We start from the raw sequence: 115343 nt of genomic DNA on the forward strand, positions 1-115343 counted from the left end.
CACAGCCGGGTACCTTCCGTCACTGTCGGGTGTGCTCGGTCGGGGTCGGCCCGGGTCGAGGGCGGCGTGGGCGATGTCGAACAGGTTCGGCAGGGGGTGTGGGAAGCGCCGATGTCGTCGAACTGTTGTCCATCGCACCGGAGTGGTGTGGGATTCGCGCGTCACCTGGTCAGGCGGGCCGTGCGGGTGACCAGGGTGTCGACGAATTCGGGCAGGTCGGGCCAGCCGAAGTTCGCGATGCTCATGCGCAGCAGGACGGCGCCGTGCATGGCGGCCCAGACGGCCAGGGCGTCCTCGTACGGGTCCTCGCTCACCGAGAGGCCGGCGGTCGCGGTGGCCTCGACCGCGTCGACGAGGGCCTGGAAGACGTCCGCACGCCGCGGTGGCACGGGGAGCTCCGGCCGGTCCGGGTCGGTGTTCGCCGGTGAGCGCATCCGGTTGAACAGTGCGCGATAGCGGCCCGGGCGCTCCATCGCGAACCGGGCATAGGCCCGGCAGCCCGCGAGCAGCGCGCGGTCCGGTTCGGTGTCGGAGCCGGTGGCCGCGGCGATCGTGTCCCGCAGGTCGTCGAAGTAGCCGTTGAGGACCGTGTCGAGGATGTCGGCGAGATCGTTGAAGTGCGCGTAGATGGACGGCGCGGTGATCTCGGCCTCGCGCGCGATCCGGCGCAGGGTCAGCTCGCCCGCGTGTCCGTCGTGTTCGATCAGCGCCGTCGCCGCGGCGAGGATGTCTTCGCGCAGCAGCGCGCCCTGGCCTCGGCGGTTGCGCCGGCGGTTCGAACCGTGGTCGTCCATGGCGGTCAGCGTACGAGGCACGGGGTCGGGGTTTGCGGCCATGGTGGCTACTCCGAGGTGTCGGCGGCGGGCCGCCGAACGGCCGGTGCGCGGCGACCGGGGGGAGTCGGCCGCCGCGCTTTGTGGTGACGATGCGTCAGGCGGTTTGTACCGCTTGGGCGTTGGCTGATTCGGCGACGGCGACCTGGGTGGTCGCGCGGCGGGGGAGGGCGACGGCGACGATGATCGCGCCGAGCGCGGCGACCACTGCGGCGACCAGGGCGCCGTTGGTCATCGCGGTGGTGAAGGCGTGGTTGGCGGCCGAGGTGAGGTGGCCGGCGGACTCCGGCGAGAGCTGCGCGGCGACCCCGTGTGCGCTGGGCAGGTCGTGGGCGGCGACGGACGCGGGACCGGTGAGGTTCTGGTCGGCCATCTCGGCGCGGTAGTGCGACGAGACCAGGGTGCCGATCACGGCGATGCCCAGGACGCCGCCGAGTTCGCGGACGACGCTGTTGAGCGCGCCGGCCATGGCCGAGAACTGCACCGGCACGGACGCGGTGATCTCCATGCTCGCGGGGGCCATCATCATGCCCATCCCCGCGCCGACCACGGCCATCTCGGCGCCGAGCATCGCGAACGGGGTGGCGGTGTCGGTGGTCAGGCCCATCACCCCGAGGCCGAGTGCGATCGTGCCCAGGCCGACGGTCAGCGTGCCGCGAATGCCCAGGCGGGCGGTGACCAGCGGGGACATGGCGGACATCGCGGCCATGGCGATCGCGAACGGCATCGCGCCCATGCCGGCCTTGAGCGGGCTGTACCCGTGCACCAGCTGGAAGTACTGCGACAGCACGAACAGCGTGCCGAACAGCGCGAAGAACGTGACGGCGAGCGTGGAGGCGGCGATCACGAAGCCGCGGTTGGTGAACAGGCGCACCTGGACCATGGGTTCGTCGGTGCGCAGCTCCCACGCCACGAACAGGGCGGTCAGCAGCACGAACGCGGCCAGTTCGACAAGCGTGACCGGTGCGGTCCAGCCGCGCTCGGGGGCCTCGATGATCGCGTCGACCAGAATCCCCAGGCCGACGATGGACAGCGCGGCGGCGGGCAGGTCGAGCCGACCGGTGCCCTGGCGCGGGACGGTCGGGACGATCCGCATGATGCCGATGAACGCGGCGATCACGAGCGGGACGTTGATCCAGAACGCGCTCGACCAGGAGAAGTGCGCGAGCAGTGCGCCACCGGTGACCGGGCCGACCAGCACGCCGACGCCGGCGGCGGCGGACCAGACGGCGAACGCCTTGGGCCGTTCGACGGGCGGGAACATCCGGATGATGATCGCGAGCGTCGCGGGCATCACGAACGCGGCGCCCAGTCCCATCACGGCCCGCCAGGCGATCAGCTCGGTGGCCGTCGTGGACAGTGCGGCTATCGCCGACCCGCCGCCGAACACGGCGAGGCCGCCGAGCAGTGCGCGCCGGGCACCGAACCGGGCGCCGAGGCTGCCGGCGAGCAGGAGCAGCGCGGCGAAGACGAGGGTGTAGGCGTCGGTGATCCACTGGAGATCCGACGTCGACGCGTGCAACCCCTTGGCCAGGGCCGGCAGCGCGGTGTTGAGCACCGAGTTGTCCAGCGTGACGGCCACGAGCGTCGAACTGAGCACGATCAACGCGGCCCACCGACGGGGGTGACCCGCGGGGTCGGGGACTTCGGCGGTGGTGGTGGTGGCGGTGGCGGCTGATCGGGTCTCGGCGTTGGTGCCGCTCATGGTGTCCCCCTCGACTAACGCTTGTTAGCTTACGCCTGTAAACATAAGCCGTCGCTATACGGCTGTAAAGTCAAGCCTTGGCAAAGTGAAGGAGAGGGCTCCGGGGGCGGGTCTTCGGGCTCTATTCCCCGGGCGGCCCAGGTGCGCCGCGTCACCGCGATCGAGGCGGCCCGCCGGGTGGACTGGATCGAAGCGAACCGACCGGCCCCGCACGGGACTTCCCGGGGAGCCCGCTGTATGGGGTGTCGGGCCCACCCCCTAAGGTGCGGTGCTCATGACCAACCAATGGCGCAAGCCTGTTGTCGTGGTGCTTGCCGCCATCGTGTCCTGTGGTGGCGTGGTCGGCTGCGGGACCGTGCGGGCCGGTACCGATGCCGCGCATGCCTCGGACATGGGGCCCGAGTTGCACCCCCGAACCGGTGCGTCGATGAGTCTCGCGGAAGCCGCGATGACCTATGAGCGCATCGTCGGTCCGCGCAACGCCGCGATGAATCGACTGACCGACGCCTTGGACGAGTGGGAGGACCTGGACGAGATCCGCAAGCGGATCCGCGAACTCGTCGCCGCCGACGACAACGAGGCCCAGCGACTCGCCGAGGCGTGGTGGCCGCGTGATGTCGCCCCGCTCGTGGACGAGTTGATCCGCCAGACCCGGGAGGCGCGGCGGGCGTGGCTCGCGGCCGCCGCGTCGGAAACCGAGGAAGAGCTCGAACTCGCGCTCGACCGGGTCGACACGGTGCTGGCCCGGCAGTCGAGCCCCGCTGGTCGCATACGCGCGAAGCTCGGGCTGCCGGGCGGCGATTAGCGCCGTGGCTTTTCCGGCCACGGCCACGGCGCCGGCGCCGTCGGTGGGTGTCCGCGAAGACTTGTCTCAACGGCCGAAGGCTCGGGGGCTTGAGCGCTCAAGCCTTCAAGCTCAAGCCCCGGACGGCCCGTTCATGGCCCGCCGGATGCCCATCGGCGGGCAGGACAACGTCGCCCGTGCCCCCACCGCCGGCACGTAGCTGTCCACGCTGACGAAGTCCCGCCCCCGCTGGTGTGCTTCCCGTGCCTGCGGCGCCGCCGCGTTCGCGTCGTTCGTGTCCTCGTAGGTCACCGCCAGCGGCTCGTGCTCCACGTCCCACTTCGCGCCCCCGAGCGCGCGGTCGTCGTCGGCGGTCGCCTCGACGTGGGTGAGCAGACCCGTGTCGGTGCGGAGCACGCCGGCGTGCCACAGGGTCACGCCGCCCTCCGTGCGGACCGTCGCGGGCGGGGTGATCAAGGCCGGGCCGGTGCCGTCGTGGCGGTCCGAGTCGAAACGCAGGACCAGGCGGCGCGGGATGGTCGGCAGCACCACGTCGAGCACCAGGTCGCCGTCCGGCACGTGGCCGAACAGGCAGGACGTGAACCGGATCGGCCCGGCGGACAGCGTCGTGGCCAGCGCCGAGTACGCGAACCGGTCACCCGAGCGGGTCACCGACACCCCGTACTGCCCGAACAGCGGCGGCGCCGGCGGCCGCGGTCCGGCGGGCCGGGCCAACGTCTCCATGCCGATCGTCGTGTACAGGCCGGCCGGCGTGCGCAGGATCCCGCCGTGGAAGACCCGGATCTCGTCGTGCGCGAGCAGGATCTCGGGCGGCCTGACCAACTCGATGTCCACCGGGGCGGTGCTGTCGCTCATAGCGCCCGATCCTATGGCCGCGCCCACGAGGAGCCGGGGCGGGAACATCGGCCCCGAACCCGGTGGCAACACCACCGCGGCGACCGACTTCGCACCCCACTCATCACGCTATGGAGTGATGCCTCCGACCCTCGGCGATCCGTTCGGGTTTCGCCCGATCGGCCCAACAGGGTTTACTTCGAGCGGTGCGCGGGGGCGGTGTGGCGGGCGGTCACGGCTCGATCGCGGGTGACCTGCGGGGGAGTTCCGAGCCGGGCATTTCGGTCGGGTTCGGCGCGCGCATAGGGGATTCGAGCCGCCATATCGTGGGGACACTTTCCGGTTACGGCTTCGCCTATACCGCCCCCGAACGCCCCGCGCGTCACCCGAGAGGCGCATACTGGTGGTGATGACGACGTCAGCCGTGACCCGGCGCATTCTGCCCACCAGTCCCTTCAATGTCCCGGTCGCTCCCATCATCGAGGATTTCGAACTCGGTGCGCGAGTGACGCACGATCAGTACGGACTCGGTCGGATCGTCGGTGTCGAAGAGGACATCGCGGTCACTGTCGATTTCGGGTCGCGTCAGGAGCGGATCTGCCGTCCCTACGCGAAGCTGAGCAATCTCTGAACATCCCGACTCCACGCGGTCGGTACAGGGAGGCGCCCCCGGATAGCCGGGTCGGCGCCTCCTCCTGTTTTTCCCGCTGTTTTTCTCCCGTTTTCCGGGCCTGCCCCGACGTTCACGGCGCTGCTTCAGGTTCGAAGACATCAGGTTGTCAGACAACTTGTGCTAGCGTCCCTGGCGTGAACATGAAGCTGCGTGGTCTCCTTCTCGGCCGCCGCGGCGGGGCCTGACGCGACCGGCACCCCGCCGCGGGGTTCGGTGCTGCCGGTCGCCCCCTTCGACGGCGAGGACGACCCCACCGTGAGCAGCGCGAACATCCCTGCCTCCGCAACCTCCGTGACCTTCCCCACCCTGCGCACCCCGAGCGGCCCGGTCCCGTCCGGGCAGCCGCGCTGGAACCGGCAACGCGCCGGCAGCATGCCCCACCACCGCTACCGCCCCGCGCACGAGCGCGTGCGGGTCGCGGAGCCCGCCGCGAGCACCGGGCCGGCCGCGAGCACCGGGCCCGCCGGGCCGGCCCGGACCTGGCCCGCCAACCGGATCGAGCACGCACCGCTGTGGGTCCCGGTCGACCTGCGCGACGGCAACCAGGCGCTGGCCGAGCCGATGGACCCCGCGCGCAAGCGCCGCATGTTCGACCTGCTGGTGGCCATGGGCTTCAAGGAGATCGAGGTCGGCTACCCCTCCGCGAGTCGCGCCGACTTCGACTTCGTTCGGCACCTGGCCGAGAGCGACGCGGTGCCGGACGACGTCACGATCGTGGTCTTCACGGCCGCCCGCACCGACCTGATCGAGCGTACGTACGCGTCGATCGAGGGCCTCCCGCACGCGGTCGTGCACATGTACACCGCCACCGCGCCGACCTGGCGCGACGTGGTACTCGGGCACGACCGGGACGCGCTGCACGCGCTGATCCTGGCCGGCGCCAAGGACGTGGCGCGCGGCGCGGACGCCCGGCCGGGCGCGGACATCCGCTTCGAGTTCTCGCCCGAGGTGTTCAACCTGACCGAGCCGGACTACGTCCTCGCCGTGTGCGACAGCATCACCGAACTGTGGGACGCGAGCCCGGACCGGCCGGTGATCCACAACCTGCCGGCGACCGTCGAGATCGCGACGCCGAACGTGTACGCGGACCAGATCGAGTACATGCACCGCAACCTGGCCCGTCGGGACGCGGTGATCCTGTCCGTACACCCGCACAACGACCGCGGCACCGGCGTCGCCTGCGCCGAGCTGGCCGTGCTGGCGGGCGCGCAGCGGATCGAGGGCTGCCTGTTCGGCAACGGCGAGCGGACCGGCAACGTCGACCTGGTCACGCTCGCGCTGAACCTGTACACGCAGGGCGTGGACCCGATGATCGACTTCTCCGACATCGACGAGATCCGCCGCACCGTCGAGTACGCGAACCGGATCGACGTGCACGCCCGCCACCCCTATGGCGGCGACCTCGTGTACACCGCGTTCTCCGGGACGCACCAGGACGCGATCAAGAAGGGCTTCGCGCATCACGCGCGGCAGGCGGACGCGCTGGGTGTGGCGGTGGATCAGGCGCCGTGGGACGTGCCGTACCTGCCGATCGACCCGGCCGACGTGGGCCGCGACTACGAGGCGGTGATCCGGGTCAACAGCCAGTCCGGCAAGGGCGGCATCGCCTATCTGATGCAGAGCGCGCACGGCCTGGACCTGCCGCGCCGGCTCCAGATCGAGTTCTCCCGGGTCGTCCAGGAGGCCACCGACGACAGCGGCGAGGAGATCACGGCGGTCGAGCTGGGCGAGTTGTTCCGCCGCGAGTACCTGGACCGGCGTGCGCCGCTGGACGTGGTCGGGTGGCGGGCCGAGGAGGTCGAACCGGGGCGGCACCGGTTCACCGGCACGCTGGACGGGCGCGCCGTGACGGGGGAGGGCAACGGGCCGCTGTCCGCGCTGACCGCCGCGCTCGGGTCGGCGGGGGTCGGGCCCGATGGCACCGGCGTCGAGGTCGAGATCCTGGACTACGTCGAGCACTCGATCGGGGTGGGCGGCGACCGGCATGCCGCGTCGTACGTGGAGTGCCGCGTGGACGGGGTGACCCGGTGGGGCGTCGGGATCGACACCTCGATCCTCGCGGCGTCCGTGCACGCGACGCTGGCGGCGGTGAATCGCGCCCGGGCGGAATCCCGGGGTTTCGCAGGCTAACATTCGTCAGACAACCTGAGAGGTGACGCGATGACGTTCGGCCCCCTGCGCCGCAGCCCGTTGGCCGGCCAGGCGGCCGAGCGCCTTCGCGCCCAGATCGCCGCGGGGCGCTGGCCCGTCGGCACGAAGCTGCCCGGCGAGATCGCGCTGGGCAAGGAACTGGGCATCGGCCGGTCGACCGTGCGCGAGGCGGTACGCGACCTCGCGGGGGCGGGGCTGGTCGAGTCGCGGCAGGGGTCCGGCGTCTTCGTGATCGCCACCGAGCCGGTCGAGGACCTGACCACGCGGCTGCGGCGGGCGTCCGCGGCCGAGGTGTACGAGGTGCGGAACCTGATCGAGGTGCGCGCCGCGATGTTGGCCGCGGAGCGGCGCACGGACGAGGACCTGGCGGCGCTGGACGCGGGGCTCGCCGTGCGGGCCGCTGCGCTTGGCGATGACGCGGCCTATATCGATGCGGACATCGCGTTTCACGGGGCCATCGTGGCGGCGGCGCACAATGACGTGCTGACGGACTTGTTCTCGGTGTTTCAGGTGACGATGCGGCCGGGGTTGTTCGACTTGCTCGCCGTCATGGACAGCAGGGGGATGCGGGTTGCTGTCGCGGATCCTGGGGCCGATGCGCATGCCGCTATGGTCGCGGCGATTCGGGCTGGGGATGCGGTTGAGGCTGGGCGGGTTACCGAGGCGGAGCTGGCGGTGAGCATGCGCATCCTCCGGGGTGGGGCGGGTTGAGGGTGTCCTCAAGCGCCGGACGGGCTGAGGAGTCTCGGTGGCCTGATGCCTTTGTCCTCAAACGCCGGACGGGCTGAGTTGGCCTGGTGCCTTTGTCCTCAAACGCCGGACGGGCTGGGGTTGGTTGGCGTGGTGCCGGTGTCCTCAAGCGCCGGACGGGCTGGGGTTGGTTGGCGTGGTGCCGGTGTCCTCAAGCGCCGGACGGGCTGGGGTTGGTTGGCGTGGTGCCGGTGTCCTCAAGCGCCGGACGGGCTGGGGTTGGTTGGCGTGGTGCCTTTGTCCTCAAGCGCCGGACGGGCTGAGTTACCAGCGCCAGCTCTTCCTGATGGATCACGCCGGACTGCCGCTGAAGACCGTCCTCGAACAGCTCGACCTGCTCGGCGAGGAGGTCGTCCCGGTGCTGCGCAAGGAGTTCGCGGCCAAGCGCGGGGCCGACGTACCCGAGGGCCCCACGCACGCGGCGCTCGTCGCCCGTCGAGACGCGGAGACGGCGACCCCCGTCGCGCAGTCCGCCTGACCCGCCACCGATCTCGAAGGGAGAAGCCGCCATGCAACCGCTCAAGCTCGTGGTCGTCTCGGCCGGACTGGGCAAGCCCTCGTCCACCCGCCTGCTCGGCGACCGGCTCGCCGAGGCCACCCGGCGGGGACTGGCGGGCCGTGACGTCGCGGCCGACGTCCAGGTGGTCGAACTCCGCGACGTCGCCGTGGACATCGCGAACAACCTGCTGACCGGCTTCCCCGCGCCCGGACTGCGCGCCGCGATCGAGGCGGTCACCGAGGCCGATGCCCTGATCGCGGTCACGCCGATCTTCACCGCGTCGTACAGCGGCCTGTTCAAGTCGTTCTTCGACGTGCTGGACAACACCGCGCTGGTCGGCAAGCCGGTCCTGATCGCGGCGACCGGCGGGACGGCCCGTCATTCGCTCGCCCTGGAGCACGCGCTGCGCCCGCTGTTCGCCTACCTGCGCGCGACGGTCGCGCCGACCGCGGTCTACGCGGCCACCGACGACTGGGGCTCCGGCGCCGCCGCGGGGACCGACGGCCTGGGCGCGCGGATCACCCGCGCGGGCGGCGAACTCGCCGACCTCGCAGGGCGTGTACCGCGAACCGCGCCGCGCCGCGCGCCGATCGACGAAGTCGTCCCGTTCGCCGAGCAGTTGGCCGCGCTGCGGCGCGGCTGAGCGAACGAGCGAACGAGCGAACGAGCCTCCGCGGTCGAGCGAGCAGAGAGGGCCGCCCGCACGGGGACATGACCCCCCGCGCGGGCGCCCCTCTTCCGGCAAGCCCGGCAGACGCCCGGCTCAGGTCCGTTCGAACCACCGCCGCGGATTCTCGACCAGCATCGCGGTGACGTCCCGCTTCGCCACGCCGGCCGCGCGCAGCGCCGGTACCACGTCGCTCAGCACGTGCTGGTAGTGCCAATCCGGCAGCAGTGGCATCAGGTCGGGCGCGATCCAGTCGATGTGGCACGCCGCGTCCTGGGACAGCACCATGCTCGACGCGTAGCCGCGCCGGCACATCTCCACCACGATCGCGACCCGCTCCTCGAACGGCATCATCGTGTCGAGCCCGAACCGATCCATGCCCAACAGGTAGCCCGCGTCCGCCAGTTCGGTCAGGTGGTCGGCGTCGCTCGTGTCGCCGCTGTGCGCGAGCTGGACCCGAGCCGCGGCCACCCCCTCCTCGTCCAGGACCCGCCGGACGTCGAGCCCGGTCCGGGTGCCCGGATGCGTGTGCACCATCACCGGCGCGTTCGTCTCCAGATGCGCCCGCGCCACCGCGCGCAACACCCGTTCGACGCCCGGCGTCAGCCCCTGCGCGTCGATCGCGCACTTGAGCAGCGCCGCCTTGACGTCGGTGCCCTGGATGCCCTCACGGATGTCCCGGACGAACAGGTCGACCATCGGATCCGGCAGGCCCGGCAGCGCACCGGGGCCGCGATGCCTGAAGTAGGCCGGGACGTCGGTGTACGTGTACACGCCGGTCGCGACCACGATGTTGAGGTCCGGGACCTGCTCGGCGATCCGCAGCACGCGCGGAATGTTCCGCCCGATTCCGTCCACCGTGGGGTCCACGATCGTGGTCACGCCGGTCGCGCGCAACGCCCGCAACCGCGTGACCGCGTCGGCTACGCGCGCCTCCTCGTCCCAGTCGCGCTCCCAGTTGGCCTGGCTGTCCGCGGTCAGCACGAAGATGTGCTCGTGCATCAGGGTCGTGCCCAGGGCGGCGGTCGACACCGGCCCGAGCACCGTCTCGACCTCGACCACAGTGTCGTTCTCGTTCGCGTGCACTCGCGGCTCCCTCGTCCCATGAGATCGGTGCTCGGCCGAAGTGGTGCGAAAACGTGCCGCGGTGACGGTCGGTCAGCTCTCCGGCACCGCTTCCAAGCGGGCCTGAAGCTTACGCATGCCGGTCAGCCAGCGGTCCGGGTCGGCGGCTCGCCCCGCGTACATCCGGGCCACCTCCGGGTGCGGGAGGACCAGGAACGGCGAGCCGGCCGCGACCGCGGCGACCACCACCTCGGCCACCTCCTCCGGCTCGATCGCGCCGTCGTCCAGGACCAGCCGGGCGGCCGCGCCAGTGGCGCCGAGCAGCGCGGTCCGCACGCCGAGCGGGCAGACCGCCTGGACCGTGACGCCCTTCGCGCCGTACGTGACGGCCATCCACTCCGCGAACGCGTACGCCGCGTGCTTGGTGACCGAGTACGCCGCCGCGTCCAGCATCGTGAGCAGGCCGGCCGCCGAGACCGTGGTGACCAGGTGGCCGCGACCGCGCTCGACCCACGCGGGGGTCAGCAGGCGCGCGGCCCGTACGTGCGCCATCACGTTGACGTCCCACGAGCGCTCCCAGGACTCCTCCGAGGCGTCCAGGCCCGCGCCCTCGCCGATGCCGGCGTTGGCGCAGTAGATGTCGATCTCGCCGCCGAGCGCCTCGCGGGCCCCCGCGATCAGCGCCGCGACACCCTCCTCGGACGCCGCGTCGCCGGGCAGCGCGATCCCGCCGAGCTCGGCCGCGACCTTGCGACACGCCTCCGCGTTCAGGTCGTTGACCACCACGCGCGCGCCGTCGGCGGCGAACCGCCGGGCCAGGGCCGCGCCGATGCCGCCGCCCGCGCCGGTGATCACCACACCGGCGCCCAGCGAGGCGGTCATCCCACGCCGCCCGACAGGCTCACGCCGCCGTCGATCAGCAGCGTCTGCCCGGTGATCCACCCCGCCTGCTCGGACAACAGGAACGCCACCGCGCCGGCCACGTCCTCGGGCACGCCGAGCCGGCCCATCGGATAGGCCGCCGCGACCTCGGCCTCGCGGCCCTCGTACAGCGCGGTCGCGAACGTCGTCTTGACCACGGCCGGCGCGACCGCGTTGACCCGTACCCGCGGGCCCAGTTCGCTCGCGAGTTGCGCGGTCAGGTGGGTCAGCGCGGCCTTGCTCACGCCGTAGAAACCGATCCCCTGCGCGGGGCGGGCGCCGGCGAGCGAGGACACGTTGACGATCGCGCCACCGTGCTCGCCCATCCACGCCTTGTGCACGCGCTGGGTCCAGGCGAGCGCCGCGAGCAGGTTGACCTCCAGGATCTTGCGCCCGGCGTCCAGGTCGAGTTCGAGCAGCGGGCCGTACACCGGGTTGATCCCGGCGTTGTTGACCAGCATGTCGACCCGGCCGAACGCCTCCAGGGTCGCGGTGACCGCGGCGTCCTGGTGGACCGGGTCGTGCGCCTTGCCCGCGACGCCGATCGCGTGCTCGGGGCCGCCGAGCGAGGCGACCACCTCGGCCAGGGTGTCCGCGCCGCGCGCGGTCACGCAGACCCGGTCGCCGCGCGCGACGAGCGCCTGCGCGATGCCCAGGCCGATACCGCGGCTCGCGCCGGTGACGATGGCTACGGGACGGGACGAGTCGCTCACTTGGCGGCCGCCTCTCGGTAGGACTTGAGCTCGCGGTGCGCGAGCGAACGACGATGTACCTCGTCCGGACCGTCGGCGAGCCGCAGCGTGCGCGCCTGCGTCCACAGCGACGCGAGGACGAAGTCCTGGGACAGGCCGCCCGCGCCGTGCGCCTGGATGGCCTTGTCGAGGATCCACTCCACGGTGAGCGGGGTGGCGATCTTGATCGACTGGATTTCGCGGTGCGCGCCGCGGTTGCCGACGGTGTCCATCAGCCACGCGGTCTTGAGCACGAGCAGCCGCAACTGCTCGATCCGCACCCGCGACTCGGCGATCCACTCCTGGATCACGCCCCGGTCGGCGAGCGGGCCGCCGAACGCCTCGCGGGCCACGACCCGACGGCACATCAGTTCCAGGCCGCGCTCGGCCATCCCGATCAGCCGCATGCAGTGGTGGATCCGGCCGGGCCCGAGCCGGGCCTGCGCGATCGCGAAGCCGTCGCCGACGTTGCCGACCAGGTTCGTGGCGGGCACGCGCACGTTGTCGAAGACGACCTCGGCGTGCCCGCCGTGCGGTCCGTCGGTGTAGCCGAACACGTTCATGCCGCGTCGGATGTCCACCCCCGGGGTGTCACGCGGCACGAGCACCATGCTCTGCCGGCGGTGCCGCTCGGCCTCCGGGTCGGTCTTGCCCATCACGACCAGGATCTCGCAGTTCGGCGCCATCGCCCCGGACGACCACCACTTGCGGCCGTTGATCACGTATTCGTCGCCGTCGCGGACGATGCGCGTGGTGATGTTCGTGGCGTCGGAGGAGGCGACGTCGGGCTCGGTCATGCAGAACGCCGAGCGGATCGTGCCTTCGAGCAGCGGCTTGAGCCAGCGGTCCTGCTGCTCGGGCGTGCCGAAGTCGTGCAGCAGCTCCATGTTGCCGGTGTCGGGCGCGGCGCAGTTGAGCGCCTCGGGGCCCAGGTGCGGGCTGCGGCCGGCGATCTCGGCGAGCGGCGCGTACTGGAGGTTGGTCAGGCCCGCGCCCTCGGCGCCGGGCAGGAACAGATTCCACAGGCCGCGCTTGCGGGCCTCGGTCTTGAGCTCCTCGACCACCGGCGGCCGGCCCCACGGGTCGGCGGCCGGGTCGGCCACCTGCTCGGTGAACACGGCCTCGGCGGGGTACACGTGCTCGGCCATGAACGCGAGCAACCGCTCGCGCAGTTCCTCGGTCCGTGCGTCGTAGCTGAAGTCCACCGGGCGCCTTCCTCTCCGTCTGCGCAGACGTTTTCGCGGCCGTAGGGTGCGCGAAACGTGACGTGCGCGATTCACGGTACCGACCGGTCGGTATCTTGGCTAGGGTAGCGTCGAACGCTCCCGCGAAAGGTTGAACAACATGGCGGCACGAACCCGCGGCAACGCGGCGCCCGAAGTGTCACTGTCGGACGTCGACGAGACGCCCCTGCCGCAGCGGCTCCTGCGGATCGCGTCCCGGATGTTCGCCGAGCGCGGCTTCGAGAGCACCTCGGTCCAGGAGATCGTGGGCGCTGCGGGGGTCACCAAGGGCGCGATGTACCACTACTACGCGTCCAAGGACGACCTGCTCGTCGAGATCTACCACCGCATGCTCGCGATGCAGACCGAGCGGCTGAACACGATCGCGGACGGGCCCGAGCCGGTGCTCGATCGGCTGCGGGAGGCCGCGGCCGACGTGGTGGTGACGACGCTGGGCAACATCGACGACGCGGTGGTGTACTTCCGCTCGATGCATTTGCTCGCGCCGGACAAGCGGGGGGAGATCCGGGCCGAGCGGCGGCGGTATCACGAGCGGTTTCGGGCCATGATCGAACAGGGGCAGCGGGAAGGGTTGCTGCGGAGTGATGTGTCGGCGGACATCGCTACGCACAACTTCTTTGGTGGGGTGCATCACCTCAACAGCTGGTATCAGCTTGATGGGCCGATGTCGCCGCGTGAGGTTGGCGAGGTGTTTGCGGATTTGCTGCTGCATGGGCTGGCGCCGGGAGCCGAGTGAAGTGTCCTCAAGCGCCGGACGGGCTGGGGTTGGTTGGCCTGGTGCCGTTGTCCTCAAACGCCGGACGGGCTGAGGTGGGCCGGACGGGCTGGGTTGGGGGAAAAATTGGTCGCGTGTGGGGGGTGGGGTTTCGGAGGATTGGGGGATGTTGACTGATTATTGGCCGTTGTTCGGGCTGCGGGTGACCACGCCTCGGCTCGAGTTGCGGGTGGCGGGGCAGGATGAGCTTTTTGCGTTGGTCGAGCTTGCGGGGCGGGGGGTGCATGATCCCGACTACATGCCGTTCACTACGCCCTGGACGCGGGCCCCGCAGCCGGCCATGGCTCGGAACGCGCTGAAGTACTTCTGGTCGCTCTGGGCGAACTGGTCCCCGGAGGAATGGCAGCTGATGTTCGCCGTCGTGCACGACGGCGAGGTCGTCGGCGTCCAGGAGTGTGGGGCCAAGGACTTCGCGCACCGGTACGAGATCGGGTCCGGGTCCTGGCTCGGTCTGGCCCACCAGGGCAAGGGGTTCGGTACCGAGATGCGCGCGGCGATGCTGGAGCTGGCCTTCGCCGGCCTCGGTGCCCGGTGGGCGGTCTCCAGCGCACTGCTGGACAACGCGCCCTCGCTCGCGGTGTCCCGACGGCTCGGCTACGTGGACGACGGTGTGCAGATCCTCGCCTACGAAGACGGCACCCCCAGGCCGCTGCAACGTTTGCGGCTGACCCGCGAGGCGTGGCTCGAACACCGTACGATCCCGGCCGAGATCCACGGCCTGGACGCGTGCCGGGACATGTTCGGCCTCGCCGACGAGCCGTCGCGGGACGCGGTCACGACAACGCGTTGACGATCGTGCCGAACACCCCCGGCAGCCGGTGCGCCGCCGGGACGATCAGCCGGGCGGTTCCCGGGTGGCCGCGCGCGATCAGCAGGGCCTCGGTCAGTACGCGGTGCCGGCGGGACAATCGGCGCCAGGCCGCCTCGTAGCGTTCGGGGCGGCCGGCGACGCGCGCCTCGACCAGGGCCCGGGCCGAGGCCAGGGCCAGCGCGATGCCCTCGCCGGTCAGGGCGTCGGTGTACCCGGCGGCGTCGCCCACGAGCAGCACCCGGCCCGCGACGCGCGTACGCACCCGTTGGCGCAGCGGCCCCGCGCCGCGGACCGGGCCGGCGGGCGCGTCGACGAGCCGCGCGCGCAGGGCCGGGAACGCGGCCAGGTGCTCGTCGTACGGCCGCCCGCGCGGGCCCAGGACCGCCACGCCGACCAGGTCCGGCCCCACCGGCGTCACGTACGCCTCGCCGCGCGGCGACCAGTGCACCTCGACGAAGTCGGTCCACGGCGCGATCGCGTAGTGCCGGCGCAGCCCGTACCGCCGCTCGCGCCGATCGGTCCGGGCCGCCGGCCCCAACGCCGCCCGGACCGGCGAGTGCAGCCCGTCCGCCGCGACCAGCCACCGTGCCCGCAACCCCGCCGCCGACACCGCGTCCGCGTCCTGCCGGACCTCCGCGACCCGCCCGACGACCTGCTCCACCCCGAGCCCGAGCGCACGCTCGTACAGCGCGCCGTGCAGCGTGGTCCGGCGCACGCCGAGCCCCGGCCCGGCCCGAAACCGCGCGTCGACCGCGTGCCGCGCGTCCACGTACCGGATCCCGGCCAACGGATGCCCCGCGGGCGCGATCCCCAGTCCGCCCAGCGCCGCAACGCCCGCCGGCATCAACCCCTCCCCGCACGCCTTGTCCACCGGCGCCGACCGCGGCTCGACCACCACCACCCGCAGCCCCGCGAGCGCGCCGTGGATCGCGGTCGCCAACCCGGCCGGCCCGCCGCCCGCCACGAGCAGATCGATCACGCGGTCGCCGCCGACAGCGCGGCCGACTCGCAGCGGATCCGGACCACCATCAGCGCCGCGTTGAGCCCGGTGAACGCGAGCGCGGTGACCCACGCGCCGTGTACAAGGGGGAGCGCGAGCCCCTCCACCGCGACCGCGACGTAGTTGGGGTGCCGAAGCCAGTCCAGCCGATACGGCCCGCGCCGCACCAGCGGCAGCCCCGGCACGACCACCACCTGCGTGTTCCAGCGCGGCCCGAGCGCGGTGATGCACCACCAGCGCAGCCCCTGCGCCGCGACCACCAGGGCGACCATCGTCCACCCGAACCACGGCACGAACGGTGGATCGCCCAGTGCCACTTCGAACACGCACGCGGCCAACAGCCCGACGTGCAGGACGACCATCGGCAGGTAGTGCCCCTGCCCGCTCACCACGCCACCCCGCTCCAGGCTCCAGGCGAGGTTGCGCCGCGAGACCACCAACTCCGCGACCCGTTCGAGCGCGACCAGGCCCACCAGCGCGAAATACCAGTACATCCCCGACCTACCACTCCAACAGGACGAGCTCGGAGCAGAACCCCGGTCCCATCGCGATCATCAGGCCCGGCGAGCCGGGTTCGGGCCGAGCGGCCATCGTGTCGCGCAGCACGTGCAGGACCGACGTCGACGACAGGTTTCCGGTCGCGGCGAGCGAACGCCACGTCAGGTCGAGTGCGCCGGGCCGGAGTTCGAGCGTCTCGGCGACCGCTTCGAGCACCCTGGGGCCACCCGGGTGGCATACCCACGCGGTGATGTCGTCCAGGGTGAGGTCGTGTTCCGCCAGGAAACCGCGGACGTCCTCGCGCAGGTACTCGCGCACCACGTCCGGCACGTTCGCGCCGAGCACGATCCGGAAGCCGGACCCGCGCACGTCCCAGCCCATCACCCGCTCCGAGTCCGGGTACAGCCGGCTGCGACTGGACACCACGCGCGGCCCGTGCCCCGGCCCGGTCCGCGCGTCGCCGCACGCGACGACCGCCGCCGCGCCGTCGCCGAACAGCGCGCCCGCGACGATGTTCGCGGTCGACGCGTCGTCGCGCTGGAGGGTGAGCGAGCACAACTCGACCGACACGAGCACCGCGACGTGCTCCGGCCAGCCGCGCAGGTAGTCGTGCACACGCGCGATCCCGGCCGCGCCGGCGACACAGCCCAGGCCGAACAGCGGTACCCGCTTGACGTCGGCGCGCAGCCCGAGCCGGCCGACCAGGCGCGCGTCGATCGAGGGCACCGCGAGCCCGGTCACCGTGGTGAACACGATCAGGTCCACGTCGCGCGTGCTCAGCCCGGCCGCCCCGAGCGCGGCCTCGACCGCTTCGGCCGCGAGGTCGACCGCGACCGCGACGAAGACGTCGTTGGCCGCGCCGAAGTCGTCGAGCTTGGGGTAGTGGTCCAGGGGCAGCGCGAGGTGGCGGGTTTCCACCCCGGCGCTCGCGTGCATGCGATCGAGCAGGGCCCGACCGGTGCCCTCCGGCAGGCACATGGTCGCGAGCGCTTCGGTGATCTCGGCTTGGCGGTACCGGTGCGGCGGCAGTGCGCCACGGACGGCGGCGATGCGAGTCATGGCGAATCCCCGGCTGGATGGGCAGAACGGACGCGAACGGGAACACGGAACGGGAACACGGCACAGGAGCACGGCACAGGAGCACGGACGGAGCACGGACGGAGCAGGAGTGCGGACGGAGCAGGAGTACGGAACGGGACACTGCGGAACCAGGCAGCAGAACCACGAAACAGGACCAAGCGGCAACACGGGACCCACCTCGTTTGCCCGCGTCCGCCCCCCGCATGCGTGGCACCGCCCCGACCACCCCGAGAGGACGCACCGGTGAACGGTCCCGATCGCGCGCCGACCGTCGGTCTGCTGCTCGCGTGCCACCCCGGTCCGACCGTGGCCGTCACCGCCTTGGTGACCGCGCTGGCGGCCGCGGCCGGGCGGGACGCGAAGGGGTGCGCGTTGGTGGGCGCGGCGGTGCTGAGCGGGCAGCTGTCGGTGGGGTGGTGCAACGACGCGGTGGACGCGGCGCGTGACCGGGCCGGCGGGCGGACCGGCAAGCCCGTGGTCGCGGGCCTGGTGGGGGCCGAGCGGGTCGCGCGGGCGGCGCGGTACGCGCTGGTGGCGTGTGTCCCGCTGTCGTACGCCCACGGGCCCGCGGCCGGCACCGTGCACGTGGTGGGGGTGGGCGCCGCGTGGGCCTACGACCTGGGGGTCAAGGGCACGCTCGCGTCGTGGGTGCCCTACGCGGTGGGCTTCGGCAGCCTGCCGGCGTTCGTGGCGTTCGGGCTGCCAGGGCGTCCGTCACCCACGTGGTGGATCGTCGCCGCCGCCGCGCTGCTGGGCTGCGGCGCGCACCTGGCCGACGCGCTGCCGGACCTGGCCGACGACCTGGCCGCCGGTGTGCGGGGGCTGCCGCACCGGCTCGGGCCGACCGGGATCCGCACGCTGACCCCGCTGCCCCTGGTCGGTGCGACCGCGCTGCTGGCGTACGGCCGCCCCGACCGTGCGGGCCGGCTCGCGCTCGGCGCCGCCGGCCTGGTCGGCGCGGCCGGTGCGCTGCTCGGCGGGCGGCGGCCCCGGGTCCCGTTCGCGGCGGCCGTCGCGGTCGCCGCGATCGACGTCGCGCTGCTGCTGAGGCGCGGAACGGGCATCGCGCGACAAAGATCACGTCAGACCCCGAGATCGTCACGCCAATGCGCGTAGATCGAGTGGACCAGAACCGATTGGGTATGCCCCGGAATGTCGCCCAATCGGATGAAATAAAGGGATCACCGCTTGACATCTTGTCAAATTGGATCTTCGTATTTAACAATCTGTCCCATTGTTCAGGTCAGAGCATCAGGAAATCATTCATGCCCAAAGCTCGATCCCGGATTCGTCCAAAGTGTGTCCAGAACGGGCACCGTGGGCGATCTCGTGCCGTGCCGGCAACACTGTCCCCTCATACCTGGAGGAACCCGCACATGAGCGGACGCCTTACCCACCGCCGTCTGATCGCCATCACCGCGGCCATCGTCTCGGGGGCCATGCTGATGACCGCCTGCGGTGACGACAAGGACAGCGCGCTGGGCAAGAAGGACGAGAACGCCCCGTTCTTCAAGATGCTGCCGCCCGACGTCCAGAAGTCCGGCAAGATCGAGATCGGCTCCGAGATCGCGTACGCGCCCATCGAGTTCATGGAGAAGGGCAAGGCCGTCGGTGTCGACCCCGACCTCGCCGCCGCCCTCAGCAAGCAGCTCGGCGTCAAGTACGACTACAAGAACTCGCCGTTCGACGCCCTGATCACGGGCGTCACGTCCAACCGCTTCGACATCGTCATGTCCGCCATGACGGACAAGAAGGAGCGCCAGAACCAGGGCCTCTCGTTCGTCGACTACTTCAAGGCCGGGACCTCGATCCTGGTCAAGAAGGGCAACCCGGAGAACATCAAGTCCCTCGACGACCTGTGCGGCAAGACGGTCGCCCTCCAGGAGGCGACGGTCAACGAGGACGTCGCCGTCGCGCAGTCGGCCAAGTGCAAGGAAAACGGCAAGGGCGAGATCACCATCCAGAAGTACGCCAACGACGGCGAGGCGCTGCTCAAGATCAAGGGCGGAGGGGCCGTCGCCGACCTCAACGACTTCCCGGTCGCGGCCTACAACGCGCAGACGTCGGGCGGCGGCAACGACTTCGAGGTCACCGGCGACCAGATCAACGCCGGCCTCTACGGCATCGGCGTGGGCAAGGACAACACCCAGCTCCAGCAGGCCCTGAAGTCGGCGCTCGAGGCCCTGATCAAGAACGGCGAGTACGGCAAGATCATGGACAAGTGGAAGGTCCAGGCCGGCGCGGTCACGGAGGTCACGATCAACGGCGCCACCTCCTGATCCCGCGGTCCGGTCCCGCCACGGCGGGACCGGACCGGCAAGCCCCCCTGTCCCGCCCCTGGTTCGTGTTCCAAGAGGAGGTCACCCACCAGTGACCACGCCCCCCGAAGCCGGCGCCGACAAACAGTCGGTCAAGCGGCAACCCATCAAAGCGATCCCCGTGCCGCACTACGGCCGTTGGGCCGCGGCCGTCGTAGTCCTGATCGGACTCGGGTTCCTGGTCAAAGCGTTCATGGACGCGAAGATCCAATGGAGCATGACGGGCGACTACCTGTTCGACGAACAGATCGTCAAGGGCGCCGGCAACACGCTGCTGATCAGCTTGGTGGCCATGCTGCTGGGCCTGGTGCTCGGCGTCGTGCTCGCGGTCATGCGACTGTCCGGCAACCCGGTCACCTCGACCGTCGCGTCGCTCTACATCTGGTTCTTCCGGGGTACGCCGGTCCTGGTCCAGCTGCTCATCTGGGGCAACCTCGCGCTGGTCTTCCCGACCCTGTTCGGTCAGAACACCAACGACCTGATCACGCCGTTCATGGCGGCGCTGCTCGGCCTGGGCCTCAACGAGGCCGCGTACATGGCCGAGATCGTCCGGTCCGGCATCCAGTCCGTCGACGATGGCCAGACCGAGGCCGCGCACGCGCTCGGCATGTCCAAGGGCCGTACGCTCCGCCGGATCGTGCTGCCGCAGGCGATGCGCGTGATCGTGCCGCCGACCGGCAACGAGTTCATCAACATGCTCAAGACGTCCTCGCTCGCCAGCCTGGTGGTCTACCCCGAGCTGCTGCAGAAGGCCAAGGACGTCTACACGAACAACCTCGCGGTCATGGAACTGCTGTTCGCGGCCTGTTTCTGGTACCTGCTGCTGACCACCGTCTTCAGCATCGGCCAGTACTACCTGGAACGGCGCTTCGCCCGCGGGTCCAGCCGTGCGCTGCCGCCCACGCCGCTACAGCGGATCAAGACCAACCTGACTGCCGTACGGCGCCCGAAGGGCCAGGTCTGATGACGACCAATTTCGCCAAGTCCAGCGGTCGGGACGCCGCGCCCACTCGCCCCATGGTCAAGGCCGAGGACGTCTGCAAGTCGTTCGGCCTGGTCGAGGTGCTCAAGGGCATCGACATGGAGATCGCCGTCGGCGAGGTCGCGTGTGTGGTCGGCCCCTCCGGGTCCGGCAAGTCCACCTTCCTGCGCTGCATCAACCACCTGGAGAAGGTCAACGCCGGGCGGCTGTGGGTGGACGGGGAACTCGTCGGCTACCGCGAGGCCAAAGGCAAGCTGTACGAGCTCAAGGACAGCGAGGTCGCGCTCAAGCGACGCGACATCGGCATGGTGTTCCAGCGCTTCAACCTGTTCCCGCACATGACCGCCGCGGGCAACATCATGGAGGCCCCGACCCAGGTCAAGGGGCAGAGCAAGGCCGCCGCGCGCGACCGTGCGCAGCAACTCCTGGAGCGGGTCGGCCTGGGCGACAAGGCGAACTCCTACCCCGCCCAGCTCTCCGGCGGCCAGCAGCAGCGTGTGGCGATCGCCCGCGCGCTCGCGATGGACCCCAAGCTGATGCTGTTCGACGAGCCGACCTCGGCGCTCGACCCCGAACTGGTCGGCGAGGTCCTCGACGTCATGCGCGGCCTCGCCGAAGAGGGCATGACGATGATCGTGGTCACCCACGAGATGGGCTTCGCCCGCGAGGTGGGCGACTCGCTGGTGTTCATGGACGACGGACTCGTCGTCGAGGCCGGCGTGCCGCGCGAGGTGCTCACCAACCCGCAGCACGAACGCACCAAGGCGTTCCTGTCCAAGGTGCTGTAGGCACGGTTGCCCAGAGGTGGCCCGGCCGGAGCAATTCGACTGCTCCGGACGGGCCATCTTCGGTCGTGCCGCGGGCGTGACGGGGTAGGAAAGTGGTGCAATCCGGATCGGTAGTCCGGAGTTCCACACCGCGGAGGAATCCGTCATGGCGCATACCGCCGTTCGCCTGGCCGCGCTGTCCCAGCAGGTCCTGGGCCGCCCGCTGCCGATCCGCGTCCGGGCCTGGGACGGCAGCGAGGCCGGCCCGCCGGACGGCCCGGCACTGGTCATCCGCAACCGGCGCGCGCTGCGCCGACTGCTGTGGAAGCCGGGCGAACTCGGCTTCGCCCGCGGCTGGGTGTCCGGCGACCTCGACATCGACGGCGACCTCTACGAGGCGCTGGAACGCCTGTCCGGCGTCGCCCTGCACCGCGAGCAGAACCCGCTCCCGGCGTCCCCCCGTGCCGCGCTCGACGCGCTGCGCCCGATCCGCGAAGTGCTCGCGCTCACCGGACCGCCCGTGCCGCCGCCGCCTCCCGTCGAGGAGGTCCGGCGTCGCCGCGGCGTCATGCACAGCCTGCGCCGCGACCGCGAGGCGATCCGCCACCACTACGACGTCGGCAACGACTTCTACGGGCTCATCCTCGGCCCGTCGATGGTCTACTCGTGCGCCTACTGGGATCGCCCCGACGCGACGCTGGAGGAGGCCCAGCGGGCCAAGCTCGACCTGATCTGCCGCAAGCTCGCGCTCGGCCCCGGAATGCGCCTCCTGGACGTGGGCTGCGGGTGGGGCTCGATGGCGCTGCACGCGGCCGAGCAGTACGGCGCGCAGGTCGTCGGCATCACGATCTCGAACGAACAGGCGGACCTGGCCCGCAAACGCGTCTCCGACGCGGGACTCTCCGGCCGGATCGAGATCAGGATCCAGGACTACCGCGAACTCGCCGACGGCCCTTACGACGCGATCTCCTCGATCGGCATGGCCGAACACGTGGGCCGCGTCCAGTTCCGCGCGTACGCCGACACCCTGTACGGACTCCTGCGCCCCGGCGGCCGGTTGCTCAACCACCAGATCGCCCGCCGCCCCGCGCCGGACGAAGCGCACTACCACGTCGACGAGTTCATCGACCGCTACGTCTTCCCCGACGGCGAACTCACGCCGGTGGGCACGACCGTGTCGCTCCTGGAGGAGGCCGGCTTCGAGGTCCGCGACGTGCACGCGCTGCGCGAGCACTACGCGTCCACCCTGCGGGCGTGGGTGGCCAACCTGGAGGCGAACCGGGAGCGGGCGATCCAACTCGGCACCCCCGGCCGCGTCCGAGTCTGGCGGCTGTACATGGCCGCCTCGGCCCTGGCCTTCGAGCAGAACCGCATCGGGGTCAACCAGGTACTGGCCCTGCGCACACCGGAATCGGGCCTGTCGGGGATGCCGCCGACGCGGGTGGTGTGAGCGCCTCCTGAGGCTCCTGGGCGTCCTGAGTCTCCCGGGCGTCCCGGGCATCCCGCCTGCCGCCTACTCGCCCGGCGCCGGCGGCAGGGAGCGGCACAGGGCCTCCAGGGCGGCCCCGTAGGCGTGGTCGGGCGGGGTCGCGTAGCCCACGACCAAGCCGTCCGGGGCGGGGCCGCCGGCGTCCGGGTGGCGGAAGGCGGACAGGCCGTCCAGGGCCAGGCCCTGCCAGGTCGCGGCCTTGACGGTGGAGGGCTCGGTGCCCTCGGGGAGCCGTAGGACCGCGTGCAGGCCCGCCGCGATGCCCGTCGCGCTCACGTGCGGGGCGTGTTCGGCCAGGGCGGCGACGAGCTGATCGCGGCGGCCCCGATAGCGCTGGCGCATCCGGCGGATGTGCCGGTCGTAGTGGCCGCCCTCGATGAAGTCGGCCAGCGTGAGCTGGTCGGTGACCCCCGCCCACGCCTCGCGCAGACCCTTCGCGGCCAGCACGTCGTCGACGAGGTGATCGGGCAGCACCATCCAGCCCAGCCGGATCGCGGGCGACAGGCTCTTGCTGACCGAGCCGATATACACGACGCGGTCCGGGTCCATCCCCTGTACCGCCCCGACCGGGCGCCGGTCGTAGCGGAACTCGCCGTCGTAGTCGTCCTCCAGCACGATCCCGCCGCCGGCCCGGGCCCAGTCGAGCGCGGCCACCCGCCGCTCGGGCAGCAGCGGGCCGCCGGTGGGGAACTGGTGGGCGGGAGTCAGTACGGCCACCCGCGCGTTCGGCAGCCCGGCCAACGCGTCCGTGTCGGCGCCGTGTTCGTCGATGGCGAGTGGCAGCGTACGCACCGAGGCGGCCGCGAAGATCGAGCGGTGGAACGCGAGGCCGTACGCCTCCACGGCGACCGGCCCGCGCAGGACCCCGCCGAACAGCAGCCGCAGTCCGTGCGCGAAGCCCGAGCAGACCACGATCCGGTCGGGATGGGTACGCACTCCGCGAGCGCGGGCGAGGTAGTCGGCCAGCGCGGCGCGCAGTTCCGGGCGGCCCTGCGGATCGCCCGGCCCGAAGGCCTCGTTCGGCGCGGCGTTCAGCGCCCGGCGCGTCGACGCCACCCACGGCGCGCGTGGGAAGGACGCGGCGTCCGGCTGGCCCTGGCGCAGGTTGTAGGTCGGACCGGCCGAGCGGGTGGGCGTCTTCGGGCGGGCCCGGCGGCGCGCGGCGGCGAGCGGCTCGGCCCGCCGCGCGACCCGCGTCCCGGAGCCCTGACGGGCCGTCAGCCAGCCCTCCGCGACCAGTTCCGTGTACGCGTCGGCGACCGTGTTGCGAGCGATGCCCAGGTCGGCCGCGAGCGAGCGGTAGGGCGGCAGCGGGGTGTCCGGCGCGAGCCTGCCGGTCCGGATCGCCTCGCGGATCGCACGGATCAGGACGGCCCGGCGACTGCCCGTACCGGACAGTTCGAGGTGCAGATCGCGACCGATCCACTGCGCGGAATTGACCTGTGTTTCCGACATGAAAGTGAACCCTATACCGGGTCGCTTACGGACCTAGATTCATGGTCATGAGCAACGCGAGCAGCACTTTGAACAGCACGTTGAGCAGGACCGAGAACAGGACCGAGAACAGGACCGGAGGTATGGCCGAGGACGGCGGCCGCCCCGGCCCGGGGACGGGGACGGCCCCCCGCGTGAACTTCGCGCAGGCCGCGCCCAAGGCGTTCAAGGCCCTGATCGGCTTCGACGCCGCCGCCCGCGAGGGTCTGGACCCGGCGCTCGTCGAACTCGTCCAGATCCGCGCGTCGCAGCTCAACGGCTGCGCGTACTGCCTGCACATGCACTGGTCGGACGCGCACACGGCGGGGGAGAGCGCCGAACGCCTGGCCATGATCGCCGTGTGGCGCGACGCCCCGCACTTCTTCACCGAACGCGAGCGGGGCGCGCTGGCGCTGACCGAGGCGCTGACCCTGGTGTCCGTCGGCGGTGTCCCGGACCACGTCTACGAGCACGCGGCCGCGCGGTTCGACGAGGCCGAACTGGCCCGCCTGATGGCCCTGATCCTCACCATCAACACCTGGAACCGGATCGCGATCGGCACCGCCAAGGTCGCCGGCACGGACGAGCGGGGGAAGCACTGATGTCCGACCCGACCACCACGACGACCACGACCACGACCACGGGCACGGGCACGGGCACGGGCACGGGCACGAGCACGGGCACGGGCACGAGCACGAGTACGAGCGCGACCGGGGCCGGGTCCCGCCGGGCCGGCCTGATCCTGGCCCTGCTGGCCTTCGCGCAACTGATCATTTCCGTCGACTACAACATCGTCTACGTCGCCCTCCCCGAGATCGGCAGCGGCCTCGGCTTCACCGCGCAGAGTCTGCAATGGGTGATCAGCGCCTACGCCGTCGCGTTCGGCGGACTGCTGCTCCTCGGTGGCCGGGCCTGCGATCTGTACGGGCCGCGCCGGATGTTCGTCCTCGGGCTCGCCCTGTACGCCGGATCCTCGCTCGCCGGCGGCCTCGCCGACGACCCCGGGCTGCTGATCGCGGCCCGCGCGGTGCAGGGGGTGGGCGGGGCCTTCCTGTTCCCCGCGACGCTGACCCTGGTCGGCACCCTGTTCGCCGAGGGCAGGGAGCGCAATCGGGCCTTCGCGGTGTGGGGCGCGGCGGGTGGCAGCGGGATGATCGTGGGCTCGCTGCTCGGCGGTGTATTGACCCAATTCCTGGGTTGGCAGGCGGTCTTCTACGTCAACGTCCCGCTCGCCGGCATCGCGGCGCTGACCGCGCTCCGGCTGATCCCCGCGGACGTCGCCCGGCGCGGTGACCGCAGGTTCGACGTCGCCGGCGCGCTCACCTCGACGCTCGGCACCATCGCGATCGTGTTCGCGTTCGTCCAGGCCCCGGAATCGGGCTGGGCCTCCGCACCGATCCTCGCGAGTGTCGGCATCGGCGTGCTCCTGATCGCCGCGTTCCTGACCATCGAACGCCGCAGCCGCGACCCGCTCATGCCGCTGCGCCTGCTGCGTGCCCGCAACCTGAACACCGGCATGGCCGTCACGTTCCTGTACATGGCGACGATCGGCACGCTCGCCTACTTCCTCACCGTCTACTTCCAGGACGTCCAGGGCTACAACGCCCTGGAGACCGGCCTCGCCTACCTCGTCCCGATGCTGGCGATCACCGCCGGCTCGCTGCTCGGCGGCCGGGCGGCGACCCGCTTCGGGATCCGCGTGGCGATGATCGGGAGCCTGCTGGTGGGCGCGGTGGGCACGGTCGTGGTGGGCCTGTCCATGTCGGCCGACGGCTCGTACCTCGCGATGGTCCCGGGCTTCCTGATCCTGGGCCTGGGCCAGGGCGCGGGATACACGCTGATGTTCGGCGCCGCGGCGATCGGGGTCGACGGCCACGAGCAGGGCATCGCGTCCGGGATGGCCTCGACCGCACAGCAGATCGGCGGCGCGGTGGGCCTGGCGATCCTGGTCGCGGTGGCCAACGCCGACTCGTCGTCGGTGGCCGGCCTGCGCACCGCGGTGCTGATCGCCGGCGCGGGGATCGGCGCGACCGCACTGGTCGCGCTGCGGTTCGCCCGGAGCACGGCGGCGGACGAACCGATCGCCGTCGGGGCGGCGACGACGGAGTCGATGCCGGCGACGCTGCCGGCGGCGGTGTGACGGGGCCGCGCGAGCAGCCCGTTTCGGCCCGAAGGTGGTTCGCGACTCGCGGACCGCCTTCGGGCCTTCGGCGACCGGCCGACCGACCTGGCGTCCCGGCTACGCCCTATGCCCTATGCCCTACGCCCTACGGCTTCCGGGCGATCGCGCCGAGGACCAGGCGTTGGGACACCGACAGCGTCGCCTCGTCGATGGGCTGCTCCGGACGCCACAGGTCCAGGTACACCAGGCCCGGCTCGACCGTCTCCAGGCCGTCGAGGTAGGCGGCGATCTCGGCGCGCTCGCGGAAGCGGCCGCTCTTGTGCGATCCCTGCATGACCCGTTCGAGCTGCTCCGACTCGGGTCCGATGTGCAGGAAGTGGGTCAGGAACAGCCAACTCCCGGACGGCAGCGCCTCCAGGTAGGTGCGCAGCAGCCCGCCCGGATCCTCGTCGTCGTTGATGTGGTGGATCACCCCGAGCAGCATCAGCGCGACCGGCCGGTCGAAGTCGATCAGCCGCAGCACGTCCGGGTTCTTCAGGATCGACGCGGGTTCGCGCAGGTCGGCCGTGATCACCGTGGTCCGGTCGTTCTCGGCGAGCAGGGCTCGGCCGTGCGCGAGCACGATCGGGTCGTTGTCGACGTAGACGACGTGCGTCTCCGGGGCGAGCGCCTGGGCGACCTGGTGCGTGTTCTGCGCGGTGGGCAGCCCCGAGCCGATGTCGACGAACTGCCGGATGCCCTGCTCGACCAGGAACCGGACCCCGCGATGCAGGATCGCCCGGTGCGAACCGGCGTCGTGTTCGAGGTCGGGCGCCACGGCGATCAACTTCCGGGCCACCTCGCGGTCGGCGGCGTAGTTGTCCTTGCCGCCGATCAGGTAGTCGTAGATGCGCGCGACGCTCGGCACGTTCACGTCGATGCCCGGCGGTGGTCGCTCACCCGCCGGCTCGGTCGACGCGGCTCGGATCTCGTCGTTCTCGGACATCGTGTCAACACCTCGGGGTCGCCGGTGGGGCCGTGCGGTCACCAGCGATGGTAACCGCCAGTGATCGACTACCGTCACCAATTCCCGTGTGCCGCAAGGGAGTTGATGGCGGCAATGGTCATGACATGTCAGCTGTTGTGGCGTCCTGCCGGACATGCCTAGGACCTACCTCGGTCATCCGCCGGATCGAGCGCGGATTTATCCGGAGGACACCCGCCCGGCGAGCCGGCTACGCTGACGAACCCCGCGGGCGGCCGTCTACCGCTCGCCGTACCCGGCGCGACCAACGCGCCCGCAACCAAGGGAGTTGCCGCGATGACGCGCACCCTGATCCGGGACCTGTCCGACCGGCTCGACGGCACGGTCACCGTGTACGGCTGGATCGACACCCTTCGGCTCCAACGCCGCATGCAGTTCGTCGTGGTCCGCGACCACACCGGTCACGTACAGGTCACCCATCCGCGCGGCGGCGCCGGCGATGTGATCGAGGCCGCGTTCGAGCACGTGACGGTCGAATCGGCCGTGCGGATCACCGGCAAGGTGATCGCCAACGACGTCGTCAAGCTCGGCGGCCTGGAGCTCGTCCCCGAGCGGGTCGAGATCGTCTCGCGCGCCGAGCCCGGTCTGCCGATCGACGCGCACACCGGCCCCGACGGCCGCCTCGACTGGCGCTTCCTCGACCTGCGCCGCCCGGAGCGGCGGCTGTTCCTCGACGTACAGACCACGGTCGAACACGCGATGCGCCGGGTCACCGCGGCCGAGGGCTTCACCGAGCTGCACACGCCCAAGCTGATGGGAACGGCGTCCGAATCCGGCGCCGAGGTGTTCACCGTCGACTACTTCGGCCGCCCGGCCTACCTGGCCCAATCCCCGCAGTTCTACAAGCAGATGGCGATCGCCGGCGGCATCGACAAGGTCTTCGAGATCGGCCCGGTCTTCCGCGCCGAACCGTCGTACACGTCCCGGCACGCCACCGAGTTCACCGGCGTCGACGCCGAGATCGGCTGGATCGACGGGGTCGAGGACGTGATGGCCTTCGAGGAGCGCCTGCTGGGGACCGTCCTCGCCGACGTCCGGAGCGCACACGGCGCGACGATCCGGCGGCTCCTGGGTGTGGAGGTCGCGGTACCCACCACGCCGTTCCCGCGGATCACGATGGCCGACGCACTGGCCCGGCTGCGCGCGGGCGGTTGGGACCCGGCCGGTACCAAGGCCGACCTCGACCCCGAGGGCGAACGCGCGCTGTCCGCGCTGATCGCCGCGGAGACCGGGCACGAGTTCGTCTTCGTGACCCGCTTCCCGGCCGCGGTCCGGCCGTTCTACCACCTGCGCCCGGACGACGACCCCACGGTCACGGAGAGCTTCGACCTGCTGTGGAAGGGCGTCGAGATCACCACGGGCGCGCAGCGCGAGCACCGGTACGACCGCCTGCTCGCGCAGCTGCGGGAAAAGGGCATGGACGCGGCACCGCTCGCGTCGTACCTGGACTGCTTCCGCTACGGAACCCCGCCGCATGGCGGCCTCGGGCTCGGCCTGGGGCGGCTGCTGATGCTGCTGCTCGGCCTGCCGTCGATCCGGGAGGCGACCTTCCTCTTCCGCGGCCCCAACCGGCTGGAGCCGTAGGGGCGTGGCGCCGGGTACGGACGGAGAGCGCCGATGGCGTGGCGCGTCCGTCCGTACCCGGGATCCTGCCTAGTCCAGGTAGTCGCGCAGGACCTGGGAGCGGGACGGGTGGCGCAGCTTCGACATGGTCTTCGACTCGATCTGGCGGATGCGCTCACGGGTGACCCCGTACACCTTGCCGATCTCGTCGAGGGTCTTGGGCTGGCCGTCGGTGAGACCGAAGCGCATCGAGATCACGCCGGCCTCGCGCTCGGCAAGGGTGTCCAGGACCGAGTGCAGCTGCTCCTGGAGAAGCGTGAAGCTGACCGCGTCGGCCGGCCGGATCGCCTCGGTGTCCTCGATGAGGTCGCCGAACTCGCTGTCGCCCTCCTCGCCGAGGGGGGTGTGCAGGGAGATCGGCTCGCGGCCGTACTTCTGCACCTCGACGACCTTCTCGGGGGTCATGTCGAGTTCCTTGGCCAGCTCCTCCGGGGTGGGCTCGCGGCCCAGGTCCTGGAGCATCTGGCGCTGGACGCGGGCGAGCTTGTTGATCACCTCGACCATGTGGACCGGGATGCGGATGGTCCGCGCCTGGTCGGCCATGGCCCGGGTGATCGCCTGCCGGATCCACCACGTCGCGTACGTGGAGAACTTGAAGCCCTTGGTGTAGTCGAACTTCTCGACCGCACGAATGAGACCGACGTTGCCCTCCTGGATCAGGTCCAGGAAGAGCATGCCGCGGCCCGTGTAGCGCTTGGCGAGCGAGACCACGAGGCGGAGGTTGGCCTCCAGCAGGTGGTTCTTCGCGCGCTTGCCGTCCTCGGCGACGAGTTCGAGCTCACGGCGGAATTCCGGCGTGAGACCCGGCTCGGAGTCGAGCTTCTCGAGCGCGAACAGGCCGGCCTCGATCCGCTTGGCGATCGACACCTCCTGCTCGGCGTTGAGCAGCGAGACCTTGCCGATCAGTCGCAGGTAGTCCTTGACCGGGTCCGCGGTGGCACCCGGCGTGGTGACCTGCTGCTGCGGAGCGTCGTCCTCATCGGTCGTGAGCACGAATCCGCTCGGACCGACCTCGGGCGCCGCCACCTCGGCGGGCTCGTCGAACAGGTCCTCCTCGACCAATGCCTCGTCGCCGGCCTTGGCGGCCGTCGTCTCGGTGCTGGTCGTCTCGGTGGTGGTGGTGGTCTTCTTGGCCGCGGTCTTCTTCTTGGCTGCGGCCTTCTTCGGCTTCGAGGCAGATTCCACGACGGACTCTCCCGATTCCGTTGCCGCGGGCGTGACTTGCGCGGGCAAGGTCTCTGTGTTCTTGACACGGGTTGAGCGCGTGGATAGCGTCTTCTTGACAGATCGCCGGGTTGTCGCTACGTCCCTCCGCTGGGTCTCTTTGACCGGGTTGACGGTCAACGTCACACCGGCCTCATCGAGAACCTCGTTGAGGCTACGGAGGATGCTCTTCCACTGCGTCGCAGGGATGGCATCGGTTTCGAAGGCTCGGCGTATGTCCTCGCCGGTAATCGATCCTTCGGCACGGCCACGCTCGATGAGCGCCACCAGAGATTCCGATTCGGCGATTCTGTTGGGAAGCGTGCTGGACGAGCTCGGGGTCACAAATAACCTCTCGGTTCACGCGGGCATGCTGCGGCGCCGCAACTACACCGAATCGATGACGCATCCGCGGGACCGGATCCGTCGGCGCTGCCGGCGCCACTCAAGGCATCGCTCCGATCGGCAAAAGTGTTACGCCTCCGCGAGGGTGACCTGGGTCACGTCGGTCCGCGGGGGCTTCACACGGGTGGTTCCCCAGTGTGCGGGATGTCCTCGCGATGGTGCGCTGTCACGCCGGTGGGCCCGGGTTTCCGGGCCTGACGGGCCGACTGCGACCAAGGACCGACGATATCCGAGCGCTGCCGACGAGGGGTCGGATTTTTTCGCGATGGGTTCGGATCGGGGTCGGGCATCGGGTCGGTTGCGCGTTCCGGGGCCTGTCTAGAGAGTGCCCGCCCTCCGACGTGTTACGCACGGGGCGGGTGACCGGTGTGGCCCGAGGGTGCCGACGGGCCGCCGCCGGCGGTGGGTGGGCGGCCGGGCGGGGCGGGCGATCCGCGGGCCGGTGCTCGGCGGGCGGGTGATCGTAAAACGATCGGTGGCATTACCGGGCCGGCGCCGGGCGGTAATACGAGCGACATCGGACACGCCCGGGGAACGGCCGGATTCGGATTCCCTCATTTGCCGGATACCGGCCGCGTTTTCGGATCGTCGGCCGGCTGGTTTATGTGCCCGCGGGTTGTCTTCGACGAGATCGTTTCGAGGGTGGACTCGAAGTCGATTCGGAGTGAACCCGGGGTGAGTTCGGGGTGCGGCGCGGGTGTATTTCGTTAATCCATTCGGCGGGCGAAGAGCGGAGCGCCGAGATCGATTAGCCGGACCCGATCGAGAGGCCGCACGGATTCCCGGGGCCCGGGGTCCGGGGCGGATATTCGGCGGGCGAATCGAGGCGGGACCGGTCGGCCGGGTGGTCACGGGGAGTGTGGGCCGGGCGCGCTCGGGTCGAGGGGATCGACTGCGGGGTGGGCGACGGCCTCGCAGACGGGGCGGGCGAGCGCTTCGGGGCCTCGCCGGTCGAACAACGCTCCGTCGGCCCTGATCCCGCGCAGCAGGTCACCCAAACCATCCATGTGGCGAACCTAGGGCAGGTATCCCGCGTGCCGGTGCGGGCGGGCCGGGCCGGTCAGCCGGCCGCGGGCGCGGGTCAGGCCGCCGAGCAGCGCGTCGCGCAGTTCGGGCGGGGCGATCACGTCGTCGTACGAGAGCGCGTTCGCCGAGCGCCATGGGCCGCTCGCCTCGTTCGCGGTCAGTCGGCGCGTGGTGTCCTCGTCCTGCTTGGCGGTGGCCGCGCCGGCGGCGGCCGGGATGCCGCCGAGGGTGACACCGGGGAGGGCGTACGACACGGTCTGCGCGTCGAACGGGTTCATCGCCATCACGGAACTGCCGAAGCCGAACGCCTTGCGCAGGGTCACGTGCAACTTCGGTACGCGCAGCCGGTGCTGGGCCGCGAACAGGCGGGCGGCCGCGCGCAGGATGCCGGCCTGTTCGGACGCGGTGCCGGCCATGACGCCGGGGTTGTCGGCGAGGAAGACCACGGGCAGGTGGAAGGCGCCCGCGATCTGGACGAACCGGGCGGCCTTGTCGGCGGCGTCCGCGTCGATGGTGCCGGCGCGGACGGCGGGTTGATTCGCGAGTACCGCGACGGCGTGGCCGCCGAGACGGGCCAGCGCGGTGACGATCGACGCGCCGTGCGCGGGTTGTAGCTCCATGACCGTGTGGGCGTCGAAGACCTCGTCGAGTACGGCCCGAATGTCGTAGGGGCGGCGGGCGTCGGGCGGGATCAGGTCTAGGAGCGCGTCGGTGCGGCGTGGCGCGGTGTCCGGGTTTCCGGACTCGGGGCCCGCGTATGGCGGCGACTGCCAGGCGTGGGAGGGGAGGTAGGAGAGGTAGCGGCGGGCCAGGCGGAGCGCGGCCGCGTCGTCGGGGGCGGTGTTGTGGGCGACGCCGCTGAGTACGCAGTGCACCTGGCTGCCGCCGAGGGTGTGCTTGTCGACGCGCTCGCCGGTCGCGGCGGCGACCAGGGGTGGGCCCGCCGTGAAGAGCGCTCCGGTGCCTTCCACCATGATCACGAAATCGGACAGCGGGGCGGTGAGGGCGCCGTGTCCGGCGGATGGGCCGTGCACGATCGCGACGGTGGGGACCAGGCCGGCGAGGTCGGCGAGGGCCTGGAGGTCGTTCGGTGAAGCGGTGTGTGCCGAGAGGGCGTTGGTGGCTCGGTGGCCCGCGCCTTCGAGCATGGTGACGAGTGGTGCGCGTTCCTGGCGGGCGAGGCGGGCGAGCCGGGATCGCTTGGCGGCGGCGCCGGGGCCGATGGAGCCGCCCTGGACGGTGAAGTCCTCGGCGCCGACGAATACGGGGCGGGCGTCGATCAGGCCGGAGCCGGCGACGAACGCGTCGGCGGGGGTGTCCGGGCCTCCGGCGAGGGTGCCCAGTTCGGTGAAGGAGCCGGGGTCGAGGAGGGCGGCGACTCGGTTGCGCGCGTGCAGTCGGCCCTTTGGGCCGGATTGGTGGTGGGCGAGTTTCTTGGGGCCGCCCATGGCTTGGGAGGTGGATCGGCGTTGGTGCAGGTCGTCGAGGAATGGTTGCCATGCGGTGCGGTTGTCGTTGGGGGGCATGGGGGTCCTTGGGGCTTGGGGGTGCGCCATGCGTACCGTGCGCGGCGCGCAAGATCCATAGCGGGAGCCGGGTTGTCCTCAAGCGCCGGACGGGCTGGGTGTCCTCAAGCGCCGGACGGGCTGGGTTGGCCTGATGCGGTTGTCCTCAAGCGCCGGACGGGCTGGGTTGGCCTGATGCGGTTGTCCTCAAGCGCCGGACGGGCTGGGTTGGCCTGATGCGGTTGTCCTCAAGCGCCGGACGGGCTGGGTTGGCCTGATGCGGTTGTCCTCAAGCGCCGGACGGGCTGGGTTGGCCTGGTGCCGTTGTCCTCAAGCGCCGGACGGGCTGAGGGGTTGCGGCTGGGGGTTTGGACTTGGGTGGCTGGTGGGTTGGGGGGCGAGTGTGGGTGGGGTTTTTGGGGTGAATGTGGGTGGATCGGGCGTGGGGGTGGTGGTGGTATTGCTCATTCATGCTTGAAACTGCTATCAAATGAATAGTTTCAAGCATGCGAGCGCAGCAACGCGCATCGTCGGACGAGCCGGGAGTGCCATGGGGACTGTGAGTCACACCTCTGTCGAGATCGCCACTCAGCCCGAGTCGTGGGTCCGGGCCGCCGCGATGGCGGACGGCGCTGTGGGGTTGCCCAAGGAAGGGGAGCGGGTCGCGATCGTCGGGTGTGGGACGTCGTGGTTCATCGGGCAGGCCTACGCGGTGTTGCGCGAGCGGGCCGGCCTCGGGATCACCGACGCGTTCGCGGCGTCGGAGTTCCCCGGCGTACGCGACTACGACCGGGTGGTCGCGCTGACCCGGTCCGGCACCACCACCGAGGTACTGCGGCTGCTGGCGGACATCCGCGGCACGGTCGCGACGACCGCGATCACCGGTGCGCCGGGCACGCCGATCGTGGACGCGGCGGACGAGATCGTGATGCTCGACTTCGCGGACGAGCAGTCGGTCGTGCAGACCCGGTTCGCGACGTCGGCGCTCGCCCTGCTGCGCGCGCACCTCGGCGAGGACCTGGCCGCGGCCGTGCGGGACGCCGAGACGGCGGTCGCGTGGGTGCCCGAGCCGGCGCTGGTCGGTGCCGAGCAGTTCACCTTCCTGGGGTCCGGGTGGTCGGCCGGTCTCGCCGCGGAGGCCGCGCTGAAGATGCGCGAGGCCGCGTGCGCGTGGACCGAGAGCTACCCGGCGATGGAGTACCGGCACGGGCCGATCAGCATCGCCGCGCCGAACCGGATCACGTGGTTGTTCGGGCCGGTACCGGAGGGCCTCGCCGACCAGGTCGGCGCCACCGGCGGGACGTTCGTGGCCGGTGCGCTGGATCCGATGGCCGAGTTGATCCGGGTCCAGAAGCTCGCGGTCGCGATCGCGGAGAGCCGCGGGCTCAACCCGGACGAGCCGCGGCACCTCACCAGGTCCGTGGTGCTGGACGCGTCGTGATCGTGACGGTGACGCCGAATCCGGCGTGGGATCTCACCTACCACGTCGAGCGGGTGGCATGGCACGGCGCGAACCGGCCGGTGTCGGTCGCCGGGCGGGCCGGCGGCAAAGGGATCAACGTCGCGCGCGTGCTGCGCTCGCTCGGCGTCCCCGTCGCGGCGGTGGCTCCGCTCGGGGGCGCCACCGGGGAGCGGCTGCGGGCCGACCTCGCGGCGGCGGACATCGCGCTGACGGTGGTGCCGGTGGCGGGCGAGACGCGCAGCACCACGACGATCGTGGAGAGCACGTCGGGCGGCGCGACCTCGTTCAACGAGCAGGGGGCCGCGCGGACCGCCGACGAATGGGCCGCGCTGGTCGCGGCGGTGCGCGAACTGCTCCCGCACGCCTCGGTGTTGGTGCTCTCGGGCAGCCTCCCGCCGGGAGTGCCGGCGGCCGGCTGCGCGGAGCTGGTGACCCTCGCGCGGGGTGCCGGCGTACCGGTCCTGCTGGACGCCTCGGGACCGGCGCTGGTGGCCGGTGTCGCGGCCGGGCCCGACGTGATCAAGCCGAACGCGGACGAGTTGCTCGCGGCGACGGGTGAGGCCGATCCGCTGCGCGCGGTGGCCCGACTGGTACGGGACGCGCGCGGTGGGACGGTGGTCGCCTCGTTCGGCCCGGACGGCATGCTGGCCGGCACCGACGGTGTTTGGTGGCGAGCCCGGCCGCCGGGCTCCGTACACGGCAACGCCACGGGCGCGGGCGACGCGGCGGTCGCGGCGCTGGCCCGGGGGCTCGCCGAGGGCACCCCTGGCCGGACCGGCTGCGCGACGCGGTCGCCCTGTCGGCGGCGGCGGTGGCGGCGCCGGCCGCGGGTGACGTGGACGGCGCGTTGTACCGGGAGTGGGCGCCGCGCGTGGCCGTGGAGCGGGTGGCGGCGCCCGCGCCCACAGACCCCAGGCTTTCTTGATCGCCCTTGATCGCCCTTGATCGTCCAGGAGGAGATTCGACATGTCCTTGACCACGACCGGGAAACTGACCGACGCCGCGCGCGCGGACGGGGTCGGTACGGCCGCCTTCAACGTGATCACGCTCGAACACGCCGAGGCCGTGATCATCGCGGCGGAGCGAGCCGGATCGCCGGTCGTGGTGGCGATCAGTGAGAACGCGGTGAAGTTCCGGCGCGGCCGGCTCGGGCCGCTCGCGGCCGCGTGTCGGGCGCTGGCCGAGGAGGCGACCGTACCGGTGGCGCTGCACCTCGACCACGTCGAGTCGGTCGACCTGTTGGTGGCGGCCGAGGGGACCGGGATCAGCTCGGTCATGTTCGACGCGTCGCGGTTGGCGTACGCGGAGAACGTGGCGGCCACGGCCGACGCCGTCGCGTGGGCGCACGAGCGCGGCATCACGCTGGAGGCCGAATTGGGCGAGGTCGGCGGCAAGCCCGGCCACCCCGCGCTCGACGCGCACGCGCCGGGTGCGCGGACCGATCCGGACGAGGCCGCCGCGTACGTCCGCGCCACCGGGGTCGACGCGCTGGCGGTCGCCGTCGGCAGCAGCCACGCCATGCTCGACCGGACGGCCACGCTCGACCACGACCTGATCGCCCGGCTGCGCGCGGCCGTCGATGTGCCGCTGGTGCTGCACGGCTCGTCGGGCGTACCCGACGACGAGCTGCGCCGCGCGGTCGCCGCCGGAATGACGAAGATCAACGTCGGCACCGCGCTGAACATCGCCTACACGGGAACGCTGCGCGAACGTCTGACCGCCACCCCCGACAAGGCCGACCCGCGCCCCGCGCTGACCCTCGCTCGCGAGGCGACGGCGCAGGCGATCGGCGAACTCCTGCGGGTGATCACCGCCAAGGGCTGAGCGGCGGGCGGACACGTCGGCCGAGCGGTGGTACCGCCCGGCCGACGCGCGGTCCCGGAAGATCACCGCGGAAACCCACGCCCCCGAGTCATCGGACCCGAACCGCCTTCTCCGGCACGGGACTCGACCCCGGCACGGCATGCGACACCGGATCGAACCCGACCAGGATCGAGCGCGACCCAGATCGAACCCGACCCCGCCCGGTCCGGCAGGACCGGGTCGAAGGTCAGCCGAACAGCCAGGTCGCGAAGCGCGACCACCAGCCGACGGGCAGCGGCTCGACGGGTTCCTCGCGTGACACCGGGCGCTCGGGGCGCGCGGGGCGGACCCACTCGGTGGGGTGGACGAGCGGTACCGGGGTGAACTCGACCGGCAGCGAGGTCAGATACCGGGCCCAGCTCGCCGCATGCCAGGCCGGCGGCCGGTCCGGATGCGCGAGGCGGATGTCCGGCAGTCGGCTGTTCAGCGTGTCGATCGCGGTGTCGGTGATCGCCCGGCCGATGTCCTGGCCCGGGCACAGATGCGCGCCGCCGCTGAAGGCCAGGTGCGCGCGGTTGTTGTGGACCGGCACGGTGAGGTCGGTCCGGATCTGCGGGTCGACGTTGCCGGCCATGACGCCCAGGACCAGCAGGTCGCCGGCCTTGATCCGGCGTCCACCCAACTCGGTGTCGACCAGCGCCCATCGACCCGGAATGACCCACAACGGTGGTTCGTCCCACAGTACTTGCTCGACCGCGTCCGGGAGGCTCAGTCGCGCGCCGGCCAGCGAGGCCGCGAAGCGGTCGTCGGTCAGGACCACCCGCAGCGTGTTCGAGATCAGCGCGATCGTCAGCTCGTTCGCCGCGATCATGACCAACCGCAAGTGGTGCAGGACCTCGTCCTCGGTCAGCTTGTTCGGGTGCTCGATCAGCCAGGACGGGAAGTCGGCGGCCGGCTCGACGCGCTTGCGGTCGGCCAGGTCGCGCAGCGTCTGGAGGATGAACTCGTTGGATTCCAGGGCGCGTTCGCTCATCGTCATAATCTCGGCGCTGGCCTCGACCAGGCGTGAGCCCATCTCGTCGGGCAGACCGTACAGCTGGGCGATCACGAGCATCGGCAGTTGCTGCGCGAACTGCGCCACCAGGTCGGCGTGGCCGTCCGCCGCGATCTTGTCGATCAGTTCGTGCGCGAGCCGCTGGACGTGCTTGCGGATGCCGCGTCGGTCGAAGCGGTCCAGGCTCTCGGTGACCACCGAGCGCAGCCGCTGGTGTTCGGCGCCGTCGGTGGAGACGCAGTCCGGGCGGTACTCCAGGATCGGCAGGATGGCGGCGTCCGGCGGGATCCGGCCCTCGCGCCAGTCGCGCCAGTTGCGCGCGTCCCGGGAGAACCGGCTCGGGGTGCGCATGACCTCGAGGTTCTCCCGGTAACCCAGAACCAGCCAGCCCGGGAAGTCGCCGTCGACCAGGATCGGCGCGACCGAGCCGTACTCGGCGCGCAGTCGCTCGTAGGTGGCCGACGGGTCGGCGATGGTCTCCGGGCCGTACAACCTCGTGATGCCCTCGGTTGCCGTGGCGCCCGCGTGCGCGGGGCAACCGGGCGGCGGAACGGGGGGAGGAGCGGTCATTGCGTCTCCCGGTTCGTGGTCAGCGTGTAGAGGTATTGCGTGAGCGCCATCAGCACGTCCCGGCAGGAGCCGCGGTTGCGGGCATCGCAGTGGACCATGGGCACGGTGTCGTCGAGGTCGAGCGCGGCGCGCAGTTCGTCCATGGAGTGGACCGGCGACTCGGGGAAGGTGTTGACCGCGACGACGAACGGCACACCGCGGTCCTCCAGGCGGCCCATGACGTCGAAGCACACTTCGAGCCGGCGGGTGTCGACCAGGACCACGGCGCCGAGCGCGCCGTCGAACAGCCCGTTCCACAGGAACCAGAAGCGTTCCTGGCCGGGGGTGCCGAACATGTAGAGCACGAGGCGCTCGTTGAGGCTGATCCGGCCGAAGTCCATCGCCACGGTCGTGGTGGTCTTGGCCTCGATGCCCGCGAGGTCGTCGATGCCGACGCTCGCCTGGGTCATCGTCTCCTCGGTGGTGAGCGGCCGGATCTCGCTGACCGCGCCGACCAGGGTGGTCTTGCCGACCCCGAAGCCGCCGACGATCACGACCTTGACCGCGGCGGCGGCCGTCGCGGGCAGCATGTCCTCGGTGCGGGGCCCGGGGAGGGCCTCAGAGCTTCTGTAGTCCATGCATCACCGCCTTGAGAAGATCGATGTCGGGCAACGACGCGGCCGGGATCGGCGCGCGGTCCTCGAGGTGGCCGGCGGCCACCATGTCGGCCAGCACCATCGTCAGCACGCTGGACGGCAGGCGCATGTGCGCCGAGATCTCCGCCATCGACAACGGCTGTTCGCACATCCGCAGAATCGAGGCCGTCTCGGGGGCCATACCGCGCATCGGTTCGTGACGTGCGACGAACAGGGTGACCAGGTCCAACCGCCGCCCGCCGTCCGGATTCTCCCCGACCATGTACAGCCGCTCGGGGTGCGGATCGCGCCGTGCGCGCCTTGGCACACTCACGGAAAGGCCCCGTCGCGGCGGGGCGGACTGGTTAGATGTTCGCCGATCCGGATCACCAGATCGCGCATGCGGTGGCCGAGCAGGCCGGTGTCGACCTCGCCGTCGGCGAGCACCGCGAGGTAGGCGCCGGCGCCGGCGGCCATCATGTAGAAGTAGCCGCCGTTCACCTCGATCACGACCAGGCGCATCCGCCCGTCGCCCTTGGGGAATTCCGACGCGATGGCCGCCGCGAGGCTCTGCAGGCCCGCGCACGCGGCGGCGAGTCGGTCGGCGGTGTCGGCCGCCGTGTTGTGCTGTGCCATCCGCAGACCGTCCGCGGACAGCAGCACGATGTAGCGCGTGAAAGGCACGCTCTTGGCCAGGTCGGCGAGCATCCAGTCCATGTTCGGTCGGTACCCCGTCGTCATCGATATCCCCCGTTGTCCCACGAATCGTCACCGGTGCCGGATCGCCGTTCGTTGGGAGGTGGTTCGCCGTTGATCCCACTCAGGAACGCGTCCAGGCCGAGCCCCGGCGGCGGGTCGTCGAATCCCGAGGAGACCGGGGGCTTCGGGGCGGGCGCGCGGTGTTCGCCGCGCGGCGCCGCGGCTCGGGGGATGGTGCCGAGGCTGCGCCGGCGGCGCTGCGGCAGCCCGTTCGCGCCGTGCTCGGTCACGATGGGGGCGTCCGTCATCATGTCGTGCAGGGACGGGAGTTCGTCCAGATGTTGCAGGTGCTCCGGCATCGGGTACATCGGCGGCACGTTCGGGGTGATCTGGTTCTGCGGGATGACCACGACGGCGCGCACGCCCGAGTACGCCGAGGGGCGGAGCATGACCTTGAAGCCGTTCGCCTGGGCCAGCCGGGCCACGACGGTCAGGCCCAGGCGCGGGGTCTCGCCGAGGTCGTCGAGGTTGAGCGCGTCGCCCTCCAGGGACAGGATGCGCTCGGCGCGGCGGCGGGCCTCCTCGCTGAGGCCGACGCCGGCGTCCTCGATCTCGACCGCGATGCCGGTCTGTACCTCGGTCGTGCTCAGGTGCACGGTGGTCGACGGCGGCGAGTAGCGGGTGGCGTTGTCGAGGAGCTCGGCGATCGCGTGGATCAGCGGTTCGACGTGCTGGGAAATGACCGCGACCTCGACGACGGAGTGCAGCTTGACCCGGCGGTAGTCCAGGATCCGCGACATCGCGCCGCGCAGCACGCTGTACATGCCGATGTCGGTTTCCCACTGCCGGCCGGGGCGAGAGCCGCCGAGCACGGCGATGCTGTCGGCCATCCGGCCGATCAGGGCGTTGCCGTGGTCCAGGTGCAGGAGGTCGCGGAAGACGACGGGGTCGTCGCCGTGGCGGTCCTCCATGTCCCGCATGTCCTGGGCCTGTTGGTGGATCGTGGCCTGGACGCGGCGGGCGATGTTGACGAACGCGCGCTGGGTGGACTCGCGCATGTCCTCTTCGGCGCTGACGGTCTCGATGACCGAGCGGATCACATTGCGGTGGGCGACCGCGAACTCGGTGGGGTCGTCGGGGTGCGGGGCGACCTTGCGCATGACCTCCGGTACGGGCTCGCCGTGTTGCAGGCGGCCGACCGCTTCCGGCAGCAGCTCCTCGGCCAGCCGGATCGTCTCCGCTTCCTGCGCGGCGAGCCGGCGCTTGAGGCCGATCTGCTGTTGCTGGAGTTGCGCGTGCAGTTGGGCGATCGTGCGCCCGCGTCGGCCTGCCTCGGCGGCGCACACGGCGACGGCGACGGTCGCGAGTCCACCGCACAGGGCGACCGCCGGGCGGGCCTGATCGGAGACCGCGGCCACGGCCGCGACCGCGCATGCGGCGGTCACCAGGAGAGGGAGGACCCACACGAGGGCCAGCCGTCGGCCTCCGGGGGACGATCCAGCGAGAACCATCGGCATCCTCGGAATTGTCGGAATGAATCGAACGGGTGTTTTTTGCGGTGGTCGTGCGGTTGTCCTGCGGACTCGGCCGCGGTGGTGTGATCGTCGGCCGGGGTGCTCGGGTGGCCCTCGTGGGGTGGGGGCGAGCGCCCTCGTGGAGTAGCGGGAACCACCGTCGCGGGCGCCAGGCTACGCGGATGAATGGGCCGGATCGGGCGTCCGGAGCACATGCCCCTCGAACGGGTGAATCGACGGAGATCGGGCCATCGCGCGACGCAAAAGAGGTAGGGCTTGGCGGTGGTGTGTCGCGAACGCGGACGGCCCCGCCGGATCCCGTGAGGGATCGCGGCGGGGCCGGTGGTGGACTGCCCGGCGCCGTTGCCGGCGCGGCTCTAGGGCACGCCCTAGTGGTACAGGCGCCCTGCGAAGCGGCGGGCGAAGCCGTCGCCGGTGTCGGCGGTGACCGTGACGTCGTAGTGCCCGGTCGACTGGGCGTCCACGGTCTCCCGGCTGTTCGCGCCGGGGGCGACGGTGACCGTGCGGTCGGCGCCCGCGCCGCGCACCGTGAACGTCGCCGGCGCGCCGCCGGCGTTGCCGAGGGTGATCTCGAGTCGGCGACCGGGCAGGTCGACGGAGGCCGCCTCGGGGTGTGCCTTGGCGGCGTTCGTCCAGGTGCGTACGTCGCCCTTGAAGCCGCGCAGGTAGCCGTCCGGCCCGTGCACGTCGATGTCGTACGGGCCGCCGCTGACGCCCTGCGCGCTGAAGAAGTCCTCGACGGTGCCGCCGGCCGGCACGGTGTACTGCCAGGCGCCGAATTGGCGGTGGTTGACGGTGTACATCGAGAAGCCCGCGCCCAGGCGGCCGGTGTTCGCCACCTCGATCCACAGCAGGCCCTTGTCGGCCTCGGTGCGCGAGGTGGTGGCGAAGCGGTAGTCGATCGGCAGCGCGGGCCGCTCGCCGCTCTCCTGGACCGGCTGCTGCTGGGCCAGCGGCGGGATCAGCGGCGGCAACTTCCACTTCTGCCGGGCCAGTTCGTCCAGCAGCACGCGGGTGTCGGGCAGCGTGGGGAAGGAGACGTCCTTGTCGGTGAACGCGAACGCGCTCATCAGGTCCCCGCAGACGGTGCGCCGCCACGCGGAGATGTTCTCCTCGCGCACGCCGGTCCAGTTCTCCAGGAAGCGCAGCACGGAGGTGTGGTCGAAGACCTCCGAGCAGACCCGGCCGCCGCGGCTCCACGGGGAGATCACGATCATCGGTACGCGCGGGCCGAGGCCGATCGGGGCGCCGTTCACGAACTCGTCGGGCGTGCCGGTGGGGGCGGTGGGCGGTACGACGTGGTCGTAGAAGCCGTCGTTCTCGTCGTAGTTGAGCAGCACGACGGTCTTGGCCCACACCTCGGGGTGCGCCGCGAGCGCGTCGAGGACGTAGGACGCGGTGAAGTGCGCGCCCTTGGCGGGCGCGTAGTTCGGGTGCTCGGATTCCTCCGTCGGCGCCACGATCCAGCTCACTGCGGGCAGCGCGCCGGCCGCGACGTCGTCGGCGAACGCCTTGGGGCCGCGGCGTGCCATGCCGTTCACGTACAGCGGTGAACTCTGGGGCGCGGTGCGGAAGTTGTCGAACCACGCGAGCGCGTTGTCGTCGTAGTTGTCCTCCTGCTGGTACACCCGCCACGAGACGCCGGCGGCTTCGAGCCGTTCGGGGTAGGTGGTCCAGCGGAAGCCCGGCTCGCTGTTGTCCACGACCGGGCCGCCGGCGCTGCCCGCGGGGTCGACGGTGCCGGTCCACAGGTAGAGCCGGTTCGGGTTGGTCGAGGCCATCGCGGACGAGAAGTACTGGTCGCAGACGGTGAACGCGTCGGCCAGTGCGAACTGGTAAGGGATGTCGCGGCGCTTGTAGTAGCCCATGGTCAGCCACGACTTGGCCGGGACCCAGTTGCTGTACTGGCCGTTGGCCCAGGCGCTGTGCCCGCCGCCCCACGAGTGGTCCAGGCCGGGGACCTGCTGTGCGTTGCTGGTCGCGGTGTCCAGGTGCCACGGCAGCAGCGTGCTCCCGCCGGCCGTGCCCAGGAGTCGCTGGTGCAGCACGTCACCGCTGCCGGCGAAGCGCACGAGCGACCGGTCCCCGTAGCCGCGCACGCCGCGCAGCGTCCCGAAGTAGTGGTCGAACGACCGGTTCTCCTGCATCAGGATCACCACGTGCTCGACGTCGTCGAGCGTGCCGGACGCACCGGCGGTGGCCGCCGCCGCCTCCCGGACGGCGGGCGAGAGGCCCGAGGCGACGGCGAGCCCGGCACCGGACGCGGCGGCCGCACCGAGAAAGCCGCGACGGGAGAGAGGAGACATGCGGTGGGTCCTCCAGGACGGATCGGGCGATCGGGAGGGATCGAGCGGCGCGAATGCCAAGCGCCCATCCTGACGGTCCGTCAGCCCCGATGGGAGACCCTGGGGTTAACCCGGGGGTAACTTTTTTCGCCCGAGTGCGTCCGGTGCGTTCGGCGAGTGGATTTCGGTGACTTCGGCGCGTCCGGCGAGTTCGGCCCTACTTGAGCGGCGCCGTCAGCGGAACCTTGTCCACGCGCGTGAGCAGGCAGGTCAGTTCCCGGTCGTTCTCGTCGATCCAACTGCCGGGCGTGGGCCGGTAGGTGAGTTTGGAGAGCGGGAGGGCGCTGTTGCGGGCGGCCGTGGGGGTGATCAGCTCGGTGCACTTCTTGCCGGTGTCGTCCTGGAAGGTCATGCTCGTCGGGGACATCGTGTTCGGAAGCACGAACACGTCGATGACCTCGGCCTTGTGCGGGGTCGTGCACGAGACGATGTCGACCTCCACGCCGTCCTCGTTGATGCAGTCGCCCTTCTTGAGCTTGACCAGCTTGACCTGGCCCTTGCGGGGGGTCGACGCGCCCGACGGGGTGGCGGCGCCGCCACCGGGGGCGTTCGACGCGGACGGGTCGACCTTGGCCGGGAGCGTCGGCGCCGGCGGCATCGTGATCACGGGTGACTTCGACGCGGGGGCGTCCGACGACTTGTCGTCCTTCTTGTCGCCGAGACACCCGGTGAGCAGTGTCGAGGCGACCAGGGCGGAGACGACCGCCGCGGACGATCGCGCGAGGGCACGGCGACGGCCGGCGCGGGCAGGGGAGACGACGCCGGAAGACCGGGAAACGCGCATGGGAAATGGAGCCTCTCGCTGGGATTCGGCCCGATTCTGCCGGAGGCACGGATTCCGGTCTTCAGGGGCTTCCCTTATCTCCGGTCCTCCCGCGCTTGCGCGTCCTCGTCCGGCCTAAGCCTCCGCGGGGTTCTTCGTGCGCTGGTAGTGGCGGGCCACTCGGGCGCGGTTGCCGCAGGCCGCGGAGCACCATTCGCGGCGGGGGTTGTTCTTGACGAAGTGCAGGATGCAGCCGGGGCCCTGACAGGGCCTCAGGTCACCGCGGTCGGGGCCGGTGAGCAGGTCGATCGTGGCGGTCGCGAGCTCGGCCAGGACCGCGGCGATCGGCGCGGCCGTGCTGTGGGTGGTGGCCGCGGCGGGCCAGTGGAGTTCGCGCCATCGCGGCGCCGCCCGGGTGTGCGCGTTGAGGCGGTCGATCGTCTCCGTCGCCGGAGTGGTGTCGGTCATCGCGGCGGTCAGCAGCGCGCGGACGCACTCGCGCAGGTCCAGGGCCGCGGCCAGATCCTCGGCGTGCACCGCGAGGAGGGCGGCCTCCGGCGGCGGAGCCGTCAGGCGGGGCGCGACGTCGCGCAGCCAGGCCGCGAGGTGCTCGGGCTCGGCGAGCCCCTCGTGCGGCACGCCGCGTACGGCGTAGCGCGTGTTGGCCAGCTCCACCGGGAGCGGCTCGCCCAGGAGCGGGGCGCCGCCGTCTTCGAGGTCCACGATCCGTCCGTTCACGACCTTGTTCACCGCCTGATGCTACCGATGGCTCGCGGCCATGTGGACATGCGTACCAAGATTCTAATGGAATAGAGACTGTATGTTCATTAGTACCAGAGAGTCACCATGTGTGATCGTGGTGATACGTGATGTGTGGTGTGACGGAGCAGACAGGAGGGTCGAACGCGACGTCGTGAGGGTGGTCGAGGCCGCTGATTCAACGATTTCACCGCCGGATTTCGGCTGACTCATCCCTTTGGGGTGGGCCTCTCGTGCCACCCGTGGTCGACAGGGCCAAGGAGTCGCCCCCACCACCGGGGGTGGGGCCAGCCCTACCCAGAGAGGGAAGTGGGCCCCATGGGGAATGGGTTGCCGGATCTCTAGGTTTGAACCAGACGGACCGGCAGGGTCCGCAGGGGGCCAAGGAGAGTCACGTGAACAACCGCAGCCGGGTCGCAGAGCAGGTCACCACCCAGTCGACGACTCCCGGCACGGTCGCCTCCTTCGCCCGCTTCGTGGTCTTCGGCGGAGGTACCGGGCTGGCCTCCAGCGGCGCGCTCGTCGCCCTCTCGGGGCACCTGTCGATCGCCGCCGCGAACGCGATCGTGACCGTCGCCGGCACCCTGCTCGCGACCGAGCTGCACAGCCGCTTCGCCTTCCGCGCCGGACGCGCCGGCCTCAAGGCGCACACCCAGGCCGGTGGCTCGGCGGTGGTCGCCTACCTGTTCACCACGGCGGCCATGCTCGGCCTGCACGCGGTCCAGGCCGCGCCGAGCATCATGGTCGAGCAGGGCACCTACCTCGCCGCCTCCGGCGTGGCCGGTCTCGCCCGGTTCGCGTTCCTGCGCCTGGCGGTCTTCGCCGGTCCCAAGGCCGCGACCGCCCCCAAGGCGACGGTCGGCGTCACTCGGACCCGCGTCTTCGCCCGCGACACGCTCGTCGTCGCGGCCTGACCGCCCCGACCACCCCACGGGCCCGCCCCGTGCTTCCCGCCAAGGCCCGGCGGGAAGCACGGGGCGGGCCTTCGTCACCTCAAGGGCGGCACGGTCGTCCGCGGCACGGTCGTGCTGAGCATCGGCTCGTGGCAGACCCACGCGAGGGCCCCTGCCCGTGGGAGCCGGCCGGTGCCCGGTGGATCCGGCCCACCTTCGGCAACTCGCGGGCGCCGTGGACCGGTTGGGTTTCAGCGGCGCGGGTCACACCGTCTTGATCGCGCCGCCGTCCACGATGTGGTCCGTGCCGGTGACGCTGCCCGCGAGCGGGGAGGCCAGGTAGGCGACCGCGCTCGCGATCTCGGCGGGCTCGACGAAGCGGCCCGTGGTCATGCCGGCCGTGCCGGGCAGCGCCGCCAGGAGTTGCTCCTGGGTCAGGCACGATGCTGTTGACCGGCTGCCTGGGCGAGGACAAGGAGCCCAAGGCGTCGGGCACCGTCACTACGCCCGGCGCGAGCACCGGGTCCGCCGACCCGGCGTCGGGCCCGCCGACGAGCCCGTCCACGGCCCAGGCCCCCGGTGCGGGGACGCCGTCGGCGGCGTCGTCGCTGAAGACGATCAAGATGATCACCCTGGTCACCGGTGACTGCATCAACCAGAACGGCGACGAGATCGACAAGGTGCCGTGCACGGTCCCGCACCGGGCCCAGGTCGTGGGGGAGTTCACCCTGCCGGAAACGATGTCGCCGACGACCCTCACCTTCCGCGACGACGTCCTGAAGAAGTGCACCGAACTGAGCACGCCCGCGCTCGACCGCAACGAGGGCATCGAGTTCACGCAGCAGATGTTCCGGCCGACTCCGGACAGCTGGCTGAACCAGAAGGACCGAGCGTTGGACTGCCTGCTCCGGCGTACCGACGACGCCCCGCTCACGGCACCGCTCAAGTAGCGCCCGACCGAGCGCCCGACCGCGCCGCGCGCCGCCCGAACGGCGGCGGCGGTGCGGGAGGGTCCGGGCCGGCGTGGGGCCGTGTACCGTGTCCGCGCCGGTTCCCGAGCGAGAGGGTTGTCGTGACACTGGCCGTGGCCCACCGAGGCGATCCCCGGCGTCTTCGGGAGAACACCCTGCCGTCGCTGGCGAGCGCGCTCGAACAGGGTGCGGACCTGGTCGAGATCGACCTGGAGGTCACCCGCGACGGGCACCTCGTACTCCTGCACGACGCGACGCTGCGCCGGCTGTGGTGGCGCAACGCCCACGTACGGAACCTGACGTTGGCTCAGGTCAAGGAGATAGGCGGGCGCGGGAAGTACCGCGTACCGAGCTTCGACGAGGCGCTCGAACTCGCGTGGGACACCAAGGGCCGGCTGATGGTCGACTTCGGCGAGGTCGAGATCGCCGGCCCCGCGGTCGAGGCGGTCGCGCGGCACGCGGTGGGCGAGCAGATCCTGTACGTCGGCGGCCCGGCCGCGATGCGCGCGGTGCGCGAACACGCCCCGGACGCGCACATCGGGCTCAGCGCCGGCGCGTTTCGCGAGCTGCCCCCGGAGGCGGTGCTGCGCGAGATCCGCCCGGAGTACATCAACCTGCGCTGGCGCGCGTACGACGCGGCCCTGGTCGAGCGCTGCCACGCGGACGGGTACGGCGTGAGCGCGTGGACGGTGGACTCGCCGCGGGTGATGGCGCGGCTCGCCGACATGGGTGTGGACATGATCATCAGCAACCGGATCGGGCGTCTGCTCGATGTGCTCGCGGGTCGGCGGGGCTGAGCGGTTACCGTGGCGGTACGTCCGCCCGCCCAGCCCTGCCCAGCCCCGTCCAGCCCGAGGAATGTGATGACCGAGCCAGACCCGGAGCCGGTTCCGCCCACGGCGGCACCTGTACCCCAGCGGCCCCGGGAGACCCAGAAGCAGACCGAGAAGGGCATCCTGATCTGGCTCTGCTTCTTCCTGTTCGTGACGCACATCATCGGCGGCGTGTTCTGGCTCGCGTTCCACTACCTGGGCGAGAAGTAGCGCCAGGCGAGAGGTGGCGCCGAGCGCGAAGTGGCGCCGAGCGAATGTAGTGCCGGACCACGAGCGGCGCCGAGCGGATGCCGGCGGGCCCGACGCGCTCAATGCTGCGCCGGGTCGGGCCGCTCGCCGTGGACGAGGGTGCGCGCGTGGGCGATCGCGCCGCGCGTGTCGGGGAAGACCGCGTGGTCGCGGCGCAGGTGCTCGGCGATCCCGAGCGCGTCCAACACCTGGTCGTGCTCCGGCTTGACACCCGAGAGCAGCACGGTGATACCGCGCGTCTCCAGCTCCGTGATCGCCTCGCCCAGCACCCCGGCTCCGGTCGCGTCGATCGCGGTCACCCGCGACATCCGCAGCACGACCACCTGCACGTCCGCCACGGCGGACAGCTCGCCGAGCGTGGCCAGATCGGTCAGGTCGGTCAACAGCCGGTGGGCGGCCGGGAAGAACAGCGGCCCGTCGAGCCGGAGCACCGCGATGTGCTCGGCGGCGTGCGGTACCGATTCGAGCCGGGCCGACCGGGTCACCTGACGCAGTGCCAGCACGACCGCGAGGCCGATGCCGATCACCACGGCGGTGACCAGGTCCACCGCGACGGTCACCACGAACGTCACCACGAGCACGGCGGCGTCCGCCCGGGTCGAACGCGCGAGCGCGGTCAGCGCGGAGAGTTGGACCATCCGTACGCAGGTCGCGAGCAGCACGCCCGCGAGCGCCGGCAGCGGGATCCGCGACACCAGGCCCGCCGCGCTGAAGACGATCGCCGCGAGGACCAGGGCGTGCGTGAACGCCGCGAGCCGCGAGCCCGCCCCCGCCCGTACGTTCACCGCGGTCCGCGCGATCGCCGCGGTCGCGGGCACGCCGCCGAACAGCGGGGTGGCCAGGTTGGCCAGGCCCTGACCGAAGAGCTCGCGGTCGGGGTCGTGCCGCTGCCCGGTCGTCATGCCGTCGGCCACGCTCGCGCACAGCAGCGATTCGAGCGCCGCGAGCGCGGCCACGGCCAGCGCCGACGGCAGCAGCACGAGCAGCGCCGAGGCGTCGAAGAAGCCCAACGACGGCGCGGGCAGACCGCTCGGCAGCGCGCCGATCCGGGCGACGTCGAGGGTGGGCAGCACCTCCGCGAGCACGGTCGCGCCTGCCACCGCGAGCAGCGAGAACGGTACGCCGGGCCGCCACCGGGCGCCCACCAACAGCACCGCGGCCACGCCGAGCGCCAACGCGGGCGCGTCCGCGTCGGGGTGCGCGACGAAGCGCGCGACGGCGTGCGCGGCCACCTGCCACACCTTCTCGCCCTCGCCGGCCGCGCCCAACGCCGACGGCACCTGCTGCAACGCGATCACGACCGCGATCCCGGCGGTGAATCCCTCGATCACGGGGATCGGCAGATACTTGGCGGCCCGGCCCATCCGCAGCACCGCGACCACGACCAGCAGCGCCCCGGCCAGCAGGCCGACCATCAGCACACCGTCGGTGCCGTGTCGCTGGACCACCGGCACCAGGACCACCGTCATCGCCCCGGTCGGCCCGGAGACCTGGAGGTTCGACCCGCCGAACACGGCCGCCAGCGCCCCCGCGACCACCGCCGTCACCAGGCCGGCCTGCGCCCCCACCCCGGACGCGACCCCGAACGCCAACGCGAGCGGCAACGCGACGACCGCGACGGTGAGTCCGGCGAGCAGATCCCGCCCCGGCGCCCGCCGCATCGCGTCCAGATCCGACCGCCGCGGCAACAACCCGGCGACCCGACCCCATCCCTCGACCGATATCCCCATCGACGCCCCCTGGCCCTCGTCGTCCCGGCGCGACCCGCGCCCGCCGGAAGCGGTCCACATCCGGCGGACGCGCGAATCGGGGCTCATGCCCCAAAGGGGGCGATCACCTGGTTGCCGACCCTAGCAAGAAATGATGATCGAAATAACCGACAGTGCCTACTCGCCTACGGTCCGCATGGGGTCGACGGAATCGCGGGGGGTCACGGGGGCGCGCGGGGGATCGACGCGGATCGAAGCGGGCGAACGCGGATCGACGCCGCGCCCCCGGCGCCGGCGGGGGTCGCCCTCGGGGGCGCGTGTCCGGGCCGAAGGCGCTGTCACGCGTGGACGGTCGGCGGTGCGGTGGGGTCGGGGGTGCGGGCGCCCGGGCGGAAGAGGAGGGCGGTGGCGACGAGGCCGACGGCGAAGAAGGCGGCGGACCACCGGTAGGACGTGGCGTAGCTCCTCAGGGCCGCCTGGGCGAGGGCGTCGGGGGTCGGTTGGCGGTCGGCCAGGTAGTTCGACCCGGCGGTCGCGGACAGGGTGCTCAGCAGGGCGACGCCGATCGAACCGCCCACCTGCTGGACGGTGTTGACGGCCGCGGAGGCCACGCCCGCGTCGTCGGCGCGGACGCCGAGGGTCGCCGCGCTCATGCAGGGCGCGATGATCAGGCCCGCGCCGGCGCCGAACAGGATCAGGCCGGGCATCAGGTCGGTCGCGTACGCGCTGTCCAGGTCGAGGCGGGTGAGCAGGAGCAGGCCGAGGGCGGCCAGGGCCATGCCGCCGGGCACGATCGGCTTGGGGCCGAAGCGGGGGACCAGGAGGACGGTCGCGCTCGTGGCGGCGGCCATGATGCCGAACACCATGGGCAGGAAGGCCAATCCGGTCTCGACCGGGTCGTAGCGCAAGGTCTGCTGCATGTAGTAGGTGAGGAACAGGAACACCCCGAACATGCCGGCCCCGGTGATCAGCATGCCCAGCAGCGACGCGCCCCGGTCGCGGTCCAGCACGACGCGCAGCGGCAGCAGCGGGTTGGCGACGACGCTCTGGATCCGGACGAACGCGGCTAGCAGGACGATGCCGGCGATCAGACAGCCGTAGGTGATCGGGTCGCTCCAGCCGTCGCTCTCGGCGTGCGAGAAGCCGTAGACCAGGGCGAAGAGTCCGGCCGAGACGGCGAGCGTGCCCGGGAGGTCGAGGCGGGGGCGTGCGGCGGAGCGTTCGTGTCGGCCGAGCAGGAGCAGGCCGCCGAGGATCGCGGCGCCGGCCAGGATCAGGTTGACGTACAGGCACCAGCGCCAGTCGAGGTGCTCGGTCAGCACGCCGCCGAGCAGCAGCCCGACCCCGCCGCCCGCGCCCGCGACCGCGCCGAAGACGCCGAACGCCTTGTCGCGTTCGGCCGGGTCGGTGAACGTCGTGGTCAGCAACGACAGTGCGGCCGGCGCGAGCAGCGCGCCGAACACGCCCTGGAGGGCCCGGGCCGCGACCAGGACCTCGAAGTTCGGCGCGGCGCCGCCCGTGGCCGAGGCCACCGCGAAGCCGAACAGGCCGATCAGGAAGGTGTTTCGGCGGCCGAAGAGATCGGCGATCCGCCCACCGAGCAACAGCAGGCTGCCGAACGCGAGCGCGTACGCGGTCACCACCCACTGGCGGTTGCCGTCGGAGAAGCCCAAGTTCCGCTGGGCGGAGGGTAATGCGATGTTGACGATGGTGGCATCCAGAACGACGGTGACCTGCGCGAGCGCGATCACGGCCAGGATCCACCAGCGATGGGGCGCGCGGGGTGGGTCGGTCGGGTCCGGGGATGTGGTGATCGTCGCGGCGGTGGTGCTCCGGGGCATGGGTCGCTCCTGTCGGGGGCGGGGCCGGCCGGTGGCGGCGCGGCCGGGGTCAGCGGGCGCGCAGCGCCGGGAGCACGACGGCGTCGACGTAGCGGGACAGGTAGTCCTCGTCGACCACGCAGCCCTCGACGAGCGGGCGGGCCGTCACCGCGCCGACCATCAGCTGCGGCAGGAAGGCCGCCGCCGGGCTGTCCGGGGGGAGTTCGCCGCGGGCGACGGCACGCGCGATCAGCGTGTCCATGTGGGCGGACTCGGGGGCGACGACGGTTTCGCGCAGGGCCAGGCCGAGTTCGGGATCGGCGAGGATCGCGTGCGCCAGGCTCGCGAGCAGCGCGGTCTCCGGGGCCGCGCCGAGGGCGACCCGGCGGGCGGTCTCGTGCAGGTCGCCGCGCAGCGAGCCGGTGTCGACACCGAACAGGGACAGCGGCTTGGTGTGCCGCAGTGCCGCCGCGACCAGGCGCGGTTTGGTCTGCCACTGGCGGTACAGGGTCGCCTTGCTCGCTCGGGCGCGCGCGGCGATGGCCTCCATGGTGAGCGCGGCGTAGCCGGACTTGCGCAGCAGATCGAGCGTCGCGGCGTAGATCTCGGCCTCGCGTTCCGGGGTCAGCCGTGAACGGCGGTTCGGGGCCCCGGTGTTCGTGATCCCGGGCGGTTCGGTCCGCATGCGCACCTCGGTTATCGAAACGATAGCGTTTCGATGAGACTAGGGACCTGCCGAGCGAAACGCAAGCGTTTCGATAAGGAGTGGGGTGGGGTGGGAATCCGGATGGGACGGGACGGGTGAGCGGCCGGGTCCGGACACGGCGTCGCCCCCGGACCCGAGCGCGCGGGTGCGGGGGCGAGGACAGGACGTCGTCGGCCGGTCAGGCGTCGTGGTCGGGATGCGCGGCGCGCGACAGCGGGCGGAACAGCAGCGCCATCGCGACCAGTCCGAGGAAGAGCAGAACGACCGCCCACGTGAACACCGCGTCGAGGCTTCGGGCCAAGCCGCGGCGTACCGCTTGCGACGGTGTGGGTGACTCGGTGGTTCCGGTGAGGGATCTGCCCACGATGCGGTGGTCGATCGGCTCGATGGGAGTCCGCATTTGTAGGGTGTGCCGCATGAACGCGGGTATACCTGGCAAGCGCGTGATCGATGGCCGTTTCGAGTTGCTGGAGCGGCTCGGTGGTGGCGGCATGGGCTTGGTCTGGCGTGCCCGCGACCTCGCGCTGGAACGCGAGGTCGCGCTCAAGGAGGTTCGGCCGCCGGACCCGGCGCTGTTGGAGGACGATCCGACGGCCGCGCGGATGCTGCGCGAGCGGGTCTTGCGCGAGGCCAGGTCGCTGGCCCGGCTGAATCACCCGCATGTGGTGACGATCCATCACATCGTGGACGCCGCCGAGGTTCCGCACCCGTGGCTGGTGATGGAGCTGGTCCCCGGCGGCTCGCTGCACGACCGGCTCGCGAACGGGCCGATCACGCCCGCCGAGGCCGCCCGGATCGGCCGCGGCGTACTGTCCGCGCTGAGCGCCGCGCACGCCGCGGGGATCCACCACCGCGACGTGAAGCCGGGGAACGTGCTGCTGCGCGCCGACGGCAGCCCGGTGCTGACCGACTTCGGCATCGCCGCGCTGCGCGAGTCGACGAGTCTGACCGCGACGGGGGACCTGATCGGATCGCCCGAGTACATCGCGCCGGAGCGGATCCGCGGCGTGGAGGACGACGCCGCGTCCGACCTGTGGTCGCTCGGGATGATGCTGTACGTGGCGGTCGAGGGGCAGCACCCGCTGCGCCGGGCGACCAGTCTGGCCACGCTCGCCGCGGTGCTCACCGAGACGATGCCGCCGCCGGTGCGCGCCGGCGCGCTGGCTCCGGTGCTGGACGCGCTGCTCGTTCGCGACCCCGCGGCGCGGCCGGGCGCGGTCGAGTTGGATCGGATGCTGGCCGAGGCCGCGGCCGGCGCCGCCGCGCACAACACGACGTCGGCGCTGTCGGTCGCGGACGCCCTGGCCTGGCAGCCGGCGGACCTCGGCGGCGGGCGGGCGGCGGATTCGGGACCCGCGTGGGCGGGCGCGGACCGGTTCGAGCCGGTTCCGGACGATCGGCCGCCGACGGGCGAGCGGGCGCACGGTGTGCGGGCCGAGAGCGGGCCGCGGTACGGCGCGTCGAACCCGCCGGCGATGCCCGAGCCGGTGAACCGGCAGCGGGTCCGCAACGCCAGGATCATCGGGGGTTCGATCGTCGGAACGGCCCTGGTCGGCGTTCTGGTCTCGGTGCTCCTCGTGTCGAACCTCCGCGACACGGACTCGGACTCGGACTCGGGCGCGAAGTCGGGCGCGAAGTCGGATGGCCGGTCCGCCTCGGGCGGCCCGACGGGCTCGGGGACGACGACCTCCCCGGACCCGAAGGCGATCACGGACGAGCGGACCCCGAACCCGACCCGGCCCTCCAGGGTCGCCACCGAGGTGGTGAACCTGCTGACGCCGGCCGCGATCCGCGGCGTGATCGAGTCGGCGAAGCCGGTGATCGGGGGGACGAAGGTCAAGAACTTCACCATCTACGACAAGTACGCCTCGATCTCCGCGCCGACCGAGAACGACCGTCGCCTCTACAGTGATTTCTCCTACCGAGACGGTGTCACCAAGAAGGACGAGCGTCCCGGGCGGACCGACCGCGACGACAAGACGATCGACCTGGCGAAGGTCAACTGGGACGCGCTGCCGGCCCTGATCGCCAAGGCCGACAAGGACCTGGGCATCGAGAACCCGAAGAGCCGCTACGTGATCGTCGACCTGGGGCTGATCGACCGGATCCCGTCGCTCAAGGTGTACGTGAGCGACACCTACGGCGGGGCGTACCTGCGCGCCGACCTGGACGGCAAGGTGGTCAAGATGTACCCGCGCTGAACGGCCGCCTCGGGAAGGGTCGTTCGACGTGTCGGGGGCCCGCCGCGACCGCGATCGGCTCCCGCCGGCCGGTCACGCCGAGTTCGCGGGGTGAACGCGGGCGTCGGACCGGCCATGGACGGCCGGTCCGACGCCCGCTGCGGGACCGGGTTCGGGGACCCGTCCGACGCCCGCGGTCGGTCAGCGGTCGTAGCAGAGCACCCGCGCCTGGCCGGCGCCGAGATGGGCGTAGGTCTTCGTGGTGCCCACCCAGTCGAGGCCGCGGTTGACCATGCGCAGGACCACCTTGCCGTTGTTGACCGGCAGGCTCACGCCCTGGATCCAGGTGCCGCGGTGGGCGGTCTGGTCGACGGTGAAGGTCTGGCGGACCGGGGCGGAGCCGCTGTCGGTGTCGAGCACCTGGTAGAACGCCGGCTTGCCCGCCGCGTCGCGCCAGGTGGAGCCGCCCGGCACGTGGACCTGGACCGAACAGCTCTTGGCCGCGCCGACGTTCCACGCCCACACCGCCGCGACGCTCGAGTCGTCCTTGGTCGCGGAGCCGGACATCGGGATGGCCCAGAAGTCGTCGCCGCACCCGGTCGAGCCGAGGCCGCCGCTGCCGACCTTGTACCAACCCTCCTTGCCGTCGCTGTACTCGCCCTGCACGCGAAACGACGCGCCCGAGTTGGCGCAGCCCAGACCGCCGTAGCCGTTGTAGACGAGCTTGGGTCCGGCGGCCGGCGCGACGGGCGGCTTCGAGGCGGGCGCGGTGCTGCTTGGCGGCTGCGCCGGGCGGGTCGGGGACGTCGTGCCGCCCGAGCCGGGCGCGCTGCCGCCGGCGCCACCCGCGGCGGGCCCGCCGCCGGTGTTGGTGGAGCCGCCTGCGGGCGTACCGGCCCCGACCCCGCCGGCTCCACCGGCGGCGCCCGCGCCGCCGCCCCCGCCGCTCCCGGGGTAGGGCGCGCCGCCGCCCGGCACGGCGCCGATCGGCGGCCCACCCGGCTGGCCCTGCGGCACGGGCGTGCCGTCCGCGGTGACCGGGACGCCCTCGACGGGAGGCGGCTCGGTGCTGCCCGGCGTACCCCAGCCGGTGGGCGCGCCCGGCAGCGCCGCGTTCGCCGCGACGTGCGCGACGTCGCGCCGCGGCTGCGAGTTCGCGGCGGGGGCCGCGAGCAGCGGCAGGAGCAGGACGGCGCCGGTGGTCAGCGCCGTGGCGCCGCCCATCGTGCCCCACACCCGCAGACCGGGTATGGGGCCGCGGGTGGTCGGAGCGGGCCGGCGGGCGAAGGTCTCGGCGAAGCCTGCCTGGCCGGTGGCGGAACTGCCGTCGTGGTCACGGTCGTCGGCGGACACGGGGACTCCAGGGGTCGGGGGAGGGAGGGGTGCGCGGGAGGAACGGAGTGCGGAATGAGGGGCGGCGCGCGGAACGAGCGGTCACGTCGTCGAGCCGGCCAGGGACGCGGGCAGGTCCGCGACCTCCAGCGCGATCAGTTGCGCGGCGTCGGGGTTGTCCAGCTCGGCCACCCGGCCGGCCTGACGTTCCGTCATCTCCTGGAACGCCTGCCGGGCCAGCCGGCCGTTGCCGAAGCCGCCACCCCGGGTCATCCCGGCGAACAGGTCCAGCAGGTCGGTACGGGCTGCGGTGGTCAGTTCGTAGCGGTGTTGCTCGGCGTGGTGCTCGACGATCCCCACGAGCTGTTCGGCGTCGTAGTCCTCGAACAGCAGGGTCCGGGTGAACCGCGATGCCAGCCCCGGGTTGGAGGCGACGAAGCGGTCCATGTCACCCGGGTAGCCGGCGGCGATCACCACGACGTCGTCGCGGTGGTCCTCCATCAACTTCACCAGCGTCGCCACCGCCTCGGCGCCGAAGTCGTTGCCGCCCGCGAGCGGCGCCAGCGAGTACGCCTCGTCGATGAACAGCACCCCGCCGATCGCCCGGTTGAACGCGGCGGCGGTCTTGGGCCCGGTGTGCCCGACGTACTCGCCGACCAGCGCGCTGCGATCGACCTCGACCAGGTGCCCGTGACCGAGCAGGCCGAGTGCCTTGAGCAGTCGGCCGTACAGCCGGGCCACCGTGGTCTTGCCGGTGCCCGGGTTGCCCGCGAAGACCAGGTGCCGGCTCAGCGGCGGCGCGGGCAGCCCGGCCTCGACCCGGAGCCGGACCGTCTGCATCAGCTTGGCCATCGACGCGACGTCGCGCTTGACCCCTTCCAGGCCCACGAGTTCGCCCAGTTCGGCGAGCAGGTCCGCCAGGCTCTCCTCGGGTACGTCCGGCGGCGCGACCCGATCGGGGACCGGGGCCGCACTCGTGGCGGGCTGCGCCACGGGCCGTCCGCCGAGCGCGGGATCGCAGTCGTCGAACACCGGCGCGGCCTCCGGGTCCGTGCTCAGGTCGTCGGTGCAGTCGCGCAGCCGGCAGCCGCGGAACACCGGATCGGCGCCGCCGCCCACGTGCAGCGCGGCGTAGCCGGCCCCGACCACGTCGCACGCGGTGAACGTGCCGCCGGCCCGCTCGGCGACGTACAGGCCGTTCTTGCCGGGCCGTTCGATCCGCAGCCCGCGCACGGTCGGCCGCGCGCCGGTCCACACCACCAGGCCCGAACCCGCGCAGTCCGCCACGAACCCGCCGTCCACCTCGGCCCGCGACCCCTCGTCGAGCACGATGCCGGCCGCGCCCGCGCCGGTGACCCGGTTGCCGGTCAGCTCGGCGACGCCCTCGCCGCCGATCTCGATGCCGGTGCGCCCGGCGGCGCGTACCGTGCAGTCCGCGACCAGCGAACCGGTCGGCGAGGCGACCCCGATCCCGGTCGCGGTGTCGGCCACCAGGCAGCCGGTCAGTTCGGCCGAGGAGCGCCCGGCGACCGCGACGCCGGTCATCGCCGCGCCGGACACCGTGCAGTCGACGAGCTCGGCGCGTGCGGTGTCCACGGTGTGCACGCCGTGTTCGGGCGTGCCCCGCACCCGGCAGTCGGCGAGCCGGAGCACCGAGCTGCCGGCCGCGTGGATCGCGCCGAAGCCCGAGTCGAGGATCCGACAGTCGGTCAGATCGGCGCCCGCGCCCTCGGTCAGCAGCACGCCGTTGGTCGCCGAGCCCCGGACCGCGCAGCCCTGGGCGACCACCCGGGCCGTGCCGTCGAGCACGATGCCGGCCGCGGCGGCGTCCAGGATCCGACAGTCCGTCAGCTCCGCCCGGGCGCTGCCGCCGAGCCGGATGCCGGCCGCGCCCGGCGCGCTGACCCGGCTCTCGCTCGCGGCGGCCGAGGCCGCGTCCTCCAGGAGCAGCCCCACCCGCCCGCAGCCGTGCAGCACCGAGTCGGCCAAACGCAGCACCGCCCGCCCCCGGAGCCGGATCCCGGAGCCGGACGTGGCCTCCAGCCGCAGCCGCGAGACGCCCACCCGCGCGCTGCCCGACACCACGATCCCGGTGCCGTCGATCGCGCTCACCTCGACGTCCTCCACCCGGGCCCGCGCGTCCCCGGACACATGCAGGCCCGCGAGCCGCGCGCCGGTCACGCGCGTGCCGGTGAGCAGCAGCGCCGAGCTGGTGCCGCCGGCCGTCGGCGGCGCGTCCAGGTCCGGATCGACGCCCTCGTCCTCGACCCGATCGGGGCCGCCGCGCACCTCGACCCGACCGCCCAGGACCGCGCAGTCCGCCAGGATCAGGCCCGCGCCGGGACCCACGCTGACCGCCGGCGCGTCGGCGCCCGTACCGTGCACGGTCAGCCCGCGCACCGCGCAGTCCGCCGCGTCGACGGTGATCGCCGGACCCTCGCCGGTCGCGGTCAGCACCACATCGCCGCCGCCCGGTTCCGGACGCAGCGTCACCGACCGTGCCAGGACCAGCGATTCGGTGTAGTGGCCGGCCGCGATCAGCACGGTCGCGCCGGGGGCGGCGGCCCGCACGGCGTCCGCGATCCGGCGGTGCGTGCCCCGGCCCTTGGCGGCGACCCGGACGTTCGGCGGGCCGGTCGTGGTGCCTCGATGATCGATGCTGGACACCTGTGCGCTACGCACCTCTCTAGTACCAGTACGGATTGATCAGGCCGCGCAAACGCGGCAACAGCCAACTGTTGAACAGCTTCTCGCCGATCTTGAAGGCGATGTTGAGCCCGAAATCGGCCAGGCCCTGCCGGTGGAAGAACCGGCCGCCTCCGCCGCCCAACAAGAGGTTGCGGCCCATCGCGACGCTGCCGTTGCTGATCGCGCCGGACAGCGCCGCGATGCCGCCGTCCCACAGCGCGTCCACGCCGGTCAGCTTGTGGTTGAGGCCGTCGGCGCCGGTGATCCCCCACACCGCGGCGTTCATGCTGCCGTTGACCCAGCCGGTGACCGCGCCGATGCCGGTGTTGAAGGTGAAGTCGTAGGTGCCGCTGCGCCAGCGGATCGGCGTCTCGTTGCCCGCCCACTCGTTGGCCCAGGTCTTGTCGTGGTTGCCGGGGCGCCGGCTCCAGTGCTTGCCGCCGTCGATGTTGGCCAGGCCGCTCTTGGTGTCGCCGGTCCAGCGGGTGGACGCGAACTTGTTCTCGTGCACGAAGGTGCCCACGCCGGTCTTGATCCCGGCCCCCACCGCCGCGTTCGAGAACGCCTTGAGCGCGTCCTTGCCGGTGAACTCCTTGTTGTTGATCGCGGCGTTGATGCCGTTGACGGCCAGGTTCGCGGCGAACTCGATGGCGAACTCCTGGGCGAACTCCAGCGCGGCCTTCTTCACGATCACCGACGCGTAGGGCTGATAGGCGGCTTCGGCCAGGTGGATCGCGCCGGTGGGCGGGATGTTCGGCAGGCCGTTCAGCGCGGTGCGGAACCCCGTGACGTCGATGCCCAGCCGACTGTCGGTCCAGGGCATTCGCTGACCCTCACGGATCCGCCGCACCCAACCGCGCACTTCGGTCACCTGGCCGCGGAAGTCGTACTCGCTGCCGATCACCCGCCACCGGTTGAGCGAGTCGTTGATGATCACCGCTCCGCCCTCGGTGCGCCGAGCCACCAGGTGGCCGTTCACGTCGTAGCGCCGCCACTGGCCGCGCCACGCGTCCGTCTCCAGGAAGTAGAGCCGCCCCTCGGGCGTGCGCATGGCCGCCCGAGTGCGGACGACGGTGCCGTGGTCGAACTCCTTCCAGGTGGCGGTGTTCGCCGAAGTGCCCTCGTTCGGTCCGTACTCCCGCACCCGAGCCGGTGCGCCGGTGATGTGCGGTGGAGTCTCGCGGATCACCAACGTCGCGCCCGCGGTGGGCACCACCGTGTCGCGGAAGAGCAGGTTCTTGCCGTCGAGCGGGGTCGCCTGCCACGCGCCGGCGCCGTCGTCCGCCTTCGGATTCCACCAACTCCGCACCCGGTCACCGTCGTTCGCCTGCGGGACGATCTGCCCGGCCCGGTCGTACTTCTGCCACGTCCAGGTGTCGGTGCCGGGCACCCTCCACGAATCGACGTACCGGCCGTCGTCGAGCATGCGTCGCTCGCGCACCAGGTTCTTGGTGCCGTCGAAGTCCCGGAACGAGTCGTCGAACGGCAGGTTGGGATCGTCCGAACCGCGGAAGAGCACGCGCGTGCCGGACTCCTGCACGACACCGTTGGCGTCGACCCGCTCCCACGTCCAGGTCTTCGCCGTCGAGGCGCCGCGCGCGATGATCGTGACCGAGGTGTTGTCGTCGAGCAGCCAGGTGTCCCGGCGGCCGGTCACGTAGCCGTGGGCGTCGTACTCGACCCAGTCGCTGTGCGGGTTGGCGGGGTGGTGGCCGGTGGCTCCGGGAACGCTCGGCGCCGGCGTGGTGTAGTGGCGGACATTGCCGTTCGGGAAGCCCTCGCGCACCACCGCCCATTGAGTGGTGCCGTCCGCGCCCACCACCGGACGCAGGTCCTGCCAGATCGCCCCGTCCGGCCCATTGTTGGGGGTCTCCAACCGGTAGCCGACCACGTTGCCCTCGCTCCACGCGGTCGCCCCGGGCGGGGCCGAGGGGTGCGGCGTCACCGAGTCGCCGACCTTGAGCGTCGAACCATTGGGCAACTTGGTCTGCGAGCGGGCGAAACCGCCGTCGGCCAGGATGTCGAACGAGCTGCCGTCGTCGCCGACGAACCGAATGCCGCTGCTGTGCGGGACCAGGTTTCCGTCCGCGTCGAGGACCGACTTCTCCCAGGTGAACACCTGGTAGCGGGTGTCGGAGGCGAGGAAGGAGTGGGTGCCGGTGGGTTCGACCCTGTGGTTGCTCAGCCACTTGCGCGCCCACTGGGGCGGACGCTGCTCGGAGATCCGGTTCGTGGTGAACGTCGAGCCGTCCGGCTTGACCTCGTGCTTGCCGGTCTCCTTGCCCTGCGGCGAATGCTCGTCCCAGGACTCCTTGCGGATGCCGGCGTTGTCCAGCGGGTGTTCGAGGTAGTGCCGGGCGTGGTCGGTCCGGTGCATCGGACCCCACTGCTTCTGGACCACTTCCCCGGCGTGCTCGCCGGCCGTCGGCCCGTGCCGGTCGCTCCAGCCGCCGTCGCGGTGCGGGGTACGCGGACCGCTCGCCAGTTCCTGGCCCGCGCCGTCGTAGCGATGCCAGGTCCAGCCGTCGGCGCCCTTGACGCCCAGCGTGTGTCCGGCCTTGCCGCCGAACTTCTGGAGCGTGTCCCGGAATTCGCGCACCGTGATGAAATGCTCGTTGACGTCCGTGTAGCCGAAGCCGGACGTGTCGAACTTGCGCGAACCCTTGTCGACCGGGACACCGTCCGTGCCCCACTCGACCCACTTGGTGCGTTGGCTGAACGAGCCGAAGCCGTTGAGGTCGGTACGGCGGAACGCGTCGAGCGTGTTCCCGTTCGGCAGCAGTCGGCGTTCGAAGACGACGGCCTTCCCGGGGGTGTTCGACTTGAGTTGGATCCGACCGTTGGCGGCGCCGTGCAGGTCCACCGTGCCGTGTTGGAAGTCGTTCGGGGTGAAGCCCTTGCCGGGGGACTGGCCGGGGCGGAACTCCTGGCGCCAGGTGGGCGTCGGCGTGGTGTGGTCGACGATGTACCGGTGCTTGGTCAGCCGACCGTCGTCGAGCACGTTGAAGCCCTCGCGGGTGACCGTTCCGTCCAGCCGGAACTCGTGGAACTCGCCGTGGCGCGCGGTGTTCGGGTGCACGACCTCGACCCGGTAGCCGGTGTGCGCGCCGTCGGCATCCGTGAGCCGGGTGAGCTGTTGCTCCGGGGGGAGCGGGGCGCCGTGCAGGTCGGTGAGGGTATCGCCCACCACGAACCGGGTCTGGCCGGTACCGCCCAGCGCGGTGCCGCGTTCGAAGGCGCCGGTCGTGGTGTCGTACCGGACCGAGTGACCGGTGGCGGGGTCGGTGACGCGGAAGCCGTTGTCGACGGTGGTGAGGTTGCGGTCGGTGACCCGGGTGCCGTGCACGTCGGTGAGGACACGGCCGGCGTCGTCGCCGACCACGAAGCGGGCTTCGCCGGGACCGCCGACGGCGATGCCGTGTTCGGCGATCGAACCGTCGGCGAGGTAGCGGGTGCTGTGGCCGCTGATGGGTTCGGTGACCCGGAAGCCGCCGCCGGCAGGCGCGGTGACCTCGACGTCGGTGACGCGGGTGCCGTGCACGTCGGTGAGGATGTGATCGGTGTCGCCGCGGGCGACGACGAAGTGCGCCTCGCCCTCGCCGCCGAGCAGTGTGCCGCGTTCGAACGTGCCGTTGGTGGTGTCGTAGCGGACCGAGTGGCCGGTGGCGGGGTCGGTGACTCGGAAGCCGTTGTCGACGGTGGTCAGCGTGCGGTCGCCGGCCGGGGCGCCGTGCATGTCGGTGACGCCGCGCTGCGTGCCCTCGCCGACCACGAAGCGGGGTTCGCCGGGGCCGCCGAGTGCGATGCCGTGCTCGGCGACCCAGCCGTCCGCGGTGTAGCGGGTGCTGTGGCCGCCGATGGGTTCGGTGACCCGGTAGCCGCCGCCGGTGAGGGGGGTGACCTCGACGCCGGCGACGGGATTGCCGTGCGCGTCGGTGAGCACGTGGCCGGTGTCGCCGCCGACGATGAAGCGGGGCTCGCCGAGTTCGTTCAGGGCCAACCCCCGGTCGACCATGCCGCCGTTGCCGTCGTAGCGGATGGAGTGGCCGGTGGCGGGGTCGGTGACTCGGTAGCCGTTGTCGAGCTCGGTCAGGGTGTGGTTGGTGATGGGCTTGCCGTGCATGTCGGTGAGTACCGGGGGGCGGCCTTCGCGGAAGACTACGAAGTGTGCTTCGCCGGGGCCGCCGAGGGCGATGCCGTGTTCGGCGATGCTGCCGTTGCCGCGGTAGCGGGTGGTGTGGCCGCTGAGTGGTTCGGTGATGCGGTGGCCGCCGCCGTTGACGGGGGTGAGGTCGACGCCGGTGATGGGCTTGCCGTGTACGTCGGTGAGTACCGGGGGGCGGCCTTCGCGGAAGACTACGAAGTGTGCTTCGCCGGGGCCGCCGAGGGCGATGCCGTGTTCGGCGATGCTGCCGTTGCCGCGGTAGCGGGTGGTGTGGCCGCTGAGTGGTTCGGTGATGCGGTGGCCGCCGCCGTTGACGGGGGTGAGGTCGACGCCGGTGATGGGCTTGCCGTGCATGTCCGTGAGTACCGGGGGGCGGCCTTCGCGGAAGACTACGAAGTGTGCTTCGCCGGGGCCGCCGAGGGCGATGCCGTGTTCGGCGATGCTGCCGTTGCCGCGGTAGCGGGTGGTCTGGCCGCTCAGCGGTTCGGTGATGCGGTGGCCGCCGCCGTTGACCGGGGTGACGTCGACGCCGGCGACCGGATTGCCGTGTACATCGGTCAGCACGGGGCCGTGGTCGCCGGGGACGACGAAGTGGGCCTCGCCGGCGCCGCCGAGCGCGGTGCCGTGCTCGACGATGCGGCCGTCGGCGCCGTACCGGATGGACCGGCCGGTGGCCGGATCGGTGACCCGGTAGCCGTTGTCGATCGTGGCGAGGGTGTGGTCGGGGATCGCCCCGCCGTGGGCGTCGGTCAGGCCCGGAGGCCGGGCGTCGCTGTGCACCACGAAGCGGGGCGCGCCGGTGCCACGGAGCGCGATGCCCTGCTCGGCGACGGCCCCGTTGGTGTGGTAGCGGATGCTTTGGCCCGCGGCGGGGTCGGTGATCCGGTAGCCGCCCCGCACCACGGTGACGTCGACGCCGGCGACGGGGTTGCCGTGTACGTCGGTGAGGACGGGGCCGGTGCCGTTGTCGACGACGAACCGGGGCGCACCCGGCGAATGGAGCGCGACGCCTTCGTCGACGACGGTGCCGTCGTTGCCGTACCGGATGGAATGCCCGGTCGCGGGGTCGGTGACCCGGTAGCCGTCGTTCACCGTCGTGTGGATGGGCGCACCGTCGAGCCCGGTCGAGCCGGGGCCGACATGCGGGGTGATGTTCGCGGTCGGCGTCGGGACGCTCCCGGCGACCGGCGTCGTCGGCAGCGCGTGTGACCCGCCGCCGCCCATACCGTGCCCGCTGCCCCCGACCAGCCTCGGGCGCTCCACCAGGCTCTCCGCCTGCGCCTGGGCCAAGCCGCGATCGATCCGGGCCGGGTCCACGCCCAGTTGGTCCAGCCGGGTGAGCGCGGTTTCCACCTTGGTCGAGGCGTGGTCCACCGCGATCCGGGCGTCGCGCTCGAACGGGGACGGCTTGGAGGACCCGCCGGGGTGGATCTCCAGGTTGTGCAATACCTGCTGGGCCCGGCCCAGTTCGTTTCGTGCCGAGGCCAGGTCGCGCCAGGCCTCGACCCGGCCCGCCCGCAGCGGATCGTCGGCGGTGCCGAACAGCGTGCCGACTCGATCCGCGTCGCGCTTCCACAGCTGTTCCAGCTGGGTCGGGGACAGCCGGTTGGCCGGGCCGGCCAGGCCGCTGCCGGGCGGCGGGGGCGTCGGCGCGACGGCGACCGGGTTCGCGGTCGGCGTGCCGGGGCGCAGCTCGGTGCCGCCGCCCGGGCCGTGCGGCGGCGGGACCGGGGGCAGCGCGCCCGCGTCGGCGGGCGAGTCGAGGCGCAGCGGCGTCCTCGGGCCGTGGTCCAGCAGGTTGAGCGCGCTCCCGGCATGGTCCGGGACCAGCGCGGCCGGCGGCGGGCCGCCCGCGAGGGCCGTCGGGGACGGCGCGGACAGGCTCGCCGGCGTGCCGAATTCGGTCGGCCGCAGCTCGACGTGCGGGCCGGGGGTGCCGTGGCCGGGCAGACCCGGGCCGGACAGGCCGTGGTTGGTCAGGCCGGAGGTGGGCAGGCTCGGCGCGCTCAGGCCGTGGTTGGTCCCGCTCGGGTGTCCGATGCCGGTACCGCCGCCCGGGCCGCCGCCGGTGAGCAGACTCGGGGTGTTCGGGCGGTGGGTGGTACCGGTCTGCACCAGGTCCAGGGCGGACAGCGAGGTCAGGCTCGGGGTGTGGGTGACCGACGGCAGCGCGCCGGTCGTGGGCAGCCCGTGCAGCGCGGTCGCCGGCGCGTTGTTCGGGGTGAACCGGCCGATCGAGCCGACCCCCGCCACGTGCTCCACCTTGCCGGCCATCGCGGGCGTCGGCAGCTTGGCCCAGTCGCCGATCTGCATCAGCTTCATCTCGCGCATGCCGATGTCCACGAGCGCGTCCATCCGGCGCACCGCGTCCGGCGCGAACTGCATCACCTCGCCGAAGGAGGTGGGGATGTGCAGGCCGCCCGGGGAGGTGACGGTCAGATTCGTCGTCGGCAGGTCCAGGGCGTTCAACCGGAGTTCGTTCGCGCCGAACCCGGACCAGTCGCCGGCCCGGATCCGGGCCAGATCGCCCACCGGCATCTCGGGCAGCGCGCCCACCCCGTGCAGCGGCGGCGTCGGGATCTGGCTCAGGCCGCGCCCGCCCGCGGCCATCAGCGGCGCGCCATAGCGGAACTTGCCCAGCACGCCGCGCTCGTAGAAGCCGAGCTGCAACGCGCGCTTGAGGCCGAACCGGCTGATCTCGGCCGCGTCCACCGGCAGGATCAGCCGCAGCCACTTGGTGCCGCCCAGCTGGTCCTTGGCGAACTTCCAGGTGCCGACCGCGGCTCCCTTGAGCGCGCCGGGGATGCCGCGGAACAGGGCGGGCACCGCCTTGAAGCCGTTGATCACGGCCAGCCCGCCCTTGCCCAGCGTGGAGCCGACCCAGGACGGCAACTTCAGCGCCGCCGCCCCCACCCACAGGGCGCCCGACTTGATCCAGCCGCCCGCGAGCCGGGCGAAGTCCTTCAGGCCCGGGATGAACGCGAACGAGCGGAACGCGCCCGCGCCGAAGGTGCCCTTGAGGGCGCCCCACGCGGTCTTGCCGAAGCTCTTGAAGCCGTTCCAGAGGAACTTCGCGCCGTCCTTGAACAGCTTGAGCAGGTTGAGGCCCTTGGTGGTCGGCGCGATTATCCCCAGGCCGGCCAGGAACAGGTCGAGCAGCCCGGCCTTGCCGTGCGCGACGTCCACCGCGGTCTTGACGAACAGGACCAGGTTGATGCCGATCGCGAGCAGCGCGAGCGGGCCGCCCAACAGCAGCGCCGGCAGGATCAGGATGATCGCCAGCCAGTTGAACGCCTCCCAGAACAGGTCGCAGTTCGTCACCGGCTGCTTGATCCCGGTCGCCGAGCTGTTGAGCACCTTCGCGGCGGTCTCGGCCTGGGTGCGCTGGGTCGTGCCCGCGGTGCGTGCGGTCGTTCCGTATTCGGCGCGCCGCGGATCCTCCGGGGCCAGGCCCCGCCCGTTGGACAACGCGGTGTCGGCGACCCGCTGTTGGGTCTCCATCACGTCCACGTACGCGTTCAGCGCCTTGGCCGAGTTCTCGAACGCGTCGGCGATGCTCGTGACGAACTCCCGGAGCGGGCCGCTGATCTTGTCCCGCAGCGCGTCGGCGGTCTGCCCGACGAAGGCGCCCTGGCCGGTCTTGTCCAGGACCGAGCCCAACGCGTCGTCGATCTCGCGGGCGACCCGGCCCAGGCCCCCCATCGAGATGACCAGCGCGCGCAGCCGGACGGGGTCACCCGGGGTGGGATCGGTGCTCAGGCCGATCGCGTTCCAGTCAGTAGGGCGATTGCCCATGACCCGTCGTCTCCTCGCCGTACTCGCCGGACCTCGCCCGGACCACGCCGTGACCACGCCCGGGCCACCCGGTCGGTTCATCGCACCGCCGAGAAATCCATCGATGAACCGACCGGGTGGCCCGGGCGTGGTCACGGCGACGGATCCGGTCGGTGGATCCGCGATGCCCGACGGGAGCGGACGTGGTCGACTTCGCGCTGGACTACAGCACGCTGGCCGAGGCCAAGAAGGACATGTACGACCTCGCCGCCCGGATCTCGCCCACGCTCAAGTCCAGCGACTACGCGACCCTGGGCCAGGGCGGCTACAGCGACGCCCAGGCGGTGTTCGGCGACCCGACGCTGGCCGGCGCGTTCCGCAGCCTGTTCCGGCTGTCCGCGGGCCCGATGACCCGCGCCGAGGACCTGCTCAAGAAGCTCGGCGACTGCTTCGGCAAGGTCGGCGACGCGTACTTCAACGCCGACGCGCAGATCACCGAGGGCCTGGGCGTGATGGGCGCGACGATGGGCCTGGCGGAGTGGCGGAACAAGGTCGCCGCCTGGAAGTACAAGCAGGAGCACCTGGACGAGTGCAACAAGCCCGGCCCGGACGGCAGCCTGCCGGAGTTCTGCAAGGCCACCGACCCCGGCGACAAGCCGCCGCTGGACCAGGTGATCACCACGCCCGACGGCGGGCGGATCGAGACCCATCTGACCCTGGACGCGGACGGGAACGTGATCAAGGAGGAGACCAAGGTGGTCAGCAACGGCCAGACCTACACCTCGGTCACCACCTACGACTCCAGCCGGCTGAACTACACCACCGTGTCCACCGGGCCCGACGGCGGCGTGACCACCACCGAGACGCATCTGAACCCGAACGGCGGCGGCACGCAGACGGTGGTCGACTCCGAGGGCAAGAAGCACACCTACGCGCGCGCCGACGGCAAGCACGAGTGGGTGGACACCACGCCCCCGCCGCCGGAGACGCCGGCTCCGCCCGGTGGCGGCGGTGGCGGTGGTGGCCGCGGCCCCCGACGCGAGTGAGCCCGCTCGACTCCCGCTCCCATCGAGCCCCCGACTGCCCGACCCCCGCATCACCCGACCCGGTTCGCCGCGCCCCCGCGGTGAGCCCGATCTCCACTGGAGGAACCCATGGCCGCCGATATCGCACTCGACTTCACCCGGATCGACGAGGTCGCCGGCAAGCTCACGAAGGCACGTGAGACGATCACGCCGATGATCAAGACCCTGCTCACCGACGTGAACGGTCTGCTCGACAACGGCATGGTCTTCAAGGAGTCGAGCCCGGCCATGCGCGACGCGTACGCGAAGTTCGACACCAGCCTGACCGCCGCCATCGACGGCATCCAGATCTTCTCCGACATGTTCGCCAAGATCCGTACGCAGATGCACGAGATGGACGTCGAGATGGCGAAGAACCTGAAGAAGAACTGAGCCTTCGCCCGGCACGGTTCGGGCCGCTTCCCCACCGGGGAAAGCGGCCCGAACTCGTTTGTCCGACAGGGGAGTCGGCCCGCTATTCGGCCGGCCGCAACACCGTCAGCGGCACCTGCACCGCCATCGGCACACTGCCCGGGCCGGCGGTCCACCCCCGGCCGGGTACGGGCGGCGCCGAGCGCACCACGTTCGTCGGCAGTCGCACGCCGACCATGTCGCCCTCCTGCATGTTCTTCGGTGCGAGCAGGATGCCGTTCCGGCTGCCGCGCCGGGCCGCGGTGAGCCAACTGCCCATCGCCACCTGGAGGGCGTCGTACGAACCCGCGTACAGCAGTCCCTGTCCGCGGTCGCGACCCGCGATCGCCAGGTCGCGCAGGACCCGGTCGGCGGCGGGCATCCCGAGCAGTTCGGCGTCGTCGACGACCACCACGCGCGGGCCGGACAACGCCTCCAGGGCACGTTCGACGTCCTCGGCGGAAGGGTCCTCGTCGGTCAACAGGCGCACCTGCGGATGTTGCGCCAGCCCGCGCAGCGGCGATTCGCGCGGGGTCAGCACGACCAGCGAGGTGCCGCCCGCGAGCAGCGACACCGACAACGACGCGAGGGTGGTGCTGCGTCCGGTCCCGGAGGGCCCGATCACGCAGAACACCGACCTGGCGGCGAAGTCCACCCCGAGCGGCTCCGCGCTGTCGCCGCCGATGCCGAGCAGCCCCCACATCGGGCGACGTACCTCGGCCGGCACCCGCTCGTACGCGGCGGCGAACTCGACCACGCGCGGCAGCGTCGGGATCCGTACCGGCATCCGGTCGCGCGGCACCCCGGCGTCGCGGCGGCTCGCCTCGACGCCGATCCGGCGCAGCGCCTCGGCCTGTTCCTGCCCGCTCGGGTCGGCCGCGAGCAACGCGACCTGGCTCTCCGTCTGGGACAACACATGCCAGCCGCGCCCGGGCGAGATCACCGCCGGCACCTTGCGCAGCGGCATGCCCACCATCTGGTAGTCGGTCCGGTCGGCTTGGCGCAGCAGCAGTTTGTGGTCGTTGTGCGCGGCCAACCGACCGCTGAGCAGCGCCCGTTCGGAAGTCGCCACGATGTGGATGCCGGCCGCCGCGCCCTCGCGCAGCAGGCGCATCACGTCGTCCACGAGCCGGCCGCCGTCGTGGTCGTCGAGCAGTCCGACCAGCGCGTCCCAGCCATCGAGCAGGACCACGATGTGCGCGGGCCGCTCGGCCGCCGGAAGCATCCGGCGCAACTCCACCAGTCCGGCGGCGTTGTGCGTACTGCACCGTTCCTGACGCTCGGTCAACTCGCGCACCAGGCGGCCCAGCAGCCGCCCCATGCGTTCCATGTCGTGCCGCGAGACCACCGCGCCGCAGTGCGGCAGCGTCTCCAGGGCGGCCAGTCCGCCGCCGCCCGCGTCGATCCCGTACAGGTGCACGTCGGCGCAACTCGCCGTGGCCGCAGCGGCGCCCGCGAGGGTGCGCAGCACCTGGGTGCGGCCCGAACGCGGCGAGCCGATCACGTACAGGTGGCCGAACGTGGCCAGGTCCATCGTGGTCACCCGCTGCTCCTGGAGTTGCGGGACGTCCTCCAGGGCGTAGGGGATGGGCGGCGGGCTGGTGTCGGGCGCGCCGGTGTCGGCCCGCTCCACCGGCGGCAGGTCGTCCAGCAGCACCCGTTCGGCCAGTGCCGGCAACCAGGGGCTGGGCTGCGGGGTGTAGTCCGGCAGCGTCTCGGCGGCCTCGCGCAGGGCCAGGACCAGGGCGTTGAGGTCGGTGGGGTTGGGCGCGTCCACGGTGTCCGGACCGTCGTCGGCCACCGGCAGCGACGCGGGACGTCCGAGGCCGGTCAGGGTCAGCTCGGTGGCGCGGACCGTGCGGGTCGCGCCGGGCTTGGGCCCGGCGCCGGGTATCGGTCGTTCGGCGCCCACCCACGCGGCCTGGAACGGGACCGCCGCGTTCGGGCCGGTGCGGATCAGCGCCCGGCCCGGGGTGCCGGCCGAGATGTGCACGGCCTCGGCGGTGTCGATGATGTCCTGGCTCTCGCCCGCGTCGGTCACTCGCAGGGCGATCCGCAGGTTGGTGTTCGCGCGGATGTCGCCGGTGACCACCCCGGCCGGTCGCTGGGTGGCCAGCACCAGGTGGATGCCGAGCGAGCGGCCGCGCTGGGCGATGTTGATCAGCCCCGCGACGAACTCGGGCACCTCGCGGACCAGGGTGGCGAACTCGTCGATCACCAGGATCAGTCGGGGTAGTGGGGTCAGCGTGGGGTCGGCGGTGCGCTTGCCCCGGTACTCGGGGTGGTCCTTGGCCCCGACCTCGGCCAACAGGTGTTCGCGGCGCCGCAGTTCCGCGCCGAGCGAGTCGAGCGCCCGGGCGGCGAGGTGTTCGTCCAGGTCGGTGACCATGCCGAGGGTGTGCGGAAGTTCGGCGCATTCGCTGAACGCGCTGCCGCCCTTGTAGTCGACCAGGACGAAGGTCAGCTCGTCGGGTCGGTTGGCCACCGCGAGCGCCGCGACGAAGCTTTGCAGCAACTCGGACTTGCCGGAGCCGGTGGTGCCGGCGATCAGGCCGTGCGGGCCGTCGCGCACCAGGTCGATCCGCAGCGGTCCGTCGTATCCGGCGCCCAGGGTGAACGTGGTCGAGGCCGGCCGCCGGGCCCAACGGGCCAGGAACGTCTCCGCGTTCGGCGGTTCGGCGTCGACCAGGCCGAGCAGTTTGACGGTCTGCGGCAGGCCGCTGTCGTGCTCCGGGCTGACGTCGCGCAGCGGCGCGAGCGCGCGGGCGACCTGTTCGCACCACTGCGCGTCCACGTGGTCGGCCCGGACGTCCACGAGGTCGGGCAGACCGGTCTGGCGGACCGTCAGATGGTGTTTGCCGGCCAGGACGACGGCCGCGCACTCCTCGGGCAGCAGGCGCTCGCGCTCGTCCAGACAGACGCTGAACACCCGGGCCGCGGGGCCGTCGGTGAGCACCTGGATCATGCCGGGCACCTCGCGCAACTGCCGGGCGCCGTCCGCGATCACCAGGATGTCGGGGCCGCTGAACATGGCCTGCCCCATCGACGAGCTCATGCTGCGCTGCCGGCTCTGGATCTGCGCGACCAGTTCGGAGATCCGATTGCCGGTGGATTCCGGGTCGCCGCCCAGGAGGGCGACGGGCGCGGCCGAACGCGACTGTGGGCGCAGGTGCGGCAACCACCGTACCCAGGCCCAGTCGGCGACCCGGTCGGGGTCGGTGAGCACCACGACGCGCAGGTCGCGGGGGCTGTGCAGGACGGCGGCCTGGATCACCAGCCACCGAGCCAGTGCCTGGATCGGTTCGATCGGGCCGGCCACGCCGAGCACGCCGTGGTCGGCGATCTCGATGCCGATCGGGGTGTCGGGCAGGGTCCAGCGGGCCATCCGGTGATGCTCGTCCCGGGCCGGATCCTCGACCTCCTTGACGGAGGGCTGATCGACCGTGCCGATGCGCAGGACCAGGTGGTCGGCGTCGCGCCGGCGCCGCTCCCACAGCCGGCTGCCCGGGCCGGTCGCGATCAGCGCGATCGCGGCCGGGTCGGGGCCGACCTCGCCCCGGACGATCCGTTCGCGCCGCACGGCGGTGCGGATGTCGGCGTGCAGGACGCGCAACCGGCGTCGGTAGTGGACCCCGTCGAGTCGGTGCTTGGCCCGGTTGCCTCGGCGACCGGAGATCCAGTTCGCGATCGCCATGAACGGGCTCATGATGCAGAAGACGAGATAGAAGTACGACTGGAAGAACCCGACCATCGCCAGGCCCATGACCAGCGGGGCGATCATCACCAGCAGGGGGAACGGCAACCGGGGCGGCTCGGTCGGCGGCGAGGGCAGTCGGATCTTCTCCGCGTCCAGGTGCGGGGCGATCCGGGGCGGCCGGTTGTAGTCGAGGCCGATGCCGTCCTCGGAGGGGGTGATGTCGGCGTCCGCCTCGACCGGGCGGGACAGCCGGAGCAGCGACGGGCCGACGACCAGGTCGCCGTCGTGCGGCCAGGCCGTGCCCGGCGGCGCGGGGGCCCGGAGCACGGGCCGGTCGGGCGGGGCGATCCGGGCGCTCTCGCGCTCGACCCTGCGGTCCGCCTCGCGCTCGTCCTCCAGGACGCGTTCCTCGTGCTTGCGGGGCATTGCCGCGGCGGCGGTGATCGCGTCGGTGGGCGGCGGCGCGACCTCCCGGCCGTGCACCGCGCCGTCGTCGGGAACGGTGCGATGCCAGTACGCGGTGCCGTCCTGACAGACCGTCACCCACAGGCCCCGGGGCGGTACGCCGGGGACGGGCAGTCGGATCGCGCAGCCGTCGTCGGCGCCGATCTCGTGGCTGCCGGGGCCCAGCGGCCAGATTCGGCCGGTGGTCGGGCCCGATACGGCGTGCACCTCGACCAGGACCTGGGGGTCGAGGGCGAACGGTGGGGCGCGGACCAGGTCGGGCTCGGCGGGGGCGGCGCCGAGGCCGAGGACACTGCCTTCGCGGATGCCGGAGACGCTCAGGGGGGCCTGGGGGTCGAGCGGGGCCGCGTCGGTGTACAGCGTGGGGGTAGTCGGCGGGGCGGTGCCGTCGAGGAACGCGGCGAGGTCGGCGGGGGCGGCCGGGTCCGTGGGGGCGGCGCGGGTTCGTGCGGGGCGTTGGACGGCGGTGGCGAGGTCGGCCACGGTGCTGCCTGGCGGCAGGTCCAGGAGGTGGTCGCGGCGGAGGCCGTCGGTGGTGTCCACGGTGGTGACGGTGAGTCTCACGCTGTCGTTGCTCCTGGGGGGCGGGGGGTTGGGGTGACCTGCCGTCGGCTTTGTCCTCAAACGCCGGACGGGCTTGGGGGGTTGTCCTCAAGCGCCGGACGGGCTTGGTCGGTTGGGTTCTTGGGCTTGCGGGGTGCGTTGGTGGGCTTGGGGTGTCCTCAAGCGCCGGACGGGCTAGGGGGGTGGGTGGGGTGTTAGGCGTCTACCGAGATGCCGGTTGGGGTGTTGGTGGGGGCGGGTTCGGTGAGGTCGTCGGTTGTGGGGGGTGGGGTGAGGTCTGGGTCTTCGTTGGGGGGTGGGGTGGGGCGGGTGGCGGTTTCGGTGGGCCAGGCAGGGAGGTGGCGCAGGGTTGTGGCGGTGGCGCGGGGGAGGGGGCGGGAGTCGGTGCGGATCGGGGTGCCGTGGATGAGCAGGGCGCCCGAGTCGTCGACGGCCAGGAGCCTTGCCCGGCCCCGGGGGCGGCCCAGTGTCAGGACCGAGACGGGTGAGGCGGCCGGCACGTCGGGGACGTCCTCGCACACCACGACCTGCGGGTAGCGGCGGGTCGCGGCGGCCGTCGTGGCCCGCGCGAACGCCTCCGCGGACGGCGGCCCGGCGTAGCGTGGGTGCACCCCGGCCGCGACCGCCACCGCGCCGGCCGGCAGCCGCGCGTCGAGCTGGGCCGCGAGGGCCTGGAGGGTGGCTCTGGCCCCGCGCCGCTCTCCGGACACCGCCCATACCCGCGGTCCGGTCAGCAGGTCGAGGAACACCACGGCCTCGCCGCGGGTCCCGACCGCGACCAGGAGCGGTGCCTGCCCGGATTCCGCCTCCAGGTCGTCCCGCCCGATCCACCACAGCCGCGGGTCGACCTCGTCCACCGCCCACGGCTCGGCGGGCTCGGGCACGTCCGGGCCACAGCCGACCAGCACCCCGACGACGTCGCGCTCGACCAGCACGCCGTACGGCCGCGCCGTCGCCGACACGGTCGCCGCGCACATCACCGCGCGCTCGGCGTCCACCCACGTGGCCTGCTCGCGCAGCGACCGCACCAGTAGCCGGCGGCGCCGCCGAAACCGGGTGAAGGCGGTCACCGGCTCGGCGAACGCGGCCACGGTCAAGGCCAGTTCGCGGCGCAGCCGCCGCCACACGAACCGCCAGCCGCCGCGCCGCATCGCGGCCCAATGGGCGAGCGAGAGCACCAGGATCAGGATGCCCGCGTACCCCAGCAGCGACATCATGTCGTATCCCGCGACCCGCATTGCCAGGTCTCCGGAGCCGGTCATCAGCTCTCCTCGATCGCGGCGAGTTCGCGGCGCAGGGCCGCGATGCCGTGGTGGGTACGGGACTTGACCGTCCCGCGCGGTATCCCCAGGCTCCGCGCGGCGTCCGCGCCGCTGCGGTCGAGCAGGTGGACCTGCGCGAGTGCCTCCCGATGCGGCGGCGCCAGCGCGCGCAACGCGCCCACCAGGACGCAGCGGTCGACCGCGCTCACGGCGGGGTCGGGCACGGTCGGCAACCCGGCGAACTGGCTCGGGTCGATGCCCACCGGCAGCGATCGGTTGCGTCGGCAGGTGTCCACGGCCAGGTTGCGCGCGACCCGGAACAGCCACATCCGGATCGGCCTGCCGTCCCAGTCCAGGCGATCCGCCGACTCCCACGCGCGTAACAGGGTTTCCTGTACGACGTCTTCGACCGTGTGCAGGTCCGCCCCCAGGATCCCGCTCACGTACCGACGCAGCGACGCGCTCTCCGCCATCAGGAGTTCGATCCGCCGTTCCCGCTCGTGGGTCTCACGGCCAGGCGCTGCCACAGGGCTCCCTCGAGGTTCGGCCGGTGACGGTTCCGCCGGCCGAGATCACGATATGGAGCGCGAAACACCCCCGGCGGACCAGCAAATGAACACTTGGCGATCTTCAGGAGGACCCCCGGTGCACTGGTTGGTCGGCGGACCTGGAGCACGCGAAGAGGCGGTGCCGACGGAGGGGGGATCTCCGTCGACACCGCCTCGGTGACGGGGTGTCGGATGACACCCCGTCAAGGAGCCCTCGGGTCAGCCGTGTTCGAGCGCGACCTTCGGGAGCTTGCGGTCGAGCCACTTCGGCAGCCACCACGCGCGGCGGCCGAACAGCTGCATCACGGCCGGGACGATCAGGCAGCGGATCACCACCGCGTCGAGCAGGATCGCGACGGCGAGGCCGAGGCCGAACTGCTGGAGCATCCGGTCCTCGCTGAGCATGAAGGCACCGAAGACCACGATCATGATGGCCGCCGCGGCGGTGATCACCTTGCCGGTGGTGGCCAGCCCCTCGCGGACCGCGTGCGGCGCGTCCTGCGAGCGCTGCCAGTCCTCGTGCATGCGGGCCAGCAGGAACACCTCGTAGTCCATCGAGAGGCCGAACACGATCGCGAAGATCATCACCGGGATGAACGCCTCGATCGGGCCGGGCTCCACCCCGAACATGCCGTGCTGGAAGACCATCGTGATCACGCCCATCGCCGCCCCGATGCTGAGCAGGTTCAGCAGCGCGGCCTTGAGCGGGACCAGGATCGACCGGAACACGAGCAGCAACAGGACGAACGACAGGCCGACCACGATCGCGACGAACAGCGGCAGCCGGTCGGCGACCTTGGCCGCGAAGTCCTCGACGGCGGCCGTACCGCCACCGACCAGGACGGTCGCCCCGCTGTCCCGCTCGACCCCCGGCATGACGTCCTCGCGCAGATGCTTGACGAGCTTGCTGGTGGCCTCGGCCTGCGGCGCGGACTTCGGGTACGCGATCACCGTGGACACGGTCGCGTCCCCGGACGGCAGCACCGGGCTCACCGCGACGATCCCAGGCGTCTTCTCCAGCGTGCTCCGGGTCGTCTCGGCTGCCGCCGCGTCGCCTTGGACCACCACGAACAGCGGCCCGTTGAAGCCGGGGCCGAAGCCGTCGGCGAGCAGGTCGTACGCCTGCCGACTGGTCTTGGCCGCGGGGTCGTTGCCCGCGTCGGCGAAGCCGAGCCGCATGTCCGCGGCCGGTGCGGCCAGCGCGATCAGCGCGATCACCGGGACGATCAGCGCGAGCCACGGCCGGCGCTGCACGGCGCCCGCCCACTTGCGCCACCGGGTGCCCTCGACGACCTTGGCCTTGGCCGCCTTGCGCTCCACGTTGCGCCCGATGCGCTTGCCGAACAGGCCCAGCAGCGCGGGCAACAGCGTCAACGACGCGATCATGGTCATCAGCACGGTCAGCGCGACCGCGAGGGCGACGCCCTGGAGCGAGCCCAGGCCCAGGGTGACCAGGCCGAGGAGCGCGACCACGACCGTGCAGGCGGCGAAGAAGACCGTCCGGCCCGCGGTGTCCAGGGCCCGACGGGTGGCCTCCTCGGCGTCCGCGCCGCGCAGCAGCTCGCTGCGGTACCGAGAGAAGATCAGCAGCGCGTAGTCCACGCCGACGCCCAGCCCGACCAGCATCATCACCGGCGGGGTGAAGTCGGCGATGTTCGCGACCCGCGAGGCCAGCATGACCAGACCCAGCGTGCTGCCGACCGCGAAGATCGCGGTCACCAGCGGCACCGCGGCGGCCACCAGCGAGCCGAACAGGAACACCAGGATCACCAGGGCACCGAGCATGCCCGCACCCTCGGCGGCTCCGCCGCCGCCCTCCTGCGCGTTGCGAATCTGGTCGCCGCCCAGCTCGACCCGCAGCGTCGAGTCCGGGGTCTCGGCGGCCTGCGCGGTGTCGATGATCTTGCGGACCGCGTCCTTGGGCACGTCGGTGCCGACGCCGTCGAGGGTGACCGTCGCGTAGGCGGTGAGCCCGTCCTGCGCCACGGCCGCGGCGTCGACGTAGGGGCTGCGCACGTCCGCGACGTGCGGGAGGCCGCCGACCGCGCCGAGCATCCGTTCGATCCGCTCCCGGGTGGGCGGCGCGGCGACCGCCGTCTTGTCGTGTACGACGATCTGGATGCTGTCGCCGGCCTGCGTGGCGCCGTGCTTCTTCAGCGTGTCGGACGCCCGCTGCGACTCGGTGCCCGGCAGTGAGAAGTCGTTGTGGTAGTCGCTGCCGACCAGCGCCGCGACGCCGGTCACGACGATCAGGACGGCGACCCACGAGAGCAGGGCCACCTTGCGGCGGCGATGCGCCCACACCGCGATGCGCTCGAACACGCTCGGGCGGCGGGTGCGTTCGACGGGGGCGGTCGTTCGTGGGGGTGCGAGCGGTGTCTCGGACATCGTTTCCTCGTTCCGGAGGAGGGACTGGGGGACGTGTTCTGCTTGTCCCCAAGCCTTCCGTCGCCCCGGCCTCCGGACGTCCTGCCCAGGCACGGTACGGCCGGACAACCCCGGTCACGCGCCGGCGGGAGCGCGTACTCCCGCAGTTGCGCGAGCCCGCGTCCCGCGTACACCCCCGGTTGTGGGCACCGGGATCGGGTGGGCGATCCCGGCGCCGTGATCAGGGGTGCGGCGGTCAGGCCAGCCAGCCCGGCGCCACCAGGCCGGACTCGTACGCGAGCACGACGAGTTGCGCGCGGTCGCGGACCGCGGACTTGGTCATGATCCGACTCACGTGCGTCTTGGCGGTCGCCGGGCTGAGGTGCAGCCGGGTGGCGATCTCGTCGTTGGACAGGCCGCTCGCCACGAGCGTCATCACCTCGCGCTCGCGGTCGGTCAACACCTCGACGCGCGCGTCCGGTTCGGGCCGTGCGACGCGGCCCGCGAACTCGGCGATCAGCCGGCGGGTGATCGCGGGCGCGATCAGCGCGTCGCCGCGCGCGACCACGCGCACCCCGTGGATCAGCTCGACCGGCTCGGTGTCCTTGACCAGGAAGCCGCTCGCGCCGGCGCGCAGCGCTCCGTACACGTAGTCGTCCAGGTCGAAGGTGGTCAGGATGACCACGCGCACGGCCGCGAAGCGAGGGTCGGCGACGATCCGCCGGGTCGCCTCCAGACCGTCGAGGCGCGGCATCCGGATGTCCATCAGCACGATGTCGGGTTGCAGTTCGCCGGCGAGCCGGATCGCTTCCTCGCCGTCGGACGCCTCGCCGACCACCGAGATGTCGTCCTCGTTGTCCAGGATCCAGCGGAACCCGGCCCGCACGAGCGTCTGATCGTCCGCGAGCAGCACCCGGATCATTTGGCACCCCCGCGGCGCAGCGGCAGCATCGCGCTGACCCGGAAACCGCCGTCCGGCCGTGCGCCCGCGTCGAACGTGCCGCCGAGGGCTCTCGCCCGTTCGCCCATACCCAGTACCCCGTTGCCCGGTTGCACGTCCCCGCCTCTGCCGTTGTCGTCCACGCGTATTCGGATGCGCCGCTCCTCGAAGGCGATCCGCACCACCGCCTCGGCGGCTCCCGAATGCCGGGTCACGTTCGTCAGCGCCTCCTGCACGATCCGGTACGCGGCCAAGTCGACCGCCGGTGGCAACGGCCGAATTCCGTGCGGGAGTTCCAGCCGTACCTCGACCCCGCCCCGGTGGACGTGCTGGATCAGCTCCTCGATCCGGGCCAGACCGGGCGCGGGCGCCGTCGGCGCCTCCTCGTCGACCTGGCGCAACACGCCGAGCGTGCCGCGCAGTTCGCGCAGCGCGTCCCGGCTGGTCGTCTTGATCGCCGCGAGCGCCTCCTCGGCCTGTTCGGGAGCGTGCGCGAAGCCGTGCAGGGCGGCGCCCGACTGGACGTTGATCAGCGACAAGTGGTGGCCGAGCACGTCGTGCAGTTCGCGCGCGATCCGCAGCCGTTCCTCGACCGCGCGGCGGCGGGCCTCCTCCTCCAGGATCCGCTCCGCCTCGGCCGCACGCTGCTCCGCCTCGCGCAGGAACGCGTTGCGGTTGTGCAGCATCCCGCCGATCGCGATCACCGCGACGATCCACCCGCACAGCAGGAACAGCGCGGCGTCGGCGAGGTGGTTCTCCCCGGAACTCAACTCCCAGCTCACGATCGCGGCCGCGATGCCGGCGCCCAGGAGCGAGGAGACGAGCAGGTGTCCGGCGGCGGCGGCGGTGTACAGCGCGATCGCGAAGGTCAGGAACAGCGGTCCGTCCGCGTACACGAGCGGGTAGTACAGCGCCGAGGCCAGCAGGGTCAGGAACGCCACCGCCAGCGGGTGGGTCCGGCGCAGGAACAACGCAGTACAGGAGCCGAAGACGATCGACAGCCCGAGCACGTCGTTCGTGTCCAGCGGTCGCATGTCCACCATCGTGAACCCGAGCACGGCGATACCGACCAGGACGGTGATCGCGAATTCCATCGAATGCTCGCGGGCCGGACGTGCGGAGATCCGGGGGAGGGTGCCCATGATCGGCAGCATAGGGCTACGGTCGGCGCGAGGTCAGGCCCCGTGGCGGGGAGCGCAATCGCGCGTGGGGAACGGGCCGGCGCGCATCGGGGCCCGGAACCGCGCCCCGGGCGCCGGGAATCGGCGCCTGCCTCGGTCAGCGCACGTCGAGGGTGTCGGTGTCGAACGCGCCTTGGACCACCTGCCGGGCCAGGTCGGCGAGCCGGATCCGATGTGCCCGGGCGTGCCCGCGCAGGATGTCGAACGCCTCGTCCAGGCCGATCTGCCGGCGCTCGGCGAGCACGCCCTTGGCCTGCTCGATGACCACCCGGCTGTGCAGCGCGGCCTGGAGCTGCGCCTTGTCGACGTACGCCTGCTCGATCGTGCGCTGCTGGAGGATGGCGATCGTGGCGACGTCGGCGAGCGCCTGCGCGACCTGGGTGTCGGACTCGGTCAGCCGGCCCTTGGTCGCCTGGAACAGGTTCATCGCGCCGATCACCTGATGGCGCAGTCGCATCGGCAGCGCGTGCGTCGTGGTGAATCCGGCCGCGCGGGCGCGGGCCGCGAACGGGCCGAAGGTCTGTACGGCGCGCGGCGACCCGAGATCGACGTCCAGTTGGGGTCGACCGGTGCGGTAGCACTCGACGCACGGGCCCTGCTCGTGTTGCAGCGCGAACAGTTCGAGCAACCGGGTGTGTTCGTCGGACGCGGCGATCACCTGGAGCTCGCCGTGCTGGTCGGCGATCATCAGACCGACCGCGGCGACGTCGAGCAGCTCGACGCAGCGCGTGGAGAGCCGTTGCAGGAAGTCGATCAGGTCGAAGTCGTCGATCAGCGAGTCCACGGCCTCCACGAAGATCTCCAGCACCCGTTGGCGGCTAGCCATTGCCATCATCCCCTTGTTCCCGCGGGCCGGACCCGCCGCCATTGTCTCGAATGCTCGGGCGCCGCCGAACCACATCCCCGGGAAGAGGCGAAGAGTGGCGGTCGTGGTGGTGGATCCGTGCGTCCGTGTGCGGAAACAAGAGCGGCGCCGGCTCGGCGGGACCGGTGCGACGGGCATGGCCGCCACCGGCCACGTTCGCGCAAGCTGTCCCGAGGGACCCTATCCCCGTCGTGGGGTGATTCCCGGTGCGCAACTCACGATCGGATGACGCCGGAGCCCTCGACGTCGATGCCGAGTTCCGCCTGCGAGGCGACCGGCCGGAACACGTACAGGAGTCCGACCACCTGCATGATCCGGCGCGGCCACGTGCCCGGGCAGATCAGGTGGAAGGTGCCGCCGAGCGCGAGCACGCGGGATCGGGTCCGGCTCAACATGTGCAAGGCGGCGCAGTCGAGGAAGGTCACCTCGGACAGGTCCACGACGACGGCCGCACCGGCGTGCATGGGCAGCCGCAGGAGCACGGCCTCGGCGTCGAAGACGGTGGCGCAGTCCAGCTCGCCCACCAGTTCGACCACGTTCCAGTGGCCGTGGACACGCACTCGGCTGTCGATTCCAGGATCCGTCACGGAGTCCGCCCCAGGTCGTATCGCGTTTGCGTCGCGTCGGGGAGTGCGGCGTCGATGCCGCTCATCCGGCCGCCGTGCGACCGGGGACTCGGGCAGCGGTGCCACGTTACGGCCGCCACCCGAGAAACACTCGACATCGGGAAGCCGCGTAACCCGATCAGGTGGAAGAGCTCGAAAGGCGCTCCGGCGCCGGGTGATTACTGCGATCCTGCCGGATCACCCGCTGGTACCGCCCGCGGAGTTCGCCGTGTCGTAGCGGTCGCGGGCCGCGTCGACCTCGGGGATGTGCTCCTCCGCCCACGCCTTGATGGCCCGCATCAAGGGCAGCAGGCTCTCGCCGAGCGGGGTGAGCGCGTAGTCGACCCGGACCGGGACGGACGGGGTCACCGTGCGGGTGGCCAGGCCGTCGCGTTCGAGGTTGCGCAGGGTCTGGGTGAGCATCTTCTGGCTGACCCCGGCGACCCGCCGGGACAGGTCGCTGTAGCGCTGCGGGCCGTCGGCCAGCGCGTTCACGAGCAGGCTCACCCACTTGTCGCTGATGCCGTCGAGCAGTCGGCGGGCCGGGCAGGCCGCGCGGGTCGCGGACACCGTGCCGTTCGAGGACGTGGCGCGGGCATACGCCCGAGTGGCGGCGGGCGGGCTGCGCGGCCGGCTGGTCCTGGTGCCCTGAGCGGCGTCGGGCGCCCGGACCCCGATGAGGCGGGGCGCCCGACGGCGGTGGGCGCTTCGGCGCGCGCCGCGTGTACGTGCTCCTCCGCGGCCGGCGTGGCGTGGCGCGGCGCTCAGCGCCGGTCGTCGCTCGCGAGGACGGCATCCAGGCTCGCCGCCCACTGGCGGACGATCGCCCGGCGGCGGGTGCCGTCCTGGGTGAGCAGGCCGCTGACCCCCAGGCCGCGGGCCAGGTCGAGGGTCGCCTCGATCGCCTCGGGAACGCCCGGGCGCGATTCGTCGGCGCGGAACAGGTCGACCGCCATCTCGTGCATCGCGACCGATAGCCGGCGATCCAGCGGCATCACCTTGGCACGCAGCGAGGCGTCCTCGACGGCGGCCACCCACAGGTTGAGCGCGGCGCGGTAGAGCGAACCGCGGAACATCGACACCAGCGCCTCGACCACCGCCTCGGTGCGACGGGGGCCGGCCGGGATCCGGGCGCCGTCCAGGCGGGTACGGGCGAACAGGTCGCCGGCCATGTGGTCGATCGCCGCGGTGAACAGGTCCTCGCGGGTGGGGAAATGGTGCTGCACCGCGCCGCGCGAGACGCCGACGCGCTCCGCGACGACGGTGACGGTCCCGCCGAGCCAGCCGAGTTCGGCCAGCACCTCCACGGCGGTGTCGAGGAGTCTGGCCCGGGTGGCGCGGCTGCGGTGCTGACGCGGTTCGCGGACGGCGGCGCTGGTCACGTGATCACCCTAGAGCCTGTTCTGGGTTCGGATCATGTGGTGGGTCGGAGGCTGCGGAGCCAGAGGATTGCGCCGCGGAGGTGGAGTCCGGCGAGGTAGCTGTCGGGCGTCTTGTCGTATCGGGTGGCCAGGCCTCGCCATGCCTTGATCTTGTGGATGCAGCGCTCGACGGTGTTGCGGTCCTTGTAGAGCGTGGCGTCGTGGCCGATCGGTCGACCTCCGCGTGAGCCCTTCTTCTTGCGGTTGGCGGCCTGGTCGACCTTCTCGGGGATGACCGCCTTGATCCGGCGTCTGCGCAGGTAGAGGCGGGTGGCGCGACTGGAGTAGGCCTTGTCGGCGGCGACGGCGCCGGGTCGGGTGCGAGGTCGGCCGACGGGGCCCCGGACCCGGATCCCCTCGACGACGGCGACGAAGCGCGGGTTGTCGGCGGCTTGTCCGGGAGTGACCACGAAGGACAGCGGCCGGCAGCGGCGGTCGGCCGACAGGTGGATCTTCGCGGAGAGTCCGCCGCGCGAACGGCCCAATGCGGCCGTCCTCAGCCTGGCCCGGTGTCGGCGCCGCACCCGCCGACGCTCCGCGCGCGCCGCCTCGTCCCCCGCTGCGGGCACCCCTCCGTCACCGGCCCCTTTGCCCCTTTCGAGAATCCCCTTTTCCTCGTCGACGGCCTTCTCCACCTCCCGCAGGAGTTCGGCGTCGACGACCATCCCGGCCGCGTCCTGATGCGCACGAACGACGGTGGAGTCCACGCTCACCAGGCCGAGTTCGACCTGCCCGCGGGCGGCGGCCTCGGCGATCATCGCCTCCATCAGGGCCCGGAACGTCCCCGCCAGGGCCCACGCGTGGAACCGCTGGTAGACGGTCTGCCAGGGCCCGTACCGCTCGGGAACGTCCCGCCACGGACTGCCCGTGCGAAAACGCCACATCACCCCGTCGAAGCAGTCCCGCAACCGCCCCGGATACGGGCCGCGCTCCCCGATCGGGAGGAACGGCTCGACCAACTCCCACTCGCCATCGGCCAGATCACCACGCGTCATCCCGACCTTGTATCAAGCAACCGCCCTCCCGCGCAGGAAAACCAGTCCGAAGATTGGAACCCAGAACAGGCTCTAGTGCCGTGTCCGGCAAGGTTTGCCGGTTCTCGGTGTTCGGTGGTCGGCCCCGGCGGTTCGTCGGGTCGCGGCGGTTGCCGGGCGGGGTGCGGGTGCCGGACGGGCCGCGAAGAGTCTGCTCGGCGCGCGCGGGCATGCTTGACAGTGGTTGATTTGGTCGGTCAAATGAGTTTAGCGAACGTTCAGTAACTTATTGGGGGCGGCATGGCGAGGGCCCTGGTCGGGCTTGGGATCACCGCGCCGCAACGAGCCCACCGCCGCCGTTCAAGGAGACGAATCCGAATGACCACAGCCGTCATCGTCGACGCCGTCCGCACCGCCTCCGGCAAGGGCAAGCCCGGGGGCGCGCTGTCGGCCACCCACCCGGTCGACCTGTTCGCCGGCACGCTGCGCGCCCTGGTCGAGCGCAACGACCTGGACCCGGCCCTGGTGGAGGACGTGATCGCGGGCTGTGTGTCGCAGGCCGGCGACCAGTCGCTCAACATCGCGCGCAACGCCGTGCTCGCCGCCGGGTTCCCCGAGGGGGTGCCCGCGACGACCGTGGACCGGCAGTGCGGATCCAGCCAGCAGGCCGCGCACTTCGCCGCGCAGGGCGTGATCGCCGGCGCGTACGACATCGTGATCGCGGGCGGTGTCGAGTCGATGAGCCGGGTGCCGATGGGCTTCGCCGCGCGCGGCGGCAACCCGTTCGGCGACCTGCTCGGCAAGCGCTACCCGGAGGGGCTGATCCCGCAGGGCTACTCGGCCGAGCTGATCGCGGCCCGCTGGAACCTGGACCGCGAGGCGCTCGACCGGTTCTCGGCCCGCTCGCACCGGCTCGCCGCGCAGGCCGCCGCGGACGGCGCGTTCGATCGCGAGATCGTGCCGATCGCGATCGAGGGCGGCGAGCACCGGGTCGACGAGACGGTCCGCCCGTCCACCACCGAGGAAGGGCTCGCCGGGCTCAAGCCCGCCTTCGTCGACGAGGGCATGGGCGCGCGCTTCCCGGAGATCGACTGGCGGATCACGCCCGGCAATTCGTCCCCCCTCACCGACGGCGCGTCCGCCGCGCTGATCATGAGCGAGGAGCGGGCGAGCGCGCTCGGCCTCACGCCGCGGGCCCGCTTCCACGCGTTCGCGGTCACCGGCGACGACCCGCTGCTGATGCTGACCGGCGTCATCCCGGCCACCCGCAAGGTTCTGGAGCGGGCCGGCCTCGGCATCGACGACATCGACGCGTTCGAGGTCAACGAGGCGTTCGCGCCGGTGCCGCTGGCGTGGGCGGCGGACGTGGGCGCCGACCTCGACAAGGTCAACCGGCGCGGCGGCGCGATCGCGATCGGGCACCCGCTCGGGGCGTCCGGCGGGCGACTGCTGAGCACGCTGCTCGGGGTCCTGGAGTCGACGGGCGGTCGGTACGGGCTCCAGACGATGTGCGAAGGCGGCGGGATGGCCAACGCGATGATCATCGAACGCCTCTGACGCCGCCGCCGGTTCCCCGGGAATCCGCTCACTCACCCACCACTTGCCTGCTTGCTCCCGCACTCACCACCCGTCACAGGAGACACACACATGCGCATCGACGGCACCACCGCCCTGATCACGGGCGGCGCCTCGGGCCTGGGTCTGGCGACCGCCGAACTGCTGGTCGAGAAGGGCGCGTCGGTCGTCCTGTTCGACCTGCCCTCGTCGCAGGGCAAGGAGGTCGCCGAACGGCTGGGCGAGCGGGCCACGTTCGTGGCCGGCGACGTCACCCGCGAGGAGGATGTGCGGGCGGCCGTGGACACCGCCGACGAGAGCGGTCGGCTCGCGATCACGGTCAACTGCGCGGGTATCGGCCCTGCGGCCAGGACGGTGGGTCGCCAGGGCGTGTTCCCGCTCGACACCTTCGCGCGCGTGATCAACGTCAACCTGATCGGCAGCTTCAACGTGCTGCGATTGGCCGCGGAGCGGATGGTCGCGCACGAGGCGGTCGACGGTGAGCGCGGCGTGATCGTGAACACCGCGTCGGTGGCGGCGTACGACGGCCAGATCGGGCAGGCCGCCTACAGCGCGTCCAAGGGCGGCATCGTGTCCATGACGCTGCCCATCGCGCGCGATCTGGCCAGTCTGGCGGTGCGGGTGATGACGATCGCACCGGGGCTCTTCGAGACGCCGCTGCTCGGATCGCTCCCGGAGGCCGCGAAGGCCTCGCTCGGCGCCCAGGTCCCACACCCGAGCCGCCTCGGCCGCCCCGCGGAGTACGCGTCGCTGGTAGCGCACATCGTCGAGAACCAGATGCTCAACGGCGAGGTCATCCGCCTCGACGGCGCAATCCGCATGGCCCCGAAGTAGACAACGGAACCACCCCGAACGCGGGGCGGGCCATTCATCAGGCGGCCCCGCGGTCGGTTCCTTTTCAAGCGCGGGGCGGGCTATTCATCGGGCGGCCCCGCGGTCGGTTCCCTTTCAAGCGCGGACCGGGCTATTCATCGGCGGTCCCGCGCTCGGTTCGTCTTCAAGCGCGGGGCGGGCCATTTATAGCCCGTCCGGCGTTTGAGGACGTCTTTTCAAGCCTGCCCGGCGTTTGAGGGCGGACGATGGCCCACCGTGGCCAAGGAGATGTCGACGTACCGCTCGGCGATAGCCTGCGGTGACAGCGGCCCCGTGGCGCGGTACCAATTGGCCACCGCCTGGCAACAGGTAAGCACCGCCCGACCCGCGTCCACGGGATACGGCGTGGTAAACCGCCCGAGCGCGACCCCGTCGCGCACCGCGTCCTGCATCAGCGCTTCCAACTCGTCGCGCATCGCGACATAGCGGGCCCGGTTCTCGGGTTCCAGGCTGCGCATCTCGGTGTCCAGAAACGCGAGCGGCGCACGATTGGCCATGTACAGCACGATGCACTCGACCAGCGCGGAGAACCGCGCGGTGGGTGTGTCGTCGGCCTCTTCGAGCGCGCCGCGACAGCGACCCAGTGCGGCGCTCATCGACCCCAGCAGCAGCTCGACCAGCAGTGCCTGCTTGTTCCGGTAGTGGTAGTACAGCGCCGGTACCGTGACACCCACCCGGTGCGCGATGTCTCGCACCGTCGTGCCGTGGTAGCCGTGCTCGTCGAACGCGGCGAGCGAGGCGGACAGGATCGGCGGCAGCCGCAGCGGCTCGTACCCGCGCCAGTCGGTGTGGCCGTCGGCGCGCAGGTCCGCCGCGAGTGGCTCCGCCATGGGTCCGCCTCCTGTCCGCCGGCGGGATCCGGGGCCGGGGTGGTCCGGGGCGCATCGTCGTGGTTGTCGGCATTCTAACGATCGCTCGCTCGGCGCCCCGCGCCGGCTCGTGCCGCCTCCCGCTCCCTCTCGCCCCCTCTCGCCCCTCCCATCCCTTCGCCCTCGCACCGCCTCGTTTCGTGACCGCGGTCCCGGAACCGTACGCGGCACAGCGCCGAAGCGGCCGGCCCGGGCGCGCGCTCAGCCGCCGATCTCCTGAAGGGTCTTGACCAGTTCGGCGAAGCCGATGCCCACGTCGTCGAGCACCCGCAGGAGCGCCGGCGGCGGGTCGCCGATCTGCCGGTTGAGCGGTCCGACCCGGCCCGGGACACTCGCCAGGTCGCCGCCGCGGAAGCGCGACTCCGGGTCGGCCGGGGGGCGTATCTGGTAGCTGCGCCAGTTGCGCGCGGGCCAGTTGAGCAGGGTGAGATCCGGCGCGTTCCACGCCATGAAGGCCCAGCGCCGCTCGTTGCCGGCCTGGATCAGCACCGGCTCGTCGTACTGCGCCAGGCGCGTCGCGGCGACGGCCGCGATCGGGACGGGGTTGCCGAACGAGCCGGTGATCCGCCAGATGCCGTCCACGATGCCGGCGACCCAGCCGTTCGCGGCGAACTCCTCGATCGCGTCGGCGTAGGGGCCCGCGTCCTGGCCGCCCCGGAGGGCGGAGTCTGCATCGATGTCGGCGTCGACGTCGACGTGGAGGTCGACCCGGGACGGGACGTGCAGCGGGGGTCGCACCGGCGCGGGTGCGGGCGCCGGCGTCGAGGCGGCGGGCCGGACCGGCGGCGTCGGGGCCGGTGCGGGTGCCGGAGCGGGCGTCTGCCGGGGCGCGACGGGTTCGTGCCGGGCCGGCGTGTACGCGGTCTGCGGCTTCGGGGTGTCCTCGAGCCGCGGGCGCGCCGGGGCCGCGGGGGCAGCGGCTGCGCGGCGGGCTTGGGCTCCGGTCGCGGGGCGATCCGCTCCCGGCTCGGCCGCGCGGCGGCGGCCGGGCTGTACGCGAACACCACCGCGGACTCGACGACCGAGCCGTCGGCGCGGGTGACGCCGGCGCGGACGGCCGCGCCGAGACCGGCGGCGGGCGGGAAGACCGCGCTGGAGGCGCCGCTCGGGATCGTGCCCAACTCGCGCCAGGAGCCCGGGGATCCGTCGCCGGACGTGCTGACCGTGACGGTTTCCCGCTCGGGGCCGGCGAGCACCACGTGCAGCCCGTCGATGTCCGCCCGCGCGCCGAGCAGGACGAGTTCGGCGCCGGCCGCGGTGCCGCGCAGGGCGTCCAGGCCGGCGGGCGCGATCGTGCGGGCGCCTTCCGGGAGCGGCACGGGGCCGTCGACGGTGCGTACGGCGAGTTCGAGGTTGCCGCCGGTGGCGGTGGAGGTGCCGAAGGCCGCCCGGGTGAGGTCCGCGTTGCCGGTCAGCGCGAACCAGCGCTCGCCGATCCGCCACTGCGCGAACCGACCGTGTGTGAGCGGCTGTTCGGGCAGCACGCGCAACTGCGCGGGCCGGCCCGCGAGGACCGAGCGGAGCAGGGTGGAGTCGTAGCCGGACCAGTTCTCGTGCAGCCCGAGGACCACCCGCGCGGGAGCCAGGTGTGCGACCAGTTCGCGCAGGGTCTCGCCCGTCGGGTCGATCGCCGGTGCGTACACGTGCAGTTCGTCCACCGGGCCGGCCGGTACCTGGGCCAGCAGCGGGCGTTCGAGGTTGTCGAGCAGCCGGGCCTCGGGACCCGGGTTGTCCGGCGCCATGATGTGCCGCTCGGTCAGCAGCCCGGCGATCTCGCGCAGGTACTCGCCGGCCCACGGGGCCATCGCGACCGCGTCCAGGTCGGGCAGCTTCTCCAGCCAGTCGGCCACGTCGGCGAGCAGCGCGTGGGAGTTGTCGTCCTCGGTCTCCACGACCGTCCACAGCCGGTCGTCGCCGGCCCAGCCGGGCAGCGCGGCGGTCCCGCCGCCGATCGCGATCCGGGCGGCGTGCTCGCCGATCAGCACGGCCAGCTTCGGGCGGAAGGCGCCGCGACACACGGTGGGCGCGTACAGGTAGTCACGTCCCGCGCCGCGTACGTCGACCGGGTCGTGGGCCTCCTGCGCGGCGTCCCCGAAGATCGCGACCCGGGCGGAGAGCCCGCGGGCGAGGGGTACGGCGGCTTGCTCCAGGAACGGCAGGTCGACGCCCAGGCCCATGAGCAGGACCTCGTGCAGGGCGGCCCCGTCGGCGCGCTCGTTCCATTCCTGGAGGAGCGTGAGGGGGGATGCGGATCGGGTGTGCTGCGACGCGGTCATATGTCGATGTCCAAGGTCGTTCGTCCCGAGGGGGTGGCGTACGGCTCGCGGCCGGTGCCGGCGCGGATGGTGCCTTCGACGCGGTTCCGATGGTAGGCCCGGTCGCGTAACGAACGAGGCAGGCCGACAACCGATCGGGCGTGCCGAGGCGGAGCGCCTCTCGGCGTCGAGACCGCGACCGTCATCCGAAACCACCTTCCTCGTCGCGAGGATCATCGCAGGAACTCGGGTCGACGATGGCAAAGCCCCCACGTCAACGCCATTCCGACGGTCCGAGCCGACACCGGATCGGCGGCGGGTCGCCGTCGACGAGATTGCTTTCGGTGACCCCGGGGTCGCGCACCGCGATGATTCGGGTGGTGTTCGGTCGGGATGATCGCCCGGTTCGCGGTGAGCGGCGAGGGGTCGATCGTCGATCGGCCCGCGCCTCTGCTTCCCTGGTCCCCGACGTCGACTCGTACGTGTTCAGGGACCGGACCGAGGGGACACCGCCATGACAGCGAATCCGACCGCGCGGGCGGAGAGCCGGACGAGCACGGCCCGGCGGGAGATCCGGGACCGGATCCTGTGTCTGGAGATGCCGCCGGGGGAGAGCTTCAGCGAGGGTGGGCTGGCCGCGTCCCTCGACATGGGCAGGACGCCGGTGCGCGAGGCGCTCAACCTGCTGGCCCACGAGGGCCTCGTCGCGGTCGCGCCGCACTCCGGCTACCGGGTCGTGCCGGTGACCCTGCGCGACGTCCGCGAACTGCTCGAACTGCGACTGCCAGTGGAGGCCTTGGCGGCCCGGCTGGTGGCGCGGCGGCGGGACGCGGCGGGGCTGCGCGAGCTCGTCGAGACGGCCGGCGCGGAGGCGCCCGGGACCGACCCGCTGCCGCTGGGCCACATCGCGTTCAGCGCGGCGCTGGCCGCGCGGGCCGGCAACGCGCGGGCGGCCGAGGTGGGCGAGTACGCCTTGCACCACCAGGTGCGGCACCTGCACCTGGCCGCCGCGCTCGGTGAACCCGGCTGGCCGACGCCCGATCGGCGCGCGCTGCTCGCCGCGATCGAGGCCGGCGACCAGGACGCCGCCGCGGCCGCCGTCGAAACCGAACTCCGCGCACTCGGCGCGGCGGTCTTCACGGCCCTCGTACCGGTGGTCGCCGCCCACCTCGACAAGGACCCCTCCACCACCACCCAGCCGGACGACCTCCTAGACACCGACCTCGGCCCACTACTCCCGCCCCGCCCGTGAGGCAACCTGTCAGCCCGGCCGGCGTTTGAGGCCGCCCGTAAGCCCGGCCGGCGTTTGAGGCCACCCAGCCGTCCGGCGTTTGAGGACGCTCCGGCCGAAGGCCGCCACGAACCAGCCCGGCCGGCGTTTGAGGCCACCCCTAAGCCCGGCCGGCGCTTGAGGCCACCTTCAAGCCCGGCCGGCGTTTGAGGCCACCCAGCCCGTCCGGCGCCTGAGGACCCCCGTCGCGATCACCCCCACCCCGGCGACCCCGCAACATTCGCATCGAGCACCGCGTCGTCCGACAACAGCGCCGCCAATACCCGCTCCCGACACCCCGTGAGCCGCGCGGCGACCGCGACCCGCGCGCCGATCTCATCGCCGGCCCCGAGCGCGGCCAGCAGTGGAGCGTCGTCGCCCGCGAGTGGGCGCAGGTCCCACACGTCCGCGGTTGCGCACAGCCGCAGCAGACGGTGGTGCGCGTACAGGACCCCGCCCAGCACCCGCCGCAGGTGTCGATTGCCCGCGAGGTCGGCGATCGTCAGGTGCAGCCGGGTGTACCGGTCGAGCCACGCGTTCGGCCCGGCCACCGGCGCCGGCCCGGGTACCCACGCGCCCGCGCGGGCCAGGGCCGGCCGGATCGCGGGTGCGCGCCGCGCGACCGCCGCCGCGGCGGCCTGTTCCAGCACGCAGTGCAGGTCGAAAAGTTCGCGCGTCGAGCGCAGCGTCACCCGCGAGACGCGATAGCCGCTGCGCGGGATGACCTCGACCAGGCCGTCCTCGGCGAGCAGCGCGAGGGCCTCGTGTACGGGCGTCTTGCTCACACCCAGTTCCTCGGCCACGGCCTTCTCGGTGAACCGCGCGCCGGGCACGAGCTCCAGGTGCAGCACCCGTCGTCGGATCTCGCGGTACGCCGAACCGGTCAACGATCCGGGCCGACGCTCGCCACCGGTGCGGTACCCGGGCGGACTCGCATACGCCATGACTCTCCTCGGTTCCGCCGCATCCTAACGGCGCGGCTCGCGGCCGGGCCGACCGTCGAGGACGCACCCGCGACGCACCCGCACCGGGCGCGCGGTCGGGAACGTGGCGAGAGTGGCCCGGTCAGTAGAAGTGCCGCAGCTTCGGCCACAGGCGCGACCACGGTTCGGCCGGGCCGGCGCACAGTTCGACGATCGCGTGCTGCTCCTCGTTGTCGACGTCCCGGCCGTGGTCGACCCGGGTGACCAGCCGGCAGTCGAGGAAGTTGCGTGCACGGGCGGCGACTTCGCCCTCGCGGACGACCACGACGGGGCCGTCGGCGCGGTCCGCCGCGCCCCGCGCCGAGTTCGCGCGCGATCACCGCCACCACGTACACCGTCGCGGCGCACACGAGCGCGGACACCATCCGCAGTCCCCACGGGTCGTCGCCGAACACCTCGGTCGACAGGCGCGCGATCAGCGGGGTCAGCGGCGGCTGGTCGACGTAGCCCCAGTCGAGGTGCCGGCCCGCGACGACGAAGTACAGCTCGTCGCGGTGGAAGCCGTAGCGCGAGGACACCAGCGCCTGCACGGTGAAGACCGCCAGTGCGACGGCGGCGACCGGGCGTTTGGCCAACGCGGGGAGGGCGCCCGGGGAGGGGGCGGGGAGGGCAGGTTCGGTCGACGTGCCTTTCTCCACACGGCTCATTCCGTCATGGTGCCGGATCGGTGGGCGGTACGGCAGTGACTGGGGCGTTCGTCCGCATAACGCGTCGGACGCGTTCCGGTGTCGGCCCTGTGGCGCGCGGGCGGCGTGCCCGGGGTGTTCGGGAAGGATTCGGGTGGAACTCGTGGCGCCGTTATTCCTCCGACATGACCGAGATTGGCCCACACTGTTCAATCGGGGGGTGGCGTGGGATGGACACGCAGGGATCGGGTCGTCTCGTCGCCGCGCGGTACCGGCTGCTCGAACAGCTCGGAGCCGGCGGCATGGGAGTGGTGTGGCGGGCGACCGACGAGCTGTTGCACGTCGAGGTGGCCGTCAAGCAGGTCGGTATCGGTGAGTGGCTGCCGGACGCCGAGCGCGATCAACGCGTCCTCCGGGCCATGCGCGAGGCACGCAACGCGGCGCGGCTGCGCGAGCATCCGCACATCGTCACCGTGCACGACGTCGTGGTCGAGAACGGCGTGCCGTGGATCGTGATGGAGTACGTGCCGTCCCGAACGCTGGCCGAAGTGGTGGGTGAGGACGGGCCACTGACGGTGGATCAGGCCCGCGTCGTCGGCCTGGCCCTGGTGGACGCGTTGGCCACGGCGCACGAGCTGGGCATCGTGCACCGGGACGTCAAGCCCGCGAACGTGCTGCTCTCGCCGACCGGGCGGATCGCGCTGGTCGACTTCGGCATCGCGGTGCACGAGGACGACGCGGGGCTGACCGCGTCGGGGGTGATCGGCACGCTGGAGTACATCGCGCCCGAGCGGCTGCGCGGGGATGCCGCGACGGCGGCCGGCGACCTGTTCTCGCTGGGCTGCACGCTGTACCAGGCGATGGAGGGGATCTCACCGTTCCGCCGCGAGCAGGCGTACGCGAGCATGGCCGCGGTGCTCGGCGAACCGCCGCCGCCACCGCACCGGACGGGGCCGCTCACCGAGCTGATCCTGGCCCTGCTGGGCAAGGACCCGGCGCGCCGGCCGACCTCGGACGAGGTCCGGCGGTCGCTGGGGGCGGCGGACGTGTCGAACAGCCAAGCACGCGATGTGGCACGGCAGTTGGCGGCGCCGACGGTGACCGCCCCGGTGCCCGCGCCGGCTCCGACCACGCCATTGCCGGCGGAGCCGCCCGCCGCGCATCCGCCGCCGGTGGCGCCCACGTCGGTCGCGCACTCGCCCGGCGAGCCCGGCGAGCCCGCCGAGCCCGCCGCGCCCACCGAGCCGCGCGTCCCGCATCGGCCGCCGGCGCCGAGCTCGCCGTCGCCCACCCCGTCGCCCGCTTCGCTGCCACCGGCCCGACTCCAGTCGCCGACGGTGCCGCCGCCCGACGAGCCGCAGGGCGCACCGCGGCGGCGTCGGCGCAGGCCGCTCGTGTACATCCTGAGCGCGGTCGGCGCGGTGATCGCGCTGATCGTCGTGCTGAGCCTGCTGCCGCAGGACGGCAAGGACGGCAAGCACAAAGACGAGGGAAGCTCCGGCGCGGCACAACCGGGCGGAACCGCCACGTCGGCGTCGGAGACCTCCGATTCCGCCTCCCCGTCCGGGGCGTCGTCGGAAGGGGGCGCCGCGCAACCCGCGTTGGCCCCCGGTGTCGCCCCGAACGGATACACGGTGCACGAGTTCGCGCCGGCGAAGGTGGCGGCACCGGCCGGGTGGCAGGTCGACTTCTGCGATTCGGAGCAGGGTTGTCACCTGTACCCGGGCACCGACAAGGACTACGGGATCTGGATCGGCGCGCCGGATCCGCCCGGGCAGCGCGCGGAGCAACTCATCCGGACCAACGCCACCGCGCTGAGGAACGACAACCCCGGCCTGAAGATCCTGTCCCAGGGACCGGGCACCTACCGGACCTACTCGGACGTCGCCGAGGTGCGGGCGACCTGCGCGTGCCCGCAGGGGACGGTGACGGTGCACGAGCTCGCCTTTGGTCCGGTGGGCGAGTACACGGTCCTGATCACCGTCGTCGCGCTCGCCGACACGTCACCGAGCGCCGACGAGGTGTTCCGGGTGGCCACCGGAACGTTGCTGATCGCCAACTCGACCGGCTCCTGACCCCACCGGAGGCCGAACTCCCTTTGTTGTTGCGGTAGATCGACCCCGTCGCCGGCTCACATCGGCGGTGATCTCCTGCTACCGTGACCCCCGACCGTCCGGACGGTCCGGGCGAATTCCGAGGGAGAACAGGGGGGCGCGCCGATGCGCGATCAAATTCTCGACGCGGTCGAACGATTGCTGGTGCGCGACGGTGTCGACGCGGTCCGGTTGGACGCGGTGGCCCGCGAGGCCGGCGTCAGCAAGGGCGGCCTGCTGCACCACTTCCCGAGCAAACGCGCCCTGGTCCAGGGCGTCGTCGTGCGGCTCGCCGACCGATTCGACGCGGTGCTGCCCGAACCCGGCTCGCCGCCGGGCGCGTTCACGCTCGCGTGGCTGGACGCGAGCATCCCCGAGGAGTCGCCGACCGGCGACCGCAGCGGCGCCGACCACGTCCCCCTCGCGCTTCTCGCCGCGGCCGGGGGTCCGGACGTGCTCGACGTGCTGCGCGCGCGGTACGCGATATGGCGCGAGCGGCTCGGTGCGGACGGCATCGATCCGGCGGTCGCCGACCTGGTCCGGATGGCCGTGGACGGCTGGTGGACGGCCCGACTGCTCGACCTGGGCGCGCCCCACGACCAGGCGCACATACGCCTGCGCGCGCTGTTGACGAACATGGTCGGCGAGCTCGGCGGCGCGGCATGATTCCGATCACCCTCGTTGGCGCGGCGATCCTCGCCGAGGTCACCGCGACGCTCGCGCTGCGCGCGTCCGACGGGCTGAGCCGGCTCGTCCCGAGCATCGCGGTCGCGGTCGGCTACCTCGTCGCGTTCGTTCTCCTGGGGCAGGCGTTGAAATCGCTGAACGTCGGCCCGGTGTACGCGATCTGGTCCGGTTTGGGCACCGTCGGCGCGGTGGCCGGCGGCGTGGTGCTCTTCGACGAACCGCTCGAACCGGCCACCGTGCTCGGGGCGGCGCTCGTCGTGGTCGGCATCGCGGTGCTGTACCTGGGCGGCGGGGCGGCGCATGAGTGACGTGCGCACGGTCGACGTCATGTGCTTCACCCGAGTCTCGATGACCGTCGTCGACGTGGGCTTCGTGCTCTATTGGGCGGTCACGCTGCTCGCGCTGATCCCCGCCGAGTACGCGTACAAGGACTACACCGATCCCGTACTGAGCGACTGGAACTACTCCTTCCTGCTCCTGGACCTCGCGGCGAGCGCGACCGGAATCGCGGCCCTGCGCGCGAGCCGGGGCACGGTCGCGCCGACGGCCGGTCCGCTGATGCTGATCTCGCTGGTCCTGACCAGTACGGCGGGCCTCCAGGCGGTCGCCTTCTGGGCGCTGCGCGGCGACTTCGCCATCGAGTGGTGGCTGCCGAACCTGTTCCTGCTGCTGTTCCCACTGCCCGCGATCGCGGTCCTGGTCAGGCGGACGGGCATCGCCGCCCGCTGACACCCACCGGTAACGTCACGGACCCGAACCCCGCGTATCGCCCGCCAAGGAGACCACCAAGTGTCCAAGACCCCCGAAATCGGGTCCCCCGCCCCGGACTTCACCCTCGACTCGGTGCACCTGACCGACGGCGAGGCCAAGCGCGAACCGCTGACCCTGTCCGCCCAACACGGCCGCCCGGTCGTCCTCGCCTTCTACCCGGGCGACGACACCACGGTGTGCACGAAGCAACTGTGCTCGTACTCGTCGGGCTTCGAACAATTCACCGACCTCGACGCCACGGTCTGGGGCATCAGCCCCCAGGACCTGGACAGCCACGAGCGCTTCGCCCGCAAGTACACCCTGCGGATGCCGCTGCTCGCGGACACCGACCACAAGGTCGTCGAGTCCTACGGCATCGGCCTGGGCAGCAACGCCCTGCGCCGCGCCGTCTTCATCATCGACGCCGAGGGCATCCTCCGCTGGAAGCACGTCGCCTTGGTCGGCCTCACCTACCGGGGCCTGGACACCTTGACCAAACAACTCGAACTCCTGCGCGGCTGAGCACCGTCAACGGCAATCCGCCCGCTGGTGCCGCGCCCGGCACCAGCTCCTCGTCAAGGCGCGTGCGGCTCAGAAGTTCAGGGGCTGGATGAACGTGGGGGTGCCGTTTCGGGGGCCGCCGCTGATCAGGGCCACCGCGGTCCGGTTCCTGTGGACCGGGCCGCCGGAGTCGCCGGCGGCGCCGGATTGGGTGCTGCGGGCGAGGCCGGTGACGGCGCCGTTGGGGTAGTTCACCGTGACGTCGGTGGCGTCGATCCGGCCGCATTGGGTGCCGCTGGTGGCGCCGGTGCCGCAGACCCGGTCGTCGAGGCGGGGTTGGCCGAAGGCGGTGATGGGGGTGTACGCGTTGCCGTCGGCGATGTCGGGGGCCAGGGTGACGCCCGCGGCCTTGGGGACCACCGCCCAGTCGGCGCCCGGGAAGCGGGACGTGCCCACCGTGCCGATCGCGGTGCCGTCGGCGTCGTACCACGTGGGGGCGTCCCGGGCGCAGTGGCCGGCGGTGGTCGTGGTGTCCGGGCGGTAGCCGTTGAAGCCGGCGGTGCAGACGAAGACCGTGCCGGTCAGGCCGCTGTAGATGGTGCTGCCGCCGTGGAAGTCGACCGCGGGCGTGGTCGGGGACGCCGGGGTCGGCCCCAGGCCCACACGCGGTTCGATCGGCGCGTCGACCTCGACGACCTCGACCAGGGCCGGGACCAGCCGGGCGGTGTCGAGGAAGGCCGAGGTGGCCGGGTCGGCGGTGCCGCGCAGGATCGCGAGCGTGAGCGTGCAGCGGGCCGCGTCCACGTACCAGTATTGGCTCTTCCCGGCCAGGCCGTCGAGCGCCAGGCCGTCCAACCGGTCCTGTAGCGCGCGCAGTTGGTTCATCCGTACCGGAAGGCAGTTCCCGGACGGCGCCGCGGCCGCCGCCGCCGGCGCCGTGAGGGTGGTGAGGACGAGTACGGCCGCCGCAGCCAGGGTCGGCAGGGTATTCGTCAGGGGGGTCCGGGTCACCCCGAAACCGTACGGGCCCCCGACCGGGAAGACCCACCGAAACCGGCCGCGGTCACCCGATCGGGGGCGATCGGTCACGGCACTAGACTTCGACGACCGTGGACGTGCACACCCGAAGGCTCCGCTACTTCCTCGCCGTGGCCGAGGAACTGCACTTCAGTCGCGCCGCCGCGCGCCTGCACATCAGCCAGCAGGCGCTCAGCAAGCAGATCCACGAGCTCGAACAGGAAGTCGGCGTGCGGCTGCTCGACCGCACCACTCGGCACGTCCGGCTGAGCGCCGCCGGTGTGATCTTCCTCGACGCGACCCGCGAGGCACTTGCAGTACTCGACCGCGCGGCGACCGAGGCCGGGCTCGCCGATCGCGGCGAACTCGGCACGCTGCGGCTCGGCGCGACCGTGGGCGCGGCGCTCGAACTGACCTCGCCGATCCTCGCCGAGTTCGCCCGGGTGGCCCCCGGCGTCCGGGTCGAACTGCGCGAGTTCTCCTACGAGGACCGCTCCGCCGGGCTCGACGACGGCGGTATGGACGCGGCGTTCCTGCGGCTGCCGATCGGCGGCTCCGGGATCGAGTTCCACCCGCTGTTCGTCGAGCCGCTCGTGGTCGCCGTACACCGTGGACACCGGCTCGCCGACCGCACGCACGTATCGGTGGACGAGCTCGCCGACGAGATCATCGCGGTCGGCCACTCCGACGACCCGGCCGAGCGGTTCTGGTCGCTCGGCGAACACCGCGAACCGGGCGCCCGCGTGGTGTTCGCGCGCTCGGTGACCGAGGAGATGCTGCTCGTCGCGGCCGGCCAGGCCTGCATGATCACCGGTGCCGCGTCGGCCCGCTGGACCCCGCATCCCGACGTCCGCTATCTCGCCATCGACGACGTACCCGGCTCGGAACTCGTGCTGGGCCGCCGCCTCGACCGGCCCAACGCCCTGGTCGACCGTTTCGTGGCGGCGGCACTGCGCGTGCGTGACCGCGAAGTGGAGCTGGTCCGCCGGATCGAGCACCCGGAAGGGTTCTGAACGGGCCCGGGGCGCGGCGGCCGGGCGACCGGGGCAGCCGACGGCCGGAGGACCCGGCCGACGGGCGGCGACCCCGAGATGCCGGAACGGTTGTCAATCGCGGCCGACATCGCTGTTTCTCTTCGGCGCGCGCGGCCACGACACTTCGAGACATGACCCTCATCGGCGCGCCCCCGCAGGTCACGACCGACCAACACGCCCGCCTGGAACGGGCCACCGCGGCCCTCACCGCGCCGTTCGCGTGCGTGGACGTGGACGCGTTCGACGCCAACGCGACCGACCTCGCCCGCCGCGCCGCCGGCATGCCGATCCGGGTCGCGAGCAAGTCGATCCGGGTCCGCGCGCTCGTCGCCCGGGCCCTGGACCACTCGCCGGCGTTCCGCGGCATCCTCGCGCTGACCCTGCCCGAGGCCCTGTGGCTGGCCGAGTCGGGGAGCACCGACATCGTCGTCGGATACCCCTCCGCCGACCTGCCCGCGCTCGCCCGCCTCGTCCGCACCGGCGCCGACGTGACCGTCATGGTCGACGACGTCGAGCAGCTCGACCTGATCGCCCGGGCCGGCGCGACCCGGCGGAACCCGGTCCGGGTCTGCCTCGAACTCGACGTGTCGCTACGCCTGTTCGGCGGCCGAGTCCACCTCGGCGTGCGCCGCTCACCGCTGCACACCCCCGCCCAGGTGGTCGCGCTGGCCGAGGAGGTGCTGCGCCGGCCCGAGCTGCGCCTGGTCGGACTGATGGGCTACGAGGCCCAGATCGCCGGCCTCGGCAACCGGATCGCCGGCCGGCCGATCTTCAGCGCCCTGATCCGCGGCATGCAGCGCGTCTCCGCTCCCGAACTGGAGGAACGCCGCACCGAGACGGTCGACCGGGTCCGCGCGCTGACCCCGCTCGAATTCGTCAACGGCGGCGGCACGGGCTCGATCGAGACCACCCGCAAGGCTCCCAACGTCACCGAGGTCTCCGCGGGGTCCGGCCTGTTCGCTCCCGGCCTGTTCGACGCGTACACGGCCTTCCGGCCCACGCCCGCCGCGTTCTTCGCGCTGCCGGTGGTCCGCCGACCCGCGCCGGGCATGGTCACCGCGCTCGGCGGTGGCTATACCGCGTCGGGGCCGCTGCGGCCCGATCGGCTGCCGATCCCGACGTACCCGCGCGGCCTGCGATTCGATCCGCTGGAGGGCCCGGGGGAGGCACAGACGCCGCTGCGCGGGAGGGCGGCCGACGCGCTCCGGATCGGCGACCGGGTGTGGCTGCGGCACGCCAAGGCCGGCGAACTGTGCGAACGCTTCGAGCGCGTGCACCTGGTGTCCGGGGACCGCGTCGTGGACGAGGTCCCCACGTATCGCGGCGAGGGGCAATGCTTCTTGTGAGCCGTTGAGCCGTTGAGCCGTTGAGCCGTTGAGGTTGAGCCGTCCCGCGCATCGAACGTCGAGCGGGCCGTCGAGCCGTTCGCCGGGTCGCCGTGCGGGCCGTCCTCAACCGCCCGACGGGCTCGCGGGGGTGCGTCGGTCGGCCCCGAGGGTCGCGTCGGTCGGGGTGTCGTCCTCGAACGCCGGACGGGCCGTGGAGCGACGCCGCAGGATCAACAGGGCGATGTCGTCGCGCTTGTCGCCGCCCAGCGCGGCGAGCAGGTGGTCGGCCAGCTGCTCGGGGTCGGTGTGGGCGGCCCAGGCGAGGGTGGTCTCCGTGCGCAGCCGTGCCATCCCCGTGTCGAGGTCGCTGTGCCGTTCCTCGATCAGGCCGTCGGTGTACAGCACCAACGTATCGCCCGCCGCCAGGCGCACGTGGGTGGTGTCCGGGCGGGGCAGGCCCAGGCCGAGCAGCGGCCCGTGTACCGCGAGGTAGCGCGTCGCACCGTCCTCGGTGAGCACCAGCGGCGGCAGGTGGCCCGCGTTCGCGATCTCGATGTCGCCGTGGACCGGGTCGAACACGAGCACGCACACCGTGGCCGCCTCGTACGGCTGAAACCGCAGCATCATCGCGTTCATCCGGTCGAGGATCGCGTGCGGCGGATGGCCCTCGCTCGCGAACGCGCGCAGTGAGTGCCGCACTTCGCCCATGATCGTCGCGGCCCGCAGCGAGTGGCCCGCGACGTCGCCGATCGCGATCAGGATCCGGTGCTCGTCCAGCGCGACCGCCTCGTAAAAGTCGCCGCCGATCGCCGCCTGATCGGACGCCGGCAGATAGCGCACCGCGATGTCCGCGTCCGGGATGTCCGGCAGGGTCGCGGGCAGGAAGCTGCGCTGCAGGGTCAGCGCGAGCGCGTGTTCCTCGGCGTACGAGCGCAGCGCCTCGGCCGCGAGGGCTCCTGTACGGGTCAACTCGTGCAGCGCCTCGGCCGTCTCGGTGTCGCGTACCGAATGGGCCGGGACGGCGAGCGCGGTCGGCGGCCGGGTGACCTGCGTGCGGCAGACCACCAGGTGGACGGGCGTCTCCAGCAGCGCGTCCGGCATCCGGCGGACCCAATCGGCGCCGGGGACGACCACCGATGTGCTGCCGGCGCCCTCGCCGAGCCCGCCGAACCGCAGCAGGGTGTCGAACATGCTCGGCGGCACGCTCCCCTGGGCCGGCTCGGCGCCGTGCGCGGTCACCACCGTCCGCCGGGCGCGGCCGTCGAAGTCGCGGACGTACGCCGCCGCGGGGCCGCGGGTGATCCGGGCCGCGCCGGTGGACATCGCGTTGCCGAGTTGCTCGACCGTGCGGGCCGCGTTGATCAGCATCGTCGCGCGCGCGAGCGCGGTCAGCACGGTCGCGGTGTGCTCGGCCCTGCGCCGGGCCTGCGAATAGCGCAGCGCCGCCTGGACCGTGGCCAGCAGCACGGCGGGATCGATCGGCTCGATCAAGTACGCGTCGGCGCCGCGGTACAGGCCCTGCGTCCGACCCCCCACGGTGACCGCGCCGGCCGACACGTGGATCACCGGCACGCTCGACGTGAGCGGATCGTCCTTGATCTGCTCGCACACCTCGAAGCCGCTCATGTCCGGCAACCGCACGTCCACGATCGCGACGCCCATCCCGTCGCCCTCTTCGGCCGCCGCCCGGGCGATCGCCAGCCCCTCGGCACCGGTGGCCGCCTCGATCACGGTGTGTCCGGCCCGGCGCAGCCAACTGCCGATCAGGTGCAGGCTGCTGGGGGTGTCGTCGACCACCAGCACGGTCGCGTCGATGTGGCCGCGGCTGCCTTCACGGGCCGACGCGCGGGTCGGCGACTCGACCGCGCACCCCCGTCGCGGTGTGTCGGTTTCGCCTTGCGTTCCCATGCACCCCGCTCCGCGTCGCTTCCGACTCGCATCCGTCGTGCATCCGGCTTCGGGTTCGTTGTCGGCAGCGTATGTCATCGACGCGAGCCGGCCGAGGGCCGGGCGGTGGACCATTCGGACCAGTGTCAATAAGGTAAGCCTTACCTAAGAAATCACAGGGGTGGTGGATCGATCGTGCCCGCCGACCCCTGCCCTTCCACGCCCGGAGTTCGTCATGTCCTCTTCTCTTCGCTCGCTCGTGCCCACCCGGCGGCGCGTGGTTCGGCTCTTCGCCGTGGCGGGGGCGGCCGGCCTGCTCCTGACCGGGTGCGGGTCCGACTCCGACTCGAAGTCGTCCGACAAGAAGGGCTCGTCGTCCGCCCCGAGCGCGCCCGCCGGCGACTCGGCGAGCGGCACCCGCACGGTCAAGGACGCGACCGGCACGGCGGTACAGGTGCCGGCCAACCCCAAGCGGATCGTGGTGCTCACCCAGGAAGACCTCGACGCCGTGCTCGCGCTCGACGTCAAGCCGGTCGGCATCACCAACGGCCAGGGCCTGGACAAGCCGCCGGCCTACCTCGCCGAGAAGGTCAAGGGCATAGACGTGGTGGGGAACCTGCTGCAACCCGTGATGGACAAGGTGATCGCGGCCAAGCCGGACCTGATCCTCGCCGGTGACATGCAGGACGAGCAGGTGCTCAAGCAGCTGCGCAAGATCACCCCCGCGACGCTGGTGACGATGGCCCCCACCGACGACTGGAAGCTGTCCTTCCGCGGCGTCGGCAACGCCGTCAACAAGCTCGACCAGGCCAACAAGGTGATCACCGACTACGAGGCCAAGGCCAAGAAGACCGGCGAGGAGCTGACCGCGAACAAGGCCGCCGCGGTCAGCATCGTGCGCTGGAACCCGAACGGCCCGAGCTGGATGGAGAAGCGCCAGTTCGCCTCCGGCGTCGCGCTCGACATGGGGCTGACCCGCCCGAAGGCCCAGGACAAGGACGGCAACGCGCACACCCCGGCGTTGAGCCTGGAGAAGATCAACGAGATCGACGGCGACTGGCTGTTCCTGGGCACGCTCACCGCGGACGGCGCGAGTGCGCTCAAGGAGGTCCAGAACAAGCCGGCGTACAAGGAGCTGAACGCGGTCAAGAGCAACCACGTCGTCACCGTCGACGGCTCGGTGTGGTCCACGCGCGGTGGGCCGCTCGCGGCGGACGTCGTGCTGAACGTCATCAGCAAGGCGCTGTCCGCCAAGTCCTGACGGACCGACACACGGCCGGCCCCGGGGGAGCGTCACGCGCCTCCGGGGCCGCGCCGGTTCTCGGGGCTGTTGTAGCCGTTGCCGCCGCCGCCGTAGCTGCTGTATCCGCCGTATTCGCCTTATCCGCCGTATTCGCGCGGATGGTTCGCCTAGAAAGCGACTCGCACCATGGACAGTCCGATCCTGCAAGCGCTGACCGAGGCGGTCGCCGCCGGTCGGCCGGATGCCGGCGCCGAGTTCTGGGCCTTGGTCGAGTCCGGCGGAGCCCCGTTGGTCGAGCCGGATCCCACCGATCCCGCCCGGCGCCTGGTCACCTTCGTCTGGCGGGACGATCCGGCCGCGCCCGCCGCCGACGTACTCGCGCTGCTGCACACGTTCACCGACCGGGACCGGCACGCGGGCGACCTGACGCCGCATCTGATGCGCAGGCTGCCCGGCGCCGACGGCTGGGCGATCACCCATCGGCTGCCCGCCGACCTGCGCGCGTCGTACCAGTTCTTCGTCGGCACCGGCCCGCGTGCCGAGACGCTGCGCACCGACCGGAAGGCGTGGCTGAGTGTGCTGGACGCCGCGGTACCCGATCCGTTCAACGCCGCGCCGGTGTTGGCCGCCCGGGACGGCCGCAACCCGTCGTCCGTACTGGAGTTGCCGGACGCGCCCGCGCAGCCGTGGGCGCACCGCAGGCCCGGCGTACCGCGCGGCTCGCGTGAGGACACCACGGTGGACGGCCGCCGGGTGAGCGTCCTGCTGCCCGCCGGGCACGCGTTCGGGCAAGGGCCCTACCGGGTCGCGGTGTTGCTCGACGGCGAGGTGTGGGGATCGGTCCTGGCGATCGGCGACACGCTCGACAACCTGCACGCCGAGGGCCGGATCCCGCCCACGGTCGCGCTGCTCGTGGACACGATGGGCCGCGATCGGCGGATGGTCGACCTCACCTGTAGCGAGCCGTTCGTGGACTGGCTCGCGGACGTCCTGCTGCCGTGGGCGGGCAAGCGGTACGGGGTGGGCGAGGACCCCGCGCACACCGTCGTCGCCGGGCAGAGCGCGGGCGGCCTCACGGCGGCGTTCGCGGCCTTCCACCGGCCGACCCGGTTCGGGAACGCGCTGTCCCAGTCGGGGTCGTTCTGGTGGCCGGACCCGGACGAGAGCAACGACGGCGCGGAATGGCTGACCCGCCGGTTCGCCGTGACCAAGCGGCTGCCGATCCGGTTCCACCTCGAGGTCGGCCTGCTGGAGTGGATGCTCCTGGCGGAGAACCGGCGACTGCGGGACGTGCTGGTCGAGCGCGGCTACGAGGTCGCCTACGACGAGTTCGACGGCGGCCACGACTACGCCTGTTGGCGTGGCGGGCTCGCCGGCGGACTCGTCGGGCTGCTGTCGGCCGAGGGTTCGTGGTCAGACGGGCGTTGACGCGCCTGCCGGAGCGCCCTTGTCGCCGGTTCGGGTACGCCCGGCGGCCACGCCGACGCGGTCGCCGGTCGCGCTCTCGCGGTCCGCACTCCGGTCGCCCGGGTCGCCGTGCCCGGCGGCGTCGGCACCGTCGTCGTCGAACGGCGGTGGGGCCGGCGCCTCGCGTGGCAGTCGGAGGGCGAACAGGGCGCCGAGCGCGACCAGTCCGGCGGTCAGCAGGATGGCCGCGCGGTACGGGCCGGGCTCGGCCGCGTCGTGCCCGTCCGAACCGCCGAATGCCTCGATCACGGCGGCGCCGGCCGCGATGCCGAGTGAGCCGCCGAGCGTACGCACGATCGTGAACAGGGCCATCGCGTGGCCCATGTCGGGCGGCTCGATCCCGCCGAAGCCGGCGATCTGAACGGTGAGCACGGCCGTGCCGAGCACGAGCCCGACGCAGAACATCAACACCCGTACCGCCCAGGCGTGGTCGGCCACGCCGGGCACCGCCAGCGCCGCGAACACCAGCGCGGCCAGCACCAGCGCGGGCGTGGTCAACAGCCGAGGGCCCAGTCGCGGCAGCAGCCGGTCCACGACCTGCGACGCGAACATCAGCCCGACCGCCTCGGGGAAGACCCCGAGGCCCGCGTCCAGCGCCGACGCGCCCAGCGCCGCCTGGTAGAGCAGCGGGAACACGAACAACACGCCCATCAGCCCCGCCGACGTCAGCAGCGCCAGCGCGGTGGCCGACCCGAAGGCCCGGTCGGTGAGCAAGCTCAGCCGCAACAGCGGTCCGGTGGCACGTAGTTGATGGCCGATCGAGGCGACGAGCAGGCCGAGACCCAATACCCCGCTGATCGCGATGGCCGGCGAGGTCCAACCCTGCGACGGGCCGAATCCGAGCGCGTACGTGAGCAGCCCGAGCGTCGGCGTGGTGAGCAGGAACCCGGTCCGGTCGAACGGCCCGACCACGCCCTCGCGGTGTTCGCGCAGGCCGTACAGGCCGAGCAGCACGGCGGCGATCCCGATCGGCACGTTGACCAGGAACAGCCAGTGCCAGGAGAGGTGTTCGGTCAGAAGGCCGCCGAGCGGCGGACCCAGCGCGGGCATCAGCGCGGTCGGCACGATCAGCCATTTCGCGAGCCTGGCCCGCTCGTGCGGCGCGAACGCCCGGAACAGGATGGTCATCCCGACCGGGGTGAGCAGCCCGCCCGCGAGACCCTGGACGACGCGGGCGAGGACGAGCGATTCGAGGTTTTGCGAGAGCCCGCACGCGGCGGACGCGGCCGTGAAGACCGCGAGCGAGCCGAGGAAGATCCGCTTCGTGCCGAACCGATCGCTCAGCCGACCCGCGACCGGCAGCGCCGCCACGAGCGCGACCAGGAACGCGATCTCGACCGTGTTCGCCGCCACCGCGGGCTGATCGAAGTCGTCCGCGATGGTGAGCAGGGCCGGATTGACGATCGTCGAGTCGAGCCCGTTCATGCACATCGCGGCCGTGTAGACGAGCACGACGATCAGCGTGGAGACGCGGGCGGTGGCAGCGGTGGCAGCGGTGGAGGTGGTGGAAGTCGTGGCGGTGGGGGCGCCCGGCGGGGTCGGCGCCGGCGGGTCCGGCCGGCTCGGCTCGTTCGGGAGCGCTTCGGTGCGTTCCCCGCTCACCGCGCGACCGGGCTCAGGTCGGTCCAGTGCGCGGTGATCCAGTCCAACGCGACCGAGCGCGCGCACGGGCCGTGCGCGACAGTCCACCCCGCGGGCACGGCGGCGAACCCGGGCCACAGCGAGTGCTGCCCGAGCTCGTTCACGAGCACGCGGAACTCGTCGCCGCCTTCGCCGCCGTGATCGCCGTCGAAGGGGTTGGTGGGCGTGTCACTCATGGGTGTCGTTCTCCAGCTCGGTCAGGCGGTCGACGACGACGCGCGCGATGTGCGCGATCGGGCCGGGCAGGGTCATGTCCTTGTGCGAGCAGGCCACGTTCGTGTTGTCGATCCGACCGGTCACGTACGGGGCCCAGGTCTCGGGAGTGAGCGTGTCGTCGATGGTGTCGACGGTCGCCCGGAAGAAGAGCACGTCGCCGCGGAAGACCCGGTGGTCGAAGGCGCGTACCAGGTGGTTCGTGTTCAGGTAGATGTCGTTGAGCGCCTCGATCGTCGCCGCGTCGAGGCCGGCCAGCGGGCTGCCCTTGCGGCGCAACACCGCGATCACCTCGGCGAGTTCGAGCGGCCTGCCGGCCAGGCTCTCCGGCCCGTAGCCGCCCATCGTGAGCAGCGCCTCCAACGCCTCGGCCCGGTCCGGGACGGGCAGTTCGCGAAAGCCCTCGGCGGGATACGCGTCCAGGATCGCGAGCAGCTCGACCTCGTGGCCCAGGTCCTGCAACCGGGTCGCCATGGCGTGCGCGATGATGCCGCCCGTCGACCATCCGAGCAGCCGGTACGGGCCGGTGCCCCGGACCTCGCGCAGCCGGTCCACATAGTGCGCGGCCAGCTCCTCCAACGTCTTCGGCAGCGGCTCGCCGGCGGTCACCGGGCCGACCCCCTGCGCCTGGAGGCCGTGGATCGGCACATCGGTCGGCAGGTGCCGGATCAGGCCCGCGTAGCACCACGACAGGCCACCCGCCGGGTGCACGCAGAACACCGGGGCGCGGTCGCCCTCGCCCGCCGGGCGCAGCGGCAGCAGTACGTCCAGCGCGTCGGTTCGGTCGGTCGCGTCCAACGCGGCGTCGAGGCCGGCGGCGGTGGGTGCCTGGAAGATCGTGCCGATCCCGACGTCCGCGCCGAGAACCGCCCTGATCCGCCCGGCGAGCCGGACCGCGAGCAGCGAATGCCCGCCCAGGTCGAAGAAGTTGTCGTCCACGCCGACCCGAGGGATCCCGAGCACGTCGGCGATCAGCGCGCACAGCTGCTCCTCGCGGGGCCCGCGCGGGGCGCGTCCGGCGGTCACGGCCGCGGTGCGGTCCGGGCGCGGCAGGGCCTTGCGGTCGAGCTTGCCGTTGGCGGTCAGCGGCAGCCGGTCCACCACGACCACGGCCGAGGGCACCATGTGCACGGGCAGCGTCTCGGCGGTGTGTGCACGCAGCGCGGTACCGGACGCGTCGGGCGCCGCCACCACATAGCCGACGAGCCGCTTGTCCCCGGGGGTGTCCTCGCGCAGCACCACCGCCGCGTCCGCGACGGCGGGATGCCCGGCCAACACCGCCTCGATCTCGCCGAGTTCGACCCGGAAGCCGCGGATCTTGACCTGCTGGTCGGCCCGGCCGAGGTACTCCAGAGTGCCGTCCGCGCGCCGCCGGGCGAGGTCGCCGGAGCGGTACATCCGCGAGCCGCGCTCACCGAACCGGGCCGCGTGCGGGTCGGCCACGAACCGCTCGGCGGTCAGCGCGTGCCGGCCGAGGTAGCCGCGCGCGAGGCCCTCGCCGGCCACGTACATCTCGCCCGTCACCCCGGCCGGCACCGGTTCGAGGTATCGGTCCAGCACGTATACGCGCAGGTCGGGGATGTTGACGCCGATCGTGCTCGCGGCCCCGGCGGCGGCCGAGGCGCGGTCGAGCGGATGGTACGAGACGTGCACCGTCGTCTCGGTGATCCCGTACATGTTGACCAGCCTGGGCGCGTCGTCGGCGTGCCGCTCGTACCAGTCGGCGAGCCGGGCCGGTTCCAGCGCCTCGCCGCCGAACACCACGTAGCGCAGCGCGAGTTCGCGCCCGGGGCGCTCGCGGTCGGCGGCGACCAGCTGGTGGAAGGCGGACGGGGTCTGGTTGAGCACGGTGACCCGTTCGCGGGCCAGCAGGTCGAGGAACTCGGCCGGGTCGCGACTGACCAGGTGCGGTACCACGACCAGCCGGCCACCGAAGAGGAGCGCGCCCCACAGCTCCCAGACCGAGAAGTCGAACGCGTAGGAGTGGAACAGGGTCCACACGTCCGTGGGTCCGAAGCCGAACCAGTGGTCGGTGGCGGTGAACAGGCGGGCGACGTTGTGGTGCGTGACCGGAACGCCCTTGGGCCGACCGGTCGAACCGGACGTGTAGATCACGTAGGCCGGGTCGCTCGCGCGCAACGGGCGCTTGCGCTGCTCCTGGCCCAGGTCGGAGCTCGCGTAGGCGTCGGCGTCGCGGCCGTCCACGTGGATCCGCGGCAACTCGTGGGCGGGCAGCCGGCGCGCGGTCGTCGAGTCGGTGAGCAGTACGACCGGCGCGGCGTCGTCGAGCATGTAGGCGAGCCGGTCGGCCGGGTAGTCCGGGTCGAGCGGGAGGTAGGCGGCGCCGGCCTTGGCGACCGCGAGCAGGGCGACGACCAGTTCGGGGGAACGCGGCAGCGCGAGCGCGACGATGTCCCCCGGGCCGATGTCGCGCGCGGCGAGGAGCCGGGCCAGTCGATTGGCGCGCGCGGACAACTCGGCGTAGCTCAGCGCCATGCCCGCGCACGTCACCGCGATCCGGTCCGGGTGTGCCCGGGCGGTCAGTTCGTAGCGGGTGACCAGGGTGGACGAGGCGGTCGCCGTCGCGGTCGGGCCGACGTTCCACTCGACGAGCGCGCGGTGCCGCTCGTGCTCGTCGATCAGCGGGAGCCGGCCGATGGGGGCGTCGGGTTCGGCGACGGCGGCGGTGAGCAGTGCGGCGAGCCGGCGGGACAGGCCGAGTGCGGTGGCCCGGTCGAACAGGTCGGTGCGGAACTCCAGGAAGCCGCCGATGCCGTGGCCGTGCAATTCGCCCACATTGAGCGTGAGATCGAATTTGGCGGTCCCGGACGGTACGGCCACCATGCGGGCGGTGAGCGGGCCGAGCGCGAACTCGGCGTCGGGCAGCGACTGCCACGCGATCATCACCTGGAACAGCGGGTGCCGGGCGAGCGAGCGAGGCGGGTTGAGCTCGTCCACGACGCGGTCGAACGGCACGTCGGCGTTTTCGTACGCGGCGAGCGTCGCGCCGCGGACGCGGTCGAGCAGGGTCCGGAAGGTCGGCGCCCCCGAGGTGTCGGTGCGCAGCACGAGGGTGTTGACGAAGAACCCGACGAGGTCGGCCGTCGCGTCGTCGTCGCGGCCCGCGACGGGTGTGCCGAGCGGGATGTCGGTGCCGCATCCGTGCCGGGTCAGCAGCGCGGCGAGGCCGGCTTGCACGGCCATGAACACGCTTGCGCCGCTCGTGCGGGCGAGGTCCGCCAAACGGGCGTGCGTGGTCGCGTCGAGGCGGAACGGGACGGTGTCGCCGGTGTACGACGCGACTATCGGGCGGGGGCGGTCGGTGGGCAGGTCGAGCTCGTCGGGCAGGCCGGCGAGCGCGTGCTTCCAGTGTGCGAGCTGCCGGGTGGCGAGCGGGCTCGGGTCCTCGGCGGCGCCGAGCAGCCGGGCCTGCCACGCGACGTGGTCGAGATACTGCACGGGCAGCGGGGCGAGTTCGGGGGCGCGGCCGGCCACGCGCGCGGCGTAGGCGGCGGCGAGGTCGCGGGCGAGCGGGGTGGTGGACGCGCCGTCGCCCGCTATGTGGTGCAGGAGCAGGACGAGGGTGTGTTCGTGCGGGTCGTGCCGGGCGCCGAACAGGGTGGCGCGCAGCGGGGGTTCGATCGCGAGGTCGAAGCAGTGCCGTACGGCGTCCGTGATCGCGGCGTCGGTGGCCGAAGTCGTGGCGTGGTGCAACGCGGGCCGGGCCTGATCCGCCGTCAGGACCCGTTGGTACGGCTCGTCGTCGATCACCGGGTAGACCGTGCGCAGCGTCTCGTGCCGGGCGACCAGGTCGGCGAGGGCGAGTTCGAGCGCGTCCCGGTCGAGCGGGCCGGTGAGGGTGAGCACGAGTGGGATGTTGTAGGTGGGGCTCGGGCCTTCGAGGCGGTACATGAACCACAGGCGCTGCTGCGCGGGTGACAGCGGGAGCCGGTCGATGCCGCGCGGTACGGGTGCGAGCGCGGGGCGCGGCTCGGGGCCGCCGGCCGCGCGGACCAGCTCGGCCAGTCCCGCGGCGGTGGGGCGACGGAACACGTCGGCCAGGCCGAGCGGCGCGTCGAATGCCTCGCGGACGCGGGCGGCGAGTCGCGCCGCGAGCAGCGAGTGGCCGCCCAGATCGAAGAAGTCGGCGTGCTGAGAGGGGACTTCGGGGAGTTCGAGGACGGCCGCGAAGAGCCCGCAGAGGATCTCCTCGTGCAGCCCGCGCGGACCGTCCTGCGTGCCGGGCGCGATCGGCTCGGGGTCGGGCAGGGCGCGGTGGTCGATCTTGTCGTTGTGGGTCCGCGGCAGCGCGGGCAGCACGAGCACGGCGGCCGGGACCATGTGGTCGGGGAGCTCGGCGGCGAGGTAGGCGCGCAGTGCCTCGGGGTCGGGGCCGTCGCCCGCGGTGCGGCCGACGATGGTCGCGCCCTCGGTGGTCCGCGCCTCGGCGGGTACGACGTAGCCGAGCAGCCGCTTGCCGTGCGCGGTGTCGCGGGCGATGACGACCGCTTGGGCGACATCGGGGTGAGCGGCCAACACGGCCTGGATCTCGCCGGGTTCGATTCGGAAGCCGCGGATCTTGACCTGCTCGTCCGCGCGGCCGAGCAGTTCGAGTGTGCCGTCCGCGCGGCGCCGGGCCAGGTCTCCGGTGCGGTACATCCGGCCACCGGGGTCGTCGTGCAACGCGCCGAACGGGTCGGCGACGAAACGTTCGGCGGTCAGGTCGGGCCGGTTCAGGTAGCCGCGCGCCAGGCACGCGCCGGCGATGTGCAGTTCGCCGGTGACGCCGACCGGGGTCGGGCGCAGCGAGCCGTCGAGCACATACGCGCGCGACCCGCGCACGGGGCCGCCGGTGCCGTCCGGGCCCCAGAAGTAGGCGTCGACGGTGGTCTCGGTCGGACCGTACAGGTTGATCGGGCGGCTGCCGGGAGTGGCCGACAGCCGTTGCCACAGCGGCTCGGGGACGCTCTCGCCGCCGACGACGAGCACAGCCGGGTGGTGTCTGCCGGGCGCCAACAGGCCCTCGGCGATCAGGGCTTCGCAGTAGGTGGGGGTGACGTCGAGGTAGTCGACGCGGTGTTCGTGCACGTAGGCGACGAGTGCGGTGGGGTCGCGGTAGGTCGCGTCGTCCAGGAGGTGCAGTTCGTGGCCGTGCACCATCCACAGGACCGGGTCCCACGACGCGTCGAACGCGAACGACGCGCTGTGCGAGATGCGCAGGCGCGCGCGGCCGGTGCGTTCGACGGCGGGCGCGATGTGGTCGGTGCCGTGGCTCGCGCACAGGTTGGCGAGGGAGGCGTGGCCGATCGCGACACCCTTGGGGCGCCCGGTCGAGCCGGACGTGTGGATGACGTACGCGGTCTGGTCCGGGCGGGGCGGGTGCGGGGCCCGGTCGGGGTGCGCGGCGAGCCGGAGCCGGGTGCCGGGGTCGTCGAGCAGCAGCGTGCGGATGTCGTGCGGGGGCAGGCCGCGGACCGCGTCGGTGCTGCCGATCAGGCACGCGGGCCGGGTGTCGTCGAGCACGGCGGCGGTGCGCCGGCCGGGGTGGCCGAGGTCGAGGAACTGGCAGACGCCGCCCGCCTTGAGCACCGCGAGCAGGGTGACGACGGTGTCCACGCCGCGGTGCAGGGCGATCGCGACGGGGACCTCCGCGGCCACGCCGGCGGCGATCAGCTCGTGTGCGAGGCGGTTGGCGGCGGTCTCGACCTCCGCGAACGTGCGGGTGTCGGCGCCGGCGCGGATCGCGATCGCGTCGGGGGTGGCGGCGGCCCGGCGGGTGTACAGCTCGGGGAGCGTGGTGGTGACGCGGGGTTCGGCGCGGCCGGCGGTGGCCCGGTGGAGGTCGGCGGGGGTGAGGAGGTCGATGCGGGCGATGGGCGTGGTGGACGCGGTGGGGTTGATTGCGGTGGGTGCCGCGGGGGAGTCCTGTTCGAGAAGGGTGGCGAGGCCGTCGAGGTAGCGCAGCAGGCCGTGTTCGTGGCCGGCGAGGGTCGTCGCGTCGTAGCGGGCCGGGTGTGCGTCGAGGTCGATCCGCAGGCCGCCGGCGGCGGTCGGTACGACAGCGACGGCGAGGTCGTCCACCGGGCCGGCGGCGAGGTTGTGCACGGTGCCGGTCGACTCGCCGAAGCGCAGGTCGCCTTCGAAGGTCTTGATGTTGACCATCGGTCCGTAGAGCGGTTGTTCGCGTCCGGCGGCGCCGAGTTCGCGGCGCAGGTCCTCTTGGCGGAAGCGCTGGTGGCGGCGGACGGCGCGGAGTTCGAGCACGACGCGGCGCAGGAGTTCGGGCGCGGTGTCCGCCGGCCGCACGGCGATGCGCAGCGGCAGGATGTTGACGGTCATGGCGGGCGTGCGCAGCGCTGTGGGGCTGCGGCGGTTGAGCAGCGGCAGCCCGAGCACGATGTCACGGGCACCGGTGAGGCGGTGCACGTAGCCCGCGGTGGCGGCGATCAGGAGCTCGGCCCAGGTGGCCTTGGCCCGCTCGGCGGCCGCGGTGAGACGGGCCGTCTCGGCGGCGCCGAGTTCGATGCTGCGACGGTGGATTCCATTGCCGGGGAGGGGAGTGGCGGGTTGGGCGGACAGTGTGACCGGCTCGGGGCGGTCGGCGAGGCGGTCGAGCCAGAAGGCGCGGTCGGTGTCGTACGCGTCGCCGCTTCGGTAGTCGGCCTCCTCGGCGACCAGCTCTCGCAGCGTGCCGAAGGGGTTCGGGGCGGGCTCCGCGTGCGCGGCGAGCGCGGTGTGGAGGTCGGCGACGCGGCGGCCGATCAGGGTCAGCGCGTAGGCGTCCACGGCGATGTGGTGGACGCGCTGGTACCACCAGTGGCAGTCGTCGGCGATCCGGATCAGCGCGTGCGTGACGAGGGGGCCGGCGGCGAGGTCGACGGGGCGCGCGAGGTCGGCGCGCATCCACGCCTCGGCCTCGGCGCGCGGATCGGCGGCGGCGCGCAGGTCGAGGCGGTGCAGTGGGTACGGCGTGCCCGGGGAGTGCTCGCGGTCGGCCGGGACGCGTTGTACGGGCGTGCCGTCGGGGCTGGTGGCGACGAGCAGGCGGAGCGTCTCGGCCTCGCCGACGGCTTGGCGCAGCGCGCGCTCGAACAGGTCGGGGTCGAGCGGGCCGCGGATCTCGACGCGGTCGCCCGTGTTGTAGCCGGGGTCGGCCGGGGCGAGGGCCTGGGCGTAGAGAATGCCGGCCTGGGCGGCGAGCAGGGGGAGTTGGAGGTTCGTTGCGTCGGTGGCCTTGTCGGTGCTCATGGCAACGGTCTCGGCGTGAAGGTGACGCATGGTTGGGGACTCCCGGGGCGCGACGGCAGGCAACACGCACCGGATTCCCCATGCGTGAAGTTAGGTAAGCCTAAGCTATCTTCTGATTGGATATCAGGGTGCCCCTGAGGGAAGAAAACTCGATGAACCGGAGCAAAGTATGAGCGCGGCCGAGCAAGCGGATCGCGGCGCGGAAGCCGTGGGTGGGGGCGCCGATCGCGCCGCGATCCGGGGGCGTGTCGAGGGTGCCCGCGACGAACTGCTCGCGCTGAGCCGGCGGATCCACGCCCACCCGGAGACTGCGTTCGCCGAGCACCGGGCCGCCGCGTGGTGCGCGGATGTGCTGCGCGCACACGGCTTCGCGGTCACCGCGCCGGCGTACGGCCTGGACACGGCGTTCGTCGCGAGCATCGGCTCGGGCCCGGTGACGGTGGCGATCGTGTGCGAGTACGACGCGTTGCCGGGCCTCGGTCACGCGTGCGGCCACAACCTGATCGCGGCGGCCGGCGTGGGCGCGGCGATCGCCCTCGGGTCGGACGCGGACCGCCTGGGCCTGACGGTGCGGGTCGTGGGCACCCCGGCCGAGGAGCGCGGCGCGGGCAAGGCGCTGCTCTTGGACGCGGGCGCGTTCGACGGCGTGGACGCGGCGATGATGGTGCACCCTTGCCCGTTCGAGGTGGCCGAGTTCCGCTCGTTCGCCCTCGGCACGCTGTCGGTCGAGTACATCGGCACGGGCGCGCACCCGAGCCTGAACCCCGAGGACGGTCGCAGCGCGGCCGACGCGCTGACGGTGGCTCAGGTCGCACTGGGCCTGCTGGGCAAGCAGTTGCCGTCGCACTGGAAGGTGCACGGCATCACGACGGCCGCCGGCATGTCCCCGAACGCGGTCCCGGAGCGTGCCACCGCGGAGTACGAACTCCGCACCTCCGACGCGGTCGACCTGGCCGAACTGCGCTCGCGCGTCGAGGCGTGCTTCCGAGCCGGCGCCCTGGCGATCGGCTGCGAGGTGCGGCTGACCCGCCCCGAACCGGACTACCTGGACTTCCGCACCGACCCGACCCTGATCGCCCTGTGGCGCGCCAACGCCCGCGAACTGGGCCGCCCCGAACCGATTCGACGCGACCCCTTCGCCTGCACGGACATGGGCAACGTGTCCCACGTGATCCCCTCGATCCACCCGGTCCTGGACATCACGGCCGGCGCCTGCGGCCCGCACGAGCCGGCCTTCGCCGAAGCCGCGATCTCCCCGGCCGCCGAACAGGCCCTGACGGACGGCGCAATCGCGATGGCCTGGACGGCGGCGGACTACGCGACCCTGCGCCAGGACGCCCTCACGAACAGGACACCGGGCGCGAAGTAGCCGCGCCGCCGCTCGATCGGCGGTCGGGGCTTCGGATTCTCGGCGAGACGCGGGTGTTGCTCGCAGCCGGGGGCGCGGCCGGCAACCACCGGCAACAACAGGCGGGGTGGGGGAGTGATCCGCTCCTTGACGATTTGATCTCTGCATAGATAATCTCTGTGCAGGTTAATCGGGCATGATGAGCAGAGAGAAGAAGCAGCATGTGGGTTCACGAGCACGTGATCGAGACCGATGTGGCCGTCGAGGCGATCTGGCGGGTGCTACGGGATCTCGACAACTGGGCGCGTTGGGACACCTCGATGGAGGCGGTGTCGATCGAGGGGCCGTTCGAGGTCGGAACGCGGGTGTCGATGACGCCGACGGGGCAGGAGACCGTCCGCTCGGTCATCGTCGAGATCAAGGAGAACGAGGTCTACGCCGACGAGATCGACATGGCCGGTGTGAACTTGCGCTTCAGTCATACCCTCACGCGGCTGCCGCATGGGGGCGCACGCGTCGTTCACCGGCTCGAGATCACCGGCTCCGCCGCCGATGAGGTGGGCCCCGAGCTGGGAGCCGCCATCACCGAGGACTTCCCCGAAGCCATGGACGCGCTCCTGGCCTACGCCGCGTCGTGACCCGACCCGCTCCCACGGTGACGTGAGAGTCTCCCGGGGTTGAGCTCTCGCGACGAGGCCGGCTCGGCCGCGCGATCACCGCGCTGTGTGTGACGAGAGGAGCGTTCCGCGGGGCACGGTGCCCTCGGGGATATCGCCCCGAAGGAGTAGGCCGATGCCCTCCCCGTCGTCGACTCGATCGCCGAAGCATCGGCGGAGTCTCTCGATGCCGCGGACGGTCACCTCGCGTGGGCCGTCCGCCGTGCACAGCCAAAACCGGTCGCCCACGGTGACCGCGGCCCCGTCCAGGCGACCCGTCACGACCAAGCCTCGACCCGGGATCGCGAACGAGTCCTCAACGCGCAGCTCGACCATGGGCGACGATGCTACCTCTCGGCCGGTCCGATGCGGCGTCGGCGTCCGTGGGCCGACGGTTGTCCGTCGAAGCCGGATCAACGGCTGCGGCGTCTGTGTGCATACGCCAGTCAACGGGCCTGTGCCGCACAGACGTTGCTCGTCCGGTGCGGGTCATTCGGCGAGGAGTTCCGTGCGGAGCCTGGTCAGGATGCGGTTGAGCAGGCGGGATACGTGCATCTGTGAGATGCCCAGGCGTTCGCCGATCTGAGCCTGGGTCAGTTCCTGGCCGAAGCGCATCGACACGATGTCGCGGTCGCGTTGCGGGAGGGCCGCGATGAGGGGCTTGAGCACATGCAGGTTCTCGGCGGTCTCGAAGCCGGGATCGACGAACGAGGCGCGGGCCGCGTAGATCTCGCCCGGCCCGTCGGCGCCCGCGGGAGCGTCGAGCGAGGACGCGGCGTAGCCGGCCGACGCGGTGAGGCCCTCGGTGACCTGCTCGGTGGTCAGGCCGAGGCGCTCGGCCAGTTCGCCGGCGGTGGGCTCGCGGTCGAACTCGGCGGCGAACGCGTCGCGGGCCTTGGCCAGTTCCAGCCGCAGTTCCTGGAGGCGACGCGGGACGTGTACGGCCCAGCTGGTGTCCCGGAAGAAGCGTTTGATCTCGCCCGAGATGGTCGGGATCGCGAACGTGGGGAACTCGGTCCCGAACGACGAGTCGAAGCGGTCGATGGCCTTGATCAGCCCGATCGTGCCGACCTGCACCATCTCCTCGGTCGACTCGTGGCGCGAGCGATAGCGGGCGGCCACGAACCGGACCAGGGGGATGTTGAGTTCGATCAGCGTGTTGCGCACGTACTGGTACTCGTGGGTGCCTTCCTCCAGCACCTTGAGCCGATCGAAGAGCACCTTGGACATCGCCCGCGCGTCGCCGGCCGTCACCTCGGCCGGGTCGTCGATTACCGGCAGCGCGGCGGGAGAAGCGGCGAGCGAAACCTCCGACGCGGTGTCGGCGTCGGTGTCGCTGCCGGCGTGCGCGTGGATGCCGGTGGTTGTGGACACGGTCGCGGTCGCGGTACTCGGGTTCATCTCGGCGTCCCCTCTGTGTACATGGCGTCGGGTGCGCGCATAGTGCCCGGCCAAGTCTCTCGTACACCCGTTCCCCGCAGGAAGTTGTCTCTCGGTGCCGACTCGGACCGA

General features: G+C 72.2%; 91 protein-coding genes and 3 pseudogenes. 40 read left to right on the top strand and 54 right to left on the bottom strand.

Features of this window, described 5'->3' with window-relative positions; genetic code table 11:
* Positions 1-161: 161 nt before the first annotated feature.
* Entirely contained in the window at positions 162-794 is a 633-nt protein-coding gene (locus OG928_RS28040) for a TetR/AcrR family transcriptional regulator (protein WP_406288743.1), read from the bottom strand.
* 136 nt (positions 795-930) lie between these two features.
* Positions 931-2538 (bottom strand): DHA2 family efflux MFS transporter permease subunit, encoded by a 1608-nt coding sequence (locus OG928_RS28045; protein ID WP_406288745.1) that lies wholly within the window; start codon positions 2536-2538, stop codon positions 931-933.
* Between the two features lie 274 nt (positions 2539-2812).
* Between OG928_RS28045 and OG928_RS28050 the strand changes: the two genes are divergently transcribed.
* Positions 2813-3343 carry a hypothetical protein gene (locus OG928_RS28050; RefSeq protein ID WP_406288748.1) on the top strand — a complete coding sequence of 177 codons (531 nt, stop codon included), beginning with the start codon at positions 2813-2815 and terminating at the stop codon, positions 3341-3343.
* 111 nt (positions 3344-3454) lie between these two features.
* Here the strand turns inward: OG928_RS28050 and OG928_RS28055 are convergent, their stop codons facing one another.
* On the bottom strand, positions 3455-4198 hold the full coding sequence (locus tag OG928_RS28055; RefSeq protein ID WP_406288750.1) for a hypothetical protein: 744 nt from the start codon (positions 4196-4198) through the stop codon (positions 3455-3457).
* A gap of 388 nt (positions 4199-4586) precedes the next feature.
* Between OG928_RS28055 and OG928_RS28060 the strand changes: the two genes are divergently transcribed.
* The 5 genes and pseudogenes from OG928_RS28060 (at position 4587) to OG928_RS28080 (ending at position 8893) form a co-directional block, all read left to right on the top strand.
* Positions 4587-4808: a hypothetical protein gene (locus OG928_RS28060; protein ID WP_026218929.1), complete on the top strand. Its 222-nt coding sequence runs from the start codon at positions 4587-4589 to the stop codon at positions 4806-4808.
* Between the two features lie 414 nt (positions 4809-5222).
* Positions 5223-6980, top strand: a complete 1758-nt coding sequence (gene leuA, locus OG928_RS28065) for a 2-isopropylmalate synthase (RefSeq protein ID WP_406291270.1) — start codon at positions 5223-5225, stop codon at positions 6978-6980.
* A 30-nt stretch (positions 6981-7010) separates the two neighbouring features.
* The gene (locus tag OG928_RS28070) at positions 7011-7712 is read left to right on the top strand and encodes a FadR/GntR family transcriptional regulator (protein WP_406288751.1); all 702 of its coding nucleotides are present in this window, start codon (positions 7011-7013) and stop codon (positions 7710-7712) included.
* A 304-nt stretch (positions 7713-8016) separates the two neighbouring features.
* Positions 8017-8229 (top strand): annotated as a pseudogene (locus OG928_RS28075) (5,10-methylene tetrahydromethanopterin reductase); the annotation flags it as partial.
* A 31-nt stretch (positions 8230-8260) separates the two neighbouring features.
* On the top strand, positions 8261-8893 hold the full coding sequence (locus OG928_RS28080) for an FMN reductase (protein WP_406288752.1): 633 nt from the start codon (positions 8261-8263) through the stop codon (positions 8891-8893).
* Between the two features lie 120 nt (positions 8894-9013).
* Here OG928_RS28080 and OG928_RS28085 read toward each other — a convergent pair whose 3' ends face one another.
* From OG928_RS28085 to OG928_RS28100, 4 genes are all read right to left on the bottom strand, one after another.
* Positions 9014-10003: a phosphotriesterase gene (locus tag OG928_RS28085; RefSeq protein WP_406288753.1), complete on the bottom strand. Its 990-nt coding sequence runs from the start codon at positions 10001-10003 to the stop codon at positions 9014-9016.
* Between the two features lie 72 nt (positions 10004-10075).
* Positions 10076-10864, bottom strand: coding sequence for an SDR family oxidoreductase (locus tag OG928_RS28090; protein ID WP_406288755.1), 789 nt, complete (start codon positions 10862-10864; stop codon positions 10076-10078).
* Positions 10861-11616 (bottom strand): SDR family oxidoreductase, encoded by a 756-nt coding sequence (locus tag OG928_RS28095; protein WP_406288757.1) that lies wholly within the window; start codon positions 11614-11616, stop codon positions 10861-10863. Before OG928_RS28095 ends, OG928_RS28090 begins: the two co-directional genes overlap by 4 nt.
* Complete coding sequence (locus tag OG928_RS28100) at positions 11613-12839, bottom strand: acyl-CoA dehydrogenase family protein (protein ID WP_406288759.1); 1227 nt, start codon at positions 12837-12839, stop codon at positions 11613-11615. The genes OG928_RS28095 and OG928_RS28100 overlap by 4 nt, the downstream gene beginning before the upstream one ends.
* 139 nt (positions 12840-12978) lie before the next feature.
* Between OG928_RS28100 and OG928_RS28105 the strand changes: the two genes are divergently transcribed.
* Both OG928_RS28105 and OG928_RS28110 read left to right on the top strand, forming a co-directional pair.
* On the top strand, positions 12979-13614 hold the full coding sequence (locus OG928_RS28105) for a TetR/AcrR family transcriptional regulator (RefSeq protein WP_406291271.1): 636 nt from the start codon (positions 12979-12981) through the stop codon (positions 13612-13614).
* 145 nt (positions 13615-13759) lie between these two features.
* Positions 13760-14443: a GNAT family N-acetyltransferase gene (locus OG928_RS28110; protein WP_406288761.1), complete on the top strand. Its 684-nt coding sequence runs from the start codon at positions 13760-13762 to the stop codon at positions 14441-14443.
* Here OG928_RS28110 and OG928_RS28115 read toward each other — a convergent pair.
* From OG928_RS28115 to OG928_RS28125, 3 genes are read right to left on the bottom strand one after another with little or no spacing between them, the layout of a single operon-like run.
* The gene (locus tag OG928_RS28115) at positions 14427-15443 is read right to left on the bottom strand and encodes an NAD(P)/FAD-dependent oxidoreductase (protein WP_406288763.1); all 1017 of its coding nucleotides are present in this window, start codon (positions 15441-15443) and stop codon (positions 14427-14429) included. The two genes, OG928_RS28110 and OG928_RS28115, sit on opposite strands and share 17 nt — an antisense overlap.
* Positions 15440-15958, bottom strand: a complete 519-nt coding sequence (locus OG928_RS28120) for an isoprenylcysteine carboxyl methyltransferase family protein (RefSeq protein ID WP_406288765.1) — start codon at positions 15956-15958, stop codon at positions 15440-15442. Before OG928_RS28120 ends, OG928_RS28115 begins: the two co-directional genes overlap by 4 nt.
* Before the next feature lie 7 nt (positions 15959-15965).
* Positions 15966-17021: a type III polyketide synthase gene (locus tag OG928_RS28125; RefSeq protein WP_406288768.1), complete on the bottom strand. Its 1056-nt coding sequence runs from the start codon at positions 17019-17021 to the stop codon at positions 15966-15968.
* Between the two features lie 264 nt (positions 17022-17285).
* On the opposite strand from OG928_RS28125, the gene OG928_RS28130 reads away from it, so the two are divergent.
* The 5 genes from OG928_RS28130 (at position 17286) to OG928_RS28150 (ending at position 22559) form a co-directional block, all read left to right on the top strand.
* Positions 17286-18158, top strand: coding sequence for a UbiA family prenyltransferase (locus tag OG928_RS28130; protein ID WP_406288770.1), 873 nt, complete (start codon positions 17286-17288; stop codon positions 18156-18158).
* Positions 18159-18418: 260 nt separating this feature from the next.
* Positions 18419-19321, top strand: a complete 903-nt coding sequence (locus tag OG928_RS28135) for an ABC transporter substrate-binding protein (RefSeq protein ID WP_406288771.1) — start codon at positions 18419-18421, stop codon at positions 19319-19321.
* Between the two features lie 91 nt (positions 19322-19412).
* Positions 19413-20324, top strand: coding sequence for an amino acid ABC transporter permease (locus OG928_RS28140; RefSeq protein ID WP_406288773.1), 912 nt, complete (start codon positions 19413-19415; stop codon positions 20322-20324).
* A complete protein-coding gene (locus OG928_RS28145) occupies positions 20324-21130 on the top strand; it encodes an amino acid ABC transporter ATP-binding protein (RefSeq protein ID WP_406288775.1) in 807 nt (268 codons plus the stop codon). Before OG928_RS28140 ends, OG928_RS28145 begins: the two co-directional genes overlap by 1 nt.
* A gap of 145 nt (positions 21131-21275) precedes the next feature.
* Positions 21276-22559, top strand: a complete 1284-nt coding sequence (locus OG928_RS28150; protein ID WP_406288777.1) for a class I SAM-dependent methyltransferase — start codon at positions 21276-21278, stop codon at positions 22557-22559.
* 63 nt (positions 22560-22622) lie between these two features.
* On the opposite strand, the gene OG928_RS28155 is transcribed toward OG928_RS28150, so the two are convergent.
* A complete protein-coding gene (locus tag OG928_RS28155; RefSeq protein WP_406288779.1) occupies positions 22623-24053 on the bottom strand; it encodes a PLP-dependent aminotransferase family protein in 1431 nt (476 codons plus the stop codon).
* A 122-nt stretch (positions 24054-24175) separates the two neighbouring features.
* On the opposite strand from OG928_RS28155, the gene OG928_RS28160 reads away from it, so the two are divergent.
* Positions 24176-24673, top strand: coding sequence for a carboxymuconolactone decarboxylase family protein (locus OG928_RS28160; protein ID WP_406291272.1), 498 nt, complete (start codon positions 24176-24178; stop codon positions 24671-24673).
* The gene (locus OG928_RS28165) at positions 24673-26211 is read left to right on the top strand and encodes an MFS transporter (RefSeq protein ID WP_406288781.1); all 1539 of its coding nucleotides are present in this window, start codon (positions 24673-24675) and stop codon (positions 26209-26211) included. The genes OG928_RS28160 and OG928_RS28165 overlap by 1 nt, the downstream gene beginning before the upstream one ends.
* A 127-nt stretch (positions 26212-26338) precedes the next feature.
* Here the strand turns inward: OG928_RS28165 and OG928_RS28170 are convergent, their stop codons facing one another.
* Positions 26339-27178: an SAM-dependent methyltransferase gene (locus OG928_RS28170; protein WP_406288784.1), complete on the bottom strand. Its 840-nt coding sequence runs from the start codon at positions 27176-27178 to the stop codon at positions 26339-26341.
* Positions 27179-27493: 315 nt separating this feature from the next.
* On the opposite strand from OG928_RS28170, the gene aspS reads away from it, so the two are divergent.
* Positions 27494-28801 (top strand): aspartate--tRNA(Asn) ligase, encoded by a 1308-nt coding sequence (gene aspS / locus OG928_RS28175; protein WP_406288787.1) that lies wholly within the window; start codon positions 27494-27496, stop codon positions 28799-28801.
* Between the two features lie 69 nt (positions 28802-28870).
* On the opposite strand, the gene OG928_RS28180 is transcribed toward aspS, so the two are convergent.
* The 3 genes from OG928_RS28180 to OG928_RS28190 all read right to left on the bottom strand — a co-directional run bounded on the left by OG928_RS28180 (position 28871) and on the right by OG928_RS28190 (position 33000).
* Entirely contained in the window at positions 28871-30388 is a 1518-nt protein-coding gene (locus tag OG928_RS28180; RefSeq protein WP_406288789.1) for an RNA polymerase sigma factor, read from the bottom strand.
* A 908-nt stretch (positions 30389-31296) separates the two neighbouring features.
* Complete coding sequence (locus OG928_RS28185; RefSeq protein ID WP_406288792.1) at positions 31297-31455, bottom strand: hypothetical protein; 159 nt, start codon at positions 31453-31455, stop codon at positions 31297-31299.
* A 9-nt stretch (positions 31456-31464) separates the two neighbouring features.
* Complete coding sequence (locus OG928_RS28190) at positions 31465-33000, bottom strand: acyl-CoA carboxylase subunit beta (RefSeq protein WP_406288795.1); 1536 nt, start codon at positions 32998-33000, stop codon at positions 31465-31467.
* A 529-nt stretch (positions 33001-33529) separates the two neighbouring features.
* On the opposite strand from OG928_RS28190, the gene OG928_RS28195 reads away from it, so the two are divergent.
* The 3 genes and pseudogenes from OG928_RS28195 (at position 33530) to OG928_RS28205 (ending at position 36265) form a co-directional block, all read left to right on the top strand.
* Positions 33530-34420: an SIS domain-containing protein gene (locus OG928_RS28195; protein ID WP_406288797.1), complete on the top strand. Its 891-nt coding sequence runs from the start codon at positions 33530-33532 to the stop codon at positions 34418-34420.
* A pseudogene (locus OG928_RS28200) lies at positions 34417-35366 on the top strand (1-phosphofructokinase family hexose kinase). The gene OG928_RS28195 and the pseudogene OG928_RS28200 overlap by 4 nt, the downstream one beginning before the upstream one ends.
* Before the next feature lie 41 nt (positions 35367-35407).
* The gene (locus tag OG928_RS28205; RefSeq protein ID WP_406288799.1) at positions 35408-36265 is read left to right on the top strand and encodes a ketose-bisphosphate aldolase; all 858 of its coding nucleotides are present in this window, start codon (positions 35408-35410) and stop codon (positions 36263-36265) included.
* 226 nt (positions 36266-36491) lie between these two features.
* On the opposite strand, the gene OG928_RS28210 is transcribed toward OG928_RS28205, so the two are convergent.
* The 8 genes from OG928_RS28210 to OG928_RS28245 all read right to left on the bottom strand — a co-directional run bounded on the left by OG928_RS28210 (position 36492) and on the right by OG928_RS28245 (position 44574).
* On the bottom strand, positions 36492-37868 hold the full coding sequence (locus OG928_RS28210) for a cytochrome P450 (protein WP_406288802.1): 1377 nt from the start codon (positions 37866-37868) through the stop codon (positions 36492-36494).
* Complete coding sequence (locus tag OG928_RS28215) at positions 37865-38485, bottom strand: GTP-binding protein (protein WP_406288803.1); 621 nt, start codon at positions 38483-38485, stop codon at positions 37865-37867. The genes OG928_RS28210 and OG928_RS28215 overlap by 4 nt, the downstream gene beginning before the upstream one ends.
* Complete coding sequence (locus OG928_RS28220) at positions 38466-38816, bottom strand: DUF742 domain-containing protein (protein WP_406288805.1); 351 nt, start codon at positions 38814-38816, stop codon at positions 38466-38468. Before OG928_RS28220 ends, OG928_RS28215 begins: the two co-directional genes overlap by 20 nt.
* Positions 38813-39199, bottom strand: a complete 387-nt coding sequence (locus OG928_RS28225) for a roadblock/LC7 domain-containing protein (protein WP_406288807.1) — start codon at positions 39197-39199, stop codon at positions 38813-38815. Before OG928_RS28225 ends, OG928_RS28220 begins: the two co-directional genes overlap by 4 nt.
* Before the next feature lie 20 nt (positions 39200-39219).
* Positions 39220-40692, bottom strand: a complete 1473-nt coding sequence (locus OG928_RS28230; protein WP_406288808.1) for a sensor histidine kinase — start codon at positions 40690-40692, stop codon at positions 39220-39222.
* A gap of 392 nt (positions 40693-41084) precedes the next feature.
* The gene (locus OG928_RS28235; RefSeq protein WP_406288810.1) at positions 41085-43022 is read right to left on the bottom strand and encodes a phosphocholine-specific phospholipase C; all 1938 of its coding nucleotides are present in this window, start codon (positions 43020-43022) and stop codon (positions 41085-41087) included.
* Between the two features lie 196 nt (positions 43023-43218).
* Positions 43219-43845 carry a septum formation family protein gene (locus tag OG928_RS28240; protein ID WP_406288812.1) on the bottom strand — a complete coding sequence of 209 codons (627 nt, stop codon included), beginning with the start codon at positions 43843-43845 and terminating at the stop codon, positions 43219-43221.
* A 114-nt stretch (positions 43846-43959) separates the two neighbouring features.
* Positions 43960-44574, bottom strand: a complete 615-nt coding sequence (locus OG928_RS28245; protein ID WP_406288814.1) for a CGNR zinc finger domain-containing protein — start codon at positions 44572-44574, stop codon at positions 43960-43962.
* Positions 44575-44978: 404 nt separating this feature from the next.
* On the opposite strand from OG928_RS28245, the gene OG928_RS28250 reads away from it, so the two are divergent.
* A complete protein-coding gene (locus OG928_RS28250; RefSeq protein ID WP_406288816.1) occupies positions 44979-45497 on the top strand; it encodes a hypothetical protein in 519 nt (172 codons plus the stop codon).
* 243 nt (positions 45498-45740) lie between these two features.
* Here the strand turns inward: OG928_RS28250 and OG928_RS28255 are convergent, their stop codons facing one another.
* Positions 45741-45869 (bottom strand): SDR family oxidoreductase, encoded by a 129-nt coding sequence (locus OG928_RS28255; RefSeq protein ID WP_406288817.1) that lies wholly within the window; start codon positions 45867-45869, stop codon positions 45741-45743.
* A 50-nt stretch (positions 45870-45919) separates the two neighbouring features.
* Here OG928_RS28255 and OG928_RS28260 point away from each other — a divergent pair, with 50 nt between their 5' ends.
* From OG928_RS28260 to OG928_RS28270, 3 genes are all read left to right on the top strand, one after another.
* Entirely contained in the window at positions 45920-46426 is a 507-nt protein-coding gene (locus OG928_RS28260; protein ID WP_406288818.1) for a hypothetical protein, read from the top strand.
* Positions 46427-46548: 122 nt separating this feature from the next.
* Positions 46549-47244 (top strand): glycerophosphodiester phosphodiesterase, encoded by a 696-nt coding sequence (locus tag OG928_RS28265; protein ID WP_406288820.1) that lies wholly within the window; start codon positions 46549-46551, stop codon positions 47242-47244.
* 66 nt (positions 47245-47310) lie between these two features.
* Positions 47311-47490, top strand: a complete 180-nt coding sequence (locus tag OG928_RS28270; RefSeq protein WP_406288822.1) for a hypothetical protein — start codon at positions 47311-47313, stop codon at positions 47488-47490.
* 98 nt (positions 47491-47588) lie between these two features.
* Here the strand turns inward: OG928_RS28270 and OG928_RS28275 are convergent, their stop codons facing one another.
* The 4 genes from OG928_RS28275 to OG928_RS28290 form a co-directional block, all read right to left on the bottom strand.
* Entirely contained in the window at positions 47589-49259 is a 1671-nt protein-coding gene (locus OG928_RS28275; protein ID WP_406291274.1) for a SulP family inorganic anion transporter, read from the bottom strand.
* Positions 49260-49576: 317 nt separating this feature from the next.
* Positions 49577-51079, bottom strand: a complete 1503-nt coding sequence (locus OG928_RS28280; protein ID WP_406288824.1) for an MFS transporter — start codon at positions 51077-51079, stop codon at positions 49577-49579.
* A gap of 49 nt (positions 51080-51128) precedes the next feature.
* Positions 51129-51743: a TetR/AcrR family transcriptional regulator gene (locus OG928_RS28285; protein ID WP_406288825.1), complete on the bottom strand. Its 615-nt coding sequence runs from the start codon at positions 51741-51743 to the stop codon at positions 51129-51131.
* Positions 51744-51942: 199 nt separating this feature from the next.
* Positions 51943-52164: a hypothetical protein gene (locus OG928_RS28290; protein ID WP_406288827.1), complete on the bottom strand. Its 222-nt coding sequence runs from the start codon at positions 52162-52164 to the stop codon at positions 51943-51945.
* A 16-nt stretch (positions 52165-52180) separates the two neighbouring features.
* On the opposite strand from OG928_RS28290, the gene OG928_RS28295 reads away from it, so the two are divergent.
* On the top strand, positions 52181-53965 hold the full coding sequence (locus OG928_RS28295) for a serine/threonine-protein kinase (protein WP_406288829.1): 1785 nt from the start codon (positions 52181-52183) through the stop codon (positions 53963-53965).
* 180 nt (positions 53966-54145) lie between these two features.
* Here the strand turns inward: OG928_RS28295 and OG928_RS28300 are convergent, their stop codons facing one another.
* The 3 genes from OG928_RS28300 to OG928_RS28310 form a co-directional block, all read right to left on the bottom strand.
* A complete protein-coding gene (locus tag OG928_RS28300; RefSeq protein ID WP_406288832.1) occupies positions 54146-55297 on the bottom strand; it encodes a hypothetical protein in 1152 nt (383 codons plus the stop codon).
* An 81-nt stretch (positions 55298-55378) separates the two neighbouring features.
* Complete coding sequence (locus tag OG928_RS28305) at positions 55379-57943, bottom strand: right-handed parallel beta-helix repeat-containing protein (protein WP_406288834.1); 2565 nt, start codon at positions 57941-57943, stop codon at positions 55379-55381.
* Positions 57944-57962: 19 nt separating this feature from the next.
* Complete coding sequence (locus OG928_RS28310; protein WP_406288836.1) at positions 57963-65924, bottom strand: hypothetical protein; 7962 nt, start codon at positions 65922-65924, stop codon at positions 57963-57965.
* Positions 65925-66106: 182 nt separating this feature from the next.
* Between OG928_RS28310 and OG928_RS28315 the strand changes: the two genes are divergently transcribed.
* Together OG928_RS28315 and OG928_RS28320 are read left to right on the top strand one after the other, a co-directional pair.
* Positions 66107-66949: a hypothetical protein gene (locus OG928_RS28315; protein ID WP_406288838.1), complete on the top strand. Its 843-nt coding sequence runs from the start codon at positions 66107-66109 to the stop codon at positions 66947-66949.
* 108 nt (positions 66950-67057) lie between these two features.
* Positions 67058-67360, top strand: a complete 303-nt coding sequence (locus OG928_RS28320) for a hypothetical protein (RefSeq protein WP_406288840.1) — start codon at positions 67058-67060, stop codon at positions 67358-67360.
* An 82-nt stretch (positions 67361-67442) separates the two neighbouring features.
* On the opposite strand, the gene OG928_RS28325 is transcribed toward OG928_RS28320, so the two are convergent.
* The 11 genes from OG928_RS28325 to OG928_RS28375 all read right to left on the bottom strand — a co-directional run bounded on the left by OG928_RS28325 (position 67443) and on the right by OG928_RS28375 (position 82288).
* Complete coding sequence (locus OG928_RS28325) at positions 67443-72104, bottom strand: FtsK/SpoIIIE domain-containing protein (protein WP_406288841.1); 4662 nt, start codon at positions 72102-72104, stop codon at positions 67443-67445.
* Positions 72105-72298: 194 nt separating this feature from the next.
* Positions 72299-73366 (bottom strand): hypothetical protein, encoded by a 1068-nt coding sequence (locus OG928_RS28330; protein WP_406288843.1) that lies wholly within the window; start codon positions 73364-73366, stop codon positions 72299-72301.
* Positions 73366-73893 carry a sigma-70 family RNA polymerase sigma factor gene (locus tag OG928_RS28335; protein ID WP_406288845.1) on the bottom strand — a complete coding sequence of 176 codons (528 nt, stop codon included), beginning with the start codon at positions 73891-73893 and terminating at the stop codon, positions 73366-73368. Before OG928_RS28335 ends, OG928_RS28330 begins: the two co-directional genes overlap by 1 nt.
* A gap of 240 nt (positions 73894-74133) precedes the next feature.
* Positions 74134-76302 (bottom strand): MMPL family transporter, encoded by a 2169-nt coding sequence (locus OG928_RS28340; protein ID WP_406288847.1) that lies wholly within the window; start codon positions 76300-76302, stop codon positions 74134-74136.
* Between the two features lie 235 nt (positions 76303-76537).
* The gene (locus OG928_RS28345) at positions 76538-77203 is read right to left on the bottom strand and encodes a response regulator (protein ID WP_406288849.1); all 666 of its coding nucleotides are present in this window, start codon (positions 77201-77203) and stop codon (positions 76538-76540) included.
* Positions 77200-78363: a sensor histidine kinase gene (locus OG928_RS28350; protein WP_406288852.1), complete on the bottom strand. Its 1164-nt coding sequence runs from the start codon at positions 78361-78363 to the stop codon at positions 77200-77202. The genes OG928_RS28345 and OG928_RS28350 overlap by 4 nt, the downstream gene beginning before the upstream one ends.
* Positions 78364-78499: 136 nt before the next feature.
* A complete protein-coding gene (locus tag OG928_RS28355) occupies positions 78500-79228 on the bottom strand; it encodes an ANTAR domain-containing protein (RefSeq protein WP_406288854.1) in 729 nt (242 codons plus the stop codon).
* A gap of 254 nt (positions 79229-79482) precedes the next feature.
* A complete protein-coding gene (locus OG928_RS28360) occupies positions 79483-79854 on the bottom strand; it encodes an STAS domain-containing protein (protein WP_406288856.1) in 372 nt (123 codons plus the stop codon).
* Positions 79855-80070: 216 nt separating this feature from the next.
* Positions 80071-80442, bottom strand: coding sequence for a winged helix-turn-helix transcriptional regulator (locus OG928_RS28365; protein WP_406288859.1), 372 nt, complete (start codon positions 80440-80442; stop codon positions 80071-80073).
* Between the two features lie 194 nt (positions 80443-80636).
* The gene (locus OG928_RS28370) at positions 80637-81254 is read right to left on the bottom strand and encodes a TetR/AcrR family transcriptional regulator (RefSeq protein WP_406288861.1); all 618 of its coding nucleotides are present in this window, start codon (positions 81252-81254) and stop codon (positions 80637-80639) included.
* Between the two features lie 32 nt (positions 81255-81286).
* Positions 81287-82288, bottom strand: coding sequence for an IS5 family transposase (locus OG928_RS28375; protein ID WP_406288864.1), 1002 nt, complete (start codon positions 82286-82288; stop codon positions 81287-81289).
* A 357-nt stretch (positions 82289-82645) separates the two neighbouring features.
* Here OG928_RS28375 and OG928_RS28380 point away from each other — a divergent pair, with 357 nt between their 5' ends.
* On the top strand, positions 82646-83824 hold the full coding sequence (locus OG928_RS28380; RefSeq protein WP_406288867.1) for a thiolase family protein: 1179 nt from the start codon (positions 82646-82648) through the stop codon (positions 83822-83824).
* 90 nt (positions 83825-83914) lie between these two features.
* Positions 83915-84676: a 3-hydroxyacyl-CoA dehydrogenase gene (locus OG928_RS28385; RefSeq protein WP_406288869.1), complete on the top strand. Its 762-nt coding sequence runs from the start codon at positions 83915-83917 to the stop codon at positions 84674-84676.
* 215 nt (positions 84677-84891) lie between these two features.
* Here OG928_RS28385 and OG928_RS28390 read toward each other — a convergent pair whose 3' ends face one another.
* The 3 genes from OG928_RS28390 to OG928_RS28400 form a co-directional block, all read right to left on the bottom strand.
* Positions 84892-85545: a TetR/AcrR family transcriptional regulator gene (locus OG928_RS28390; RefSeq protein WP_406288872.1), complete on the bottom strand. Its 654-nt coding sequence runs from the start codon at positions 85543-85545 to the stop codon at positions 84892-84894.
* Positions 85546-85785: 240 nt separating this feature from the next.
* Entirely contained in the window at positions 85786-86073 is a 288-nt protein-coding gene (locus tag OG928_RS28395; protein WP_406288874.1) for a hypothetical protein, read from the bottom strand.
* Positions 86067-87860: a hypothetical protein gene (locus OG928_RS28400; protein WP_406288876.1), complete on the bottom strand. Its 1794-nt coding sequence runs from the start codon at positions 87858-87860 to the stop codon at positions 86067-86069. The genes OG928_RS28395 and OG928_RS28400 overlap by 7 nt, the downstream gene beginning before the upstream one ends.
* 493 nt (positions 87861-88353) lie before the next feature.
* Here OG928_RS28400 and OG928_RS28405 point away from each other — a divergent pair, with 493 nt between their 5' ends.
* Entirely contained in the window at positions 88354-89091 is a 738-nt protein-coding gene (locus OG928_RS28405; protein ID WP_406288878.1) for a GntR family transcriptional regulator, read from the top strand.
* A 230-nt stretch (positions 89092-89321) separates the two neighbouring features.
* On the opposite strand, the gene OG928_RS28410 is transcribed toward OG928_RS28405, so the two are convergent.
* The 3 genes and pseudogenes from OG928_RS28410 to OG928_RS28420 all read right to left on the bottom strand — a co-directional run.
* Positions 89322-90053 (bottom strand): GntR family transcriptional regulator, encoded by a 732-nt coding sequence (locus OG928_RS28410; RefSeq protein WP_406288880.1) that lies wholly within the window; start codon positions 90051-90053, stop codon positions 89322-89324.
* Between the two features lie 121 nt (positions 90054-90174).
* The gene (locus OG928_RS28415; RefSeq protein WP_406291338.1) at positions 90175-90357 is read right to left on the bottom strand and encodes a hypothetical protein; all 183 of its coding nucleotides are present in this window, start codon (positions 90355-90357) and stop codon (positions 90175-90177) included.
* Positions 90358-90406: 49 nt separating this feature from the next.
* Positions 90407-90739, bottom strand: a pseudogene (locus tag OG928_RS28420) (hypothetical protein); the annotation flags it as partial.
* 209 nt (positions 90740-90948) lie between these two features.
* On the opposite strand from OG928_RS28420, the gene OG928_RS28425 reads away from it, so the two are divergent.
* The 5 genes from OG928_RS28425 to OG928_RS28445 all read left to right on the top strand — a co-directional run bounded on the left by OG928_RS28425 (position 90949) and on the right by OG928_RS28445 (position 94770).
* The gene (locus OG928_RS28425) at positions 90949-92793 is read left to right on the top strand and encodes a serine/threonine-protein kinase (RefSeq protein ID WP_406288882.1); all 1845 of its coding nucleotides are present in this window, start codon (positions 90949-90951) and stop codon (positions 92791-92793) included.
* A 144-nt stretch (positions 92794-92937) separates the two neighbouring features.
* Positions 92938-93477 carry a TetR/AcrR family transcriptional regulator gene (locus tag OG928_RS28430; RefSeq protein WP_406288884.1) on the top strand — a complete coding sequence of 180 codons (540 nt, stop codon included), beginning with the start codon at positions 92938-92940 and terminating at the stop codon, positions 93475-93477.
* Positions 93474-93806 (top strand): DMT family transporter, encoded by a 333-nt coding sequence (locus OG928_RS28435; RefSeq protein ID WP_406288887.1) that lies wholly within the window; start codon positions 93474-93476, stop codon positions 93804-93806. Before OG928_RS28430 ends, OG928_RS28435 begins: the two co-directional genes overlap by 4 nt.
* Complete coding sequence (locus OG928_RS28440) at positions 93799-94227, top strand: DUF5360 family protein (protein WP_406288890.1); 429 nt, start codon at positions 93799-93801, stop codon at positions 94225-94227. Before OG928_RS28435 ends, OG928_RS28440 begins: the two co-directional genes overlap by 8 nt.
* 60 nt (positions 94228-94287) lie before the next feature.
* Positions 94288-94770, top strand: a complete 483-nt coding sequence (locus OG928_RS28445; RefSeq protein WP_406288892.1) for a peroxiredoxin — start codon at positions 94288-94290, stop codon at positions 94768-94770.
* Between the two features lie 69 nt (positions 94771-94839).
* Here OG928_RS28445 and OG928_RS28450 read toward each other — a convergent pair whose 3' ends face one another.
* Complete coding sequence (locus OG928_RS28450) at positions 94840-95760, bottom strand: S1 family peptidase (RefSeq protein ID WP_406288893.1); 921 nt, start codon at positions 95758-95760, stop codon at positions 94840-94842.
* 98 nt (positions 95761-95858) lie between these two features.
* On the opposite strand from OG928_RS28450, the gene OG928_RS28455 reads away from it, so the two are divergent.
* Together OG928_RS28455 and OG928_RS28460 are read left to right on the top strand one after the other, a co-directional pair.
* Positions 95859-96779, top strand: a complete 921-nt coding sequence (locus OG928_RS28455) for a LysR substrate-binding domain-containing protein (RefSeq protein ID WP_406288896.1) — start codon at positions 95859-95861, stop codon at positions 96777-96779.
* A gap of 152 nt (positions 96780-96931) precedes the next feature.
* Complete coding sequence (locus OG928_RS28460; RefSeq protein ID WP_406288898.1) at positions 96932-98146, top strand: amino acid deaminase/aldolase; 1215 nt, start codon at positions 96932-96934, stop codon at positions 98144-98146.
* Between the two features lie 105 nt (positions 98147-98251).
* On the opposite strand, the gene OG928_RS28465 is transcribed toward OG928_RS28460, so the two are convergent.
* On the bottom strand, positions 98252-100036 hold the full coding sequence (locus OG928_RS28465; protein WP_406288900.1) for a SpoIIE family protein phosphatase: 1785 nt from the start codon (positions 100034-100036) through the stop codon (positions 98252-98254).
* A gap of 214 nt (positions 100037-100250) precedes the next feature.
* Between OG928_RS28465 and OG928_RS28470 the strand changes: the two genes are divergently transcribed.
* Both OG928_RS28470 and fes read left to right on the top strand, forming a co-directional pair.
* Complete coding sequence (locus tag OG928_RS28470) at positions 100251-101276, top strand: ABC transporter substrate-binding protein (protein WP_406288902.1); 1026 nt, start codon at positions 100251-100253, stop codon at positions 101274-101276.
* A gap of 168 nt (positions 101277-101444) precedes the next feature.
* The gene (gene fes / locus OG928_RS28475) at positions 101445-102686 is read left to right on the top strand and encodes an enterochelin esterase (protein ID WP_406288904.1); all 1242 of its coding nucleotides are present in this window, start codon (positions 101445-101447) and stop codon (positions 102684-102686) included.
* Here the strand turns inward: fes and OG928_RS28480 are convergent.
* From OG928_RS28480 to OG928_RS28490, 3 genes are all read right to left on the bottom strand, one after another.
* Positions 102672-104186, bottom strand: coding sequence for a DHA2 family efflux MFS transporter permease subunit (locus OG928_RS28480; protein ID WP_406291275.1), 1515 nt, complete (start codon positions 104184-104186; stop codon positions 102672-102674). The two genes, fes and OG928_RS28480, sit on opposite strands and share 15 nt — an antisense overlap.
* Before the next feature lie 137 nt (positions 104187-104323).
* Positions 104324-104542, bottom strand: a complete 219-nt coding sequence (locus tag OG928_RS28485) for an MbtH family protein (RefSeq protein ID WP_406288907.1) — start codon at positions 104540-104542, stop codon at positions 104324-104326.
* Positions 104535-111827, bottom strand: coding sequence for an amino acid adenylation domain-containing protein (locus OG928_RS28490; RefSeq protein ID WP_406288909.1), 7293 nt, complete (start codon positions 111825-111827; stop codon positions 104535-104537). Before OG928_RS28490 ends, OG928_RS28485 begins: the two co-directional genes overlap by 8 nt.
* A gap of 169 nt (positions 111828-111996) precedes the next feature.
* Here OG928_RS28490 and OG928_RS28495 point away from each other — a divergent pair, with 169 nt between their 5' ends.
* On the top strand, positions 111997-113196 hold the full coding sequence (locus OG928_RS28495) for an amidohydrolase (RefSeq protein ID WP_406288911.1): 1200 nt from the start codon (positions 111997-111999) through the stop codon (positions 113194-113196).
* Positions 113197-113396: 200 nt separating this feature from the next.
* Complete coding sequence (locus tag OG928_RS28500) at positions 113397-113813, top strand: SRPBCC family protein (protein ID WP_406288913.1); 417 nt, start codon at positions 113397-113399, stop codon at positions 113811-113813.
* A gap of 507 nt (positions 113814-114320) precedes the next feature.
* Here the strand turns inward: OG928_RS28500 and OG928_RS28505 are convergent.
* Positions 114321-115232, bottom strand: a complete 912-nt coding sequence (locus tag OG928_RS28505) for a SigB/SigF/SigG family RNA polymerase sigma factor (protein ID WP_406288914.1) — start codon at positions 115230-115232, stop codon at positions 114321-114323.
* Positions 115233-115343 lie beyond the last annotated feature (111 nt).

The sequence above is a fragment of the Embleya sp. NBC_00896 genome, assembly GCF_045207785.1.
In the GTDB taxonomy this organism is placed as follows: Bacteria; Actinomycetota; Actinomycetes; order Streptomycetales; family Streptomycetaceae; genus Embleya.

Bases quoted from the DNA above. Each gene is read 5' to 3' on its own strand.
- OG928_RS28040 (WP_406288743.1), bottom strand. From the start codon at position 794: ATGGACGACCACGGTTCGAACCGCCGGCGCAACCGCCGAGGCCAGGGC.
- OG928_RS28045 (WP_406288745.1), bottom strand. From the start codon at position 2,538: ATGAGCGGCACCAACGCCGAGACCCGATCAGCCGCCACCGCCACCACC.
- OG928_RS28050 (WP_406288748.1), top strand. From the start codon at position 2,813: ATGACCAACCAATGGCGCAAGCCTGTTGTCGTGGTGCTTGCCGCCATC.
- OG928_RS28055 (WP_406288750.1), bottom strand. From the start codon at position 4,198: ATGAGCGACAGCACCGCCCCGGTGGACATCGAGTTGGTCAGGCCGCCC.
- OG928_RS28060 (WP_026218929.1), top strand. From the start codon at position 4,587: ATGACGACGTCAGCCGTGACCCGGCGCATTCTGCCCACCAGTCCCTTC.
- leuA (WP_406291270.1), top strand. From the start codon at position 5,223: ATGCCCCACCACCGCTACCGCCCCGCGCACGAGCGCGTGCGGGTCGCG.
- OG928_RS28070 (WP_406288751.1), top strand. From the start codon at position 7,011: ATGACGTTCGGCCCCCTGCGCCGCAGCCCGTTGGCCGGCCAGGCGGCC.
- OG928_RS28080 (WP_406288752.1), top strand. From the start codon at position 8,261: ATGCAACCGCTCAAGCTCGTGGTCGTCTCGGCCGGACTGGGCAAGCCC.
- OG928_RS28090 (WP_406288755.1), bottom strand. From the start codon at position 10,864: ATGACCGCCTCGCTGGGCGCCGGTGTGGTGATCACCGGCGCGGGCGGC.
- OG928_RS28105 (WP_406291271.1), top strand. From the start codon at position 12,979: ATGGCGGCACGAACCCGCGGCAACGCGGCGCCCGAAGTGTCACTGTCG.
- OG928_RS28110 (WP_406288761.1), top strand. From the start codon at position 13,760: ATGTTGACTGATTATTGGCCGTTGTTCGGGCTGCGGGTGACCACGCCT.
- OG928_RS28120 (WP_406288765.1), bottom strand. From the start codon at position 15,958: ATGTACTGGTATTTCGCGCTGGTGGGCCTGGTCGCGCTCGAACGGGTC.
- OG928_RS28125 (WP_406288768.1), bottom strand. From the start codon at position 17,021: ATGACTCGCATCGCCGCCGTCCGTGGCGCACTGCCGCCGCACCGGTAC.
- OG928_RS28135 (WP_406288771.1), top strand. From the start codon at position 18,419: ATGAGCGGACGCCTTACCCACCGCCGTCTGATCGCCATCACCGCGGCC.
- OG928_RS28145 (WP_406288775.1), top strand. From the start codon at position 20,324: ATGACGACCAATTTCGCCAAGTCCAGCGGTCGGGACGCCGCGCCCACT.
- OG928_RS28150 (WP_406288777.1), top strand. From the start codon at position 21,276: ATGGCGCATACCGCCGTTCGCCTGGCCGCGCTGTCCCAGCAGGTCCTG.
- OG928_RS28155 (WP_406288779.1), bottom strand. From the start codon at position 24,053: ATGTCGGAAACACAGGTCAATTCCGCGCAGTGGATCGGTCGCGATCTG.
- OG928_RS28160 (WP_406291272.1), top strand. From the start codon at position 24,176: ATGGCCGAGGACGGCGGCCGCCCCGGCCCGGGGACGGGGACGGCCCCC.
- OG928_RS28165 (WP_406288781.1), top strand. From the start codon at position 24,673: ATGTCCGACCCGACCACCACGACGACCACGACCACGACCACGGGCACG.
- OG928_RS28170 (WP_406288784.1), bottom strand. From the start codon at position 27,178: ATGTCCGAGAACGACGAGATCCGAGCCGCGTCGACCGAGCCGGCGGGT.
- aspS (WP_406288787.1), top strand. From the start codon at position 27,494: ATGACGCGCACCCTGATCCGGGACCTGTCCGACCGGCTCGACGGCACG.
- OG928_RS28185 (WP_406288792.1), bottom strand. From the start codon at position 31,455: ATGGATGGTTTGGGTGACCTGCTGCGCGGGATCAGGGCCGACGGAGCG.
- OG928_RS28190 (WP_406288795.1), bottom strand. From the start codon at position 33,000: ATGCCCCCCAACGACAACCGCACCGCATGGCAACCATTCCTCGACGAC.
- OG928_RS28195 (WP_406288797.1), top strand. From the start codon at position 33,530: ATGGGGACTGTGAGTCACACCTCTGTCGAGATCGCCACTCAGCCCGAG.
- OG928_RS28205 (WP_406288799.1), top strand. From the start codon at position 35,408: ATGTCCTTGACCACGACCGGGAAACTGACCGACGCCGCGCGCGCGGAC.
- OG928_RS28210 (WP_406288802.1), bottom strand. From the start codon at position 37,868: ATGACCGCTCCTCCCCCCGTTCCGCCGCCCGGTTGCCCCGCGCACGCG.
- OG928_RS28215 (WP_406288803.1), bottom strand. From the start codon at position 38,485: ATGGACTACAGAAGCTCTGAGGCCCTCCCCGGGCCCCGCACCGAGGAC.
- OG928_RS28225 (WP_406288807.1), bottom strand. From the start codon at position 39,199: ATGGACTGGATGCTCGCCGACCTGGCCAAGAGCGTGCCTTTCACGCGC.
- OG928_RS28230 (WP_406288808.1), bottom strand. From the start codon at position 40,692: ATGGTTCTCGCTGGATCGTCCCCCGGAGGCCGACGGCTGGCCCTCGTG.
- OG928_RS28235 (WP_406288810.1), bottom strand. From the start codon at position 43,022: ATGTCTCCTCTCTCCCGTCGCGGCTTTCTCGGTGCGGCCGCCGCGTCC.
- OG928_RS28240 (WP_406288812.1), bottom strand. From the start codon at position 43,845: ATGCGCGTTTCCCGGTCTTCCGGCGTCGTCTCCCCTGCCCGCGCCGGC.
- OG928_RS28255 (WP_406288817.1), bottom strand. From the start codon at position 45,869: ATGACCACGGGCCGCTTCGTCGAGCCCGCCGAGATCGCGAGCGCGGTC.
- OG928_RS28260 (WP_406288818.1), top strand. From the start codon at position 45,920: ATGCTGTTGACCGGCTGCCTGGGCGAGGACAAGGAGCCCAAGGCGTCG.
- OG928_RS28270 (WP_406288822.1), top strand. From the start codon at position 47,311: ATGACCGAGCCAGACCCGGAGCCGGTTCCGCCCACGGCGGCACCTGTA.
- OG928_RS28275 (WP_406291274.1), bottom strand. From the start codon at position 49,259: ATGGGGATATCGGTCGAGGGATGGGGTCGGGTCGCCGGGTTGTTGCCG.
- OG928_RS28280 (WP_406288824.1), bottom strand. From the start codon at position 51,079: ATGCCCCGGAGCACCACCGCCGCGACGATCACCACATCCCCGGACCCG.
- OG928_RS28285 (WP_406288825.1), bottom strand. From the start codon at position 51,743: ATGCGGACCGAACCGCCCGGGATCACGAACACCGGGGCCCCGAACCGC.
- OG928_RS28290 (WP_406288827.1), bottom strand. From the start codon at position 52,164: ATGCGGACTCCCATCGAGCCGATCGACCACCGCATCGTGGGCAGATCC.
- OG928_RS28295 (WP_406288829.1), top strand. From the start codon at position 52,181: ATGAACGCGGGTATACCTGGCAAGCGCGTGATCGATGGCCGTTTCGAG.
- OG928_RS28310 (WP_406288836.1), bottom strand. From the start codon at position 65,924: ATGGGCAATCGCCCTACTGACTGGAACGCGATCGGCCTGAGCACCGAT.
- OG928_RS28320 (WP_406288840.1), top strand. From the start codon at position 67,058: ATGGCCGCCGATATCGCACTCGACTTCACCCGGATCGACGAGGTCGCC.
- OG928_RS28330 (WP_406288843.1), bottom strand. From the start codon at position 73,366: ATGACCGGCTCCGGAGACCTGGCAATGCGGGTCGCGGGATACGACATG.
- OG928_RS28340 (WP_406288847.1), bottom strand. From the start codon at position 76,302: ATGTCCGAGACACCGCTCGCACCCCCACGAACGACCGCCCCCGTCGAA.
- OG928_RS28345 (WP_406288849.1), bottom strand. From the start codon at position 77,203: ATGATCCGGGTGCTGCTCGCGGACGATCAGACGCTCGTGCGGGCCGGG.
- OG928_RS28350 (WP_406288852.1), bottom strand. From the start codon at position 78,363: ATGGGCACCCTCCCCCGGATCTCCGCACGTCCGGCCCGCGAGCATTCG.
- OG928_RS28355 (WP_406288854.1), bottom strand. From the start codon at position 79,228: ATGGCTAGCCGCCAACGGGTGCTGGAGATCTTCGTGGAGGCCGTGGAC.
- OG928_RS28375 (WP_406288864.1), bottom strand. From the start codon at position 82,288: ATGACGCGTGGTGATCTGGCCGATGGCGAGTGGGAGTTGGTCGAGCCG.
- OG928_RS28380 (WP_406288867.1), top strand. From the start codon at position 82,646: ATGACCACAGCCGTCATCGTCGACGCCGTCCGCACCGCCTCCGGCAAG.
- OG928_RS28385 (WP_406288869.1), top strand. From the start codon at position 83,915: ATGCGCATCGACGGCACCACCGCCCTGATCACGGGCGGCGCCTCGGGC.
- OG928_RS28390 (WP_406288872.1), bottom strand. From the start codon at position 85,545: ATGGCGGAGCCACTCGCGGCGGACCTGCGCGCCGACGGCCACACCGAC.
- OG928_RS28400 (WP_406288876.1), bottom strand. From the start codon at position 87,860: ATGACCGCGTCGCAGCACACCCGATCCGCATCCCCCCTCACGCTCCTC.
- OG928_RS28405 (WP_406288878.1), top strand. From the start codon at position 88,354: ATGACAGCGAATCCGACCGCGCGGGCGGAGAGCCGGACGAGCACGGCC.
- OG928_RS28410 (WP_406288880.1), bottom strand. From the start codon at position 90,053: ATGGCGTATGCGAGTCCGCCCGGGTACCGCACCGGTGGCGAGCGTCGG.
- OG928_RS28425 (WP_406288882.1), top strand. From the start codon at position 90,949: ATGGACACGCAGGGATCGGGTCGTCTCGTCGCCGCGCGGTACCGGCTG.
- OG928_RS28430 (WP_406288884.1), top strand. From the start codon at position 92,938: ATGCGCGATCAAATTCTCGACGCGGTCGAACGATTGCTGGTGCGCGAC.
- OG928_RS28435 (WP_406288887.1), top strand. From the start codon at position 93,474: ATGATTCCGATCACCCTCGTTGGCGCGGCGATCCTCGCCGAGGTCACC.
- OG928_RS28440 (WP_406288890.1), top strand. From the start codon at position 93,799: ATGAGTGACGTGCGCACGGTCGACGTCATGTGCTTCACCCGAGTCTCG.
- OG928_RS28460 (WP_406288898.1), top strand. From the start codon at position 96,932: ATGACCCTCATCGGCGCGCCCCCGCAGGTCACGACCGACCAACACGCC.
- OG928_RS28465 (WP_406288900.1), bottom strand. From the start codon at position 100,036: ATGGGAACGCAAGGCGAAACCGACACACCGCGACGGGGGTGCGCGGTC.
- OG928_RS28470 (WP_406288902.1), top strand. From the start codon at position 100,251: ATGTCCTCTTCTCTTCGCTCGCTCGTGCCCACCCGGCGGCGCGTGGTT.
- fes (WP_406288904.1), top strand. From the start codon at position 101,445: ATGGACAGTCCGATCCTGCAAGCGCTGACCGAGGCGGTCGCCGCCGGT.
- OG928_RS28485 (WP_406288907.1), bottom strand. From the start codon at position 104,542: ATGAGTGACACGCCCACCAACCCCTTCGACGGCGATCACGGCGGCGAA.
- OG928_RS28490 (WP_406288909.1), bottom strand. From the start codon at position 111,827: ATGAGCACCGACAAGGCCACCGACGCAACGAACCTCCAACTCCCCCTG.
- OG928_RS28495 (WP_406288911.1), top strand. From the start codon at position 111,997: ATGAGCGCGGCCGAGCAAGCGGATCGCGGCGCGGAAGCCGTGGGTGGG.
- OG928_RS28500 (WP_406288913.1), top strand. From the start codon at position 113,397: ATGTGGGTTCACGAGCACGTGATCGAGACCGATGTGGCCGTCGAGGCG.
- OG928_RS28505 (WP_406288914.1), bottom strand. From the start codon at position 115,232: ATGAACCCGAGTACCGCGACCGCGACCGTGTCCACAACCACCGGCATC.